Below are 115,343 nucleotides of genomic sequence, written 5' to 3' on the forward strand. Positions count from 1 at the left end.
GACGTCAAAACCCCCAGCGCCCATGATACTGTGTCTCAAGGCACGGAAAAGTAGGTCGCCGCCAGGTCCCCTGATCCACCCTGAAAACCAATGTCGCTTGCTTGCGACCAAAACATCCATTTTTTCAGCTATGATAGACCGTCTGGTCGTTCTTCCGTGAATGCGGAAAAGCTTCTATGTTTCCGTTATTATTTTCACGGGGACTGGACGACGTTCGTGTCAAAAAAAATACTTGAAGCTTCGCCGCTATCGAAAGATTTTGCCGCGCCGCGTGGGCGGGTTTATCGCTCGATTACAGAAACAGTGGGCGGCACTCCACTCGTTGCACTTCCCAGACTGACCCAGCACGACAAACTTGCGGCAACGGTGTTGCTCAAGCTTGAGTTTTTTAATCCGCTTGGGTCCGTCAAGGATCGCATCGGCGTGGCGATGCTGAGTGATGCGGAAGCAAAGGGAGAGATTGCGCCCGGAAAGACGGTTCTCATAGAGCCGACCTCTGGAAACACAGGGATTTCTCTTGCTTTTGCCGCAGCCGCACTGGGATATCGCCTGATCGTTACCATGCCGGAGAGCGCGTCCGTCGAGCGTCGCCGCATGTTGCGCATCATGGACGTTCAGCTTGAGTTGACCCCCGCAAATCTAGGAATGGCCGGGGCTATCCGCCGGGCCGAACAACTTGTTCGCACCATTCCGAATGCCTGGATGCCAAGTCAATTCGAGAACGCCGCGAATCCGGCGGTTCATGCGCTTACGACGGCTGAAGAAATATGGGCGGATACGACTGGAGAGGTCGATGTTGTCGTCGCCGGGGTCGGGACAGGTGGAACAGCGTCGGGTATCGCGCATGCCCTGAAACCGCGCAAAGCCTCGTTGAAAATATTCGGCGTCGAGCCTGCTGAAAGCGCCATTCTGAATGGTGACGAGCCCGGACCACATGGCATTCAGGGCATCGGTCCCGGGTTTTGTCCGTCCACGCTCGACTTGAAAGCATTGGACGGCGTATTGGACGTGTCAGAGCGCGACGCGATCGCCACCGCGCGCCGATGTGCGCGGCTTGACGGCATTCCTGTTGGAATTTCATCGGGTGCAGCCCTTTATGGTGCCCTGGAACTTGCGGGACGTCCGGAATTCGAGGGCAAAACCATTGTGGTCATCGCGCCGTCTTTCGCGGAACGATATCTCTCCACTCCGCTATTTGCGGGACTTTAAGCCTTTCATAAAATTCGGCTCATTGTGCCAAAGTAAGTTTTCCCGAAATCTCCGCCGGAGCGGAGAGGTGATAATCGAGAATGAAAACCTCGTTGCTCTGCTTTTTGAGCCATTCCTGCGGGCAATAAAGTCGCTTCTGAGGACCGGCATCCCAGAAGCGACCTAACAGGTGACCATTGATCCAGACATAGCCCTTTCTCCAGGCGCTCATGTCGAGATACGTACTGGCGGCCGCCGGAAAGTCGAAGCGCGCTTTAAAGAGAAAGCCGCCTGCCGACTCAGGAAGAGCCATCAATTGCGTGACATCACGGAAATCAAGCGGAAGGCCGAATAGGGACCAGTCATCCAGGATGTGTGCACCAAGCGTGGCGATACCTTCCAGTCCCTTCAGATCGCCCAGCGCGGCGCCGTATCCAATATGGCCGAACGTATCCACGAGCACATCCAGGCGACGGGCCTGCGGGGCTGCTGCGATTGTCACTGTCTCGCTCGCAGACATACGCGACAGAGTCCCGATATCCTCGCCGTCCAGAAACAGGCGCGCATAATCGTGAATCGGCGGGAGATTCAACTTTCCTGACGCGCCCGCGGGTACCACCGTCCTGTATAGAGCCATCCCCTGACCTTGCCGGAGGGCTCGCTCGATGCTGACCGGATTGCCAATGAAGAGAGGATTGGTGAAAAAATCCCAAAGAGATCCGGCCTTTTGACACAGGACCGGTGGGAATGTGGCCATCGGAGGGGATGGAGGAACGGCGGGAACAGGCAAGCCGGTCGCTTCGGCGATCATGGTTCGAAATTGACGATAGGTGGATGTCGGAGCGCCGGTTTCATCGATCGGCGCTCCGTAATCATAGCTCGTGATGACAGGTTCGAACTGCAATCCGTCTTTTCGGGCATTGGCACCGGCACCAAAGCCGAAATTGGTGCCGCCATGCACGACATAGAGGCTGAACGACAGCCCAGCCGCCAATATGGCCTGGAGGTCCTTGCCGAAATCAGCGCGCGCGAACGTTTTATCCCGCCAGTGCGTGAGCCAGCCGGGATAGGCCTCGCTGATCCAGATTGGTGCGGAAGACGCCAGTCCTTTGGCGCCTGAAATACTTTTCTCGCCATCCAGTCCGATCGCTACGCCTGGAAGCGTCGTGTGGGTCTCCAGAAGCTGGGAGAGGCCGTCTGCGATCGAGAATGGACCTTCGATCCCGTATCGCTGCCAGGTCTCGTGGACCCATTGCATATAGGCGTCGTCCTTGCCGAACGAAGCATATTCGTTCTCGATCTGGGTCATCAGCACCGATCCGCCTGCTTTCGCCAGAAGGGGGCGGAGGATGGGAGCGATCGTGGCGATATAGCGCTCGGACGCCGCGAGAAAAGCGGGATCGCGTGTCCGAAGCGCAATGGGTCCGCCTTCGAGCAGATAGGATGGCAGTCCGCCCAGATCCCATTCGGCACATACATAGGGGCCGGGGCGAAAATAGACCCACATTCCGCATTCGGCGCAGAGCCGTATGAAAGCGGCGAAATCCCGGCGATCCGTCGTCAGATCGAACACGCCCGGCCTGCTTTCGAGGCTGTTCCACATCACATAGATGGAAATGCAGTTCAGACCCATGGCGCGCGCCATTTCGATACGCTGACGCCACGCACTGCGCGGTATGCGAATCGGGTGCATTTCCCCGGCGCGGATCTGGAACGGCCGTCCGTCCAGTCTGAAGCCTTCCGGATGGAGCGTGAACAAATGGGGAGACCCGTCAGGGACAGGCTCGGAATGGCGATCCGCGGCGTTCGCCCGTGCCAGCCCGCTCGTGGCCAGCCCGCTCATGGCAAGCGTGGAAAGACTGGTCGAGAGCAGGAGGCGTCGCGTCAACAGAAATGTCATCGTCCAAAAACTCCTCGACATCGCGCAGGCTCGCTGCCGGACGCAGGCCATCAAAGCATGGACGTTGCAAAACGAGAATAAATCGGGCGGAATTTCGTTCAAGGTCGATGTGAATTGGACTCCTGCTCGATGGTCCAGTCGAGCAGGATAAGAAGAGCCTTCAGGCGATCAACTGCGTGACGGCCGCATTCACGTCGGCGGATTTCTCCATCTGCGGCATGTGACCCGTCTCAGGCAACAGGGTGATCTTCACCGATGCTGGCAGACCTTTTGCCGATGCGGCGGACAGAACTTCGTCGTTCTCGCCCCAGATCACCTGTTTGGGCCCGGTGAAGTTCTCCAGCGCCCCGTGCAGGTCATCCGCCTGATGACCGTCGGGGAAACAGGCTTTCGCAACGGTCTCCAGCCCGGCAACCGCGCCATCCAGACGTTTGAACCGGATGATGCCTTCGATCATGTTGCGGGTGATCAGAGACTTGTCATGGACAAGATAGTGCAGCACCGGCTCCAGCGTCTTGCGGCGATCCGCCGAGATGAAGCCGTTGATGAAGTCCATGTTGATGTCTTTGCCCAGGCCCGCCGGAGCGACGAGAGAGAGGGACGCGACTTTCTCCGGATGCGACTTCGCCAGTTCGAGGGCGATAGCGCCGCCCAGCGAGTGCGCGACCACATGGGCCTTCGCGATATCGAGTTTGTCCAGCAGCGCGGCCGTCGTGGCCGCGAAGGTCGCGGGTTTGCCGTCACCAACGTTTTTGCTGGAACCGCCATGACCGGGAAGATCGAACGCGACGGTCCGGCGGCTACCGGAGAAGTGGTCCTGATTGAACATCCAGTTGGTCAGATCGCCGCCGAAGCCGTGGATGAAGAGAACGGGTGTGTCGTCGCCATGCCCGCTGTCCTGCACCTTCAGTTTCAGGTCGCCAACCTCGACGACAACCGGTTCGGCGCTTTCGCTGGCGCCGGTCTCCGCCGCCTGAGAGGAAAATTCATTCTGGAATTTCTCGACGAACGCGTCGATATCCGCGTCGCTGACGTCTTTGTCGGCCAGAACGCCGATCAGCGCGCCGACAGCCAGCGTCTCTCCTTCGGAAGCAACCTGCCGGCGCAGAATGCCGGAAGCCGGGCTCTCATAGCCATTGGTGATTTTCGTCGTCTCGATATCGGCGAGTTCTTCACCGACATCGACCGAAGAGCCGGGCTCGACATTCCAACTGGCGATCTTGCCCTCGGTCATGGCGAGACCGAATTTCGGCATGGTGATAGGCGTAATGGTTCCGGCCATTGTCAGGCGTCCTGCTTTGCTTTGTAGCCCATGACGGACCGCACCGCGGCTTCGATGCGCGCGCTGTCGGGCATGTAGAGTTTTTCGAGAACCGTGGCGAATGGCACGGGCGTATGCGGCGGCATCACGCGGCGGATCGGCGCCTTCAGGGCGTCAAACGCCTCTTCGGCCACGAGGGCCGCGACATCACATGCCAGATTGCAGCGCGGGCTGGATTCGTCCACGACCACGAGGCGACCCGTTTCGGCCACGCAGTCGAGGATCGTTCCCGTGTCGAGCGGCGAGGTGGTGCGCGGGTCGATCACCGTGCAGGAAATCCCGTCTTTTTCCAGACGATCGGCTGCCTCGTTGGCGAAATTCACCATCCGGCCGAAAGCGACGATCGTGACGTCATCGCCCTCGCGGGTCAGGTTCGCCTCGCCGAAGGGGATGGTGTAGGCCTCGTCGGGAACCTCGTCCTCATCATCATACATGACCTTGTTTTCAAGGAAGATGACGGGATCGTTGTCACGTATGGCCTCGATCAGGAGACCCTTGGCTTCATACGGATTGGAGGGAATGACGACCTTCAGGCCCGGAATATGCGTGAACAGCGGGTAGAGCGCCTGGCTGTGCTGCGCCGCGGCGTTGAAGCCCGCGCCGTACATCGCCCGGATCACGAGCGGCGTGGTGGCCTTGCCGCCGAACATGTAGCGGAACTTGGCGGCCTGGTTCATGACCTGATCCAGACACGAGCCGATGAAGTCGACGAACATCAGTTCGGCGACGGGACGCAGTCCGGTCGCGGCCGCGCCCGCGGCGGCTCCGATATAGGAAGCCTCGGTGATGGGCGTGTCGAACACGCGATCGGGGCCGAACTCGGTGAACAGGCCCTTGGTGACGCCCAGAACGCCGCCCCAGGCATCCTTGACGCCTGAAGATCCGCCCTGACCGCCCGCGACGTCTTCACCCATGAGGATGACTCGCGGATCGCGCTGCATTTCCTGCCGCAGGGCCTCGTTGATGGCCTGACGGAAACTCTTTTTGGACATGGATTTACTCCGGGGATTTCCGCGTGGAGATCAGTAAGAAACGTAGACGTCGGCCAGCAGGTCTTCCGGTTCCGGAAGGGGAGCGGCCTTGGCGGCGACGACCGCTGCTTCGATTTCGTCGCGTACGCTGGCGTCGATGCCGTCAAGCGAGCTTTCGTCCAGCAGGCTGATTTCCGTCACGCTCTTGCGGAAGTTTTTCAGGCAGTCATGATCGTTGCGCAGTTCCGCCACTTCGCCATTGGCGCGATAGGACATGGCGTCGCCTTCGAAATGACCATACCAGCGCGACAGATGAACGTGCAGCATCGCTGGCCCATTGCCGGCGCGCGCATGCGCGATCGCTTCACCGGCAGCTTCATAAACCGCGAAGAAGTCGTTTCCGTCGCATTCAAAATACGGCATGCCGAAACCGGCGGCGCGCGCCTTCTGAGTGCCGGCCACGGCGTAGGAAGACGCTGTAGCCTCGCCGTAACCGTTATCCTCGCAAACGAAAACCGCCGGAAGCTTCCACACCATGGCGAGATTCAGGCTCTCGAGGGTCGTGCCTTCGTTGGATGCGCCATCGCCATAGAACGCGACAGCGACCCCATTGTCCTTGAGCAGCTTGTGAGACAGCGCCGCACCGCAGATCAGCGGCGGGCCGCCGCCGACGATGCCATTGGCGCCGAGCATGCCGAGCGAGAGGTCGGCGATATGCATCGAACCGCCCTTGCCGCGGCAGACGCCGGTGCGACGACCGTAAATTTCAGCCATCATGCCATCCACCGCCACGCCCTTGGCGATACAGTGTCCATGGCCGCGATGCGTGCTGGCGATGGTGTCGACGTCACTCAGATGGGCGCAGACGCCAACGCCCGAGGCTTCCTCGCCACAATAGAGATGAACGAAGCCGGGAATCTCTCCGGTTGCGAACTCGACGTGAAGACGTTCCTCGAAATCGCGGATGGTGCGCATCGAGCGATAGGAACGCAGGAGAATGTCGCGTGCGATCTGCATGTTTACTTCCCGGGCGATGACGCCCCCTGGGTTGCGAAAAGACAAGGCGGATCAAGGACCGCCTCGGTCACAGCGATGTTGTTTGAGTGGAACCGCTGCGTCCGGTATGCGCGAGTAAGGGGGGCGAAGACGGCAGGGGTAAAGCCAGACGGCGCATTGCGTCACGCGCATGTGAGAGTAAAAGGAAAAAAGTGTCGCACATACGAGACATATGTATCGTATGGGGCTGCTGGTACGAATGAGAGATGGCATGAACCTGATCACCACGTCTCATGGGGCTCTGGCCGCATTACCCTCCGCGCTGCGTCCCTCGTGGCTGCGCTGTGCTGAAACCTACGGTATCGTCGCGGGTGAGCCGATCGCTTCGGACATTCTTTGCTCCGCCGAACTTCGACAGGCTCGGGAGCGCATGGGCGTCACCATGAAGATCTCCGATCCGGAACTGGATCGGCTTCAGGGCATCGTTTCCACGCTCGATTACAATGTTCTGCTCGCGGACCGCTGGGGGGTGGTCGTGGCGCGGCGGGGGGCGCCTCCCTTCGAGAAGGGGTGTCGCCGCTGGCATCTCTGGCCTGGCGCCAACTGGGCGGAAGCCGATGCAGGGACCAACGGGATTGGAACCGCCCTGGTCGAAGGTACGGCGGTGACGGTTCACCGCGATCAGCACTGGCGTACGGGCCTGCGTTACCTCACCTGTTCGGCCGTACCGTTTTATGGCCCTGACGGGCGCATCGCAGGGGCGCTGGACGCCAGTTCCATGCGACCCGACCCGACCGGACGCATCGGTTCGATGATGGAAGCCGTCCTGATCGATGCGGCGCGGCGTCTGGAGCGACGGAGCTTCCTTGAAGCCTATCCCAGCCGTTCCGTTATCCTGCTGGGCGAAGGAAACGGCATTTCGCTGCCGATGGTCGCGCTGGATGAGGCGCGGATCGTGGTTGGGGCCACGTACGCCGCGCGGCAGCTTCTCAAGATCGATGATCCTGAAAAAGCCGGTGTATGTTTCGATCTGGGCGCGCGCGCTGCCGGGGTGCCCGATTTTCAGGAGGCGGAGCGGGCCGTCATCGAAGGGGCTCTGGCGATGTCCCAGGGCAAGATCGCCCCAGCGGCACGTCTTCTCGGCATCAGCCGCTCGACGTTGCACCGCAAGATACGGGCCATGGAACAAAAAGATGTCGCCGGGAACGAGTCCTAGAAAACAGTCCGCCGAGCCCCCCTCAACCGACATACATGCCCTGACGTCATCTGACCTTCAGGCGTTCTCCCCGGCATTCAGCCCGATCCGCGGATCGCTGCGGCTGGGACGCCCGGTTTCCATATGGCCAGCGAGCCGTACGATGACTTCACCGCTCGCTTCGTCCATTATGCTGAGGTCATACCAGTGATCGGCTGACGCAACGGCCACGCTATGCGTCAGCGGGCCTTCCGATTTCGCGAAATGCGTCGACTGGTCGGCATAGTGGTTCCTGACGATGACTTTTGTCGGCGGCTTCATGAGCAAGCCGACGATATCTTTCTCCCGGTGCTCTGTCAGACGGATCGGAATGGCAGCGCTTTCATGGAAGAAACGGTAAAAGCCGTTCGGCGCCGTGATACTGACGGATCCAGCGACGGGGATGAGCAGTTCATGCCCGGCGTCCAGCGTGTAATGACGTGTCCCCCCGTCGTCCCGAAGCCGGAATGTCGCGCCCTGCGGCCCGGATATGGCCAGCCGGACGGCCCGATCCGGTCGCTCCACGAGGTCGGCATGCAGGACATAGGGCAGGGCGCGCGAGAGGCGCTGGCCCGCTTCCTGGATCGGCATCGTCTGCTCGGCCGGGATGACCGGGGGCGGCAGCTTGCAGGAGAGTTCCGTCTGGCTCCGGTAGCGCGCGGTGACCGGCAGGTCCGATGTCCACCGCGCATCCGGATTTTTGAAGTCGAAGGCGGAGGTCAGATCGCCACAGACGGCCTTGCGCCATGGCGTGATATAGGGCGCTTCCACGCCGAAACGCGCTTCGAGGAAACGGAGCACGGAGGTGTGATCGAAAACCTGCGAGTTGACCCAGCCGCCTTTGGACCACGGCGAGATCATGAGTGCTGGCACGCGCGGCCCCAGCCCGACGGGTTCCGCTCCGTAGGCCTCTCCCCGTGTCGAGACGGTGCCGCCACCTGCCGTCGGGTCGAGGGCTGGCACAGGCGGCGGAACATGATCGAAAAAACCGTCATTCTCGTCATAATTCAGGATGAAGACCGTTTTCGACCACACGTCCGGGTGGCGCACGAAAACGTCCATCAGCTGCGAGATCAGATGCTCTCCATAGCCCGGCGGAGCATCGGGATGTTCCGAAAGCGCGGAGGGCGGGACGATCCATGAAACCTGCGGCAAACGACCCGTGGCGACATCGTGTTCGAACGCTTCGACAAGAAAGCGTCCTTCCGATGTCTGCATGTTTTTGGCGTTGGACCCTTCGACGATGTGTCGAGCGTTGCGATACTGCCAGGAATTCTGCGCGACACCCCGGAACGCCGCGAACGAGGCTAGCGGATTGTCGCCGAAATTATCGTATTCCTGATAGACCTTCCACGAGACGCCCGCTTTCTGCAGCCGTTCCGGGTAGGTCGTCCAGTTGAAGGGCGTGAAATCCGGCCGGTCATGGGCGATGTCGGCCGACCAGTTGCCGTCGTCCACATTCTCAATGGCCTGTTTGCCGCTGTTGCCGACAGCCAGGCCGCTCGTGCCGCTGAAAAGGAAGAGCCGGTTGGGGTTGGTCGGGCCGAAGATCGAGGCGTGATAGGCGTCGCAGATCGTGAAAGCGTCGGCCAGGGCGTAGTAATAGGGGATTTCCGCGCGCGTGAAATATCCCATGGTCATGGGTGTCTTGCGGGGAACCCAGATGTTCCAGTCGTCCCACGCTCGCTGGGAGCCTTTCCAGCTATGGTCGAGGCTTTTCAGGCACGCGCTCGACGTGTGAGCGACCTCGAAGCGGAAGGGCAGGATTGCCTTCCCCTGTTCGTTCCGCTGCGCGAAAATCGATGTGCCATCCGGCTGATGTTCGGCGCGCGGGTCATCATAGCCACGGACGCCTCTGAGCGTTCCGAAGTAATGATCGAAGGATCGGTTTTCCTGCATGAGGATGACGACGTGTTCGACATCCTGGATGGTTCCGGTCCGGTTGTGCGCGGGAATGGCGAGAGCCTGACGCAGATTGAGGGGAAGCAGGCCTGCGGCCGTCGCGGACGCTCCGAGTTTGAGGAAATGGCGACGGCTACCGTTCTGACGCATCCTGAAGTCCTTACGCGATCTCGATCATCGAGCATGATTTTACGCCTGCCCGCAACTCATGACGGGCGCACAGGCCGGGAAAGATTTTTTTTCGCTCCTGAAACGACAAGGGACTTGCCCGCTGCCGAAAGGTGTCGGACGGTGATGCCACATCAGACGTATCCAGCAATGTGAAAGGTTCTTTGCAGTCATGCGGCATTCGACTTCCCGGCGGACATATCTGGCCTGTGCGTGCGTGATTGCCACCTTGGCCGTCTTTATGCCGCCTCAGGGCGGGCGTGCCGCCGAAATGCAGGCCGGCGCGTCGCTGCCGATCAGTCCCGCGCGCATGTCGGATACGATGAAGGTGCTTTCCGACGACAGTTTCGAGGGGCGCGCGCCGGGAACGCCGGGGGAGGAGAAGACGGTTGCGTGGCTGATCGCGCAATACAAGGCGCTGGGGCTGGAACCGGGCGGCGAAAAAGGCGGCTGGACGCAGCAGGTTCCCATGATCCGCACCAAGCCTATGCTGAGCGGCACGATCGGCGCGCGCACCGGAAACAGGTCGCAGAGCTTCGTGCAGCTCCGCGATATCTGTCTCATGACCCGCCAGGATACGGACCGCATCCAGATCAAGGACGCCCCCATGGTCTTCGTGGGCTATGGGGTTTCGGCGCCGGAGCGGGGATGGGACGATTTCAAGGGCGTCGATCTCCGTGGCAAGATCGCCGTCATGCTCGTCAACGATCCCGATTTCGAGGCGCAGCCCGGTGAACCGGTCAGCGGACGTTTCGGCGGCAAGGCGATGACATATTACGGGCGCTGGACATATAAATACGAAGAAGCCGCGCGGCGCGGCGCTGTCGGTGCGCTCATCATTCATGACACGCCCGGCGCTTCCTATCCCTGGAGCACGGTCGTCGCGCCGCATGGCGAGATCTATGACAACGTGCAGGACGCCGACGCACCCAAACCCGTTCCCTTGCAGGGATGGCTGGAAGGCGATGCCGCCACTCGGCTCTTTCAGCAGGCTGGCCTGGATCTGGCGAAGCTGCGCGTGGCGGCGCGATCGCCGGACTTCCGGCCGGTTTCTCTGAAAAAAACCCGCTTTTCCGTGGACGTTCCTGTGGAGAGGCAGCACCTCACGAGCCAGAACGTGATCGGCAGGATCACGGGCGCGCGATACCCGGACGAGACGGTCATGTTCGGCGCGCACTGGGATGCGTTCGGCAAGACCGTAAGGCCGGACGGGCAGGTCGAGATCCGACATGGCGCGATCGACGATGGATCTGGCGTCGCCGCGGTCCTTGAAATCGCACGCGCGTTCAAGGCGGAGCCGAAACCCGCACGGACAGTCATGTTCGCGTCCTGGACTGGTGAGGAACGCGGTCTGCTCGGATCGCTGTGGTACACGCAGCATCCTCTGGCCCCGCTGGAGAAGACGGCCGCCAACCTGACCATGGATGTCTTGCAGATGGCCGGACCGGCCAGGAATGCCTTCATCATCGGTCCGGGACAGGATACGTTGCAGGACGATTTCGCAAAGGCCGCTCTGGAGCAGGGGCGTCAGACACAGCCTGAGGCGATGCCCGAGCGCGGCGCGTTCTATCGTGCCGATCACTTGCCGTTTGCGCGCGTCGGCGTTCCCGTTCTGGCGGTCATGGACATGGCGGGTGCATTCGATCTGCTGAATGGCGGTACGCAGGCAGGGGCCAGGTGGCTCAAGGATTACATGGTCTGCTATCATCAGCCCTGCGATGCCTGGAGCGCCAGTTGGGATGTGCGCGGCGCGGCGCAGGATGCCGCAGCTGTCTGGAAAGTGGGACAGATGGTCGCCAATTCCCATGACTGGCCGACGTGGAAACCCGGCTCGGAGTTTGCCGCTATGCGTGCGAAAAGCGCGGCGTCGAGAGGGGCGCCGTAAGGGCGCCCGCCCGGTTCGTCAGAAGCCCGTGGAGACGGATACCACAAGTCCGAAGCCGCCGCCGATCGTGTAGACGGGCGAGCTGCCCTTGACCGTGGAGCCGAAAACACCTCTCGTCGTTTGGGCATTGAGGCCACCGCCTCCGGCAGCAAGATACTTGTTGTCGCTGATATTCTGGGCGTTGACCTGCACCTGCGGGTATTTTGCGATCCAGAGTTTCTTGAAACGATAGCCGAGCGTAACGTTGCCGATCGCGTAGGCGGGCATTTTCTCGTCATTCATGTAGGTCGCATATTGTGAACCGACATAGCTCATATATCCGTTGGCGAAGAAATGTCCGTCATCGTAGGACAGCCCGACATTGACCGTATATTCCGGGCTGTTGATGGCGATCTTGCCTTTCGTCGGCAGGTATTCCAGTCCCTTGGGCAGATTGTTGTCCGTGGTCGCATGGAGGTACTGGAACGATACATAGGGGCTGAAGCCGTGCCAGGGGCGAAGGCCGAGCGCGAACTGCGCGCCGCGCGAGGTCTGTCCGCCCGCGTTCATGTATTGTGAAACAAGCCTGCCGTTGATGTAGCTCGATACGGAACTCTGACGGTTGGTCATGTTGTAGTTGAACAGCGAAGCCGTCACATTGATCAGGCCCGTATGACGATAACCAAGTTCCTCCGAAATTGAATATTCCGCTTTCAGATTGGTGGAATGGGAGAGATCCTGCGTCGGTGACTCCGCGTCCCAGTAATTGCCGTAAACGAGAATGCCCTGCGGCTCCTTGAAGGCCGTCGCCGCGTCGAGATAGATCTGGTCGTTGGGCGTCAACTGATAGCTTGCTGAAACCTGCGGCAGGGGCTGGGCATCGTTTCGGCCGTAATTGTAATCGTCGCCCGGGATCAGGTTCGTCGATTTGTAGGACATCATGACGAATTTCAGGCCCGCATTAAGCGTCAGCCTGTCATGAAACAGCTTGTAAGTGTCGGATACGAACAGAGAGTTCACCTGCTGTATCAGGTGAATATTGAACTGCATGAGCGGTGTGCCGTATTGATCCTTGATCGGATACTTGCCCCACCAGTTCGTCGCCGTGCCGTCCTCGCCGATGGCAGCCATGGGCGATTTCTCTGTCTGATCGTAATAATTGTACCAGTATCCGACCTCGAGTTCGTTGTGCCCGGCTTTCCAGGACAGCGAGTTGTTGAAACCCGCGGTATGCTGGTTCCAGACGTCGATTCCCAGCACCGGCGCCACGCCGTCGACCGCACCTGGAATATTGAGATTTCCGGTGGGTCGCGTGCCGTTATAGCCGTATTCGGTCTGGGTCATGCCATTATTGCCGGCGCCGTGGATGTGCATGTAGTAGGGCGCCGACTTGAACGTCAGCCCATGACCGAGATTGAAGACCAGCGGCGCTCCGATAATGACGGAATGCTGCTGGCTCATGTTCAGCTTCCAGTAGTTGTAGTCGCCCGGCGTATAAGTCGGATCGTAATAGGCGCCCGAGCGCCCCGTCGTTTTCCACTGCGCCATCGTTAGGCTCAGGAAGGATGGCGTGCTCTGCTGCGTGTAGGACATGAAGACGCGTGCGCTGTTGCCGTCGCCCCATTCCTTGACGGCCTTGGCGTCCACATGAGAGCGGCGGTTGCGTCCCGGTCCCATCCACATGGCGTTCGTGCCGTAGGAATAGGACGCGAAGGTCTTGATGCCGCTATGGCCGATTTCACCGGAGTCCAGACGTATGAATTCCCGTGCGAGCTGGTGATTGCCGTAGGACAGATCGATCTTCCCGCCGAAATGTTCGGCGGGATCGGACAGGTATTCTTTGATGGACCCGGCGATGGCATTGTAAAGCGGCAGCGATATGTCGGCCACGCCCTGCTGGACCGTCAGCTTCTGGATGTTTTCCGTGTCCGCCGCCTCGGATGTGAACGGCGTGTAGTGTGACGGATCGGCGACGGGGATATCCTCGAGCGTGAAGCCCACGGATGTCTGGCCAAGGCCGCGCATGGTGAAGCTGCTCTGGTCCGACTGGCCGAAAGCGTCGGCGTTCGAGAGCGTCAGACCCGGCGTATACTGGATCAGGGATAGGGGATTGCTCGTCGGCGCCTGCTTGGCGATGAAATCGCGCGTGACGGATTGCTGGGCTCTGGCCGCGGTTTCAGGGGGAAGAAGACCGCCGCCGGGCGTGGTGTTCGTCACGCCGTTCGAACTTCCGATTCCACCGACGACCCGAATGTTTTCTGTCGTAGGCTTTGCAATTTTGATCGCTTTTGATTGCTTTTGCGATGCCCGATCTGCCTTTTTCGTATCCGTTCCCGTGCGCGGCTTCTCCGCCGCATAGGCGAGACGAACGGGAAGGGTCACGCCCGAAAAAATGGGAAGAAGGCTCGCGCTTATGAGAAAGAAGCATCTTTTCCGCATGGGAGGCCGCGACATTCCAAAGGCAGGCATAGAGGAAGCTCCATGATTTGAGAAGAAAATGTGTCATGGGCAAGCATACGATTGCAATACCAAAACGACCAATCCCGATCATAAAAATGACGCTATAAAATTTCATCATCTATTTTAGGAGCTTAACGTCTTGTCGGATGTGCGCGACTCACTGAATATGGGCCGATATCGTCCTGATGATCGTCATCGGAAGCCTATGACTTTTGTGATCTGATCGAATCAGATCGTTTAGTTCTTGACAGGGCGGAGGCAGATCGGAATGTTCGACCGTTGAGTCAGATTGCGGGCGCGATGAGGAGATCCATGGTTCGACACCCGATCCATTTCAGTGCCGTCGGGCGTCTGGCATGACGGAAGTTCTGGGCCTTGACGGGGGTGGAACCAAGACGATTGCCGTCGTGGCGCGGCAGGACGCTTCGATTGCGCAGGTCGTTCGAGGCGGCGGCATCAATCCGTTCGACGGTGACGCATGGATTGGTCGTTTTTCGGAGTTGCTCGGCCGGATCCGGAAGCCTGTCGCCGCCGCGGCGCTCGGTCTGCCGGGTTATGGCGAAGACGTGCGGCTGACCGCGATGCAGGATGCGCGGGTCATGGATCTCCCGCATGGCCTTGCGACGACGGTGAACGATGTCGAACTCGCCTGTTTCGGCGCGTTCGCTGGCGGGGCCGGGATTCTTCTGCTGGCAGGTACAGGGTCCATGGCCTGGCGTCGTGGTGTGGATGGTCAGTCGGCGCGTGTGGGCGGCTGGGGGTCTCTGTTCGGCGACGAGGGCAGCGCGTACTGGATCGGACGCCAAGCCCTCGCGCTGCTGTCACGGGGGCTCGACCGCCGCGCCAATGTCCCGGCGCGTGATATGATGGCGCTTCTTGGTCTGCTGGGCGGTCGCGCTGGCGACGAGCCGGCGCGCGTGCTTCTGGGCTGGTATGCGTCGCTGACAGCGCCGCGTCAGCAGGTGGCGCGGCTCGCTGAAGGCATTGACGGTCTGGCGAGACAGGGACACATCACGGCGCGGGATTTGATGGATGCGGCCGCAGAGCAACTGGCGACGCATCTCAGGGTTCTGATGGCGGAACAGTCGATGCCCTGGAGTTACGGAGGGAGCGTCTTTCGCAGTATCGGCGTCCGCGACCGTTTGGAAAACGAATTTGGACCCGCGGTTCCTCCGAGACTGCCTCCGGTCGGCGGTGGTGTCCTGAAAGCCGCGCTTTCGGCGGGCTGGGTCGTGGATGATCCGTGGATCGAACGCCTGAGTGGCAATCTTGCCGCCGAGGGCATCATCTAGACTGAACAGGATGAACCGGTCGGCCTCACTGCCGATCGGAATGACGGGGAGTTACAGAAATGAATGCGACAGAGCGTGGAATTCGGGAGCAGTTCGCCCTTTGGAACGCGGCGCCGCAGGAGCGTGTCGCGCCGCTGCCCGAGAAGATGCAGGTCGTCGTCGGATGCGGAACGTCCGTCCATATCGCGGACTCGATCGCGGCCGGGCTGAACGAGCGGGGACGTCTCGCCCGGGCGGTTCCAGGCAATGAATGGACGCGCCGGTCAAGTGATTACGTGCCGTCTGGCCTTCCCGTCGAGGTGGTGGCGCTCTCGCGCAGTGGCGAGTCGACCGAAACCGTGGCCGCGGCCCGCTTCAGCCGCGCTTCGGGCGTGCCTGTGCTTGGCATTACCTGTGCGCCGGGCAGCACGCTTTCGCGGGAATCGGACCGGCTGATCGAGGTTGATACGCACGCCGAAGAAGGCATCGTCATGACGGCGTCCGCCAGTCTGATGCTGCTGATCGGCCTGCGTTACGCGGGCTTCTCGATCGGAACGGATACGACGGCCGCCGCGGAAGCCCTCCTCAAGGCCGCCGATCCCGCCATCAGGGAACTGATCGAGGGGCGTTCGCACTTCGTCTTTCTCGGTGGCGGGAGCTATTATGGCGTAGCCCGTGAGGGCGCGCTGAAAATGCAGGAAATGAGCCTCAGCCAGAGCGAGGCGCACCATCCGCTCGAATATCGCCACGGTCCGATCAGTCTGATCGACGAGCGCTCGCTGGTCGTGTTGATGTATCATCCCGAAACCCGCAAAGAAGAGAGCGTTCTCGCGGAGGAACTGATCTCCAAGGGCGCGCGGGTCCTGGGGCTTGGCGGTCCCGGCACGGTGTCCTTCGATGTCGGCGGCGATGTCGGGGCGGGGCCGCTGGTCTGCCTGCCCGTTCTTCAGCTTCTGGGCGAATATGTCGCGCGCATGAAGGGGCTCGATACCCTGGCGCCCCGGCACCTGACGAAGGTCGTGACCATTGCCTGACGCCGCGTCTTTTCTGCTGGCGCTGGCCCGGCAGATGCACGACCCTGCGATCTCGCATGGTCGTCGTCGCGGCATCGCCTCGGTCTGCTCCGCGCATCCCTTCGTCCTCGAAGCCGCGCTTCGGCGCGCGGCGCGGACCGACACGCCGGTCCTCATCGAGGCGACGTGCAACCAGGTCAATCAGGAGGGTGGCTATACGGGGCTGACGCCTGACGATTTTCGTGAACGCGTCTGGTCGATTGCCGACAGGGTCAGTTGCCCGAGAGAGCGCATCCTTCTCGGCGGCGATCATCTCGGCCCCAATCCCTGGCGGCATCTCGGCGCCAACGAGGCCATGGAGCGCGCGGGCGTCATGGTGGAAGCCTATGCGCGCGCGGGATTCGTCAAGCTTCACCTCGATGCAAGCATGGGCTGCGCCGGGGAAGATCCCGTCCTGCCGGACGACACCGTCGCCGAGCGCGCCGCATGGCTGGCATCGCGGGCCGAGGCCGTCGCACCCGGCCAGTCCGTTTATGTGGTGGGCACGGAAGTGCCCGTGCCGGGCGGTACGCAGGAGGGCATGGACCACCTCGCACCCACGGCGCCGGAGGCCGCGCGCCAGACGGCTTTGGTCACGCATGATCTCTTCACGCGTCTTCTCGCCCCCGATGTCTGGAAGCGGGTCATCGCGCTCGTCGTGCAGCCGGGTGTCGAGTTCGGCGCGGAGGACGTCGAACTGTATGACCGCCCCCGGGCGGGCGGTCTGGTCGAAGCCCTCATGACCTTGCCAGGTCTGGCTTATGAAGCCCATTCGACGGATTATCAGAAACCCGCCGATCTGCGAGCGCTGGTCGAGGATGGTTTCGCCATCCTCAAGGTCGGCCCGCAACTCACCTTCGCCATGCGCGAAGCCCTCTATGCGCTGGACGCCATCGCCAATGTCCTGAAACCGGGCCGCCGGAGTCTGCGCGACGTGATGGAAGCCGAGATGCAGGCCGACCCCTCCAACTGGCGGACGCATTACGATCCCGCGCGTGCGGGATGGCTGCGCCACTACGGCTACAGCGACCGCATCCGTTATTACTGGGCGAAACCGGCCGCGCAGGTTGCCGTGACCGCGCTGGTGACGGAACTGAACGACACCGGCCTGCCCGAACCTCTGGTCAGTCAGTTTCTCCCCGCTCTTTACGAACGCCTCCGCAACGGGCAGATCGCTTCCACACCGGAACAAATCGTCATGACGGCGATCGATGATGTTCTGGATGCTTATGCAGGGGCGTGCGGCCCGGTGGAGGGATGACGATGCGGCAGCAATATGCCAGCGACAACTATGCGGCGATCTGTCCGGAAGCCTGGGAAGCCATGCAGGAGGCCAATGTCGGCTCCGCCGTATCCTATGGCATGGACGACTGGACGACGCGCGCTTCCGATGCGCTGCGTAAGGCTTTCGAATGCGACGCCGACGTTTACTTCGTCTTCAACGGCACGGCGGCGAACTCGCTGGCGCTGGCCAGCCTCTGCCGCTCCTATCAAAGCATTCTCGCAGCCGACATGGCGCATATCGAGACCGATGAATGCGGCGCGCCGGAGTTTTTTTCCAATGGCGCCAAGATCCTTACGATCCCGACGGAAGGCGGCAAGCTGACGGCGGAGGCGATCCGCCGCATGGCGAGGATGCGTACCGACATCCATTTCCCCCGCCCGGCGGTCGTCACCATCACGCAACCGACGGAAACGGGGCTTCTCTACAGTCTCGACGAGATCCGCGGCATCAGCGCGGTCTGCCGCGAACTCGGACTGAAGCTGCATATGGATGGCGCGCGTTTCGTCAATGCGCTGGCGGCGCTGGACTGTTCACCCGCCGACATGACCTGGCGCGCGGGCGTCGATGTCCTGTGCTGCGGTGGCACGAAGGGCGGCATGGCGGTCGGCGAGGCGGTGATTTTCTTCGACCGCACCCTTTCGGATGGCTTCGATTTCCGTTGCAAACAGGCCGGACAGCTCGCTTCGAAAATGCGCTTTCTCGCCGCGCCATGGGTCGGCGTTCTGCGGGACGGGGGCTGGATCGCCCATGCGCGCCATGCGAACGGTGCCGCGCAACGTCTCCATGAAGCGCTGAAGGACGTGCCGCACGTTCGGCCCGTCTTCCCCGTGCAGGCCAATGCGCTGTTCCTCGACATGCCGAGCGAGATGACGGCGGCGCTTCGTGAGCGCGGCTGGGTGTTCTACGAATTCATCGGAGGGGCCGCGCGTTTCATGTTCGCCTGGGACGCGGACTATGCGCAGGTCGACCGACTTGCCCGTGACATCGCTGAATGTGCGCGGGATTATAGACAGGACGCGCGCTGACGTTCAGACGGGCAGGGCCGGATCGGCCTTGACCTCCTCCATGACCGTGTAGGTATGCGTCTGCCGGATGCCCGGCAGACGCGTCAGCGTGCGCCCGAGGAAGCTGCGATATGCGGTCATGTCCCGCACGCGCGCCTTGATGAGATAATCGAAGCCGCCGGTGACCATGTAACATTCGCTGATCTGCGGAATGGTCTGCACGGCGTTGGAAAACTGCTCGAACAGATCCGGACTGGTGCGATCCAGGGTGATCTGCACGAAGACCAGCAATCCGAGCTGCACGGCCTCGGGGTCGAGGCGCGCCGCGTAACCACGGATCGTGCCTCCCTGTTCCAGCCGCCGGACGCGCTCAAGCGTCGCGGCGGGGCTGAGATGGATCGTACGGGCCAGTTCGATATTCGTCATGCGTCCGTCACGCTGCAGAAGGCGCAGAATTCTGCGGTCGATATCATCCACTGCGGCGCAGGGCTCCTGAATAAGGTTCGGCTTAAGAGACATATATGTATTTTATATTCGGCAGTATATCCCGAAAACGATATTTCATTCCTGCGGAAACAGGATAAGTGCCCTTTGTTTCGATTCCATGTGGAGTTCCGTCGTTGAGCGAGTCCTTTGCCTCTCTGCGTGTTGCCGTGCCCGAGCGTTCAGCCCTGCGCCGCGCGATTACGGATCACACGCGCGTGCCTGAAATTCCCCGTGTGGAAGCCTTGGTCCGGGACGCACGGCTGTCTTTCGAGGAAGCGCCGAAAGTGGTCGGCATCGCCCGCGCGCTCGTGACGGCCCTGCGAGCGCAGAAGACGCCGGGCCTCGTTCAGAGCCTCGTGCAGGAATATGACCTTTCCACACGGGAAGGCGTGGCCCTCATGTGCCTCGCCGAAGCGCTGCTGCGCATTCCCGATACGGCGACGCGTGACGCCCTGATCCGTGACAAGCTGGCGGAAGGCGACTGGCAGGAGCATCTCGGCGCGGAGTCCTCGCTCTTCGTCAATGCGGCGACTTGGGGACTGGTCGTCTCCGGAAAGCTTCTGTCTCGCGCCGAAACGAAAGGCCTCGGTGCGAGCCTGAAGAAGCTCGTCAGCCGCGCGGGCGAGCCCGTGATCCGCAGCGGTGTCGATTTCGCCATGCGCATGATGGGCGAGCAGTTCGTGACGGGCGAGACGATCCATCGCGCCTTGAAGAACAGCGAAAAATTCGTCGCGCGCGGCTTTCGCTATTCCTACGACATGCTGGGCGAGGCGGCGACGACGGCGGCCGATGCCGAGCGCTATTATCGCGATTACGAAACCGCCATCCATGCCATCGGTCGGGCGTCGAACGGGGCGGGGATCTATCGCGGCCCCGGAATCTCGGTGAAGCTCTCAGCGCTCCACCCGCGCTACTCCCGGCTTCAGCGCGACCGCGTGCTGGCCGAACTGCTTCCGCGCGTGGCCGAACTGGCCGCGCTGGCGGCACGATACGATATCGGCTTCAACATCGACGCCGAGGAGGTGGACCGCCTCGAACTGTCCCTCGACCTTCTTGAGGCCCTGTGCTTCGACCCGCGCCTCGACGGCTGGGAGGGGCTGGGCTTCGTCGTCCAGGCCTATCAGAAGCGCGCGCCCTTCGTGCTCGATTTCGTGATCGATCTCGCACGGCGTTCAAAGCGCCGCCTGATGGTCCGGCTGGTCAAAGGCGCCTACTGGGATAGCGAGATCAAGCGCGCGCAGGTCGAAGGACTGAGCGATTTTCCGCTTTTCACGACCAAGGCGCATACCGATATTTCCTATATCGCCTGCGCGCGTAAACTTCTGGCCGCGCCGGAGTCCATTTTTCCGCAATTCGCCACGCATAATGCGCAGACGCTGGCGGCGATCTACACGCTGGCCGGGCCGGATTTCAATGATCGCCGCTACGAGTTCCAGTGCCTGCACGGTATGGGCGAGGCTCTCTACGGCAATGTCGTGGGTCCCGATAAGCTGAACCGCCCCGTGCGGGTTTATGCGCCCGTCGGAACGCATGAAACGCTGCTGGCCTATCTGGTGCGTCGTCTGCTGGAAAACGGCGCGAACTCGTCTTTCGTGAACCGCATCCAGGATGAGGCGATCTCGATCGCCGAGCTGATCGCCGAGCCGGCGGCTTCGTTCTCGACCGAGACACGCTCGGCGGCTGTCGTGCAGCCCCGCGACCTGCTCCAGCCGCAGCGCGAGAACTCCCAGGGCATGGATCTGACGGATGAAAACGTCCTGCGCGCCCTGACGGACGTGCTTCCCGCGATGTCGGCGCCGATACACACGGCGCCAGCACCCACGGCACCCGCCGATGGGGCGGCCACCGCAGTCATCAACCCGGCCAACCGCAACGATGTCGTCGGCCATATCGCGTTCCTGTCTCTGGATGACGCTGACGTGGTGGTTGCCCGCGCGACGGAGGCGTTTCCGGCCTGGCGTGACACCACCCCCGCCGATCGTGCGGCGTGCCTGTTCCGTGCGGCGGACGCGCTGGAGCAGGACATGCCGCGCCTGATGGGCGTCATCGTGCGCGAAGCCGGAAAGTCGCTCGGCAATGCGGTCGCGGAGATCCGCGAGGCGGTCGATTTCCTGCGCTATTACGGCGCCCGGGTCCGCGATGGTTTCGACAATGCGCTTCATGTCCCGCTCGGGCCGGTCGTGTGCATCAGCCCGTGGAACTTCCCGCTCGCGATTTTTCTCGGTCAGGTCTCGGCGGCCCTGGCGGCCGGGAATACGGTCCTCGCCAAGCCTGCCGAGGAGACGCCGCTGATCGCGCGCGAAGCCGTGCGGGCTCTGCATGCGGCGGGCGTTCCCGAAGACGTGGTGCAGTTTGTCGTGGGCGCGGGCGATGTCGGCGCGCGCCTCGTCGCGCATGTCGATGTGCGAGGCGTGCTGTTCACGGGCTCGACCGAAGTGGCCCGGCTCATTCAGCGCACGCTTTCGGCGCGTCTCAATCCCGACGGCGCGCCGGTTCCGTTGATTGCGGAGACGGGCGGCCAGAACGCCCTGATCGTGGACAGCTCGGCGCTGGCGGAGCAGGTGGTCGTCGATGTGCTGTCCTCCGCTTTCGACAGCGCGGGCCAGCGATGCAGCGCGTTGCGCCTGCTCTGCGTGCAGGAGGACTGTGCCGATCGCGTCCTGACAATGCTGCGCGGCGCGATGGACGAGCTGGTGACCGGCCGTCCGGACGCCCTGCATACTGATATCGGTCCGGTTATCTCCGAAGACGCGCGGAAAGGCATCGTCGCGCATATCGACGCCATGCGCGAGCAGGGTTTCGCGGTTCATCAGGCGCCCGTGAAGGACGAGTGCGCCGGCGGCACGTTCGTTCCCCCCACCCTGATCGAAATCGACAGCGTGAGTGCTCTGCGGCGCGAGGTTTTCGGTCCGGTGCTGCATGTGCTGCGCTATCCGCGCGCCGAGATGGAGAACGTCATCGACGCTGTCAATGCGACGGGCTACGCGCTGACATTCGGCATTCACACCCGCATCGACGGAACCGTCGATGCCGCTGTCTCGCGCTCCCACGCGGGTAATATCTACGTCAATCGCAACCTCGTGGGCGCGGTCGTTGGCGTGCAGCCTTTTGGCGGTCACGGGCTGTCCGGCACCGGCCCGAAAGCGGGAGGACCGCTCTACCTGCGACGTCTGCTGGCGCGCTCTCCGGCGATCGAGGGGGAACTGGTGCGGCCCGTCCCGCCACTGGCGCGCACGTTCCGGACATGGTGGCATGTGGAAGGCAGGGTCAGCGCCACGCCCGCGATCGAGCGGACACCCCTCGGCACGCATCTGGCGCTGCCGGGGCCGGTCGGCGAGGAGAACGTTTACGATCTCGTGCCGCGTGGAACCGTGCTCTGCGCCGGTCCGGATGTCGCTTCGCTCGGCACGCAGATCGAAGCGGCGCTGGCGACGGGCAATCGCGTCGCCCTGCCGCCTGGGCTGCTGTCCTGTGCCGAGGGCCTGCCGGGCGAACTTCTCGGGCACATCAGCGTGCCACGGGGCGACGACAGTTTCACCGCGGTCCTCTGCGCCAGAGACGGCGAGACATGCCTGGCGCTGGCGCGCGGGCTTGCGGAACGTGACGGACCCGTCGTGAACCTGCTCGTCCCCGATGAAGCGGGGCGCTACCCCCTGGAGTGGCTCGTCCTTGAGCGTGTCGTTAGCACGAACACCACGGCGGCGGGTGGCAACGCCGCGCTCATGGCCTGTAGCTGACGCGTTCAGACGATCCATCCGGGGGTTTGGGAGAAGCGCGACCCGGAGTCTGGCGGATGTTCAAAAACTATTGAGCCGCCGCTCCATGTCTGGCGTCGTTTTTTGCGCTAGTTCCTTATGCACGCGCTCCGCGACCGGTGGCATCCGTCACAGTGTCGCAACGTGCAGCGGAAGGGTGGCAGATGGGTTCGGATACGATGCGTGATGCGGGAGGCGATACAGGCCTGCTCAATCTCTATTGGCTCACGACAGCGCTTTTCCTCTCTTATCTGCTGGTCGCGATGTCGATGCCGACGACGACGCTTTTCGTCGTCACGCGTCTTCATCTGGGCAGCGGGCTCGCCGGGCTGGCGGTCGGAATCGCCTTTGCGTCGACCATCGTCACGCGCGGCTGGGCCGGTCGGATCGCCGACGAACATGGCGGTAAATACTGCGCCTGTCGGGGACTGGTCCTGTATGTCCTGGCCGGTTTCGTCTGCCTGGGAGCCACACTTCCCGCCCTGCCGGTGGCGTTGTCCTACGGCATCCTGATCGCGGGCCGATTGCTGCTAGGCATCGGGGAGAGCCTGACGATCGTGGGTGTGATCCAGTGGGGCCTGGGTCTTCTTGGCCCGGCGCGGTCGGGGCGTGTCATGGCGCTGGTCGGCATGGGGCTTTACGGCTCGTTCGCCGCAGGGAGTCCGCTTGGCCTGACGATCTATGACCGATGGGGATTTGTCGGCCTCCTGGCGGTCGGATTGCTGATGCCAGCCCTTGGTCTCGCCATGGCGCGTGCCGTTCCGCGTGTCGAGCCGCATCGCGGACATCGCAAACCCATTCTTTCCGTCCTGCGCGAGATATGGGCGCAGGGGACCGTCATCTGTTTGCAGGGCGTGGGATTCGCCGTGATCGGGGCGTTCATGCCGCTTCTCTTTCTGCATCACCACTGGCCCCATGCGGGGCTGGGCCTGACGGCATTTGGCGGCGCTTTCGTTCTGGTGCGTGTGTTCTGCGGGAAATTGCCCGACCGGCTGGGCGGGGTTCCGGTGGCTCTTGTCTCGATGAGTGTGGAAGCCTGCGGTCAGTATACGTTATGGGCGGCGACGGACCCGTGGGTCGCTCTGGCAGGGGCATTTCTGAGCGGTCTGGGCTGCTCGATGATGTTTCCCGCGATGGGCGTCGAGGTTGTCAGGCGTGTTGCGCCGCAACTGCGCGGCACCGCCATGGGTGCCTTCGCGGCCTGTCAGGATCTCGCTTACGGGCTGAGTGGGCCGCTTCTGGGGGGCATGGCGGAAAGGGAAGGGTTTTCGTCGGTCTTTCTCGCGGGCGGGATCGCGGCCACGCTCGGATTGGGCCTGGTCGTTGTGATGGCGCGGGTGCCGCACGAAGACCGCGCCTGAACGCGGAGCGCGATATTCACGTGCCCGCTCCAGCGCCGCGACCCGACAGCAGGCGGCGGCGCGCGTCGAACAGCGCTGCTGCCAGATCCGTCTGATACACCCGGATTTCTTGGACAGGCCCCGCGAGCGACAGGCAACCGATGAGACGTTTGTGGCCCGGCGTCTGAATGGCGATGCCAATGGCTCCAATGCCGAATGTCACGTCTTCTTCGGAGAGCGCATAGGCGCGTTCGCGTGTTCGTGCGATATCGGCGCGGATCGCGTCCGGGTCCGTGAGGGTGCGCGCGTTGAAGACCTTGTGCGGAAAGCTGCGTAGATAGGTATTGGCCACAGCGTCTGGCAGTGCCGCGAGAGCCGCCCGACCCGCAGCGCCCGCGTGGAACGGTAAAACCTGGCCAGGCCTGAGCATCAATGCGTCCATGCCGCGCCCCTGTACCCAGTCGATACAGACCGTGTCCGTTTGCCGGGGGACCGTCAGAAAGACAGTCTGTCCGGTGCTTTTGTTAAGATCTTCCAGGATTGCATGGGCGCCTGACCATTCGAACATCCCGCCGCGCGCGGCATCCGCGAGATGCAGCCATTTCAAAGCGAGAGCGGAGCGCCCGTCGGGCATGGGCGCGACCAGACCAATGTCCGTCAGCCCCTCCAGAAGCCGATAGACGGTCGATCGCGGAATGGCCGTGAGGGTCGCCAGTTCGGCGGGGCCCAGTTCGCCATGCCGGGCAAGTTGCTCCACGAGGAGATCGGCCTTGCCGATGACGCCGGCTTTTTCCTGTTCAGGCCGCACGGGGATTGCCTCTCTCGGGCGTAACGGCCGCTTCGTGCGGACCCGTGAGCCGGTGTCCGAGCGCGGCGCTCACCGTTTGCGCGGCGTCCAACAGACGCTCACGCGCCATGGGCGGCAAACTTTCCGCCGGTGAGAATCCGCTGACGCACAAGGCCGCCTCGATTTCCCCGCGATGATTGAAAACGGGTGCCGCCGCCGACAGGACGCCGGGGGACGTCCGGCCGATATCCTCGCCGTATCCCTGCTCTCGGATCATGGTAGCCGGTTCTTCGAGATCCTGGTTTTCGCGTAGAGTGGTGGCGATGGAGTCCCGTTCTGACTGCGGCAGAAAGGCTGTCAGTGTCGCGCCCGCGGCACCACGATCGAGAGGCATCGAATCGCCCACTCGCAGCGGAAAGCGGCGAATGAGGTCGTCTTCCGCGACGTCGATGCAGACGGCCCGCAGTCCGCGACGGACGAAAAGGCTGCATGCCGTACGCAGCTCGGTACTGACGGCGCGCATCGTCGGCCAGGCGATATGCTGGATGCGAAGACGGCTTTCCACCATCCCGCCAACCCGCACAAAATAAATCCCCAGCCGGTAAAGACCACGCTCATGGGCCGGTTCGATCCAGCCGAGAGAACCTAGCGTGCGTAGGAGGCGATAGACCGAACTGACCGGCTCGTTCACATGCGCTGCCAGATCGGTGACGCTCGACGGGCCACGCCGCTGCAGGGCGTCGATGACCGCGCCCACTTTCGTCAGGATTTCGACGCCGTTCGCGCCGCGTTCTTCAGACATCATCGTCCAGCCATTATCGTCCTGTCGGCGGGTTGCGGGAAGTCCGGGCGCGGCGCCGGGAACACGACTGGCACAGATGGCATGATCGTCACGCGACGGCCCTCGGTCAAGCAACGGTCTATTTCAGGAAAACGCCCGTTGCGCGCGCAGCGGGCCACGACCATCGCGTGGATGCCAAAGCCCGGTTTCCACGACGGAGTTTGGTCTTTCGCCGGACACGGACCGTGGTTTCAGGAAAGCTCACCGTGCGGCGGTCTCACCCGGTCCAAGCAGTTCGAATTCCCCGATTTCGGCGGAGTGGCTTTCGCTGACAACCCAGCGGTAATAGCGATGTTTCGTCGCATCCGGGACCAGGAACGGGCGCGTCTGACGCTTCCACGGGAAAACCTCCTGCTGACGACGATCGATGACCTGCCAGCTCCTCGCGTCGTCGGATGCCAGCAATTCCCAGGCTTTCGGGGCCTTGTCCGGGTTGTCCGACGACGTGATCGTGTAGGCCAGCGCCGTCGAGGGCGTCGGCAGGCTGACGGTCAGCCCCGTTTCCGGCACGGAGGCCTTCGTCATGGAGTCATTGTCGAAGGCTTCAGCGGGGCCTTCGCGTCGCGCTTCGGGGCGGTCGGCCAGATCCGTCGCCGGATCGGGCGCGTTCGTGCCCTGCGTCAGAGACGGCAGCGCGGCGTCTGGTCCTGTGCCCCAGCGGGACGGATGAGCGCCCATCGTGAAGGCAAGCTCGCCGCCCGCGGTGATCTCGGCATGGGACAGCCACCAGCGGGTGAGAGGATGCCCGTTGAGCGTGACGGACTGAATATAGCGATTGCGATCGCTGATGCCCGGCGCGCGAATGGTCAGGATGTGACCATGCCCGACTTTCATGCGCATGATTTCAAAGCGCGGCACACCGATCGCGTAGGTTGGCGTTCCCATGCGCAGAGGGTAGAAACCCGCGGCGCTGAACACCCACCAGGCCGACATTTCCCCGTTATCCTCGTCGCCCGGATAGCCCTGTCCGATCGCCGTGCCGCGATAGAGCCGGTTCATGGCGTCGCGGATCCTGTCCTGCGCTTTCCAGGGCTGACCGGCGACGTCATAGGTATAGAGAATATGATGGGACGGCTGATTGCTGTGGCTATACTGTCCCATGCGAATGTCGTGCATTTCGCGCATCTCGTGGATGACGCCGCCATACGCGCCGACATGATAGACGCCCGGTGTCGCGAAATACGTATCCAGCTTGCGGGCCAGTCCGTCGCGGCCGCCGTAGAGATTGGCCAGCCCCTGTCCGTCCTGAACGGGATCGAACGCCATCGTCCAGGCATTGGTTTCGGTGTAATCGCCGCCCCATGCCAGGGGATCGAACGCATCTTTTGCGACGCGCCACGAGCCGTCCGGTTTGCGACCCACGAAAAAGCCGACGTCGGGGTCGAAAAGCTGGACGTAATTCAGCGCGCGGTTGTGCAGATACCACGCTTCCGCTTCCAGATTCGCTTTGTCCCTCGCATTCGAAGACGTCGCTTTCGCCAGATCTGACGCCATTTCACCAATGGCGAAATCGTTGAGGGTTGCGGCGTTCGACCAGGACAGGGCTTCGTCCGTATCCGTGTCGGTAAAGCCTTTGAATGCCGAGCGCGCGAGACCCTTGCGCCCGACGCCCGGGTCGTCCGGAACCACCGTCGCGTCCTTGAGGGCTGCGCGATAGAATGATGGCGCATCGAAGCCGCCGATGCCTTTGCGCCAGGCATCGGCGAATGCGACATCGGCGCTGGTGCCCGTCATGAGATCCGCATAGCCGGGCGAGGACCAGCGCGCGATCCAGCCGCCCTCGCGATATTGCTGCACGAACCCGTCGATCATCTTCCCGGCCTCATCGGGAGCCAGCAGGGCGTAAGCCGGCCATGCCGTACGGTAGGTGTCCCAGAAACCGTTATTGACATAGAGGGCTCCGTCGCGGATCGGCGCTCCGGTGCGCCGATCCGTGCCTGCGTCATCCGCTTTGATGACCGGGCTGGCATGAACGATCCGCGGTTCGTCGGCCGTGCCGATATTTTCATGCGCTTCGTTCGGATAGAGGTGCAGCCGATAGAGATTGCCGTAGAGGATGCGCTGTTCGTCGGCGGGAGCGCCGGGAATGGCTATCACGTCGAGACGTTGATTCCACGCGGCTTTGGCGGCGTCCGCGACGGCTTCCAGGCTCGTGCCGGTCGGAATTTCCAGCGCCAGATTGCGTCTGGCCTGTTTGAGACTGATGAGCGAAGTGGCGATCCGAACCGTCACGATCTTCCCGGCGGATGTATCGAACGCCGCCCAGCCCTGCACGTCATCGCGCTTCTGCCCGGTCATGCGGCCCTGCGCCTTCGCCGGGCGGTCGAATTCCAGATGCACGAACATGCGTGTCGATCCGGTCGAAAGCGAGCTTGCGACGTCGGTATAGCCGTCCGCGCTCAACCCGTCGGAGGCGAGGCGAAGGCTCCCATGGTCGTTGATGTTGTCGAAGGCAATCTGTCCCGTATCGCCGGGATAGGTGAAACGAAAGATCGCCGCGTGGTCGGTTGGCGCCATCTCGGCCACGATCCCGTTGTCGAGCGAAACGGCGTAGCGATAGGGCAGGGCCGTCTCATGCGCGTGATCGAAGGATGCGGACCGGGCCGTACGGTCGGCGGATGGCGGCGCGCCGCCCGGAACCGGCATGAGCTGGAAGGTCTGCCGATCTCCCATCCACGGGCTCGGCTCGTGGCTGAGCGACAGGGCTTCGAGCCTGGGCCGGTTATCCGCGCCATTGCGTTCCTGATACTGATAAAGCCAGTTCGAATCCCCGCGGGTGACCGGCGTCCAGAAATTGAATCCGTGCGGCATCGCGGTGGCGGGAAAATTATTGCCTCTCGAATATCGGCCATTCGCGTTGGTGCCCCGACGGGTGTCCACGAGATCGGCGGGGCTGACACCGTCCACGTTTTCTTCCGTGCCGAGCGTGATGCCGTCGAGATAAAGATGGTAGGGCGTGGTACGGGACGGGGCTGCTGACACGAGCTCCAGCGCGGCGATGCGTTTGCCCTGCGCCACAGCGCCCAACGGTACATCGACGCGATTCCACTGATTGGGGTAGAGCGCGCGTCCCAGACCCTGCCCGCTGGGAGTCAGGGCCGAGCCCGTCCGATCGGTTGCACCTTGCATCGAGGCCCGGGGCATCGAGGCCCGGGAGCCATCGGTAAACACGACGTCGATGGCGCTGAACGTCGCAGGATTGACGAGGGATTGAGGGTCGGCGACCGGGAAAACCATGTAGCTGAGCAGGGTGTCGTGCTGGACGACGGGCCGGGCGTCGGGTGCGGGTCGCATGATGACCGCGCGGGCCTTTCGACCGCTGACGTCCAGGCGAAGGACGTGCAACCTGGTCAGTCCGACGTCCGGACGGGCGGTCAGCACTTCCTCTTTCGTGGGGCCGCCGACGATGGAGAGCGCCCAGCCCGGTCCTTTCTGGGGCGAAACGGTATCAATCATGTCGGGAGCCGAGGCGAAACGCGATGCCGCATCGCCTCGCGCCGGATTCGAGAGACCTGAAGCGCAAAGCGCGAGCATGGCCGCGCTTCCGGCCCAGTGATGTCGTTTCATAAGAAGGGCTTTCTCTCGTGTCGGTCCTGATAAAGAGCGAGCGCCCGGGCCACGGCTCCATGCTCCTGTGCGCGTTCGGAGACCGAGGTCATCATGAAAATCCGCAGGAGGCGCAGCCTGTGCCCTGACACTGTGCTCTGGCACTGTGAACGTGGCGCGGCGGAAGTGCAAACAGGAGAGATATATTCCGTGCCGTTAAGGCCCAGATGCCGGATCAGGGCGCGTCCAGCGCAATGCGGGCGATGACGTAGGGACGCTCCTGCAGATCTTTTCCATCATGGAAAGCCGGCAGGCGTGACCACTGGCCGACCGTCATCAGCAGCGCGCGCGGCCCCGCGGCGCTGGGACCGTCGGATGTAAGGCCGTCCGGTCCGACCAGACGCGGATCATGCGCGACGAGGGAAAGAGACCCATCGGCGGCGCGACGGATCAACCCGTGATGCTCTTCATCCGCCATGTAAATGCTGCCGTCGGGCGCCGTGAACATGCCGTCCACCACGCCCGCTTCGCCCTCGTCATGCACGGCCTGTTTGACATCGGAGGCGGATGCCGACGGGTCCGCGAGGACAGCGGTCGGCGCGCTGTAAAGGCGGCGTGAAGAGAACGGTGCCCAGAAGAGGCGCGAGGAGTCCGCGCTCAGGGCGATACCGTTGACGCCACCCTGCGCCATGGCGGGATGCCTCGCGTCGTAACGGATCAGCTTGCCATCCACCACCATGGCAAATCCCGGATCGGCGCTGACCGATCGGTCGTCGGCGAGAAGACGGCGGGCCTGACCGGTTTTGACATCGATCGCCAGCAACGCCGGATGCTCGGTCAGGGACGTATCGGAGACGAAAGCGGTACCTTCCGCGCCATGCGTGAGATCCACGCGCACATCGTTGATGTGGCTGTCCGGCAGAACGGCTGGCGCGGCAAGCGGATAACGCCGGAGAATGACGTTTTTCGATGGGTCGATCAGAACAAGGGCCGGGGTGGCGGATTTTTTACTCCCCGCGCGCATGCCCTCGTCAATCACCCAGAGGCGTCCCCGACCATCCACGGTCATGCCGAGCGGCGATATGATTTTCTTCTGCGCGGCGGCGGTGGGAAAGGGGATCAGCGTCGTGCCGCCTTCCTGCCATACAGCGAGGATCGGACCGCCATGCGCCTGTGCGCTGGTCGGAAAGGACAGCACCAGACGCCCGTCCGGCAGACGCGCGATGCCCGAGGGCTGGACGTTTTCAAAGCGGCCCACGATCGTGATATTGCCCGATGGAACGGAACCGTGATCCACGCTGTCGGACGCTCTCGCTCTCGGCGTGCCCAGTGCCGCGCCGAGAGCGAGCATGGCGCCCATGGCCGTGATGCTCGGAAATGTTATTCGGTTCCGGGGCCTGAGATGCTTTGTCATTCCATGTTCCTGCTTCGATCCACGCATCTCGTCACGTTAATGGGATCTTGCTTCCTGTTCTTCACAAAGATCTGTGATCGTCTCCTGAAGCCAAGCGGATTTATGTCCGTTATGTTATCCAGGACCCAGAAATCGCGTGTTTCATGCGGCACGGTAACAGAAAAAGTGAGTTCAGGACGGATGTATATTGGCATCGACGCGGGTACATCAGGGATCAAGGCCGTTCTGGTTGATGACGCTCAGCAGATCATCGGAACGGCGCGCGCGTCGCTGACGTCGCAATCGCCGCATGACGGGTGGTCCGAGCAGGATCCCGAAGCGTGGTGGAACGCGCTGCTCGACGTCATGGACCAGCTTCATCGCGCCCATCCGTCTGAAATGGCGTCAGTGCGCGGCATCGGTCTATCGGGCCAGCAACACGGTGCGGTCCTGCTCGATGAGGACAGACAATGTCTGCGACCGTGCATTTTGTGGAACGACGTTCGCTCGGAAGCCGAGTGCCGGATTTTCGAGGAACGCTTCCCGCGTAGTCGGGACGTTACGGGCAATCTGGCGATGCCCGGCTTTACGGCGCCGAAACTCATCTGGGTTCAGAAGCATGAGCCGGATATTTTCGCGCGGACACGTTACGTTCTGCTACCCAAGGCGTGGCTCAGGTTACGTCTTTCGGGCGAAATGATTGAAGATATGTCGGATGCGTCCGGCTCGCTCTGGCTTGATGTCGGCGCGCGCCGCTGGTCCGAAGAAGCCCTGAACGCCTGCGGGCTTTCCATCGATGCCATGCCGCGTCTCTGCGAAGGGACAGAACCGGCCGGGGTACTGAAAGCCGATCTCGCGCGGCGCTGGGGCATGCGGGCCGCGCCGGTGATCGCGGGCAGTGCCGGGGATAATGCCGCATCCGCTGTCGGCCTCGGCGCCGTGAAAACCGGCGATGCGTTTGTATCGCTCGGCACATCCGGCGTCGTATGGTGCACGACCGATCGGTTCCGGCCCAACGCGGACTCGTCCGTGCACGCCTTCTGCCATGCCATTCCCGACAAATGGCATCAGATGGGGGTGACGCTCTCCGCGGCGGCGTCCCTGGCGTGGTGGTCCGATATCGTGGGAAAATCCGAACGTGAATTGCTGGCCGAGTTGCCTGAGAAGATCGAGCGACCATCGCGGGCGATATTTCTTCCCTATCTCGCGGGCGAGCGCACGCCGCATAACGACGCTCACGTGCGCGGCGCTTTTCTCGGTCTCGACAAGAACATGCCACGTTCGGAACTGACGCAGGCGGTGCTTGAAGGTGTCGCGTATTCCTTGCGGGACGCGCAGGATGCCATGACGGCGGCGGGAACCCGGTTCGAGACCGCGGACGTCGTCGGTGGCGGCGCGCAGAGCCGCCAGTGGGTGGAGATCCTGGCATCCGTTCTTGGCGTAAGACTGTCCCGGCTGGCTCAGGGAGAGCAGGGAGGAGCTTATGGAGCCGCCCGGCTGGGTCGCCTGGCTTCGACCGCCGAAGACGTCACGACCATATGCCTGCCGCCTGAACGTCTGGAGACCATCGAACCATCCCCGTCACTTGAGGCGGCTTATGGCGAGCGGCAATCCCGGTACCGTGCGCTCTACGAGGCGGCCAGAGCGCTCAATCGCGTAGGATAGGCGCCCCCCGCAGGGGCGCTATTTTCTGACCCGCGTCAGCGCTTCGATCCGTTGGATCTGTCGGGAGAGTGCGTCGATTTTCTTGCGACGACGCGTGTTGGCATGTTCATGCGCTTCTTCGCGCGTCAGAAAGCAGTCTTTTCCCAGGCGGAAGGACGTTGAGCCGTCATCGGGGGTGAACCAGCCGTCTTCACGGGCGGTACCCCGAATGCGCTGTACTTTCTGGGTCAAGATATGTTTGGCAAGCCATACTTCCTTGATTTCTGCGAGCGCACGCACTGTCAGCTGCCGAATGGCTCCCATACTGGTGCAGTTGGAACGCGGGCCCGGATCGTTTTTCGGTGAGGGCGGCTGTGCAGTATGGTTTAGGAGCATGAGGCTTCGTGAGATCTTTAAAATCTTCTGATCATCCAGGGTTGCGAAGGAGCGCATAAGTTTTCTCCTGATGCCGGGTATATTTTTTGTTCCCCGTTATCATGTCAGAGCGGAAAAATATCTTCAGGCTGCGAGAGAAATTTCGAGGCTTCCATGCAGGGGGCCGTCCAGCAGGGTGGCGAATATTCTCACGATACTATCGAAGTCCTGCTGTGTTCCGGGCAGGAATGTCACAGTACGGCGGATCACGCCGGTCGGATCGACAATATAGGCCATCTCTTCATCCAGGGCGGGTTCGCCCGACGCAAACTCAGTCTCCACGCCCTGCCATCGCGTCAGGATTTCGCCCTCGGGATCGCACACCAGTGGAAAACCATTCAAGATGGCTTGATCCGAGAAAAAGGCACCGGCCCTTTCGATCAACGGATGGCTTACCACCGGCGCAAGCAACCGAAATGGATATTGCCGCGAGGCGCTGACGGCCTGTCGATGCCCGTCAGTGGAAAAACCAAGCGGATTTGTTACGAAAATGCACCATAGACCATCGCGCCATGCGCGAAATGATGTCGGCTTGCCTGAGAGTGTCATTGCGAAATCGGGAGCGTGCCAACCTGGGAACAGAGCCATGGTGTCTCTCCAAAATGAGGAAGACGGATGCGATTTTTCGCAGGACAAAACTGTCAGGATCGCTGCTTGACCAGAACGGACGACGCTTTTGGTTGAGCGTGGCGGAACTGTAGCGCAACCTGCCGCTTGAGCGCGTCCAGACTGGGCAGGGCGCGATTATGCAGAGGCCGAACGCTCTCATGGGCCGCATAAAAGCGACGCGTCGCCCGATCACCCTCAAGGATGGCCGTTCCGACGAAGGTTCCGTCAATTTCGACGATATCTGATTTTAGCATGGACATGAGTCGTGCTCTTTCCTCTTCCTGGTGGAAGGGTGTTCGCCGACCATTTTCCGGTCGGCCTTTACGGTGATCCGGGACGGTGCCTCTGTCGGCGACATCGTCCGGCGCAACACATTCGCGTGCAGATCGCGGCCATCTTGTTTCTCTTCAAACTCGAATTTCCAACGTGCAGCCGAAGATAGCCAAGCAGGAAAGTACGTCAAGGAAAAACTTCATGACAGCGTTATATAAATCATACGGCTCATTATAATAGTGCTTTAAAAATCTGTTGAATATGACCGGAGTGAAATCACAACAAGCTGATAAATATGATAAAAATACGTTGGTCGCTGGCGAGTGATTGATCTCAGAGATCATAATCACAAAAACGATGTATAAGAGTGGAATAAACTCCGCGTTATCATGTTGGTTTGAGGATGACGGTTTGTGTGCATCCCCTGGTTCTGCGTGTGCATACCGGTGCTACGCAGCCGACGGTTTTGTTGGGGTCTACCTTCGGAAAGGCTCGATAAACCGTCATCCATCATCGCGAAATGCGGCTTGCCCGGCGTCTTGGGGGCGCCAGGCAAAGCATCTGCCGATCAAAACCGTGCGTATTTCCTAAAAATGCCCTTTGTCAGGAACCGTCACTGCAAACGCGCTTCCGGTGCTGGTGAACCATGTGTGAATTGGCCACTGCGGAGGCGTTTTTCGATTTCTTCCAGTGTCGTTCCTGCCGTTTCCGGAACGAACGCCCATACAAATCCGAAAGCGGCGACATTCACGAGACCAAAAAGCCAGAAGGTGCCAGTGGGACCGAGTGCGTTGACGAGTGTCAGTGTCACAAGCGAGACGAGTGTGTCGGAAAGCCAGACTGTGGCGCTGGCAAGGCCCATGGCTTTGCTGCGTATGGCGAGTGGAAAGACTTCGGCGGCAATAAGCCAGACTGCGACCGAAAGTGAGCCGAAATTGAAGAAAATATAGCCCAGAAGCGCGGACACCATCAGAACCATGCGCGGTCCGGAAATAGCGGCGGGACTAAGGAAAATCGACCCCAAAACGAAGAGTGACAGGGCGGCCATGGGCAGCATGACCAGCATCATGCGCCGTCGTCCGATCCGGTCGATCAGCGTGATGCCCATGGCGGTCGTGATCGTCGAAGTGACTCCCACGCCAACGGAGGTGAGCAGAGCGGCGGAGTGGCCAAGGCCAGCCTGCGCGAGAATGATCGGCGCGTAATAGACGATCACATTCGGGCCGGAGAGTTGAGACAGGGCCGCGATGCCCAGCGCGGCGATCAGGGCGGGACGAACCCAGCGCTGTCGCAGTGCCGCCCACCCGTGGTCGCCGTTTTCTTCTTCGTTTGCAGCGAGGAGATCTTTCAGTTCCCGATGGACCGGCTCGTGATGCCCGCGCAAACGGTAAAGAATGGAAATTGCCCGCTTTTCGTGCTCGTGATGCAGGAGCCAGCGTGGACTTTCCGGCAGAACCAGCATCCCCATAGCGAGCATCGCAGCCGGGATGACCCCGAGAATGAACATCGTTCGCCAGCAGTCGGGTGGACCGGCAAGTTCGTATCCGATGAAAAAAGCGCAAAGCAGTCCGAGCGAAAACGCCATCTGAAACAGTGAAACGAAGGCGCCTCGCCGCGCGGCCGGTGCAAGCTCGGCGACATAGACGGGCACGATCTGCGTCGTGGCGCCGATCGCGGCTCCGAGAAACAGGCGTGCCACGATTAACGTCGCCTGTCCCGGAGCGAAACCGCATCCCAGGGAGGCGAAGATGAAAATCGCGGCGGCAAAGATGATGGCGGGGCGGCGCCCATACCGGTCCGATACGGGGCCGCTGGCAAGAGCGCCGACGACGGCGCCTAGATTGAGGGCGGCCGCGATCCATTCCTGACCTGCCGTCGAGAGCGAAAAGCTGCGGGTAACGTAGATGAGTGCCGACGCGATGATGCCTGTGTCATAGCCGAAAAGCACGCCGCCCACAGCTGCGATGGCCGCGGCCACCATGACATATCGGCGCGCCTGGGGGCGGCAGTCTTCGTGATGTGAAAATTGAGGCAGAATTTCCAGGACGCGACGTCGCATGCGGTCTCGATGCCCCGGCGCGGATTCCTGGGTCTTCGAGTTGGCTGGCATGGCGGATGACCCTTCAACTTGTCGCAAGTGGCGCTCCCGGTCTGACGATGATCCGGCAAACCGAGCACTTTTCCGATAGGAGGCAGATCAGTCAGAGACGTTGAAAATATCCTGAAGCGTCTGGACCATCACATCCGCGGACGGCTTGCGATCGAGCCATAGTTCGACGCCGATCACGCCCTGATTGACGAGCATGCCGAGGCCGTCGAGCGTCGTGCAGCCACGCGCCTTGGCTTCCCGGAGAAGTTTTGTCATCGGAGGGTTGGGGATGACGTCAGCCACGACGTGGTTTGGCCTGAAACTGTCACGATCGATTTTTGGCATGGCTTGCGCGTCTCCAAGGCCGATCGAAGTCGCATTGATGACCACGTCGATACCATCCGGCACGGCAAGGTCGCCCGCCCACTCGATGGTCGTGGCTTCGCTCTTCGTGTTGTCACGGATCAGGGTCGCGATCGCCTCGGCTTTGTCCCGGTTTCGATTGGCGATGGTGATGTGGGCCGCACCGGCGAGACCCAGTTCGACGGCAATCGCCCGGGCGGCGCCGCCGGCACCGAGGAGAAGCACCTTCTTGCCCTTCGGGTCGGCCGCTTTTTGCAGGGAGGCGAGGAAGCCCTTGCCGTCCGTGTTGTCGCCGATCAATCGTCCATCACGGATGCTGACGCAGTTGACCGCGCCGATGATCCGGGCGGATTCCGCCAATTCGTCGAGATACTCGATGACCGCGACTTTATGCGGCAGCGAGCAGTTGAACCCGACCCATTCCATGGCGCGCGCACCGGCGACCGCGGCTGCCAGATTTTCCGGCTGGACATCACAGTTGATGTAACGGGCGTCGATGCCGTCATGCCGATAGGCGGCTTCGATCATGGCGACCGTGGGATTGTCGGCGCAGGGGGTGGAAAACGAGCCGGTCAGAACGGCGCGGAAGTTCATGTCTGTCATCAGATCGCTCCTGAAAAATGAACCACGGATGATGTTGCATAGCTATGCAAAAACCGGCGGACGTCAAATGGTTGCTTCGTGAGCGCGCATTATCGGACTTGAGGAGGCGCTTTTGCGGTGCTGCGGCGAACCACGAGGGCCGCAGCAACGACGATTTTCCGCGACAGGGCCTTCGCGCCCGGCCGGAAGGCGTCGTTCAAAATATCCATCGCCGCGTCTACGAGTTTCTCGGTTCTCTGATCGAACGTCGTCAAATCATAGGCATGCCACGCGCCCTGTGGAATATTGTCATATCCGATCACGATCACGTCTTTCGGACATGCGAGGCCGCCGTGATCGCGCAGGGCGTCCATGGCGCCGCAGGCCATCAGGTCGTTGCTGCAGAACAGCCCGTCCGGGCGAAAATTCCGATCGAGAAGATCACGCATGGCGTTGAAGCCGCTCTCATAGGTGTCGTTTCCCTGAAGTTCCAGGATCGGGTGTGGCGACGGCGTATCGCTGGTCAGGGCGTGGTCGATCAGGGCGTGGTCAATCAGGGCGTGATCGGTCAGGGCGTCGAAAAAGCCATGCCGCCGTTCCCGCGAGGCGGCGTTGCGCGCGGGTCCGGCCAGCCACACCGGAAATCTCACCCCACATTCCCGCATGATCTTCGCGGCCATCGCGCCGGATTGCCGGTTGTTCGACGTGATCGTGGAAATGTTTCTCCCCACGAACCGGGAATTGAAGCAGATCGCGGGTATGTTCAGCGCTGACAGGGCCTCGGCCGTGTCGCGCGTGCCAATCGCCAGGGCCGTGATGACCGCGTCGACACGATAGCTGGCGAGCTGGTTCAGGGCCGCGTCCAGCGTCAAGGCGTCATCGACATGAACCAGGAGGACCTGAAAGCCGGAGGCCTGGAGGGAAACGGCCACCTGCTCGAGGGCCGACGCATAGAAAGGGTTTGAAAGGCCTCCCACGATCACGCCGATCATGAGCGAACGCCCCGAAAGCATGATGGCCGGAATGCGACTGGGCCGGTAATTCAAAGTGGCGGCGGCTTCGAGGACACGTGCTCTCATGGCCGGGGAAATGCTGGCCTCCGGCGAAAAAGCACGCGACACGGCGGACTGCGAAACACCCGCGAGCCGCGCGACGTCAACGGAGGTGACGGGTCGTCTGGTCATGGCTTGGCGATATCATGGCGCCCGGCGCATGCCTATAAGATGGTTCGTCGCCGGTTGTTCAGTATCGCAGCGATACGGGGCCAGAGCGGGCAGGCGGCATCGAACCGGCTCTCCGTGCGTCCGGCCTGTTTCGGATTCAGCGCGCTTTGGCGGCCTGCCGCGCGGCGAGTTTTTCTTCCTCGGTCCAGATTTTACGTTCGCGGATTTTCTGCGGCTTGATCTGCTTGACCGGACCGCCCCCCAGCACCGGCGCGCGCATCTTCGAGTTTCGTGCGTCTTCCGAGTGCCAGGGGTGATCGTCCTGAACCGTCAGGGTGCGGCCAATTTCGCGCTCCACATCATGCAGCCATGCGCGCTGCTCCGCGTCGCAAAGAGTGACAGCAAAGCCGTTGCGACCGGCGCGGCCCGTGCGACCGATGCGATGCACATAGCTTTCCGGCAGGCTTGGCAGATCGTGATTGAACACATGCGTCACCGTATCGACGTCGATCCCGCGCGCCGCGATATCGGTCGCGACCAGGACCTGCGCCGTTCCGGAACGGAACGCCTCCAGCGCACGCTCGCGCTGGCCCTGGGACTTGTTGCCGTGCAGGGCTTCCGCGGTCATGCCCGCTTCCGTGATGAAGGCACACACATCGTTGGCGATGTTTTTCTGAAGCGTGAAGACCACGGCCTGACCCATGCCCGGTGTCTGTAGCAGGGCCAGAAGAGCAGCCTTCTTGTCAGCCGCGTTCAGGAACATGACCGATTGTTCGATCCGGTCCACCGTGGTCGAGGGCGGCGCAATCTCAACCTTGGCAGGGTCGCGCAGGAGACTCTCGGCCAGCGCCGTGATGGATTTCGGCATGGTGGCGGAGAAAAGCAGGGTATGCCGATCCTTGGGCAAGGTCGCGACGATCCGCTCGATCGGTTTCGCGAAGCCCATGTCGAGCATCTGGTCGGCTTCGTCCAGAACAAGTGCTTCAAGCTGCGACAGATCGCAGAGCCCCTGGTCGATCAGGTCGAGCAACCGTCCGGGTGCGGCGACGATGATATCGACACCGTTCTCGAGCGCCTTGATCTGATGGAACGGACTGACGCCTCCGAAGATCGTTGTGACGGAAGGTTTTGCGTGTCGGCCAAAGCTTTCGAAACCGTCGGCGATCTGTGAAACCAGTTCGCGCGTCGGTGCAAGGACGAGAACGCGCGCGCCGTTTCGGGGTGCGGGACGGGGAGTGGCCGCCAGGCGATGGAGGAGCGGCAGCGCAAACGCGGCGGTTTTGCCCGTGCCCGTCTGCGCCATGCCCAGCAGGTCCCGGCCTTCCAACAGCATCGGGATTGACCGGGCCTGAATGGGGGTCGGGCTGGAATATCCCTCTTCGGCCAGCGCCCGCAGAAGGTGAGGCGCCAGGAAAAGATCGTCGAAAGTCATGGACATGGTCACGCGGCGCCTCCGGCGCTGATGTAAAGCTGCGCCTGGTCGGGCTTCGCGGGGTTGATGGCCCGGAGTTTTAGGGGTGATGGTTCGCATCGTCAACGCGGAGGAACGGACTGGTCGGGTGATCGTCTTCGCCGATGCGCCTCAAGGACGGCTGGCGCTGCCTTCAATCTATTGTCCTCGTGTATCCGCTGGTGCCGGAGTTCGGATCTCGAATAGCGTCGGCCAGTATTTGCCGGTGACGTAAAGATGCTTGCCTGCCCGATCATATGCGATCCCGTTCGGGACGGCGTCCCGGTCCGTCGCATGGACCTGTCTCGCCAGCGGGGTAAGATCAATCCAGCCTTTGACATGACCCGTATGCGGGTCGATGCGTGCGATCTCGTTCGTCATCCAGACATTGGCGAGAATTTCGCCGTTCACATATTCCAGCTCGTTGAGATTGGAGACGGGAACTCCGGCTGCCGTGACCCGCAGGGTGTGAGTGACGCGAAAAGCCGCCGGGTTCAGGAACCTCAGGACCGGCGTGCCGTCGGAGAGCACGATCTCGCTGTCGAGGGTCGTCATGCCCCAGCCTTCACCCGTGTAATGAAGGGTGGCAGCCCGGCGGAATGAGGGCAGGGACCATCGAAATCCCAGACCGTCGCGCCATGTGACGCTCAGCAATTCGTGGTGCCACGCGGCTATCCCTTCGCCGAAAAGATCCGGGGGAAGAGCCGTCTGACGCAGGACAACGCCATTTTCAAGCTTTTCCTCGCGGATAAAGGAGTGTCCTTCGTAACCGGTGCTCTCGAAAAGCACGCCATGGTCGAAAAGAAGTCCTTCGGTGAACGCCGTCGGATCATGGGGGAAAGTCCGGACGATATGGGCCGTCGTCACAGGAAGCGTATCCGGAACGGGCGTCGGCAGGATCGAATCGGTCTGCGCGAGCGCGCTGTCTGTCATCAGGCATAATGAAAGCAGGGGCAGGGCATGGAATGCTTTCATCGCGTGCCTCGATAAGCGGGAAGAGAGATATGGCGGCTGATCGCGACAGCCCGAAGACCAAACCCAAGGACGAACGCCAGAAGCGCCGCTGGCGTTGCGGAAAGCCCCAGAGCGCTGGCGACGACGAACGTCCCGGAAGCCAGAGCCGCCGCTGTGACGTAGAGTTCCGGCCGAATGACGATGGAGGGCACACCTGCGAGAACATCGCGAAAAATGCCCCCCATGCAGCCGGTCGTGACACCCATAAGCACGGCCGGAACGACTGGAATACCCGCGCTCTGTGCTTTGGCGGAGCCGTAAACCGCATAGGCGGCCAATCCTAGACCATCGAACCAGTCGATTGCGCGCGCCGACCACAGCCGTTCCGGGGTCCACCAGACGACCAGCGCCATGCACAGGCAGATCGTGATGGCGGTCGGATCGTGCATCCAGAAAACCGGCGCGCCGATCAGAAGATCACGCAGGGTGCCACCACCCACGCCCGTCGCGGCGGCGAAAAACATGAACGTCACCAGAGTCTGGCGCGCGCGCGCGGCGACCAGCGCGCCTGAGACGGCAAAAACGGCCGTGCCCGCCATGTCGAGGACCGTCAGCGTCACGGGGGGAAGCGGATAAGGGTTCACGCTTTCGCAGGTCCCACCATCCGCCAGATCTCCTCGAGCGCGGCCTGCAGGGTCGGCTGCGGTGTACCCCAGGTGACGCCTTCGTCGGGGTGTTCCAGGCCGATGCTCCAGCCACCGCCGGGAGGGCGCTCGATCTGTATGCCCCATTGATCCGGGATGCGGTCGAGCAGGCGCTGTAATCGCGCATCCGGCGTTGCCGGTTTTGCGTAATTGTGTCCCATCAGGCTGTGCCGCCCACCGTCAGGCCGGAAATTTTGAGCGTCGGCTGCCCGACCCCGACCGGAACGCCTTGACCAGCCTTTCCGCAGGTGCCGATGCCGGGGTCCAGCATCACGTCCCTGCCGATCATCGAAATCTTCTTCATGGCGTCGGCGCCCGCCCCGATGAGGGTCGCGCCCTTGACGGGACGCGTCACCCTGCCGTCCTCGATCAGATAGGCTTCGGACATGGAGAAGACGAATTTTCCCGATGTGATATCGACCTGGCCGCCGCCGAAATCGACGGCGTAGAGGCCGCGTTTGGTCGAACGGATCATGTCTTCCGTCGTGGCGTCGCCCGCCGTCATGAGCGTATTGGTCATGCGTGGCATCGGTGCATGCGCGTAGGACTCACGGCGTCCGTTGCCAGTCGGCGCGACACCCGTCAGGCGGGCATTCAGACGATCCTGAATGAAGCCAAGAAGGACGCCATCCTCGATCATGACGGTGCGGCCGGTCGGCGTGCCTTCGTCGTCGATCGTCAGTGATCCGCGCGCTTCGGGAATCGTGCCATCGTCAACGACCGTGATGCCCGGTGCGGCGACGCGCTTGCCCACCATGTCCGAAAAACATGACGTGCCCTTGCGGTTGAAGTCGCCTTCAAGCCCGTGCCCGACAGCCTCGTGCAGGAGGATGCCCGGCCAACCCGGGCCGAGGACGACTTCCATCTCGCCCGCCGGCGCGGGCTCGGCTTCGAGGTTGACCAGCGCCCGGCGAAACGCTTCGTCAACGGCGCCTTTCCATGTTTCCGCAACCATGAGGCGGCTGATCTCGTAACGCCCGCCCAACCCACGTCCCCCGCTTTCACGGCGTCCGTCCTTTTCGACGACGACGGAGACATTCAGGCGGACCAGCGGGCGCAGATCGGCGACGTCGTTCCCTTGCGCACGCATGATACGGACCGCCTGCCATTCGGAAGAAATGGTGGCGCTCACCTGCACGACTTTCGGGTCCAGCCCGCGCGCATAGGCGTCGATTTCGCTCAGGAGAGCCGCACGCTGGCCGAAATCGCTGCCATCACGAGGATTCGTGTCCATGTACAGGCGGCGATTGGTCGCTGCAGGCGGAGCGGCCATCGTGCCCGATCGTCCCTGTCGTACGGTCGAAACAGCCTCGGCGGCACGTTTCAGGGCGCTGGCACTAATGTCGTCCGCATGGGCAAAACCGGTTTCAGCGCCGAGCACGGCCCGCAGCCCGAAACCTGACGACGTATCGAAATTGGCCGCCCGAATGACGCCATCGTCCAGAACGAGAGATTCGCTTTCACGGAATTCCAGGAAAAGCTCCCCGTCATCGGCGCCCGCCAGGGCTTTGGTGACCAGGCGTTCCGCGTCATCGCGGGTCAGGCCGATCTGATCACGCTCGAAAAAAAGCCGTTCGGTCAGAGCGAGAGGGGAGGCGAATTGCGCCGATAAAGAGGAAGAGATTTCGGTCATGATAGGCTCGATCGGGACGCATGATGGACAGACATGACGTTAACATGGCTGCGTCCGGACGTCATTGCGAGGGAAAAAGCCCCGATGTTTTCCTGGGGTGGCTTATTGCCGATATGACTACCCGGACGATCGAGAGCGAACAATTTAGAGAAATATTTACCTTCGTCTTCTAGCGTGAACGCGAGGAGCGATCATCGTATGACGACTGTAGAACAAATGGAAAATACTCAGGCGTCCGAGACTTTGTCTGTCCAGACGATTCAGGCGATGATTCTGGAGGGCGCTCTCGACGGCGCGCGTCGACATGTGCTGCGTCTGCTTGCGGCAGGCTGTCGGGAGCCTGAAGCCTACGCTCTTCTGGGAGAAATCGCGCTCCGGCAGGGAAATGCCTCGCGTGCCCGATGGTCGCTGCACAGGGCGAATGAGATAAGGCCCCGGTTTGGGTGGCGGCTCATGTACGCGGACAGCCTGCGCGCGAGCGGGCGGCACGAGGAGGCGAAGATCCAGAGAGATCTTGCGGTCGAGGAAGCGCCTTCGACGCCTCTTTCTCTCTATGCCTGTGGCCGGGCGTTTGAACTCGATGGCGAGATCGATCAGGCAAAGCGGTTCTATGGTGAAGCGTTGGCTCTGGATCCGAAATGCGCTTTGGCACTGCACAGTCTGGCGCGTGTCGCTATTGGCGAGGGCTGTCTCGAGGAAGCCTTTGTCCTTCTCGAGACCCTGTTGCACGAAGCGCCGACCCTCGCGGATGCCTATATTGATTACTGTTCCGCCCTGGCCGACCGTGGACGCTACGAAGAGGCCAGGCGTATCGCGGAGAAGGGCATCGCCATTGCGCCCGGTCTGCACGGGCTTTGGCATAATCTTGGACATATCCTGCAAAATCTGGATCGCAGCGCGGAAGCTGTCCGGGTGCTCGATCATGCCCTGACGTTGAAGCCGGATTCCGCCGCAACCCAGTTTTCACGCGCGACCGCTCTTCTGAAAGCCGGGAATTTCGACGAAGGCTGGAAGGCTTATGAATGGCGTTGGCGAAAGACGCAAAAACCCCGGACCGACATCGCGGCGGCGCTGTGGCAGGGCGAGGATCTGGCCGGTCGCCATATTCTTGTTCATCACGAACAGGGATTTGGCGATTCGCTACAATTCGTCCGTTTTGTGCCGCTGCTATGCGCTCGAGGCGCAATCGTTACCCTTCAGGTGCCTCCGACGCTGACGCGGCTGTTTGAATCCATGGAAGGCATCCACAAAGTGGTTGTCGCGCTCGATTCGGCGGATCGTTTCGATTTTCACTGCCCGGTCGCCAGTCTTCCATGGCGATGTGGTGTGACGATGGACACAATTCCGTTGCCTCCTTATCTGTCTGTCGCAGAAGAAGAGATCGATCGGCAGGGCGGGTCCGTGAGGCGGCACATGGCGGGCGGTGCCGAACATCCGGATCTCGTGGTCGGGCTGGTCTGGGCGGGAGATCCGCGCAAGCAGCGTATCGACGCCAATATCGTAGACCGTCGCCGGTCCATGCCGCTCGATGAGATGGCGCCGCTTCTGAGTGTGCGGGGCGTACGCTTTGCCAGTTTTCAGCTTGGGGATGCCAGGGAGCAACTGGAGAATGCGGGACTCCCTATCGTCGACGTCACGGACGGAATTGTTGATTTCGCCGATACGGCGGCAAGGCTTTATGGGATCGATCTGCTCATCGCGGTGGATACCTCCATCGTGCATCTCGCAGGTTCGCTCAATCTGCCGGTCTGGACCCTGTCTCGAGCGGATGGCTGCTGGCGCTGGCTCGAAAATCGCGATGACACGCCCTGGTATCCGAGCATGAGGATCATCAGACAGGCGACGTCCGGAGACTGGGGAAGCGCGGTCGAACAGGCCAGAAAGATGCTTGAACAGGTGTCATGCGCCTATCGTGGAATCCTGAACGGGGCGGCTTTGAAGAGTACAGAATTTTAATCTTCGAGAACATGAAAATCTCTGCGTCGTTGGAGGTTTGTTAACCAGTGGGGAGTCATGAATGGCGGGCGAGAAAAAATCGCAGAACCGGAGAAAAATTCCATGACTCTTTCGATCAACACCAACACCGCCGCCCTTGCTGCTCTCCAGAGCCTCAGCCAGACGTCCGCTGATCTTACTCAGACGGAAAATCGCGTTTCGACGGGCAAGGCTGTGAATTCCGCCTCCGACAATCCGGCCGTCTATGCCATCGCTCAGACGATGAACTCGCAGATCGGCGCGCTGAAGGGCGTTCAGTCCGGTCTGTCCTTCGCGGGGCAGGTCGTGAACACGGCTGCCGGTCAGGCGACCTTGATTTCCAACGTTCTGTCCAGCCTGTCGCAATCCATTACGAGCGCGGAAACGACCGGCTATAACGTCGGCATCATGAATGCGGCGCTGTCTCAGGCGATGTCGCAGATCAATTCGGCTGCCAGCGGTTCGACCTTCCAGGGTGTCAATCTTCTGGGTGGCGCGATCGGCAACGGCGTGCAGTACACGTCCGTCTCCACGGCGATGGACGTGAATGGAACGCTGTTCACGCAGGGTGGATATAACGCCACGGCAACAGGCCTTGGATTGAGCAACCTGAATGTCGCGCAGAGCGGAGCGGAAATTACGTTTGGTGCCACCGACAAGGGGCTCGGTGGTCTCGCCGCAGGTGACTCGCTGGCGATCAACAATATTAAAGCGGGTGCGGATGGCAAGGGCACAGGAACCGCCGCCGATCCTGCCGTGCAGTATCAATTCCTCGCTTCCAGTTATGCTGGCACGGGCACGTTAAGCGTGGCGGACAAAGGTGTTACGGCGGCTCAAACGGCTTTGGCAACGGCTGTGGGTAGTGCTGGGGGTACCACGGCCGTAGTGATTGCCGCTGACGGCTCTCTGACTTTTACGGGCGCGAAAAACGTCACGTCTCAGACTCAATCCGATGGAAGTGTTGTTTATTCTTTCGGCAGCACCTCGGACGAGACCGTTACGCAAGCGCGCGACGCGAGCGGAAATTTCACCTATTCCGTATCGACCGCGTTCGATAAAAACGGCGCGGCAACGGCCTTCACGAATATTTCACTCGCCGATATCGGACCCACCGGCGCTCCCGCGAATAGCATTGCCAGCAGCTTCACTTCCGCTGTCCAGAATGCGGGCTTCGGAGTTTCTCAGGACGCCAATACCGGCGCTGTAATGATTGCCGGTAATAATATCGATGCGGCTGATGCCGGAGCGACCACCTCTTCGGTAACGCTTACGAGCACCGGAGCGGGTACGCCAGCGGTTCAGGAAGTTTCAGGCTCGGCCTCGGCGCTTCTCACGGTCCAGGCCGCAATCTCGAAGATGAACACGATCGCGAGTGGTCTGGGTGCCGCGGCCAATCAGGTGTCGCAGCTCAGCACAACGACGAGCAGCCTTTCCAATGCCCTGACGACCGGCGTTGGCGCTCTGACAGATGCCGATCTGGCCGCCGAAAGCGCGAAGTTGACGTCGCTGCAGACGAAGCAGCAGCTTGCTATCCAGTCACTGTCGATCGCGAACTCGCAGTCGTCGTCGATCCTCAGCCTCTTCCGCGGTTAAGGTTTCGACTGATGGGAGGGCATTTCAGCCTTCCCATCACCTTTGCTTTACGAGAGGAGAGTCTCATTGAACTACGGTGCGTCACGGTATCAGCAGCAATCAGGTGCCGATCTCTCCTCTCGCCAAGTAGAAGCTCTTGCATTTAAGAAAGTTAACGAACTTATGGCCAATCCCAAAAGCGGTGTAGACCGCAGGGAGGCGCTGTCTAAAAATTATCGTCTTTGGTCAATTTTGTTGCTCGGGATCGGGCGAACGGATAACTTGCTTCCGCCTGTTCTGAAAAGCGACCTCACAAAAATCGCAACTTGGATGCTTAGAGAGACCAATGTTGCTTTCAACACTGTTGGATCACTTCAAAAAATCATTGATGTTAATGCTGATATGATTGCTGGTTTAAGTGCCGTTACGGCGGCTGAGATTACAGGTCAGCCAGAGACCACGTCCGCTTTCAACCGTATGAGTATGGTCGGATAAAGGTAATATTATACGTCTTTATTTGAGATATTGTAATAGACTTGCTGAAATATCTTTCTGAATATTAAGGATTTTTTCTTTTGTAAAACGTTGATGCTGCTATTTATTGACAATATATAGTGTTGATTGTCCTCAATTGAATTTGTATTGCCCCGATTTGTGTCCTGTTTGCACTTGAAGTGCTTGCTATATCGTGGGAAATAATGACGGATTCAGAATAATTATTTTCACGGATGATACATTGGAAGTCTGGAAACCTCTGATTGAGGCGATTACGGCCTCGTGGCAAGACATGTAGAATGTTCCGCGCTCCGAGCCAGAAGGCTCGGAGCGTCGCGATCTCACTGCCCGCGACTTAAACGGCTCTGATTTCCATCGACTTTTTGCCCATCCCGATGTCCGGTCGGAAGGTTCTCTCCCCATTGTCGGATCGGGCCAAACTGTCAAAGATTCGCCTGTCTTCAGCGTCGCGTTATAGGGCTGTCAACTCGTCGTTCTGTATCGAGTGAGGAATGATTCGCTTATGTCCATCCGTCATCTGACTGGGCTTGTTCGGTGTGTCCTCCTCGTTTGTGCAACAAATCAGTCATAAATCGAACGCAAGGGCATCGAGCCTTCCGCCTCCGGTCTCTTGGCTCAGCCTCCCATTGCTGGTCGCAGGTTTTTTTTCAGTTCATCGAGAACCTTCATAGTAGGACGGGACTGACTGCGGGATTTGAGCATCAGGATTCCGTAAGAGCTGATTGCGATGTTCACATCGGATGAGATGATCTGGATCTGCTTGTATTTGGCCTGTTGATTGGCCACAGCAGTGGAAAGAACCGTCAACGCTTCGGTTTTTTCCAGATAGGCAAGTGTCATCAGCAGAGAGTCACTTCCGATGATGTCTTTTGGAAGGGGCAGGTTTCTGTCCTGAAATATGCTCTCGAGCCTGCTGCGCGACTTCCCTCCTTTCCGTTGCAGAACCCATGGAAAAGGCGCCATATCCTCAAGCCGAACGGGAGTTGCCTTCATGAAGAGTGGGTGGTTCTGACGCGCTGCGATGACCATAGGTTCTTCGCCGATCGGGATATAGTGACACGACATGCTCCGCGCATCTTCCGGCGCCCGGCCGATCATGATGTCGATTTCGCCATTCATCAGGTCATGAAAAAGACCGACACTCGATCCGGTACGGATTTCGAGAGATATGTTCGGGTTATCACATTGGATGTTGAGGACGGCCGTCGTCAGGAGATCGACCACAGGTCCGTCGATGGCACCGATTGATACTGTGCCCGCCCCACCTGAGAGAAGCTCGTTAAACTCATCGCGCGTGCGATCAAGTTCGTCGAGCAGATTGTTGGCATGCCGGGTCAACACACTCCCATAGGCGTTGATAACGAGACGGCGTCCTTCCCGATGAAAGAGCGGGATACCAATCACATCTTCGAGATCCCCAAGTAGTCGCGACGCGGCAGGCTGCGCCAGACCAAGACTTTCAGCCGCGCTCTGGAGCGTGTTGTGGCGTGAAAGAGCCTGTAATAGCTGGAGATGCCGGAACTTTAGCCGGATATCGACGAACCAGGAGGGAGATAACGGCTGCTTCTCTTGCATGGATTCAACATAACATGAGGAACATGGAATATAACAGTTTGGGAATTAGACCTGTCATCAAACATGTGAATTATTCCCCTTCAATCACTTCTGCTTCGCGCAGTGGTGCGAAAGACACTTGAGCGCTTCAGGAAGGGGACGACGATGCAGGGTAAGGATCGGACAGGTCAGATCGGTGTGATCGGGCTCGGGGCGATGGGTCTTGGTGTTGCGAGATCATTGTTGCGTGCGGGTTTTGAGGTTGGCGTCTACGACGTACGTGCAGAGGCCCTGACAGCGTTCGGAACTGAAGGAGGCAAGGCCTACACGTCGCCTGCCTCCCTTGCGGCGTCCTGTGACGTTCTGATCATTCAGGTCGTAAATGCGGAGCAGACAGAGCAGGCCCTGTTCGGCGAACAGGGAGCAGCGGACATGCTAAAACCTGGTTCTCTGGTCATCTCCTGCGCTACTGTTGCGCCAGCCTTCATCGAGGGGCTGGAGACGTGCCTGAGAAAGCGAGACATCTGGCTGCTCGATGCGCCGATGTCCGGGGGCGCTGCCAAGGCCGCTTCCGGCGAAATGACGCTGATGACGTCCGGCCCCGAAGAAGCCTATGCCCGTGCGGAAGCCGTGCTCTCTTCCATCGCTGGCAAGGTCTATCGGCTCGGTGCCAAGGTGGGGGTCGGTACTCGCGTAAAAATCGTCAACCAGCATCTGGCAGGCATTCATATCGCCGCGGCCGCTGAAGCCATGGCGCTGGGACTGCGGGAGGGCGCCGATCCGGCCACCCTGTTCGAAGTCATCACCAATAGTGCGGGCAACTCCTGGATGTTCGAAAACCGGGTGCCTCATATTCTTGCGGGAGATTATACGCCGCTGTCGGCTGTGGATATTTTCGTCAAGGACCTCGGTCTCGCGCTCGATACGGCCCGTCGGACGAAATTTCCTCTTCCTCTGGCGGCAACCGCGCACCAGATGTTCCTCAACGCGTCCGCCGCGGGGCATGGCCGGGAAGATGACTCGGCTGTCATCAAGATTTTCCCGGGGATCACGCTGCCGTCTTCTCACAAGGGAGAGGGAGTATGAGCCGTCCCGGCGTGCTCATCGGCTGCATTGCCGATGATTTCACGGGCGCGACCGACATTGCCGGCACGCTCGTCCGTGCGGGGATGAAAACGGTGCAGACCATTGGTATTCCTGATGCGCATGATCCGATGATTGCGAATGCCGAAGCCATTGTCGTCGCACTCAAGTCGCGTACCATTGCGGCCAGGGACGCGGTGACGCAGTCACTGGCAGCTCTGGATTTCCTGAGGTCTGTCGGCTGTCGGCAGATTGTTTTCAAATACTGCTCCACCTTCGATTCCACGGAAAAGGGCAATATTGGTCCCGTCACAGAGGCGCTGGCCAAGGCTCTGGGACAGAAGGTGACGATTGCCGCCCCCTCTTTTCCGGCCAATGGACGCACGGTCTATAATGGCCATCTCTTTGTCGGTCATGTGTTGCTTAATGAAAGCGGGATGCAGAACCACCCGCTCACACCGATGAAGGATGCAAATCTCGTACGTGTGCTTCAGGCACAGTCCAAAGGGGCTGTTGGCCTGATTGATCTGTCGACGGTCCTCAAGGGAGCGGAGCATATCAGAGCAGGGATCGAAAAAGCCACAGCCGAGGGGGTCTCCCTTCTTGTTGTCGATGCAATTTCGGAAGCTGATCTGAGGATAATCGGACAGGCCTGCCGCGATCATATCCTGATTACGGGCGGCTCGGGAATCGCGCTGAATTTGCCCGATAATTTCAGGGCGAGCAACGTGCTTTCCGGTGTAGACGCGGCTGTTTTGCCTACCATAGCTGGAAAAGATGTCGTTCTTGCGGGCAGCGGTTCGCTGCGGACGAATCTTCAGGTGGCACGGTGGATGGAGGCGGCGCGGCCAGCTTATCGAATCGATGTCATGAAGCTGGCTGCTGGTGAGCCGGTTGTGGAAGAGGCGGTTGCTTTCTTCGACGCTCACGCGGATCAGACCGTTCTCATCTACGCGACCAGCCCGGCCGATGAACTCAGGCACGTGCAGGCGGCGATCGGCGCCCAGAAGGCGGGGGAAATGGTCGAGCATGCTCTGGGCCGTATCGCGCAGTCCTTGAGAAACCGCGGTGTCAGACGTTTTGTCGTCGCAGGCGGAGAAACGTCAGGGGCAGTTGTTCAGGCGCTGGATGTCAAAGGGCTGCGCATCGGAGCGCCAATTGCGCCGGGCGTTCCTGCAACCGTATCAACGGACGACGCGCCGCTCGCGCTTGCTCTGAAATCAGGTAATTTCGGAGAGGTCGACTTCTTTGAAAAAGCGCTGCTGGCGTTATCGGGAGGTCAGTCATGACGGATGAAGCGGCATGCCGTAAGGAAATCTGCGCGATCGGCCGGGATCTATACGCGCGCGGACATACGAGCGGAAGCGCGGGAAACATCAGCGCACGCGTCTCTGACGGATGGCTGATTACGCCGACGGATGTGTGTCTGGGGCGCCTCATACCCGAGGGGATCGCCAAGGCCGATTTTGAAGGAAACTGGGTTTCCGGTCCGCGCCCCTCCAAAACGGTGACGCTGCATCGTAAAATCTATGAGCAGAGACCGGATTGCAATGGCATCATCCATACCCATTCCTCCCATCTCGTCGCGTTGACGCTGGCGGGTGTACATACCGAGAATGCCATCCTGCCGCCGATCACACCCTATCAGGTCATGAAGATCGGGCGTGTCCCTTTGATTCCCTATGAACGTCCGGGGTCTCCGAAAGCGGCAGCCCGCGTGGCCGAACTGGCCCCATCGGTCAACGGAGTGATGCTGGATCGTCTCGGACCAGTTGTCTGGGGCCGCAGTGTAACGAGTGCAAGTGATGCGCTTGCAGAACTCGAAGAGACGGCGCGCCTATGGTTGATGACTACACCCCGTCCCGCCCCGCTGGATGATGCCGCACTGGCAGATATCGCGACTGTGTTCGGGGTGACGTGGGACTGACTTGGCCTTTTCGAAAGCAGGAGAAGTCCTGATGACTCCAATGGTCCTTCTGGCCAGCGCCATTGCCGGCATTGTGCTGATGCTGGTTCTGATCATCCGTTTCAAGCTTCATCCGATCCTGACGCTCCTTATCGTCAGCATGTTTGTCGCTCTTTTCGCCGGGATGCCCGCGGCCAAGATCGTTCCCGCGATCGAAGCGGGCATGGGCAAGACACTGGGACATATCGCCGTCATTATCGCTCTAGGGGCAATGATCGGAAAGATCGTGGAAATTTCAGGCGGTGCTCACGTTCTCGCCCGCGATCTTATTGCACGTTTCGGAGACCGGCGTGCCCCGCTTGCCCTGACCCTTGCAGGATTTCTGATCGGCATTCCGGTCTTTTTCGAGGTCGGCGTGATCATGGTCATGCCGTTGCTCTATGGCGTGTCGAACGTCAGCAGGCGATCTCTCATGATTTTCGCACTCCCGATGTGTGCGGCTATGTTGACGGTGCATTCGTTCCTTCCGCCTCATCCCGGCCCTGCCGCCGCCGCAGCACAGATCGGCGCAAATATGGGACGTATCGTGGCGTTCGGGGTGCCGATCACCCTTATGGTCTGTGGAGCAGGGGCTCTGATTGCACAGCGGATGACACGCCGCGAGTTCACATATGCTCCCGACATCCGGGCCGCGATCAGCGCGTGTGAGGACGGAACGTTCGACGCCGCACCCGACGTATCCGCCCATGCGCTGCCTTCGGCTGATCCGCCCGGGTTCTGGCTGATTGTCGGGCTGATCCTGCTGCCGATCGCCCTCATCATGCTTGGCACCACGGTGTCGCTCATTCTTTCACCCGGCTCTTCCTATACCGGAACTGCCCATCTTATCGGCTCACCCGTCACCGCCCTGCTGCTCGATACCCTCCTTGCCGGGTATACTCTGGGACTGCGTCGGGGATGGAGCTTCGAACAGGTCTCGACTGTCATCGGCTCCGCTGTGCCCGGTGTCGCTATGGTGATCCTGATCGCAGGCTGTGGCGGGGTATTCGGGAATATTCTGGTGGAAAGCGGCATCGGCCACGTCATCTCTGGCATACTCCGTACGACCGGACTGCCTGCGCTTGTACTGGCTTTTATATTGAGCATGATCCTGCGCGCGGTGCAGGGATCGACAACGGTGGCGCTTGTGACGACCGCAGGCATTCTAGGTCCAATGATCTCGGAGATGCATGCCAATCCCAACCAGCTTGCTCTGCTCGCCCTTGCCATGGGGGGAGGGGGGCTATCGGTTTCCCACGTCAACGATGCAGGGTTCTGGATATTCACGAAACTCTCTGGAATCGACGTAGCCGATGGACTGCGTACCTGGACCGTTTTGACAACGACACTTGGTGTTTTGGGGTTTCTGGCAACCTGCCTTCTGTGGCCTTTCGTCTCGTAATGCATCGCAAAGGAAATCTCTCATCATGCCTGCTTTTGCCGCAAACCTGACAATGAACTACCCGGAGCTAGAATTTCTCGAGCGTTTTGACGCTGCCGCGCGTGATGGCTTCAGAGGAGTGGAATTTCTGTTCCCATACGCATTTGACAGGATGGAAGTGAGTGCGCGCACCCAGGGAAATGATCTGCATGTTGCGTTGTTCAATGCTCCACCCGGCAACTGGGAGCAAGGAGAGCGTGGATTGGCGGCACTCCCCGGACGTGAGGAAGAGTTCCGCCGCGCGATCGGGTCGGCACTGGAGTATTCTCAGGTTCTTGGGAACAGCCGCTTACATGTCATGGCCGGTTTGCGCGACGACGAAATCCCGTATGAACGACAGATGGAAACCTATCTGCGGAATATTGAATACGCGGCCTCACAGGCGAAATCTCTCGGCCTGACCATCGTTCTGGAAGCCATCAATACGCGTAACATGCCCGGCTATTTCCTGAATTATCAGGAAGAAACGAAAGCAGTTTGCGATCTGGTCGGTGCGGATAACGTAAAAATCCAGTTCGATCTGTATCATGCGCAGATCATGCAGGGTGATCTCGCTGTGCGCTTGAAGACCCTGTTTGAATCGATTGGCCACATTCAGGTGGCCAGCGTCCCCGATCGGCATGAGCCGGATGAGGGTGAGATCAACTATCCGTATCTTTTCGCTTTGCTGGACCGCGTTGGTTATCGTGGCTGGATTGGGTGCGAATATAATCCCCGTGCTTCGACATCCGACGGCCTGGGCTGGTTACATCCATGGCGTGGCACCATCGCAAAAACGCTGTAGGTGTTTCGTTCCGGGATTTTATGGGTTGGATTGAAGATGAAGCGCTCTGGATCGAAATATGATTAACCGGATATCGAACCGGTCGAGAGACATCCGAATGGGCAGGGCATTGGCGCTGCGTGAAAATTATGATGCGGCGGATCTGCGTGCGCTTGTGGTCGATTGAGCGTCGGATCAGTTCGGGGAGTTTCGGACGATGCACTATCGTTTTCTGGCGGTCGACAGTCCTGAGCGTTCTAACGATCTCAGCCATACGGCTTGTTTTCGACCCGAAAACTCGTCCGACATGCTCGCGACGCTCACGGGGAATGTGGAAGCGGACACTCCTTATCCGAGCGCCGGGAAACATTGTGCATGTCGGTCATCCACCCAGCTTAGAGGTTTAACGCTGGACAGGTAACGACACTATAGCATGGTCGTAACGTCAAAGAGCGTTAACTCACTGTTTTTACATGGGTGTTTGTATCATGGCGGAGAGGGTGGGATTCGAACCCACGGTGAGCTTGCACCCACAACGGTTTTCGAGACCGTCCCAATCGACCACTCTGGCACCTCTCCGGTCCGGCGAACCGGGGTCGTGCGGGGCTTATAGGTGCGGCTGGAAAGCTCGACAAGGGGATAAAATACGCAGGGTAAAATTTATCATCGAAAAACGTGAGTCGGCGTTCTGTTTGTTGACTTACAGGGTGCAACTCTTGTAGGGAGCGCTCCTTGCCGCGCTATAGGTGCGGCCAAAAACAAAAAGCGACAGGGCGGTGCCGATCGGGGGAAAACTCTGACAGAAGAATCGCCGAGAGTTCGGGTTTAATATTAAGAGAGTTTCAACATGTTCGCAGTTATCCGCACGGGCGGGAAGCAGTATCGCGTGACGCCCCAGGCCACGCTCAAGGTCGAGAAGCTGGAAGTCGAAGCCGGCAATACGGTGACTTTCTCGGATGTTCTCGCGCTTGGTTCTGATGCAGGTGTCACGATCGGAGCGCCGCTTGTGACCGGTGCGACCGTCACGGCGACAGTGATCGCTCAGGATCGTCTGGCCAAGGTTATCATCTTCAAGAAGCGTCGTCGCCAGAATAGCCGTCGCAAGAACGGCCATCGCCAGCAGGTTACAGTGCTGCGCATTGATGCGATCAACGCGGCTTAATCGGCCCGACAGGTAAAGGGGAGAAAGACCTATGGCACAAAAAAAGGCAGGCGGTTCGAGCCGCAACGGACGCGACAGTGCTGGCCGTCGTCTCGGTGTGAAGAAGTTCGGAGGTGAGAGCGTTCTTGCGGGCAACATTCTGGTCCGTCAGCGCGGTACTAAGATGATGGCTGGCTTGAACGTTGGCGTTGGTCGTGACCACACGCTTTTCGCTCTCGTCGATGGCCACGTGAAATTTCAGCGCCGCGCTGAAGGCCGCGTGCATGTTTCCGTAGCACTTCCGGAAGCCGCCGAATAAATCCGGCTCATTTCTGTTTCGCGTCCCTGGGACGCGGGCTTGAGGCCGGGCCGCAAGGACCGGCCTTTTTTCTTTTGAGCTCGCGCATCGATCGTCGGGCCAGCACGGACATAGTGATGAAGTTCCTCGATCAGGCCAAAATTTACGTGCGTTCGGGCGATGGCGGGGACGGCGTTATTGCGTTCCGGCGCGAGAAATACATTGAATTCGGTGGTCCTGACGGTGGGAACGGTGGGCGTGGTGGCGACATCATTTTTCGTGCGGTCCCGAACCTGAACACGCTGATCGATTTTCGCTATACCCAGCACTTTCGCGCGCGGAAAGGCGGTAACGGAGCGGGATCGGACAGGACGGGCGCGGGCGCTGAAAACGTGATCATCAATGTTCCGATCGGAACGCAGATCTTCGACGAAGACCGTGAGACAATGCTCGCCGATCTCGATATTCCGGGCAAAGAGGTGACGCTGTGCAAGGGCGGTGATGGCGGATTCGGCAACGCGACCTACAAAACCAGCACCAATCGTGCGCCGCGTCGCGCGGACAAGGGATGGCCGGGCGAAGAACGATGGGTATGGCTGCGCCTGAAGCTCATCGCCGATGTCGGGCTGGTCGGATTGCCGAATGCCGGGAAGTCCACGCTCCTGTCCGTCTGTTCGCGTGCGCGTCCCAAGATCGCCGATTATCCGTTCACCACGCTTCATCCCCAATTGGGGGTCGTGCGCATTTCCGGAACGGAAGAGTTCGTCATAGCCGATATTCCCGGTCTGATCGAAGGGGCGAGCGAGGGGGCGGGCCTCGGAGACCGTTTTCTCGGACATGTCGAACGATGCGCGATGCTGCTGCATCTCCTCGACGGTACGGAAAGCCAGTTGGTTCGGAATTATCGACTGATCCGTGGCGAGTTGCATGCCTATGCCGAAACGCTCGCGATGAAACCTGAGTTTATCGTCTTGAACAAATGCGATGCCCTGACCGCGACACAGATTACGGCGAAGCGCCGAGCCCTGGAAAAAGCATCGGGGGCACCGGTTTTCCTCCTTTCAGGGGTCACCGGAGCGGGCCTTCCGGAGTTGCTTAGGGCCGTTCAGGACAAAGTGACCGCCGCGCGGCAGGAAGAAAAAGCGGGTATCGTTGGGGCATGACGGACATTGCGGCCGCCGCAAATCCGCTCGCGGGGTCGCGTCGGGTCGTCGTCAAGATCGGTAGTGCGCTGCTGGTCGACGTGAAGAACGCCGTGCTACGCGAAGCTTGGCTGGAAAGCGTCTGTAAGGATATCGTCCGCCTGCGTCGTTCCGGAATGGAGGTTGTCGTCGTTTCGTCCGGCGCGATCGCATTGGCGCGGGCCACGCTCGGTTTAGTCGGACGGCGTCTGCGGCTCGATGAGAAGCAGGCTGCGGCCAGTGTTGGCCAGATTCGCCTGGCTCAAGCCTGGTCCGGCGCGCTGAAGCAACATGATATCGTCGCAGCCCAGCTTTTGCTGACGCCCGACGATACGGAGATACGCGCACGTCATCTTAACGCGCGCGCGACGATCCAGACGTTATTGGCGCTGGGTTGCGTGCCCGTCATCAACGAAAACGATGCTGTCGCGACAACGGAAATGCGTTTCGGCGACAATGATCGCCTCGCAGCGCGCGTTGCGCAGATGATCGACGCGGATGGCGTTGTGCTGTTGTCCGATATCGACGGCTTATATACGGCGGATCCACGTCTGGACCCGCGGGCCGAGCATATCGGGCTGGTGGAGCGCCTTACCGACGATGTCATGAAAATGGGGGGCGCGCCGCCTCCTGGTTACTCTTCAGGCGGAATGCATACCAAGCTTCTGGCCGCTCGGATTGCGACGGCAGCCGGTGCCTGGATGGCCATTGCACAGGGCCAGGGCGACCGTCCACTGGGGCGTCTTCTCGATGGTGAGCGATGCACTTGGTTTCGGCCTGCGGAAGAGAAAAATTCGGCGCGGAAGCGCTGGATTGCCAGTGGCCTGCATTCACGCGGTCGGCTGGTCGTCGATCAGGGCGCCTGCGAGGCTCTGCGACAGGGAGCGTCGCTGCTTCCGGCGGGGCTGAAGAGCGTCGAGGGAGATTTCGTCCGTGGTGACCTCGTTGCGATCGTGAATGAAGAAGGGTACGAATGCGGGCGTGGACTCGTGGAGTACGATGCTCGCGAGATCGCACGGCTTGCAGGTCATCGTAGCGACGAGATGGACGCGATTCTCGGATATCGCGGGCAGGCATGTCTTATCCATCGCGATGATCTGGTCATGAGCTCCGTCCGGGGCTGACAGCCATCATACGGACGGTGGAAACACTCCGGTATATTTAGATCACGGATGTGGAGGCCAGCGGAGGGTTGGCTCCGAGCGAGGACGTCCATCGCGCAGGCTCTCATCGGATCGACGACGGCGATCCTCTTCCGGTAGTGGCCGTGGTGACATTTCCTCACGACGACGCAACAGGTTCGGGTCCGTACTGACATCTGGAAGCGGCGAGAAGCTTGCGGGACGCGGCGGTGTGGGTGCTACAGGCGCATCCCATGTTGTAGCGGGGGGAGGACGAGGAGCTTCTCGCGCCGGTGGCGGCTCGAAATGCGTGGGACGCAGGATCTGGGTGACGTGATCTGGCGCGGGAAGATCTTCATAGGCCGGCATATCTTCGAAAGCGAAGGGTTGAGATGGCGGCTTCGAGGGTGGGGAGGCGCGATTCTGCGACATGTCTGAAGGTGTCGCCGAGCCGGTGGAACCGTGCGGCGATGGCTGCGCTCGCGCCCTCTGGGGTTCGGACGTCGGAACGGGATCTGCCCTATTCGACTCGGAAGCTCGATTCCACGGCATGGGCGCGTCGCGGTGAACAGGTTGAGGCGGCTGCCCAGTCATCGGGGCCGCATGTCTCTCCATTTTCTGTGGAGGATGCTGGACCGGGGCGTCGGCTGGCATTGGTGATACGGGGCGCGCATCGTCATGGCGGGATGCTCGCAGGCTCAGCGTGCGCAGCTCGGCCCGCAACTCACTCAGCTGAAGCTCGATTTCTTCCAGGCGCGGCTTCACGCCGAAGATTGCAAAAGGAAGGAGAAGAAACACCAGTCCAAGCGCCAGCCCCCCCAACATGAGGACGGACTGCGCCCAGAACGGCAACGCGGCGAAAAGTGGGTTCATGCCGCGATCTATGCGAATTTCGTGATGTCAGCCAAGTGTAAAGTGAAGAAAGCCCCGATGGCTCTTTCCAACACAGGACAGCGCGGAAGGAACGTAATGTGTCAGAGGGGCGTCAAGGATCTCGGCTTACATGCCGAGGGCGCGGCGATAGATATCCAGAAGGGTTTCCTGCTCTTCTACTTCGGCGGGCTCCTGCTTGCGCTGCCGGATGATCTGACGGATCACCTTGACGTCGAAACCTGCGGATTTGGCTTCCTGGAAAATGTCTTTGATGTCGCCTGCGAGCGCCTTGCGCTCCTCCTCCAGACGCTCGACGCGTTCGATAATGGAGCGCAGCCGGTCCGCTGCGACGCCGCCGACCGCAGCCTCATCATGGGGCGTTTCATTGTCCATTTGCGTCTCCTGTCCGTTCTTCAGATGAGTTCGAGCGCGGGCTTATCGCGCGGTTGTGTAGGCGGTCAATGGGGAAGGCCTGTGTCGCGATCTTGACACTGTTGCGTTTCAAGCGAAGTAGAAGGGCGCGACCATGACTGGAATATGACGTCAACTTCATAAATGGTCTGGAACTCCCCGGGCGCCCGCATCTTGGGTTGACCTGCATTTCGGGTTGATACGGGAGCGACCGGTTCCCCGACAGGAAAGGTTCTCATCATGAACGCAGCCCCACAGGTTGAGCCGTTCGATTATGTCATTTTCGGAGGGACGGGCGATCTTGCCATGCGCAAGCTCCTGCCTGCGTTCTATCACCGCTTTCTGGACGGCGATGTGCCCGATGGATGCCGCATCGTCGGCACGGCCCGTGCCCAACTCGATCGAGCCGGCTATCAGGCACGTATTCACGACGCGCTGAAGCAGTTCGTCGATCACGCGAGCTATGATGAAAAACGCGTCCGAAAGTTCCTCGAATGCGTGTTTTATCTCAGCCTTGACGGCTCCCGCGCGGACTCGGATTGGGACGGTCTTTCCGGCCTGCTCGAGGGCGGAGAGGACCGGGTCCGCGTTTTCTATTTCGCGACGGCGCCGCGTCTCTATGAACCCGCTTGTGCGAACCTGCATGAAAAGGGGTTCGTGACGGCCGGGAGCCGTGTTGTTCTGGAGAAGCCGATCGGAACCGATCTCGCCTCGGCGGAAGAGATTAATGCGGGCGTCGCGCGCTACTTTGACGAAAAGCATATTTTCCGGATCGATCACTATCTCGGCAAGGAGACGGTCCAGGACGTGCTCGCGCTGAGGTTCGCCAATCCGGTTTTCGAGGCCGTGTGGTCGGGCGAATATATCCAGTCGATCCAGATCACGGCCGCCGAGACGGTCGGAGTCGAGGCGCGTGCGGCCTATTACGATACCTCGGGCGCCACGCGGGATATGGTTCAGAACCACCTGCTGCAGGTGCTGTGTCTCTGCGCCATGGAAGCGCCGAAGTCCCTCGAAGCGGATGACGTCCGCGATGCGAAAGTCGCTGTCCTCAAGGCGCTCCACCCGATGACGGATGAAAGCGTGCGTTCCGATACGGTGCGGGCGCAGTACCAGAAGGGCGAGATAGCCGGGCATGCCGTTCCCGGATATCTTGAGGAACTGGGGCATCCCAGCCACACAGAGACTTATGTCGCTCTGCGGGCGGAAGTGGAGACGCCGCGATGGAAAGACGTGTCCTTCTACATTCGCACGGCGAAGCGGATGAAAGCTAAGACCAGCGAGATCGTTGTGACCTTCCGCGCGTCATCGAGCCAGCTTTTCCCGGGGGCGTCCCGCCCCAATATTCTGGTCATCCGCGTGCAACCCGACGAGGGGCTCTCCTATCGTCTCAGTGTCAAAGATCCTCAGGATGACACGTTCACGCTGCGATCCGCCGAAATGAATGTCGGTTTCCCCCAGCAGTTCGGTGTCCGGTATCCGGACTCCTATGAACGCCTCCTGCTCGATGCGGTGCGTGGCAATCCGATCCTTTTCATTCGGCGTGACGAGGTCGAGGCCGCCTGGCGTTGGATCGGTCCCGTGCTCGATGCATGGGCGCGGGACGTCGCGCCCATGTCGTCCTACGTAGCCGGAAGCTGGGGACCGGATGAAGCCACGAGGATGCTCGACCTTCACGGCGATGTCTGGCACGAAGCCATGGACGATATGTGAAATTGGCGGAGAAGACACAGTTGGCAGATCAGGACACCACAGCGAGACCCGGTCTCGGCGCTGGCCGTAAGGGTATACGTCCGCGCAAGCCGCGCACGCTGAAACAGCATCTGATACGTCGTCTTCTCGTCGTGATTCCAGCGTCCCTGTTGATGATCGTGGTGATGAAGACGGGCTGGCTCGATATGGCTGCCGATCGCCTGACGTTCAACAAACTCGCCTGGTTCGACAATACGAAGCTGGTCGAGCATCTGCGGGTGCTGGTGCGGCATAACGGCATGACGGACGAGCCCGCGCGATGCCTGGTGTTTCTCGTCAATGGCGATGATCCGCCGACCGCGATGCGGGTGGACGTGATGGCAAAGCATACCGAAGGCTGCCCGCATCCCGACAAGAAGCCGCAGCAGCTTTTCACGGTGCGGGTCGACAAGGTCGACCGTATTCTCACGACCGATGCGGGCTCGCCCGGTGTCTTTCACCCGATGGGTTCCTGACCGGGGCCGCGTTTCTGGGAGTCCGTTCCTGTGGTTTCCCTTTGTTCTTGGGAAACCACAGGCGATGAAGATTCTGGATTTTCGTCTTGCTCGGGATTTTTATTCAACCCGATGAGATCATCCGGTCGGAGGATGTTTGGCCCCGGGATCAGGACCGGCTTTTGCGTCCGCGTGAAAGCTCGGTGACCACGCCATGCAGCGTGCGCAGTTCCTGTTCCGTGACGTCTCCACGCTGAAACAGATGCCGCAGGTTGCGAATCATGCCGGGGCGCTTCTGTTCGTTGCGCAGAAAACCACATTCATCCAGATCGCGCGTCAGGTGGCCGAGGAAATTCTCGAGTTCGCCCTTGGTGGCAACATGCGTCTCATTGGTCATGAAATCGCGTGTCGGCGTTTCATCGCATGCCATCCACCACTCGTAAGCCATGATGAGAACGGCCTGTGCGAGGTTGAGGGACATGAAATCCGGGTTGAGCGGATAGCGGATCAGCGTATCGGCGCAGGCCATATCCTCGTTGTCGAGCCCGGCCCGCTCGGGGCCGAATAGCAGGCCGGTGCGCAGCTTCCGGTTGGCGCAGGCTCGAAGTTCGCTGGCGGCGCCGCGCGCGGTCATAACCGTTTTGACGATGTGACGCGGGCGAGGGCAGGTCGCCATCACCCGATGAAGATCGGCCACCGCGTCCGCCACCGTTTCATGTACGGTGGCGGCATCGAGAATGCGGTGAGCCCCTGAGGACGCGAACCAGGCGCGCTCCTGGGGCCAGCCATCGCGTGGCGCCACGAGGCGTAAATGAAACAGACCGCCATTGGCCATGGCGCGCGCCGTCGTGCCGACATTTTCCGCCAGTTGCGGGCGGACGAGAATGACGACCGGACTGTGCTCGCCAATGGGTCCGATATCCGCGCCGCCGTCACGCCCCGTCATGCGCGCCTCCAGGTCGTGCCCTGGGGGCCGTCCTCCAGCAGGATGCCCTGACTTGTCAGTTCGGCACGGATCTCGTCGGCGCGGGCGAAATTTCGCGTCTTACGGGCATCGATGCGCTCCTGGATGAGGCGTTCGATCGCGTCTTCGTCCGCACCGGCGCGAAACCAGTCATGCGGCGACTGACTGAAAAGACCCATCATGGCGCCACCGGCTTTCAAAGCCGATGAAGCTTCGACATCTCCCTGAATGGCGGCGTCAGCGAAAGGGTGGAGCGCCGAGATGGCAAGCGGTGTATTGAGATCGTCGCACAGGGCGGCCATGACGGCTTCGGGCACTGCCGCGCCTTCGAGAGGCGGGCTCCGCTCCAGCGCCCGATAGAAGCGATCCAGCGTTCGTTTGGCTTCGTCGAGTTTTTCCCATGTAAAGTCGAGTACGGAGCGATATTGCGTGCCGAGGTACAACAGGCGCAGTGCTTCCGCGGGCGCGCGGGTGATGGCCTGTCGGATCGTGTAGAAATTGCCCAGAGATTTCGACATTTTCTCACCGCCCGAAAGCAGCATCGCATTGTGCAGCCAGTGACGGGCGAACTGACTGCCGGGAAAGCAGCACAGGGACTGGGCACGTTCGTTTTCATGATGCGGGAAGATCAGATCGTCGCCACCACCGTGAATGTCGAAGGTTTCTCCGAGATAGCGATGGGACATTGCCGAACACTCGATATGCCAGCCCGGCCGGCCGCGGCCGTAAGGACTGTCCCACCCGGGTTGCTCATCCGTGGACGGCTTCCAGAGAACGAAATCTCCCGCATCGCGCTTGTACGGTGCCACCTCCACGCGGGCGCCAGCGAGCAGATCGTCGGGCGTGCGGCCTGAAAGTGCCCCATAGGTGGGGAAATCCCGCACGGAAAACAGAACGTGGCCCTCGGCTTCATAAGCATGGCCATTCGCGATGAGGCGCGCGATCATGTCGAGCATGTCGGCGATGTGATGCGTCGCCCGCGGCTCGATATCCGGCGGAAGGACGTTCAGTTCGGAAAGATCCGCATGGAAATTTTCCGTGGTCCGCGCCGTCAGCACCGAAATGTCTTCGCCGTTTTCTCTCGCCCGTTGGGAAATACGGTCATCGACGTCGGTGATATTGCGCACGAAAGTCACGCGCGGATACAGTTTGCGCAGCAGGCGTACAAGGATGTCCGCGCTCAGCATCGCCCTGAGATTGCCGATATGGGCGGCATCATAGACTGTCGGTCCGCAGTAATAAACGCGGACATGATCAGGGTCGATCGGCGTGAACCGCTCTTTGCGGCGCGCGTGGCTGTCGTGCAGTGTCAGGCTGAGGGCGGGGCTGTCCATGGTCGCGCCTAGATGCGCTACGCCGCCTTTCCGTGCAACAGTCTTTCTCCGTGAATAAGGCTCTGTTTCAGGGTTTTCGGAGACCGACCGGGAGCCTCAGCGGATGCCGATCATGCGTACGGCGTCGATGCGGACCAGAAACGCCCCCGGACTGCGGCGGTTGCGTCTGATTCCGGAGACCAGAGCATCGCCTGTGGCGCGATGCCCCGCGTGCGATCGACCGACGGCGCCAGGGAAGCGGGGCGTCCCACCCAGACCGTCACGGCAACGACAATGACCGCGATGATGATCGCGATCGTGATGATCCGATATCGTGACATGATGACCTCCACTGCCTGACGCCTGTATTGAACGCGCTTGCAACGGGCGGCCTTCGCTGAAAGTTTGGCTGGCATGAAACGAAATACTGCATACGCATGAGGTGCAGGGCAGGCATGCGCCCGTCTCGTCATTACTGGCTAAGGTCGTAGCGATCTGCGAAAACCCCCGTCATGTCCGATATAACTCACGCCGAGCCCATGGCCTCTCGGGTCGCCGCACCGCGAATCAGTCAGGAGTTGAGGCAGATCGTGGGCATCGCGCTCCCGCTCAGCCTGTCTCAGCTCAGCGAAATGGCGATGGGCATTACCGATGCCCTGCTGCTCGGGAGGCTCGGGGCCACCGCTCTGGCTGTCGGTGGTCTCTCGACGTCGCTGTTTTTCGTTGTGCTCGTGACATTCCAGTCCGGACTTAGCGGCGTCAGCGTCCTGATCGCCCGTGCGCGCGGAGAAGCACATCATGCAGCCGGGCAGCAGACCGATGGCGCTGCGGAGGAGCGCGTGCTGTCCGGCGTCGTATGCGCGGGGCTGTTGTTGGCCTGCGTCTTCTGTCTGCCGATGGCGCTGCTCCTCGGCCAGATCAAGCCGATTCTGCATGCTTTCGGCGAACCTCCCGAAGTCATAGCCCTTGTCTCCGACTTCATGCATCGCCTGATGCTGGCGTTACCGCCCTATCTGGCGGTGATCGGGCTTCTGCGCGTGATTCTGCCGGCGTTCGGCTATGCGACGTTGTTGCTCTGGACGATGCCGGTCATGGCGGTGCTCAACGGGCTGACCAATGCGGGCCTGATTTATGGGCTCGTCGGGTTGCCGCGTCTGGGACTGTTCGGCTCCGCGACAGCGACGGCCTTGACCGGATGGGCCGTCGCCCTCGTTCTTCTGGGCGTGGCGATGTCCCGCACGAAACTCAGGCCGCATCTGCGCCTCTCGATCCCGGACTGGGGCGCCTTGAAAGAAATGGTCGCGCTTGGTTTGCCCATGATGTTTGCGACCGGAGCGGAGGTGACTGCGTTTCAGGTAACCGGACTCCGCGCCGGGCATTACGGAACGGCGGCGCTCGCGGCTCACCAGGTCGCGCTGAGCGTTACATCCACGTTGTTCATGGTGAATCTGGCGCTGGCCCAGGCCGCCAATGTGCGCGTCGCTTTCTGGATCGGCGCCCGGCGGGTGGAGCAGGCCCGCAACGCGGCGATCGGCGCGATCGGTTCGGCCATATCATGGAGCATGATCAGCGGGGCGGTCCTGCTGCTGTTTCCTGGGATGATCTGCCGCCTCTATCTACGTCCGGACACGCCAATGGGCGTGGAATCGCTGCACGTTGGAGTCCAGATTCTACGGATCGCCGCGCTTTACCAGATTTTCGACGGCATACAGGTCACATGCGCGGCGGCGCTTCGGGCCTATGACGACACGGTTCTGCCGATGCTCATGATCATAGGCAGTTACGGACTGGTCACATTGCTGGGCGGAGGCTGGCTGGCCGACTCGATGGGGTTGGGCGTGCTCGGCCTGTGGTATGGTCTTGCGGGCGGTCTGACGATGGTGGGTATCGTTCTGCCGATCCGGCTATGGCTTCGTTTCAGGCGCGAGATGCGGCGTCCCAGATTGCCAGCCTGACGTGGTTCGCCGTGACGGCGTTCCTGAACAGTGGAGAGGTAAGAGCAGCCAGTTCTCCACGATGATCGTAATCCGGCATCAGGGACTGGAGTAGCTCGTTCTTCGCCGTGGCCGGATGAAAGTAGATTTCGGACAGGCCCGGCGGAAGATGTGCCGTAAGATCCGCCACCCGGCCCGCGGTCATATGGCCACTCCAGGCGATGCCGAAGCACCAGTCGTTGGTCGTCATGCCCGCGCGGCGGATCTGTCCCCGCAAGACGCCGCACCACCGTCGAAGGGCAGCGGCGCCGAGCGTGTCGAACCGGGTTTCAACGGCGGCGAGCGGGGCGGGCGGCTCGATCGGAAGGCGAACATGGCGCAAACCGAACTCGGCGCCTGTTCGGATGAGATAACGTCCGACGGTCGGATGCAAATGCATGTGCTTGTGTGCGTTCGCATGATCGAGAGTCAGGCCCGAAAAGGCGAAGGCCCGGAATTGCGCTTCGATCTCGCGTCGGAGCGCGTGCCGCGCGACGGGATTGAAAAAGTAATCGACGCCGAGGCCAAGCTGGCTGCGCCCCAGCTCTCCATCCGCATCGGTGATGCTCGGGATCGCGGCGTGCGGAAGCGTGGCCTCGCCCTCGATCGTTACGAGATGAAGGCCGACCCGGAGATCGGGCAGACGCTTCGCCCGTTTGACGGCGTCCACGCTGGCAGGTCCAGCCACCATGAGGCTGGCCGTGGAAAGCAGGCCATCGCGATGGGCGATCTCGATGGCCTCGTTCACCTCTTCGCTAAGCCCGAAATCATCGGCCGAAACGATGAGGCTCCTCGTCGATGATCGTATCGGCGACATATCAGGCGGCGTGACGGTCTTTCAGGAACTGGAAGAATTCGACGCCCTCGCGCAGGCGGCGCTTCATCATCTGCGGACTGCGCACCATCTCACCCACGATGGAGGCGATCTTCGGCGCGCGGAAATAGAACTTCCGGTAGAAATCCTCAACCGAGCTGAAGATCTCTGTGTGCGACAGATGCGGATAGTGCAGCGGCGCGATCTGCACGCCGTGCTCATCGATCAGCTCGGCTTCGCTCTCGTTGAACCAGCCGTTCTCGGTCGCCTGCTTGTGCAGGAATGTGCCGGGATAAGGGGCCGCGAGGGAAACCTGCAGGGTATGCGGGTTGATGTCCTTCGCGAATCGGATGGTTTCCTGGATGGTCTCCTTCGTCTCGCCGGGAAGGCCGACGATGAAGGTGCCATGGATCTTGATGCCGAGCTCGTGGCAGTTCTTCGTGAACTCGCGGGCAACCTCGACGCGCAGACCCTTCTTGATGTTATGCAGGATCTGCTGGTTGCCGCTCTCATAGCCGACGAGCAGAAGACGCAGACCATTGTCCTTCATGATCTTCAGCGTGCTGTAGGGCACGTTGGCCTTGGCGTTGCACGACCAGGTCACGCCGAGCTTGCCCATTTCGCGCGCGATGGCTTCGGCGCGGGGAAGATCGTCCGTGAAGGTGTCGTCGTCGAACATGAACTCTCTGACTTGCGGAAAATACTGTTTCGCAAGGCGGATTTCAGCGGCGACGTGTTCCGGGCTGCGCGTGCGGTAGCGATGGCCACCCACCGTCTGGGGCCACAGGCAGAACGTGCAGCGCGACTTGCATCCGCGACCCGTATAGATCGAGATGTAAGGGTGCATCAGATAGCCGATGAAGTAGTCGTTGATGTTCAGGTCGCGTTTGTAAACCTCGGTGACGAAGGGCAGGCTGTCCATGTCCTCGATCATGGCGCGGTCGCGGTTGGCGGTCACGACGCCCTCCTTGTTGCGCCAGGTGATGCCATCGACGTCCTTGAGATCGCGCCCTTCGGCGATTTCCTTGATCGTGAAGTCGAATTCGTTGCGCGCGACGAAATCGATGGGGCCGCCCTGGGCCATGCTTTCGTCGGGCTGTACCGCGACCTTCGCGCCAACCATGCCGATCGTCAGGTTCGGATTGGCATCCTTGAGCATCTGCGCCACGCGCACGTCGGATGCGAAAGACGGTGTCGAGGTGTGCATGACCACGAGATCGCGATTCATGACGTCCTTGAGAATCGGCTCCATGCCCATCTTGGCGGGAGGGGCATCGATCAGGCGCGAGCCGTCGACCATCGCTGCGGGCTGCGCCAGCCAGGTCGGATACCAGAATGAGCGGATTTCCCGTTTGGCCTGATAACGGGATCCAGCGCCGCCGTCGAAACCATCAAACGAGGGGGGCTGAAGAAAGAGAGTGCGCATCATGAACAGGTATTCCTAACTGGGCGGGCGGAGATGGCGCCCTTGCGAATGGTCTCTGGTCAGTTCCAAAAAGCTTTTTAATCGCCTGGCTCGAGAGGCTGTCTCAAATTCGTGACAGGTACGTGACGCTCGATATGGAGCGTCTGCCCTCTCCACGCAACCTCCTTGCCGCGTGCGCTTCCGACCATGATCGCTGCGGAAATCCATTCCCGGAGAGGAAGCAGCGGCAGCATCGCCCAGGCAGGCACGGCCGTTGCGATATTGACGCCGATCGCCGTCATGGCCCGGATCAGCCAGACCGTCCCGAAAAATACCCAGGCCCAGCGGGCGTCATGACAGCACAGAAGTGTCAGAGTCGCCCAGAACAGGGGAAGCTGGATGGCCGACATGCCATATCCGACGGGCTCCAGGTTTTTGACGGTCCGCCCCCATCGCAACTCGTGCAGAAGGAGTTCGCGCATCGAAGATTCGCCAATGGTCGTCCAGGTGAGGCAAGGGGCAAGTGCAATGTCGAGGTCCAGGGCCCGGACGGCATGTCCGAGCACGGCGTCATCCGCGACGTGGTCCACCAGAGCTTCAAGGCCTCCGATCTGCTCCAGAATCTCGCGGCGTAACGCCATGGTCGCGCCCAGGCAGTCGCGCCGTCCGAGAAGGCGCGACATCATGACACCGGGGAGGAAGTTATGATTGATCTGGATGGCCCCCATCTCGCGCACGAGCGTCTTGCTGGCCGGGAGGCCTGCATAAAGCGTCGTGACGAGGCCAACCTGGGGAGATTCGAGGGTGCGGACGATGTCGCGGAGATAATGGGGGCCGGCATGGATGTCGGAGTCGGATATGACCAGCACGTCGTGCCGTGCGAAGGCATACATATTGATGAGATTGCCGACTTTTCGGTTGATACCATGCTGCTGCGGGTCGATCACAAGTGTGATGTCGCGTGTGGGATACCGTGCCTGCAGGGCGCGGACATGAGAGATCGCGGTGTCCTCGGTGCTTTGCACGCCGAAGACGATCTGGAGATGTGGGTAATCCTGCCGACAGACACTTTCGAGCGCCTCCGAAAGCAGGGGCTCGTCCCCGTGAAGGGGTTTGAGGATCGTGACGGCTGGCAGGTTTGAAGCGTCAGGGCACGGCGGACGTTTTTCCTGCCAGCGGAATCGGGACAGGAGAAACGAACCGATGATCGCCTGACCGCAACCTGCGACCGAGATGAGCGCGGCCGCGCCGCCGAGCCATGTCAGGAAACTGGGCAAGAGAACGTCGCAGTCAGCATGGCCGACCGTTCACTCATGAACGAAAACCGTTTCAGGTTAGGGCGTAGGCGGGCAAGAGGGGACATCCCTCAGTCATTCATCAGCTTGTGGGCTTTGGTGCTCAGTTGGCCAGCCAGCGCGTCGGCACCGCCGGTCGAAAGCGTGTGACTGAATTCGGAACGTTGGGCGGCTACCTGGCTCACGCGCTTGTTATAGAGGACGTCCACGATGCGGTAGCCGCCATCGCCCGGCTTCATGACGTAATTGATGGCGACCGGAGCATCGGTCGCGCTTCCGATCGTTGTCGTCACCACGGTGCCGCCGCCGATCGCAGCCGGAGCCGTCACCGGCGCCACGGTAAACTGGGCGCCCGCGCCGGGCTTGAAGCTCGAGATGTAGCGGGCAATCGTATATTCCCGGAAAGCCGCCAGAAGTTTCTGTTTTTCGGCGTCTGACAGGGACGCGTATCCCATGCCCACTGAACCCTTCAGAATGGAAGGAAGGTCGAAGACCTGGTCGACCACGGGTCCGATGACGCCGGCTCGCGTGGCGACGGCGCCTGCTTTGGGCGCCTCTATGGTCTGGAGCGCGGCGTAGAGGTTTGAAATGGCCGTGACGGCTTCGCTATCGCTGGCCTGAGCGCGGGCGGTGACAGAAGCGCTGCCCAAAACTGCAAGACTCAGGGTGGCAATCGCGAACAGGCGGTATGTGGCGCGCCCGTTGCTCGTCTCAGGGCTGTTTGTCTTCGTCATGCCGAAGTCCCTCGGTTCTTTTGATGGCTCTGGGCACCGGTATGACCGTGCCAGACACTGTTTCCTGATCGGATATACACCGGGAAACGGCTGATGAAACTGCCCCCGGCGGAGCCTCTCTGACCTGTGGCTCATATACCACAGCGAATACTGCCCTTTATGCAGGTCATTGAGAACGGTCGGGGTGTGCGTATATAAGGGCGGAAATATGTAGGGTCCCGTGCATGGGGGTGTCCAATTTGTAATAATGTCATGGACATCTTGCAGCTAAGCCTCGAACGCTCTTTGTTATTGCGTATCGAGGTGATAATGCCCATGCCTCGGGCATAAGTTATGACGAATGGACGCGCGTCGCCGCACTGGGTTCCCCTGTGGTGTCTTTAAAGTCGGCAACACCTGCCGCGTCGGGCGTAGGAGCAAAAAAATACATGGCCGTTCCTTTGATGCAGGCCGTCCGGGTCGGACGTTACGTGGTCAAACAGCACCTGATTGGTCGGAAACGGTATCCGCTGGTGCTGATGCTCGAGCCTCTGTTTCGCTGTAACCTCGCCTGCGCCGGCTGCGGCAAGATCGATTATCCCGCGCAGCTTCTGAACCAGCGCCTGAGCCTTCAGGAATGTCTGGATGCGGATGCTGAATGCGGTGCGCCGGTTATCGCGATTGCCGGCGGTGAGCCTCTTCTGCACAAGGAGATGCCGGAAATCGTCAAGGCGCTGGTCGCGCGTAGAAAATATATCTATCTGTGCACGAACGCCCTCCTTCTGGAAAAGAAGCTCGACGATTACGAGCCGTCGCCCTTCTTTTCATGGGACGTCCATCTCGATGGCGACAAGATGATGCACGATTCGTCGGTGTGTCAGGATGGCGTGTTCGAGCGTGCGACAGCGGCCATCCGAGCCGCCAAAGCGCGCGGTTTCCGCGTTTCGATCAACTGCACGCTTTTCGACGGCGCTGATCCCAAGCGTGTTGCGGCCTTCTTCGATGAGGTCATGGCGATGGGCGTTGATGGCGTGATGACAGCGCCCGGCTATGCTTATGAACGTGCACCGGATCAGGAGCACTTTCTCAACCGCCAGAAGACGAAGCAGCTCTTCAGAGACATCTTCCGTCTCGGCAAGGGCAAGAAGTGGCGCTTTACGCAGTCGCCGCTCTTCCTGAACTTTCTTGCGGGCAACGAGAACTACCATTGCACCCCCTGGGGCAAACCGCTGCGGACGGTCTTCGGCTGGCAGCGCCCCTGCTATCTGTTGGGTGAAGGCTACGCCAAGAGCTTTCGTGAGCTGATGGATGACACGGCGTGGGATCAGTATGGCACTGGCGCCTACGAAAAATGCGCCGACTGCATGGTTCACTCCGGTTATGAGTCAACCGCCGTCATGGATGCGGTGCGCCGTCCGTGGCACATCGCGAAGGTCGCGCTCTTCGGTCCCGAAACCGAGAAGCCGATGGTGCCGGAAATTTCGCTCGCCAACCAGCGGCCTGCCGAATATCGTTATGAGCAGCAGGTTGAAAGCCAGATGAGTGAACTGGCTTCCCGCAAGCCGGCGCGTGGTCCGCGTGTGCGTGTGCACAAGGCCGCCGAAGCGGACGAGGTGATCGCGGATGCTGCGGATTGATCCTCTCTTTGTAACCGAATGAGATTAAAGAAGCCCGGCATGACTTTCATGCCGGGTTTTTTTCTGGGTTTTTCCAGCTTCTGTCATACGTTCGAATGCCTGACGGTATCCCCGCGATGGCTCCTCGACTAGGTAAGGACAGACCCGTTTAAAGCGTATGGACCGATGCTCACACCTATCCTGATTATTTGCCTGCTGATCGCCCTCAATGCCGTATTCGCCATGGGCGAAATGGCGCTGATTTCGGCCAAGCGGCCACGGCTCGAAGCACTCGTAAAAAGGAATGTGCGAGGGGCGGATCGCGCTCTGCGTCTGTCAGATGACCCCCACGCCTTTCTGCCGACCGTACAGATCGGCATGACGCTTGTTTCCATTCTTGAAGGTGCGTTCGGCGGCAGTCAGATCGAGGAGGATCTGGCGCGTTTTATCGCCCGCATACCCGTCTTCCGACCGTTCGCGAGTGACCTGGCTATCGTGATCGTGGTTGTGATCATCACTTTCGCCATGCTCGTCTTCGGCGAACTCGTTCCCAAGCAGATCGCCCTCCAACAACCCGAGCGTATCGCGTCACGACTGTCTTTCCTGCTCGTGGGGCTGTCGCAGGCGGCCCGACCCATTGTGCAACTTCTCAGCGGAACGTCGTCGCTCGTCCTTAGACTGATCGGTGTCGGCCCGTTACAGCGTTCTGCGGTGACCGAGGAAGAACTTCGAGCTGTGCTGATCGAAGGTGCCCAGGCTGGCGTGCTGGAGGCCGAGGAGCGTGTCATGATCGAACGTCTCCTGCGGATGGCGGATCGTCCGGTGCGAGCCATCATGACTCCGCGCAACGAACTGTTCTGGGTGGATCGCAATGCCACGTCGGATGAACTGATTGCCAAACTCCGTCAGTCAACCTTTACGCGGATCGTCGTCTGCGACGGCGATGTCGACCACCCGGTTGGTGTCCTGCTCGTGCGCGAAATCCTGCATCGTCTGCTTCAGAACCTGCCGGTTCTGATTGGAGCCTCCCTGCGCGCGCCGATGACGGTTCCCGACAGTCTGCGAGCGCAGGACATGATCGAACGCATGCGGGGTTCCGACCTTGGGATCGCCTTCGTACTTGATGAATATGGTTCGTTCGAGGGGATCGTGACTCCGTCCGACCTGTTCGAAGCCATTGTCGGTGATGAGCGCCGCGAACACCAGACGCCTGAACAGGAAGTTTCCGAACCAAAGGACGAGTACATCCTGGACGGTTTCATGCCGGCGGACGAGCTGAAGGATGTGCTCGGTCTCACCGATCTGCCCGCCGCGGGCAGCTATCATACGCTGGGCGGCTTCATGCTGGCCCTGCTCAGGCGTGTTCCGGCTGTCGGAGACAAGATTGTTTTCGGTGGTTGGCTTTTTGAGGTGCTCACAATGGAGCAGAGACGGGTCATCCGGGTGCGGGCAAGCCGACAGCCATTGGCGGCAAACTGATTTTGAGCAGGGCGCGGCGTGGAAGCCGCCGTCGTGTCTAATGAAGCGTCACACCCGCTCGTGCCGAAGTTCGTTCTTCCGCGAATTGCGGCCATTCCGCGTGGGCCAGCCTATGCAGCGATGGTGTGGGCAGACTCAGCTTCGCTGCATAGATCCATGTATACATCAGGGCGCGCCGGACATAATCGCGGGTTTCCACGATGGGAAGCGTTTCCAGGAACATGAGCGGGTCGGTGAGGCCGCCGTCATGCGAGAGCTGCTCCCAATGTCCCAGGGCATTGGGACCTGCGTTGTAGGCCGCGAGAACGTGGATGAGGTCGCCGAAACGCGCCGGATCGTGAGATGGCTCCGTAAGCGTCGCCAAGTATAGCACGTAGAGCTGTCCGATCTCGAGATTGAGAGACGGATTGTGAAGGCGGCTGATGATGTCCGCGGGAACGTTCACGATCGTATTGCCGTGAGAGTCGTAGGTCTGTTTTGGAGAGGTTACAAAACTCGCGGTCAGCGGACGAATCTGCATGAGGCCGTGAGCGCCCGCGCTGGACGCGGCACCAGCGTCGAAATTCGATTCCAGCCGGGTGAGGGCGTAAATCAGTGCCGGATCGACGCGGAAGCCATGTCGCGGGTGCAGAGGCGGCAGAGGAAAGTCGGACCGATTGGGCGGCGTGCCGGACCGTGCCGCCAGAATGGCATCGACCTGTTGTGCGAAACTGTCCATGCCTGCTGCTGCGGCGACAAGCTGAACCGACCGGCACAAGGCATTGTCGCGAGAGATGTGAGGCCACATGTTGCGCAACGCAGATTCCGCCCGCGCGGTTTCACCAACCTGCAGAAGAGCGAAAACTCGACGCCCCTGCGGCGTGGCGGCCACGGCCTCCACGTCAATTTCAGCGAGTACGGGGGCCGGGCTGTCGGAAACGGCAGCTCCGCTGCTGGCGGAAAGAGAGCGTGCTTTCGGACGCTGTCCGAGCGCCTCGTGAGCCAGCATACCGTAGAACGTATCCGGCACTGAGGCGGCGTGGTGAAGCCAGAGAGACGCCAGCTTCGGGGCTTCAAGCTTGCGCTCGCTGCGTGCCGCCCAGTAGGCCGCACCAGCGCGGACCGCGTCACTGCTCAGAGCGGCGTGCGCCGCATTGGTGAACATTTCAAGGGCGTTGCGGGTATCGCCCTTTCGCCAGGCGGCGAGGCCAGCCACATAGGCGGCCTGACCCAGACGCCTGTCCGTGCCCTCATAAGCCGTGCGGGCCGTCTCGTAAGCAAAGTCGCTTTCCCCGATCCCAAGCATTGCCAAGGCGATTTCGCTTCGCAGGGTGGCACCGTAGAGGGGAGTCATGCCCGGGGTCGTCTCGACCAGATGAAGAGCGCTGTTAGCGCCTTTCAGCCCCCAGGCGAGACGTTCCGTGACTGTGCGATCGAGCAGAGGGTTGCGCGTAAAAAGGTGAGCCGCCGGGTCGGTGTCGCCGTCCATTGGCGCCACCGTGACCGCCGGCGAGAGCGGGGTCACGAAATGGCGCGGCGGCACGCTGCCCTTGGGGGCAACCTGGAGGAGGCGCTCCTGTATGGCGGCCGCGTCCGCCAGATCCGGGTAGGCGCTCAGCCAGCCACGCAGTTCCGACGCTTCAGGGTGATAGGCGGGGCTCAGGTAGCGTTCCGCGAGAATATCGCCCAGGAGGGTCGGATCTTTGAGATTACGCGCTTTGATGCGCGCGAAATCAAACTGTCCTTCCCGCTGGATGCGCAGAATGTCCCGAACGGCCGCGGCATCGCCGGCGGAGAGCGGATGGGGAAGGCTTGCGCCCTCGCCATGGTCCGGCAGGCGTGGCACCGCGAACGCACTCTCTTCACTCTGCGCGCTATCGCGATCTGTCGGCGATTTGCTGTTTTTCAGGCTCTGTGCGCCAACCGGCGCCAGCGTCGTGCCCAAGATCATCACGCTTAACAGCATCGCACGGGCGCTATTGCCAAGAGTGAGTGATGAATAATTCCCTCGCATGGTGGGCGGGGAAATAGCCGGTTAAGAATTTTTTGGCAAGTCTTCTGCGTTTTGGCAGGGCAGCGCTCTCAGTCATTCTAGGCATAATGTTGCCATCTTACTAGAGGTGCGGCCGAAAAAAACGGCAGTTTTCGCAGGTTTTTTGCATGATTCGTCGGAGATGGTCCCGGCCAATGCCGTTCATGCCCCGAAGACCGGTAAATCGAGTGTTTCGGCAAGCAAAAGGAGGTCTTTCCACATGTCCCGGCGAGCGGCTGCACTGGTCCGAATCTGAAGCGGATGGCGCAGTCCAAGCGTGGGCACTGTGCCTAGCGAATCGATTCGCACGTCTGTCCACTTTCCCCGAACTCGCGCGGGAGAGGCCGTCTCACCCAGCAACATGCGTATCGCGGTTCCTCCGAGCACCACGAGCCGCCGGGGGCGAATCAGGGCAATCGCGCGTTCGAGCGCCGGACGGCCGTAACGCATTTCCAGGGGTGAAGCGTCCCGGCCGCCGGGAGGACGCCAGGGCAGGGCCGCCATGCGTGACTGCGCGGCGATGTTCAGCCCGATGGTTCCCAGAAGCTGGCCCAGAAGCTCCGATGTCTCTCCTGCCAGCGGAATGCCGCTACGATCCTCATCGGCATTCGGCGTCTCGCCGATGATCATGAGGTTCGAGCCGGGCACATGGATCGGAAGGACGGGATGCGTCGCCGTCCGTGCCAGCGGGAAATCGCTGACCGCCCGTATGATCGCCGCCAACTCCTCCAATGAGGATGCGCGTGCAAATCTCCGATCGTCATCGGCGTCCTGCTGAGGCACGCGAGACGCCGACGATACCACCGACGCGGTGGGGGGAGGCGCGGGGATGACGCGACGAAGGGAGACTTCGCCGAACCGGGAGATTCCCTCCTCGTCGAGCGCGCAGTCTACGCCCCAGTCGAGATACTGGCGCAGCAAGGTCAGAGCCTCGCTGTCATGCAGGCCGGAATCTGGAAGGGAGATCATTGCATGCAAACCTGGATTGCGCGGAAATCTTGTCGCGCCATTGGAACGCGTCGAGCCGAAAGCCGGTATGTTTGGCCTCAGGCACGGAACAGTTTAGGTTGAGGCATGATGCAAACCAAGTCTTCGTGTCGACAGCTGATATCGCTTGGCGCGGCTTTTGCTCTGTGCTGGGCGATTCCGGTGCAGGCTGGAGCGCTGCCAGGGGGCAAGCCGGTCCAGTCGAGCAGGATCGCGGACGAAGCGCCCCTCTCGTCGTCTCTGACAGGCAATGTGCTCGCCGCCGTCGTCTTTATGGAACGGCGGGATGTTTCCAATGCCGATATCGCGCTTTATCAGGCCGTAAAAGCGGGCATGACCGATCCGCCATTCATTTTCATGGCGATGCGGACGGCGGCGATCGATGCCGGACCGGAAGCGGCGCAACGGGCGGTCGAACTGGCGGCCATGTTGCCGGATGGTAACATGGTCCAGATCCTGCGGGGCAATGGCGCCGTCTATGCCGGACGTTGGGCGGAAGCTGAGCGGCTCTTCATGGCGCCCAGCGTCAATCCGGGTCTCATGGAACTTGCCAGTCCGGTGTTGCGGGCATGGAGTCGCTTCGGAGCTGGCAACCCGGCGGCTGCGATCGCGCTGCTTGAGCAGACGCATCAGATCGGCATCGTGGGTGCGATCAATGTCTTGCAGGCTGCGCGGATCGCGGCGTCTGCCAACGATCCGAGGACCGAAGCGCTTTTCAGACGCCTTCATGGCGCCGGATCAGGTTTGCCGCCGATGTTGGGGTACATTCTCGCGGTGCAGGAAGCCGACTGGCTTGCCGCGAAACATGACCCGGCCGGGGCGGAGCGCGTTCTGAAAAGCGCAGCCACGGACATACCGCCGCTGGCGCTGGTTCTCGAACATGTTCGCCCGAACGCGCAAAGGGTTCATGGGCTCACTGCGCGGCAGGGACTGGCGTCATATTATTTCGAATTGGCTTCGATGCTGGCCGACCCCGCTGATGCCCGATCGCCAGAGCATCGGCGGCCAGAGGACAGTGAGAAGAATGAATTCCGGCAAATGCTTTTGCGCCAGGCGATCTGGTTCATGCCGGATCTTGCCATCGCACGGATTTCTCTCGCCGAAGAGCTGCATCGTGAAAAACGTCTCGCGGAGGCGGAACCGTTGCTGGAGGGCGTCGCCGCCGATGATCCGCTATCACCGGTTGCTGATCAGGCGCTCGCATCCATCGCGCAGGAGCTTCGTGATCTCCCCGCTGCTCTGGCGGCCCTTCAGAGGCTATGCCGTTTCCAGCCGAAGGATGTGACCATACTGGCCGAGATTGGTGACATTCAACAGCAGCTCGGTCACTCCAGGGAGGCCATTGACGCTTTTACGGCCGCGCTTTCGGGCGTGTCGGGGATGAGAGCCGGAGTTTGGCCGCTCTATTTCGGGCGAGCACTGGCCTATGACGCTCTTGGAGAGCGGAGCAAGGCGCAGGCCGATCTGGCCCATGCGCTCGCCCTGGCGCCCAACGAACCCGAACTGCTCAATTATGCAGGCTATTCCGACGTTCTGCGTGGACGAAATGCCGAACAGGCCCTCGCACTGTTGAAGCATGCGACGGCTCTGGCGCCGGACAACGCGGAAATTCGTGACAGCTACGCCTGGGCCCTTCTCAAGCAAGCCGGGGATGTCGCCGCCGCCATGCCACTCTTCGTGAGTGCGGCGGACGCGCTGCCGACGGATCCCGAGATCGCTTACCATCTGGGTGTTGCCTATTGGTATCGGGGCAGACATCTGGAAGCCCGCGATCAGTGGAATCAGGCGCTCGGCTTTCATCCTGAGAAGTCGACGCAGGCGCTCATCGAAGCCGCTCTGGAAAAGGGACCGGGTCTGGATATTTTCGAAAAGAAGGCAGCTGTAAAAAAACAATGAAATCCATGAGTCTTCAAAGCCTCGCTCACGCGAAAATCAATCTCTACCTCCATATTACTGGACGCCGGTCTGACGGTTATCATGAACTCGATAGTCTGGCTGTTTTTGCACCAGCCGCAGACCGGCTCGTTCTCGAAGAGAGAGACGATTCAGACGGGGCAGCGTTTCTAACGATTGAAGGTCCCTTCGGGGCCGGCCTCGCAGCGGATGACTCCAACCTCGTTCTGCGCGCCGCGTCGGCTTTGCGCGAATGCTCGGCTTCGCCCGATCATCTGCCCGCCATCACGATGACGCTGGATAAACATCTGCCTGTGGCCTCCGGAATCGGTGGGGGTTCGGCGGACGCGGCAGCGGCACTGCGGCTGGTCGCGCGCGCCTGGGGACTGGAAAAGGTGGATCTCCAGACACTGGCCGCGAAGCTTGGCGCGGATGTGCCGGTATGTCTGGATCAGGTCCCACGCCGCATGAAGGGTGTCGGGGACATGCTTTCAGACGCACCGGCCATTCCCGACTGCGCGATACTCCTCGTCAATCCCGGTATCGCCGTGCCGACTCCATCGATTTTCAAACACTGGAAGGAGGCCTGCCATCGGTTCAGCCTAGCCCCGGAGCTGCCCGTGTCCTGGTCTGACTTCCCGGACATGCTCAGGACGTTGAAGCAGACCGAAAACGATTTGCAAGCCTCGGCCATTGCTCTTTATCCTGTGATTGGAAACGTGATCGACGCCATAGCGGTGCAACCGGGATGTGGCCTTGCTCGTATGAGCGGTTCGGGTGCCACATGTTTCGGCCTGTTTGGTAATGACGTCGATGCTCAGGCGGCGGCAAAGGTTCTGTCGAAGCGGGGCTGGTGGTGCGACGCTGGCATGCTTCACGGTGCATCTGTCGGATATTGAACGATTTTTCTTTCAGAATACGGTAATGGGGAGCGCGTCATGACCGCACGCATGATGGTCGAACTGAATGATGACGGCAAAAGCGCAAAATTGAATTTCCTCGAAGGGAGTGGCGTTTCGGGGACGATCAATCTTGATCCGCATCAGTTGACCCAACTCATCGCCAGCCTGGGAACCGTGCGTGAGGCGATCGCGGAAAAAGCGCCCCCTACGCCGATAGAAGGCGCGAAATTCAAGCCTGTTTATCGCACGAACTGGGCGCTTCAGATCGATGCTCTGACCGAGGGGTCCGTTTTCGCGTTTCAGCATCCGGCCTATGGACCTATCGGCGTCGTGTTCACGCCGCAGGACGCCCAGAAGCTGCTTTCGGGACTTCAGCGCCATCGCGCCATCGTGCACTCGACGCCCGACGCCGCGCGCCGACCAAGCTAAAGGCCAGCCAGGCTGCGGACCGAAACCTTCGGCGTCAGGCCGGGTTTTCGGCCCTCAGCTTCTGACGCGCCCCCGGACCAGCAGCGCGACGAGGGCCATGGCTGCGGTGATCAGGCCGAGACGAAGCGGAGCCGTCATCATGAGGGGCGGCGGCCCTTTGTCCTGATGGGGAATCCCTTCAAAAGCGCCATGAGCCGCAAAGGCGCCATCCAGACTGCCGTGAAAGTTGTCCGGCTGCTTCTCGTAGGGTTCGGAGGAATACTGGGCCTTGATGCCACGACGCCCGAGGAATCGGTCGCGAAGGGCTGGCGCAAGAGACTGAACGATCCCCGGCACGACGTGTCCGATACCGACCCAGACATCGCGGTGATGGCCGAATATGGCTTTCATGATCGCCTGAGCCGCCACCTCCGGCTCATAGACCCGTCCGACCGGAAGCAGAGCATGACCCGTGACGTTGCGCTGCCAGCCGAAACGCGGCGTATTGATGGACGGCAGGTGTACGACCGTAATGTCGATGCGGTCGTTGAGATGATGGATTTCGGGCCGCAGGCTGTCGCAGAACGCGGCAATCGCCGCATGCGCTCCCGCCACGATGGAATGGAAGGGCTGTCCGCGCAGCGCGTGGGACAGGCCGAGATTGACGATCGTTCCCGTACCGCGTGCGCGCATGCATTCGAGAGCCGCCTGCGTTCCGTAAACGCTGCCCAGATACGTGACTTCGGTGACGCGACGGATCGTGTCGTCGTCCAGCGAGAGAATGGGACCGACCGCCGAGAGACCGGCGGCATTCACCCAGACAGTGATCGGACCAAGCTCATCCTCGACATGTCGCGCCGCCGACCTGACCGCCGCAGCATCCGCGACATCCACCTGCAGCGTCGCCACACGGACGTTTTTGCCCGTGAGTTCGGCTGCGGCGTCTTGCAGGCGGGCCTCGTTGCGCCCGAGGAGCGCAATATCGAAACCGAGCGCGGCAAGAGCGCGAACCGTCGCCCGCCCGATGCCGGCTCCGGCGCCGGTAATGACCGCGATCTGTTTGGGCATGAGAGAGCTCCTCGGGCAGTCAGAAATATTTGAGTGCCAGGATACCGGCAATCACCAGGAAAAGGACCCCCAGAAGCACAAGTGTCAAGCGTCGTTCGATAAAGTCCTGGATGGGGGCACCAAACATCCTGAGCAGGCCCGCCACTAGGAAAAAGCGCGCGCCGCGCGTGACCACGCAGGCGGCGAGGAAGGGCAGCAGGGCGAAATGGGCGGCCCCTGCCGCGATCGTGACAATCTTGAAGGGAATGGGGGTGAGCCCCTTCACCAGAACGATGAGTACGCCGTAATGCACAAATCGAGCCTGAAGCGCCGCCAGTGTCGTTTCCGCGTGATACAGATGCACGATGGGCATGGCCACGACTTCAAGCAGAAAAGCCCCGATGCCCCATCCGGCGACCGCGCCCAGAACGCTTCCAGCCGTGCAGATCGCTGCGAGCGGCCACGCACGATCCCGCCGCGCCAACACCATGGGAATCAACATCAGATCGACGGGAACCGGGAAAATGCAGGCTTCCGCCGCAGCAATTATGAAAAGCCAGAGCGTCGCGTAGGGGGATGCCGAAAGGGCGAGCATCCGGTGATAAAGTCTATGAAACAAGATAGGCCGGTTCCGAGTGCGGCGACGGCGGCGTCCGACGTCCCGGGATATGGAGGGGCCACTGATCGCAGAAGTGGTGGATGTCTTCAAGGCGCGCCATTCGCGGTCATTATGCCAGAAGTTTGACGACGGCCCGCAATCCCAGCTTTGGACGGTTTTCCAGTCTCACGTCGCCGCCCTGTTCGCGAATGATACCTCGCGCAATGGCAAGGCCAAGGCCGCTGCCGCCTGTCTCGCGGTTACGACTTTCCTCCGCGCGAACGAAGGGTTCAAACATCCGTTCCAGTTCGTCTTCGGGCAGCCCCGGCCCGTGATCCTCAACCGTGACCACAGCGAAGCGTTCGCGCTGGCCCCGATGCGCGGCAGGGGGCGTCAGGACGATCTGCGCGCTGTCTCCATATTTCACGGCGTTGACGACCAGATTGGTTATGGCGCGCTTGAGGCCAAGGGGGCGCGCGCGAATTTTGACGGCCGCGGGCGCAGGCTCGAAAACGATGCTGTCGGCGAATTGAGGAAAGCTTTCCGCCACTTCGTCCGCGAGCGTCTGGATCAGGGCGTTGAGTTCGACATTGACCATCGGCTCCTGACGTGAAGTGTCGCGACCAAAGGCAAGCGTCGCCGCGACCATGCTTTCCATTTCGTCGAGATCGGCGAGAAACTTGTCGCGGAGATCGTCATCCTCGATGAATTCAGCGCGGAGCTTCAGGCGCGTGATCGGCGTGCGCAGATCATGGCCGATGGCCGTGAGCATGAGGGTGCGGTCCGAAACGAAACGCCGGATACGCGCCGCCATGTCGTTGAAAGCGATGGCGGCACGGCGGATTTCCGTGGGGCCACGCTCTGGAAGGGCCGGTGCATTGACATCGCGTCCCAGAGCCTCCGCCGCATGGGCTAAAGTGCCGACCGGCGCGATCAGTCTCTGAGTGCCCCACAGGATCATGGTGCCGCCGCAGATCGTCATGAGAGCGAACGCGATGAGAAATGTCGGTGAATCGAACGGGGTCGGTCTGTTGACCTTGAACTGTATGACCAGCCAGCCGCTTTTGTCCGGAAACTGGAGAGAGTAAATGTAGCGCCAGCTTCCTGCCTGATGACCCACGAGAATTTTTTGCGGCATCAGTCGCCGCGGAACCATCGGCGCATGCATCATGGGCGGCATGCCGTCCCCGAACGGAGCGCTCCGCTCATGGCTGTTGCCGAAAAATCCGAACGACAGGGGAGCGCGCGTATAGGCGTATGGTTTGGAAGTCGGTTCCATCGCGCCGATTGGATGACTCTGACCGAAAGTCGGGGCGTTATCCTCCGGTGGCCGACCGCTCTGGATCTGGGGGGGCGGACCGTGATGATCGAAGCCCGCGTCGCTCTGTCCTGGCGGGCCGGAAGGCCCCATGAAGGGAAAGCCTCCCATGTTTTGAGGCATCAGGGGAAGTTCGCGCCGGGGTTCGAGTGGATCGGGATTTTCGGAGAGGGTAACTTTGAAATTCGAGGGGAAGCCGAAAGCTTTCAATGCGGCTTCACGTGCGCCGGGTTCCAGTTCGACGACCGATCGATAGGCCACGAAGACCTGATGTTGTGACTCGCGAAGCTCGTTGCGACGCCCGAAATCCACGTGATCGAGGGCATGAATGGTCAGTCCGGCGGCCTGCGTGACGCACAGGCCGACGATCAAGAGAACGCTTGTGCGTGCCCGCAGGGATTGCGGGATAAAATGAGGCATCGCCAGGCGCGTCAGATCCGCTCTACGTCCGCGGCCAGAACATAACCGCCGCCCCGGACGGTTTTGATCAACTGGGCGTTGCGGCCATCATCTTCAAGCTTGCGCCGTAACCGGCTGACCGCGACGTCTATGGCTCTGTCGAATGGGCCTGCCTGACGCCCGCGAAGCAATTCCAGCAGCATGTCGCGCGTCAGGACGCGATTGGCACGCTCCAGCAGCGCGACGAGCAGATCGTATTCCCCTCCCGTGAGGGGGACTTCGGTGCCTTCCGGATTGACCAGCCGACGTCGGCTGGGTTCGAGGATCCATCCACCGAACTTCATGAAGCGCGTATCGGAGGCGGCACGTTTTTCCTGTGCCTCTCCGGTGCGGCGCAGTACGGCGCGAATCCGGGCGAGCAGTTCACGGGGATTGAAAGGTTTGGCGACGTAATCGTCAGCGCCGAACTCCAGGCCGATGATACGATCGGTCTCGTCGCCCATGGCCGTGAGCATGATGATCGGGACATCATCCTGGGTCCGCAGCCAACGCGCGACATCCAGGCCGCTTTCACCGGGCAGCATCAGGTCGAGGACGACGAGCTGATAATGTCCGGCCGTCCATGCCCGCCGGGCCTCACGCCCGTCGCGCGCGGCCGTGACCCGATAATGATTGCGTTCGAGAAATCGCGTCAGCAGCTCGCGGATCTCACGGTCGTCATCAACAATCAGAAGATGGGGAGGCGTTTCCATGATTGTAACAATGATCCGGATTTTCCGAGTTGAACAGCCGGTGTTGCAATTGGTTTCAACTCGTCAGATTTCGCGAGAAAATTCCATTCTCAATCCAGCCAGGCGGGCGTGGGCAGCCCTCGTTCGCGCAGGAAGGCCGTATTGAACAGTTTGGACTGATAGCGCGCGCCGCCATCGCAGAGGATCGTGACGATCGTATGCCCCGGACCCAGCTTGCGGGCCGTGCGGATGGCGGCCGCCACGTTGATGCCGGCGGAGCCGCCGACGGAGAGACCTTCCTCCGCGAGCATCGAGAATATCTGTTCGAGGGCTTCGGCATCCGGAATGCGTTCCGCATCGTCGAAAACCACGCCTTCGAGATTGGCCGTGACACGGGACTGCCCGATTCCCTCGGTAATCGAACCACCGGAAATGCTGAGATCGCCGTTCTTGACCCAGCCATATAATCCGGATCCTTCCGGGTCGGCCAATACGATTCGAGGGCGGGCGACGCCATGTTTCTTCGCGGCGTCCGCCAGACCGAGCGCGACTCCGGCCAATGTGCCCCCCGTGCCGCACGCACAGGTAAAGGCGTCGATCCTACCGCCCGTCTGGGCCCATATTTCGGCCGCGGTCGTGCGCCGATGGCCCTCGCGGTTGGCGGTGTTGTCAAACTGGTTGGCCCAGACGCCACCGCTCTCCTCGGCGAGCCGCCGCGAAACATGAACGTAGTTCCCCGGGTCGCGGAACGGCTTTGCGGGCACGAGACGAAGATCGGCACCGATCATGCGGAGAAAGTCGATCTTCTCGCGGCTCTGTGTTTCCGGCATCACAATCACCGAGCGATACCCGCGCGCGTTCCCGACGAGCGTGAGACCGATGCCGGTATTCCCCGCCGTGCCTTCGACGATCGTGCCGCCGGGCTTGAGGACTCCCCGGGTTTCGGCATCCTCGATGATCGCCAGAGCCGCGCGATCCTTGACCGAGCCGCCGGGATTCATGAATTCGGCTTTTCCGTAAATCTCGCAGCCGGTCGCTTTCGAAGCGCCCTTGAGGCGGATGAGAGGCGTGCCTCCGATGGCCGCGGTCATGCCTGCGGATGTCGTGGTCCATCCGGTATGGGTTTGAACTGTCTCATCGAAGTGGGTCATCGCCAATCCGTCCTTTCCGTCTGCGCTTTCTGCAATTAACATTTTACTATGAAATCTGGATGGAGAAAAACAGCATGACAGAGCGGGTTTTATCGCAGGAAGCATGGATCAGATTGGGCAATGAGTCCCGTTCAGTCCTGATTGATGTCAGGACACCCCAGGAATGGACCGAAATCGGTGTTCCGGCACTTGAGGCGATCGGTAAATCGCTGTTGCGGATCGCCTGGGATCCCTCTGACGCGCAAGGTTTCCTGAGGAAGCTCAATGTGGGGGTGCCGGATCGGACGACGCCGCTCTACTTCATCTGCCGGTCGGGGGCGCGTTCCCAGATGACGGCGGAACTCGCGGCGTGGTACGGCTATACGACGACGATCAACGTGGCGGACGGATTCGAAGGGCCGCCGGACGCCACCGGCCTGCGGGGGCGCATCAGCGGCTGGCAGGCGGCGGGGCTGCCGATCGAGAGTGTGTCGCGGGAGACGTGATGAGCGTTACTGTCCGCTGTCGGGCTCGCGGTCGGCGTCGTACTGCACCTCCAGCACGGTGAGCCACGGGTAGCGCGAGTCGTAAATGTGGCCGTCGGCGTCACTGAGTGCGCCCCGCGCATCGGTCGGGACGTGGGTCAGCGAAACGGCATCGTCGACATTGCCGCCGATGATGCTCAACTGATGTCCAAACGGGGCGCCGACCTGTCCGGCGGCGACAACGATGCCGCAGTGGGACGGAAAACCGTATGAGGTCGGGAGCATGCTGAACGTGATGCTCTTGCTTCGGCCCCGGCCCACGCAGAGCAGGTCGCCGAGCTTCGGGATATAGCTTTTGGGGTCCTGCGCCTTGAGGCCCGTGCTTTGCCCCGTCGCGGCGGCGTTGATATAGGTCGAGTGATTCGGGGAGTAGGGGAAACGCTCATTGGCCCCGGCGACGCGCATCACGTAGGAAATGAACGCGGCGGACCAGGCATAGTGTCCGTCGTGTTCGGGAGCGAAAATGCGGCCGTCACCGTCCTGTTTGCCCGTCCAGCTGACCTCGGTTTCACCCGGGTCCTGGCCGATCCACCAGTATTCGCCGATACGTTGCCACAGTCCCGGAATACGCTCGGGTTTCAGGGCCGGGAAGGCGGCTTCGGGGCGTTCTTCGGGATCGTCGTCGCTGACCGGATTTCCGAACATCCGCCATTCACGCAGGGCGATCGCCACGACGTCCTGGCGGTTGAACGGCTCGAAATTACGCGTCGCGAAATCCGGGACGTGGCTGTCATAGCCGAGCGGCCCGGTCGTGCCATTAGCGTATTGCGCGACCGGCGTCCGATTGGGCGTGGACTGCGGGACACGACTATCCGCGCATCCCGAGAGGATGGTGGCGATGGTCAGGCAGAGAGAAATATGAAGCGGTCTTGCCGGATTTCTTGTTCTTTCCGCGTTCATACGCTCGTTCCTGAGAGTTGTTTCGCATGGCGACCATCATGATCGGCCCGTCCTGTCAGAGACAGACAGGACAAGCTTAGGCGCTCTGGACCAGATCTGGAAAGAGCCGCGCCAGGCCGCTCATGCTGGCCTCGCAGGCGCCGCGCTCCGTCAGCAGACCGGAAACCAGGCGCGCCGGGGTGACGTCAAAGGCGGGGTTGGCCGCGAATGTTCCCTGAGGCGTTACCCGCACACGGGCCGGATGGCCGCGTTCATCCAGACCGCCGACATGCGTCACTTCATCCGGAGAACGCTCCTCGATCGGAATTTCCCGGACGCCGTCCGTGACGCGCCAGTCGATGGTGGAGGACGGGAGCGCGACCCAGAACGGCACATTGTTGTCATGCGCCGCCAGAGCCTTGAGATAGGTGCCGATCTTGTTGGCCACGTCGCCCTGGCGCGTGACGCGATCGGTGCCCACGATCACGAGATCGACCTGACCGTGCTGCATGAGGTGACCGCCCGCATTGTCGGCGACCAGCGTGTGAGGGACGCCATGCGCGCCGAGTTCCCAGGCGGTCAGGAGCCCGCCCTGATTGCGCGGACGTGTTTCATCGACCCAGACATGGACGGGCAGCCCCTTGTCATGAGCCATGTAGATCGGAGCGAGCGCCGTCCCCCAGTCCACGGTCGCGATCCATCCCGCATTGCAATGGGTGAGGATGTTCAGCCGTTCCTGTCCCGGACGTCGCCGCGCCCACAGGTCTTCGAAAAGCGCCAGCCCGTGGCGCCCGATGGATTCATTGACCGCGACGTCTTCGTCGCAGAGGGCGTCGGCTTCGTCATAAGCGGCCTGTGCGCGTGAGGCTGCGGGCAGGGCGGACAGGGCCGCGACCATACGCTCAATCGCCCAGCGCAGGTTGATGGCCGTGGGCCGCGTTTCCACCAGTTCCTCAGCGGCCTTTCGCAGACCTGAATCACTCGGGTCCTTGTTCATGGCAAACGCCAGCCCGTAAGCCGCGACAGCACCGATAAGGGGCGCGCCGCGCACCTGCATGGAGCGGATTGCGTGAGCGACAGCGTCCTGCGTTCGCAGATCGAGAATGTCGATGGTCCAGGGCAGGCGCGTCTGATCGAAAATATGGACGCAGCGTGGGTCCGTCGCATCGCGCCAGACACTTCGGTAGGGAATGCCATCGATCTTCATGTGATGCCCTTATCAGCTCGCGTGAAACATTTTGCAGCCATGTGCGTCAAATAGATACGGGACTCAAGCTTCAACATGTGATGGATGAAGCCATGTCGCCAGCGCCGCGGGGCCGATATGTTCCCCGCGGCAGACGGAGAGGTGAGGATGACGGAACCGGATTGGCTACGGTTCGCCCGTGAGATGCAGGCCATTGCCCAGTCGGGTCTGGCGTTCTCGCGCGATGTCTATGATCGGGAGCGCTATGTCCAGTTGCGGGACCTCGCAAGCCATATGATGAGCGCCCATGTCGATGCCGCGCCCGAGCGCATTACGCGCTTTTTCACTGCGGAAACAGGCTACGCGACCCCGAAAGTCGACGTGCGCGTCGCGTTGTTCAATCCCCAGGGCCAGGTTCTTATGGTTCGGGAAAAAATCGACGAAGGTCGATGGACGTTTCCGGGCGGATGGGCGGACGTCAACCTGACGCCTGCGCAGAACGCGCTGAAGGAATTGCGGGAGGAGAGCGGTTTTGAAGGCAGGATTCTCAAGCTCGCGGCTGTATGGGACCGTAACTCGCAGGGACATGATCCTGACGTGTTTTCGATCGTGAAGCTGTTTTTTGTCGGTGTGCTGACGGGCGGGGAAGCCAGGGAAAGCGCGGAGACATCCGGCGTTGGCTGGTTTCATAAAGTTAAAATTCCGTTGAATATTTCGACTGCCCGCATTCTGCCTCATCAGGTCGTCAGAATGTTCGAACATTGGGAAAATCCTGGATTGCCGACTGATTTCGAATAGATGACCGTTCTTACAATTCTGCCGCCACGTGAGAGTTATTCTTCCAACAGCGCTGGCGCGATCTCGCTTCTCGTGTCCCGTCTGGCGTTCCCTGGCGATGTCGTCCTTGGAGGTCCTGTTGATGGAGCGCCATTGAGCGGCGGTCGTTTCCGACCGATCCATGATCTGGGTCGAGCCTGGCACTGGCTCTCTCACAGCGCGCGTTACCAGCTTTCCTGCCAATGCGTCGCGCGACGCCTTCGTCCGAACCTGATCGAAGTGCACAACAAACCGCAACTTGCACTCGCGATGAGCCGCTTCGCGCCGGTACAGCTTATTCTCCATAATGATCCCCAGGAGATGCGGGGCGCGCGTTCGCCACGGGAGCGCGAGAAACTGCTGTCGAAACTTCACGTCATCACGGTCTCGGACTGGCTGCGTCGCCGCTTTCTCGAGGATATCGATGCCGCCCCCGTGACGGTCATGCCCAATTGCATCGATCTTGCGGGGCTGCCGCCGCGCGCGGAGCCGCGCGCGCGAGAAATCCTGTTCGTGGGTCGTATCGTGGCGGATAAAGGCGTGGATGCTTTCGTCAGAGCCTGGGGGAATGTGGGCCGTCGCCTGCCTGGCTGGTCCGCGAGCATGATCGGGGCGGACCGTTTTCAGAAGAACGCACCGCGCACCGCTTTCGTCAGCGCGGTGGAACGCGAGGCGGATGTCGCGGGGGTCGCGCATTGGGGGTACCAACCCTACGAAGTCGTTCTGCAAGCGATGGCGCGGGCCTCGATCGTCGTGGTGCCAAGCCGATGGCTGGAGCCTTTCGGACTGACCGCACTCGAAGCCATGGCCAGCGGGGCGGCCGTAATCGCTTCACGCAACGGCGGTCTGCCGGAAGTCGTCGGAGATGCCGCGCTTCATGCGAACCCGGACGTCCCAGATCAACTCGAAAACGCAATATTGCATCTTGCAAGTAATGATTCGGAAAGAAAAGCGCTGAGTGAACGCGGTCTGGTTCGCGCCCGGCAATTCGACGTCATAATGGCACGCCAGAGACTGAAATTTATCCGCACGCAGACCATGGAACTATCGGGCCGGTCACATCGATGACTTATTTCATGCTTAGAAGGGCGGCGGTTTCGAGTTTTTAAAAGGTATGATTTCTATGAAACACCTTTCCGCGGTTGCAGCCGCTTTCAGTGTGATTTTTGTCTCGGGAATAGCCACGACCGCGCATGCACAGTCATCCGCCGCCACCACGGGCTGTCAGTCGAGCACAAGCGGCATGAGTGCGCTGGGACGGATTGCCAACAGGGAAAACTGTCTGAACGAGCAGGCGCAGAAATATCGATCGGGTACTGCGGCTGAACGTGAAGCGCAGGAGAAGAAACTCGCGAGCCTGAAGGAAAAATATACCAATGCTTCGGCCTCGGATAAGGCGCGTTTGCAGCGGAAAATCGACAAGGCTCAAGGCAGGCTCACCAATCTCGAGCAGACACCGTCCAATACGGTGAGCAAGTTTCGTGATTCAGCCACAGGTCAGCGTGACCAGATGAACGGGATCGTGAACAAATCGCGCTCGGACCTCGGTAATTTCCTGAAGGGCGGCTGACGGTCAAGGTCATACCCAAGCGGCATTCAGAGAGGGCGTCCCCGCGAAGGACGCCTTTTTCGTGTCCGGGGCGGAGGTTCAGGCATCTTATCGTCGGCTGATGCTATCGAATATCGGTATCGTCGCCGCCACGTTCGAGATGGACGCGGCATTGACCTCGTCCATCCACGGAATTTCCGCGAGAATGCGCACATTGCTTCTTTGCGCGATGGCTGCGCGATTTCCTTCATTGATCGGACCGACGAGAAGGACCCCGGCAACCTCGATGCCCCGATTTTTCAGGGCTTCCAGGCTCAGAAGTGTATGGTTGATCGTGCCGAGCCCGCTGCGCGCGACGAGCACCACGGGCATGCCGTAAAGCGCGATGAGATCGATCATCATAAGGTGCTCGCTGGCGGGAACCAGCAGACCCCCGGCCCCCTCGATCACGAGCGGCGGCCGGACGCGGTCCGGGAGGGCGAGCCGTGCGGGATCGATCACCATGCCTTCGGCGCGCGCGGCATCCAGGGGTGAGAGCGACGCCTGGAGCGCATAGGCGGGAGGTATCATGCGCGATGGCGGCACGCCCGCGAGGTTCATGACCGTATCGGTGTCTCCGGGCTCGTCCGCAAGTCCGCTCTGAAGCGGCTTCCAGTACGTCGCATTCCAGGCCTGTGTCAGACAGGCGCTCGCGAGTGTTTTCCCGACTCCCGTATCCGTGCCGGTCACGAACACCCCGGGAAGCGGACAGGAACGCCGAAAGCAGCCGATTGCGACCTGATAGGTGACCGTCCCGGTCGCTCTCGCATCGAAATTGTGGATGGCCGCCCGCAACCGTGCGCCCGTCGGAACGGCGGCAGGATGCGGGGTCGCAGCCCCTATGCGTTTCAGATCGCGCAGAAAAGCGAGCCCACTTCCAACACGGTCGTAGACGGGAATTACGTCCCAGGCGCCGCTGCCGCAGAACGGCCATTCCTTCTGAAGCTGCCGGGCGGAAGGATAGACGGGGAAGCCGCACGGCACGTCGCTGAGCGCGCAGGCGCGTCGCCACTCGGCAAAACTGCCTTCCGCAAGCGTGGTGACCATCAGGCGACCGCCGGGGGTGAGAAGGGCGGCGAGTTTCGCAAGGGCGGTGGCTCGGTCGGAAAGCCACTGCATCGCGAAGTTCGAGCAGATCAGATCATAGCGGTTCGCGCCATGAGCGTCGTTCGCATCCATCAGGGCGTAATGTGTCGCATGGTGGCCGACGCGTGAGGCCGTCTGCTCGAGCATAAGCGGTGCGATGTCCGTCACGGTCAGTTCCGCATCGGGAAACATCGCCCGGATTTTTGACGTCAGCAGTCCCGTTCCGCACCCGAACTCGAGGATGCGACGTGGAGCCTTGTCCGCGAACGCGGCGCGGATGCGCGTCGCTAGCAACGTTGCGCTTTCGGCCTGGACTCGCGCGGCCCCTTCATACGCCGCTGCCGCCGCATTGAAGCGTCCTGCGATCGTCGAGCCGTCAGACACATTCATAAAGCCATATCCCTTATCCAGGTCGCCAGCCTGTTCGGCTCCTCGAGAGGCAGGAGGTGGCCGCCCTCATAAATCAGGCCGGAGGAAACGGGCGAGAAGCTCTCATGGGTCATGTAGCTCGAAATGAGCGGGTCCCGCGCGCCCGCGATCCAGGCAATGCGTTCCGCGTTTTCGCGGGCGGGCTGGCGCGCATCAACCTCGCATAGACGCTGCAATCCCGCTTCCAGGCGAGCGATGTCCGGCGCTCCTTCCCAGCTTTCCCGACAGCCGACGCGAGCGCGAAAATCGCCTAGAGTCGTCTCGGGTTCGTTTCCGAGTCTCTGGCGCATGCGGGTCAGGATGCGGAGCGGGATTCCGGACCTGAAGTCATCGGCACAGGAAAAGCGCGCAAAACCGTTGATCACCAGGAGTTTCCGGCACCACGGCGGCATGCGCTCAAGGAACCACGGTGTTCCGGCAGAATGCGTGATCGCGACGAACGGTTCTTCCGGGAGCGCCAGATGGGGCGGCGCTCCGAAATAACCGGCTTCGAAGACCGTTGCCCGGCTGTCGTCGAGATCCGGCATGGAGAGCAGAGGCTTCCAGAATGACGCATCGAACCCCCATCCATGGACGAAAAGAAATCTCATGGCGCCGTCTCGTGCATGGCTTGAATGACGGCATTGGCGATCGTTGTAATGTCCTTCTCATCCTGCATGGCATTGAGAGTCAGGCGTAGTCGCGCGGTCCCGGCCGGGACCGTGGGAGGGCGGATGGCGACGGCGAGAATGCCATCGCTGGCCAGACGGTGCGCGACATCCATCGCGCGCGCGGCGTCGCCAATCCGTACCGGCACGATCTGCGTCGTCGAGCCGCAGCTATCCAGTCCTGCCGCGGCCAGCGCCTTGCGAAGCGTCTGTCCGCTGGCTTCGAGGCGCGCACGTTCGGCGGTGAGACCCGGCACGACTTCCAGCGCCGCGTCGATCGCGCCCAGCATCGGCGGTGATGGCGCCGTGCTGTAGATGAACCCGGAGCACGCGCTGACGAGATAGTCGCAAACGGCGCGAGATCCGGCGACATAGGCTCCCATGGCGCCGAGAGCTTTGCTGAATGTCCCCATGACGAGGTCCACGCCATGGTCTGTTGCCAGTCCCTGTCCGTGGCTTCCAAGCACGCCCGTGGCATGGGCCTCGTCGATATAAAGGAACGCTTCATGACGATCGGCGAGCAGGCGCAGCGCCGCGACATCCGCGCGGTCTCCGTCCATCGAGAACACGCTTTCGGTGACGATGAAGCGGAGTCCTTTCTCATGGGCATGTTTCGCGAGCAGGCTTTCCAGATGCGCCATATCGTTGTGCCGGAAACGGTGCTGTCGAACGCCTGAGGCCACACATCCGTGATGCATGCTCGCGTGATTCAGGCGATCGGTGAAAACGAGCGCGTCATGGCCGGTCTGCTTCCCCGACAGGGCGAAGAGGGCGGGCAGCACGGAGGCGTTGGCCTGCCATCCTGATGCAAAAATCAGCGCGCTTTCCACCTTCTTGAAGCGGGCGAGGCGATTTTCCACGGATGCGTGAAGGTCAAGCGTTCCGGTCACGAGTCGTGAAGCCCGTCCGCCGGTTCCGTAAAGCTCCGCCCATTGCGCCGCGCGCTCCGCCAGGGCGGGATGCGAAGCGAGCCCCAGATAGTCATTGGACGCACAGTCGATCAGCCGCGCGCCATCGCGCCGCACGACTTTCGGATCCATCCGGCGATGCCCGACCGGGCGCAGGGTGCGCCTCAGGCCCTTGGCATTGAGCGCGTCGAGCGCGCGCTGGAAATATGGGTCGAAGCGCGTCATGAGAGACCGTCCGTGCCGGATGTGGCGTTCCGGGTCAATTGGCATGGACAGAGTATTGGCGCACGAGCGGGATGACGACATATGACCAGAAACCGGGTTGAGCGTGGCCTGTCCCACATTTGGCTGCCCTACACGCAGATGCACACCATGCGCGCACCCGTCGTCGCGGAGTCGACGGATGGCTGCGTCATCAGGACGGCGGATGGACGGTCGCTGATTGACGGCATCGCGTCATGGTGGACGGCCTGCCACGGCTACAATCATCCCCATATCCGCCAGGCGGTCGAAGAGCAGCTCCACCGCATGCCGCATGTCATGTTCGGAGGGCTCGTCCACCGGCCCGCGCTTGAACTCGCCACCCGACTCAGCGCTTTGCTGCCCGGCGATCTCGAACGCGTCTTTTTTACGGATTCCGGTTCTGTCGCGGTGGAGGTCGCCCTCAAGATGGCGATCCAATACTGGCTCAATCGCGGTGTGAAGGGGCGAACCCGGCTTCTGTCGTTTCGTGGCGGCTATCACGGGGACACCATCGCGACGATGGCCATCTGCGATCCGGAAGAGGGCATGCACGCCATGTTCGCGGGCGCGCTTCCCGACCAGATCATCGCGGATCTGCCGACCACGCCCGGGAAACGCGCGGCTCTGGACGATCTTCTCGCAAGGCAGGGGCATGAAATCGCGGCGATCGTCGTCGAGCCGCTCGTACAGGGCGCGGGCGGTATGGTGTTCCATGCGCCCGAAGTTCTTAGGGCCTTGCGCGACGTCGCGGACAGGAGCGGCAGCTTGTTGATTCTGGATGAAATATTTACGGGATTTGGACGGACGGGAACAATGTTCGCGTGTGAACAGGCCGGAATCGTACCTGACATCGTCACGCTCTCGAAGGCTCTGACCGGCGGCACGATGGCGCTTGCGGCGACCGTCGCGCGCCGTCACGTGTTCGAGGCATTTCTGTCGGACGATCCGTTACACGCGTTGATGCACGGCCCGACATTCATGGCCAATCCGCTCGCCTGTGCCGCGGCCAATGCATCGCTTGATCTTTTCGAATGCGAGCCGCGGCTGGAGCAGGTCGAGGCGATCCGGCAGCAACTGGAGACGGAGCTCGCGCCATGTCTAGACCTTGAAGGCGTGAAAGACGTCCGTGTGCTCGGAGCGATTGGCGTGGTGCAGCTTGAGCGCATCGACGACCTGAATGCTCTCAAGGACGCCTTTCTTTCGGAAGGGGTCTGGGTGAGGCCGTTTCGCGATATCGTCTATCTGACCCCGGCGTTCACGATACGCCCCGATCAGCTTTCACGGCTGACCGGGGCGATCTGCAAGGTGCTTGCACGCAAAACGGTTTAGGCCCGTCAGGGCACCCAAAGATGCGTTTTACTTCTCGAGGGTAAAGGTCAGCCCTTGGGCGCCGGCGGCGAGGCGGGCGCCACGGGTAACGCTGTCGAGCTTGAGCTTGACCCCGTTCGAGTTGCTCAGCAGTGCGCCCCCAAGACCGCGATCCAGCGTCGCTTCGCCATTCAGCGCGCCATAGGTGCCGTCGAAATCGTGCAGATTTTTGAGATTATAGACGGTCGCATGGGCGCTGATCTTCGAGTAACCCACGGCTGCGATGTCGGCGCCGCTGACCTTGAAACGATATTTGTGGTGGCCGTATGTCAGCGTGCCTTCACCCCAGCTGAATCCGACCCCGACATCGGCGGATTGCGCGGATAGGGTCAGGTGGCCGACCGGCGTGCCCAGAGCATCTTCGGCTTTGGCGCTCTGTGAAGGAAGAGCGAAAGCCAGACCGGCGCCCAATGTCACAGCGGCGAGACGATTGATGGTGATCGACATCGGTTGATCCTTCTTGTTTGGTTTTTCCCGTGGAAGTCGTGTCAACCAACGGCGATGAACGGCGTTCGTTTCATTAATTTCCCTTACAAATACGCCATGCGATTCTCTACGGCTTTCGGAAACGATCCGTTGCTTGCCTTCGCGTCGCTTGTGCCTCATGTCGTTAACCCATGGTTTGCAAAGCAAGAATTTCCAGGTTCATGGATGGCGTTGGGCGCATGGCGACACTCGCCCTGCCGCTGTTTCTGACGCATGGACGCGGGCCCGCGGAAGTGACGATCGACATACTGGCAGTACTGCTCCTGGCACGCAGCTTCGTTGAGAAGGACTGGTACTGGACGCGGCCCATCTGGGTACGCATCGCGCTTGCCTGGTGGGGATGGCAACTGTTCTGCTCGATCCCGGTCGCGTTCCTGGGATCGGGCGGGGCAGGCGCTCTTGGTGAGGCGGTCCTGTCCATTCGTTTCATGCTCATGGCCGCGGCGCTTCAAAGCTGGACCTTGAAAGACGAGCGTTCCCGCAGGATCATGTGTGCACTCGTCTGCTTATGCGGCGGCTATATCGCGCTGCAGATGCTGATTCAGGCGGCGTTCGGTTATAACCTGTTCGGAATGCCGCGATTTGTCGACGGAACCCTGACGGGCCCGTATGCGCAGCCCCGTGCGGCAGCCCCGCTTTCGCGCCTGCTTCTGCCGATGCTCATGCTTGGCTGTGCATGGATTTTCGCGAAAGCAGGGCCTGATCATCGCCTGCGCGGCGCTATGGGCGCTGGCGTCATGACGATCGCAGCCGTGGGTGTCATGGTGCTGGGCGGCCAGCGTATGCCATTCGTTCTGCTGCTGTTCGGGCTACTCGTATGCGCGGCGCTGTATCGCCCTGTGCGTCCCGTAGCGGTCATGGCGGCTCTTTCGGTGCCGCTGCTTGTCCTGATGGCGCGCGTCGCGTCTCCCGGCAGCTTTCGGCATCTCGTTCTGCTGGCGCGCGAGCAGCTCTCCCATTTCGGACATTCGCCTTATGGAGCCATCTATACGCGCGCCCTGGTGATGGCGAAAGCCAATCCGTGGACGGGGCTGGGCTATGACGCCTTTCGCCACCAATGCGCCAATACCGCCTATCTGCATGGTCTTTCGTGGTTCGATGACGTTCCCGACGGCGGGGGCGTCAACATATGTGCCCAGCACACCCATAATCATTACCTGCAAGCCCTGACGAATGCCGGGTTGCCCGGTCTTTTGTTGTTTTCGGCTCTGGTCGTGGCGTGGCTGTGCGCGCTCTGGCCGCGCGTGCGCTCGCAGGACACGCCGACAGGATTTGCGTGGCGTACCGGATTGTTCGTCGCCGTGCTCGTTCAGGAATGGCCGATCGCCTCGACGAGCGATCTCATGAATCTGCCTCTCGGGGGGTGGGCGTTCATGCTGCTGGGTGTCGGCCTGGCGGAGGCTTCGCCGCCTCTCACCCGGTCTGGCACATCATCGGGGCCAACGTGACACTGGCCCCTGTCACGCCGGGCCGGGCGACACTATATGGATCGGCGACAAGACCATCGGGACGATAAGGAACATCATGTCCGAGACAGAGACGAAGACCCCGGTTACGGTCCTTACGGGATTCCTCGGGGCAGGCAAGACGACGCTCCTCAACCATATTCTTTCCGCCGAGCACGGTCGGAAATACGCGGTTCTCGTCAATGAATTCGGTGAACTCGGTGTCGATGGCGATCTGGTGATCGATGCCGACGAGGAAGTGTTCGAAACCAATAACGGCTGTATCTGCTGCACGGTGCGCGGCGATCTGATCCGCATTCTTGGCAGCCTGCTGCGGCGTCGGAACAGGTTCGACGGCATTATCGTCGAGACGACCGGCCTCGCCGATCCGGCGCCGGTCGCCCAGACGTTCTTCGTTGACGAGAATCTGCGCGCAAAATCCCGCCTCGATGCGGTGGTGACCGTAGTGGATGCGTGCAACGTCATGCAGACTCTCGAAGAGAGCCATGAAGCCGTCAACCAGATCGCATTCGCTGACGTAATCGTGCTCAACAAGGTCGATCTCGTCGACGAACAGACCCTCGACGCCATTGAAGCGCGTTTGCGTCAGATCAATGCCAGCGTCCAGATCCACCGGACGACGCGCAGCAATGTCTCCATGAGCGATATTCTCGATCGGGGCGGATTTGACCTGAAGCGGGCTCTCGAAACCATGCCGGATTTCCTCGAAAATACCGCGCATAGTCACGAGGAAGGCGTCACCAGCATGTCCTTCTCCGTCGATCGGCCGCTCGACGAGGCTCGTTTCCAGGCCTGGATCGGGGCGATCCTTCAGGAGCAGGGACCGGATATTCTGCGTTCGAAGGGTATTCTCGATTTCGCGGGACAGCAGGAGCGCTTTGCGTTCCAGGCGGTCCACATGATGGCGGATGGCGATTACATCGGCCCGTGGAAAGAGAATGAAGCCCGTGTTTCGCGCATCGTGTTCATCGGCCGCAATCTCAATCGTCCCCAGCTACGGCGCGGCTTCGAAAGCTGTCTGGCGGCATGAGCGGCATGACGGAACTGCTTTCGACGCGTGGCGCGGAGCGCAATGTCGGATCTCCCATATGCGCGACGGCTGCGTCGCGGGACGGCAGGCATTTCGCCATCGGGACCGTTGACGGTGAAATATGGATCGTCGCGGTTGAGACGCTCCTTGAAGCGGCGACATGGACATGTGTCGAAGCGCATCAGGGCGCGGTGCTGTCGCTTTGTGCTGATGCCGGTCCTTCCGGCTTCCTGAGCGGTGGCGAAGACAACCGGCTGGTGCGTATCAGTGCCGTAGGGGACATCACGGAACTGCACAAGGGGCGACGCTGGATCGACCATGTGGCGGCAACGGCGTCCCACATCGCGTTTTCGAGCGGCAAGCGGCTGGAACTGCGTGACGCGAAAGGGGTCGAGACGCTGAAGGCCCTGGAGCATCCCTCGACGGTCACCGGCATCGTCTTCGATGCGAAGGGCAAGCGTATCGCGGCTTCGCATTATAACGGCGTCTCGATGTGGTTCGTCCAGGCCAAAGTCGATACGGTGCGTCCGCTGGAATGGAAAGGTAGCCATATCGGGCTGGCCATTCATCCGGGCGGCGAAGCGCTGGTGACATCCATGCAGGAGAACGATCTGCACGGATGGCGTCTGTCGGACGGACATAACATGCGCATGAGCGGCTATCCGAAGCCGGTCAGGTCGCTGGATTTCACGCGGAACGGGCGCTGGCTGGTCACTTCGGGCGCTGACGCGATCGTCATGTGGCCATTCTTCGGAGGCGGCCCGATGGGCAAGCCTCCGGCGGAGATCGCAAGGCTGCCGGGCGTGTTCTGTTCCGCCGTCCGCGCGCATCCGAAGCACGATATGGTGGCTGGTGGCTATGAAGACGGCACGGTGCTTCTCGCCGATACCGGATCTGAACGCGTCCTGCCGGTATGCCTCTCCGGTCGAGGTGCGGTCACGACGCTGGCTTTCACGCCGGGCGGCGGCGCGCTCATCTTCGGCACGGAAGATGGCGTCATCTGCGGCGTGGATCTCGCCTCCCGTGAGCCTGCCTGAAACACGAAAAGGGACGCCGCAACGTCCCTTTTTTCATGGAAAATCCGATTGCTTCTTCCAGGAGGGCGCGCCTCCCGGAAGATAACGGGTCAGTTACGGCGTGGTGACGTGGCCGTTCTGCGTCGCGAGCCAGTCATGCAACTGGGTCTGCATGACCGTCTTCGTCTCGATCCGCGAATTGGCACGATCAAGGGCACGCGCGGTCTCGACCTTGGCGCCGGTCGTCCTGTCGGCGGAGGGGTCGGACTTCAGCGCCTCGATCGTCGCGGGATTGCTGGACTGACCCGCGATGGAGGGTAGCAGACCGTCCTGCGACCACGGAGCGAGATGGCTGCGGATGTCCTTCTCGTGCTCCTTGACGATCTGCCAGACGAGATCTGGCTGTTCGCTCTCGGCCGCGATGCTGCTCAGCGCCATCTCGATGCGACCGTTGGGAATGGCGCCGCTATAGGCGAAAGCGACGTTCCGGCGGATCAGATCGGGATTTCTGACAGAGGCGAGGGCGCCGAACAGACGAAGCTTGACCTCCGTACTTTGGGCGTCACGCACCTTTTTAGCCATCCACTGCCAGGTTTTCAGATCCGCGTCGCGCATCGCAATCGATGCCACCACGCCGACCAGGTCCGGGCGGACAGAAGCGGGGTTCGACTTCCATGCCTGAAAGCGGGTGTGGGCTTCGGCGAGGACCGCCTGATCGCCGAAATCGCCCAGGGCTCCGATCACGCTGGGGCGCAATATGGTGTCGAGCACGCTCTCGCCCGGTTTCGGGTCCCAGCCGAGACGCGCGAACACCGGCGCCAATACGCTGCGCGCATAAGCGTGGAACGCCTCGCGGTCCGGGCTTCCGATTTCGTACGTATCCGTTGCGTCCAGCCCGGAGATGATTTCGCTCAGAACCGCGATGTCGCTTTCATGTGCGGCCGTCAGTACGTTCACGAGATCGAAATAGGTCGAGATCGGCGCCTTGCCCGCGCGGAACAGCGCGAACTGGTCGCCGAGCAGGTTGGCGCGATCCACGGCGGCGAAGGAGGGCGCGGCCTTGAGCAGGGCGGCAAAAGCTGCATCATCATAATGCACCCGATAATAGCCGCTCTCGCCGAGGTCGAGCTTCAGCGGCGCGCCGCAGGGCTTGACCTTGATCTTGACCGGCTTGTCGCCGAGCACGAGCTTCTGCGTTTTCAGGCCCGGTCCACCGGCCACGACCGGGATGTTCCATGTCTGCGCGGTCGGATGGGGATCATGGATCGTGAAGCGGCTCTGCGTCAGCGTGTAGACGGTCTTGCCGCCATGGCAGGCGCTGGCGACGTCGACTTCCGGAATGCCGGGCTGGGTCGTGAAGGTCTGGGCCACGCTTGCGACATCCAGCTTCGAGGCTTCCGAAAGCGCGTTCCAGAGATCCTGGCTGGTGGTGTTGCTGTAGGCGTGCGCCTTCATGTAGAGACGCATGCCGTCGCGGAAGGCATCCTCGCCGAGCCAGCCTTCGATCATGCGGATGACGAGCGAACCCTTGCCGTAGCTGATACCGTCGAACGCCGTGTCGGCCTCGCTGACATTATGGATGACCTGCTGGATCGGGTGGGTCGAAGGCAGGGCGTCCGACGACATGGTCGCCTCGCGCGTATGGTGCTCACGCGGCCAGATGTCCCATTCCGGGTTCATCTTGTCCGTGACCTTCGTCTGCATCCAGGTGGCGAAACCCTCGTTCAGCCAGATATTGTCCCACCAGGCCATGGTGACGAGATCGCCAGACCACTGATGCGCCATTTCATGCGCGACGACTGAATAAATCGTTTCGCGCGTACGTGGCGTGCTGTTGGCCGGGTCGAAGAGCAGGGCGTTGTCGATATAGGTCAGGGCCCCCCAGTTTTCCATGGCGCCCGCCTGATAGTTGCCGGGAATGGCCAGCATGTCGAGCTTCGGCAACGGATATTTCACGCCGAAATATTCGTTATAATAGGGCAGGATCTGTGAAGCCGCCTGCACGGCGTACTGGCCCTGGTCCTGCTTGCCGGTCGGTGCCCATGTCGCAATCGGCGTGCCGTCGGCTTCGCCCTGAACCGAGCTCATGTCGCCGGCGACGAGCGCAAGCAGATAGCTCGACATACGAGGCGTTGCGCCAAACGACACGCGTTTGGTTTTCGCGTCCGACTGTGTCGTGCCGATGATGGGCATGTTGCTGATGGCGGCGTAGTCGAATGGCAGCGACACGTTCAGTTGGAAGGTCGCCTTGAAGGCGGGCTCGTCCCAGCCCGGAAACATCCGGCGCGCATCTGCGACTTCGAACTGTGTCACGATCATGCGCCTGGCTTTGCCGTCTGCGCCTTTGTAATCGTCGATATAGATGCCATTCGGCGTTTTGAGGATAGGGCCGGAATAGCTGATCGCGAGCGTGTGCTTGCCGGTGCTCACCGCGCCAGGGAAATGCAGGGTGGCCGTCTGGGCGCTTTCGTCCTGACTGATCGTTGCGGTCTGATCGCCGTCAAGAACGGCCTTGTGGAGTTTCAGACCGGCCTGATTGATTACGACATCGGAAGTCGGCGCCGTGACGTCGATTGTGACAGTTTCGTCGCCGGTCAATGTCAGTTTCGCCACGTCCGTACGCAGATTGATGACATAGGACGAAGGCACCACGTTCTTCGGAAGTTGTCCCGGAGCTGTCGCAAAGGAAAAGGGCGCCTCGGCATGGGCGGCCCCAATCACGGGCATCCCTCCGAGCAACGTGGTGAGGGCGAGAAGACGACGCATCAGGCCGGGATCCTTGTTCAGTTTTCATGGCGCCACGCCGGACGGCGTGAGTGATCCGCACGATGACACAGCGATACGAAACCGCAAAGATGTGACAGGAACACGATAAGGCGGGATAAACTATATTTTATAGATGAAGCAGGTTTGTTAAAATATTTTTTATGAACACATTATTTGCATAATGCATAAATGATCAAGAAATAATTCATTAATGATTTGCACTAATAATTATTTATTTTGATTAAAATTCTCTTTTATATAAAAAATTTAAGCTCTGCCTCTACGTTGATCAGTTCCGTGACACCGAAACAGAGTTTCCTAACCCGGGATCATATCGTGTTCATCATGAGCGGGCTGGAGCAGCGTCGCAATGCGGCCGCCGAGTTGTGCACGCGTAAAGGGCTTGGCGATCAACTCGATCCCTTCGTCGAATTTGCCCTGATGAATAAAGGCGTTCTCCGTATACCCCGACATGAACAGCACGGGCACGTCAGCGCGGTATTTTTTCAGGAATGCGGCGATATCATGCCCACGTACGGTTCCCGGAAGCATCACGTCCGTCAGTAACAGGTCGATGTCCGCATGGTGGCGTTCGATCTGCCGATAACCATCTTCCCCGCTCGAAGCTTCGATGGTCGTATAACCGAGACCACGCAGGATCGCCGTCGTGACTTCGCGTACCTCGTCGTCGTCATCGACGACGAAAACCGTGGAGGATTGCCGGGCCAGGATGGCGGGGGATGGAGGAGCGGGCTGTGTCGTCTGAGCACCCTCGTTATCCGCGGCGCGGGGAAGGTAGATACGAACCACTGTACCATTGTTGACTTCTGAATAGATCTGGATATGTCCGCCGGATTGCTTGACGAAGCCGAAGACCATGGCAAGGCCCAGCCCCGTGCCGCGTCCCTCGCTCTTGGTCGTAAAGAACGGCTCGAAAACGCGTGTAAGGACGTCGCGTGGAATGCCATGGCCCGTGTCGGTCACGGCGATCATCGTATAGTCGCCGGGGGTCACGTCCGATTGCAGGCTCGTATAGTTTTCGTCGAGGACGGCGTTCGCGACCTCGATCGTCAGAGCGCCGCCATCCGGCATGGCATCCCGTGCATTGAGCACCAGATTAAGAACCGCGTTTTCCAGTTGCGCGGCATCCGCCATCGTCGGCCATAGATGGGGCTGGGCGACATAACTCACATCAATATGGGCGCCTAGAGTGCGCTGAAACATTGGAACGAGTTCCGGCAGCGACTGGTTAAGGTCGATGGCGGTTGGGGAGAGGGGCTGACGACGCGCGAAGGCCAGAAGCTGACTGGTCAGCGTGGCGCCCCGGCGGGCTGCCCAACTCGCGCGTTCGATTTTCTTCAGCAGGTCCGGTCTGTCGGAGAGCTTCGCCTGACAGAGTTCCAGATTGCCCAGTACGACGGTCAGAAGGTTATTGAAATCATGCGCCACCCCGCCGGTCAGCTGTCCGATCGCCTGCATTTTCTGCGACTCGCGCAGGATGGTGTCCGCCTGGACGCGCTTGGTCGCATCCGTGACCGTGACGACAAATCCGCCATCCGGAAGGCGGGAACGCCGAATTTCCAGATAACGGCCGCTGTTCAGGACGATGATGTCATCCGCGATTTCCTCACGATTGCGCGAAAGATTTTCGTCCCGTGGCGCGGGTTGGCGTGGGGCGCTCTCCCGCGCGTTGACGTCGTCGCAAATATCCGCATAGGCGGCGCCGACATGCAGCGTGTTCGGCGAGAATTCGAGGAGGTCAATGAAGCACCCATTCCAGTTGACCAGAACGTTGTCGGACGAAAAAACACCCACACCCTGGGTCAGGCTGTCGAGACTCGTGCGCAGATGCTGGGCTGCCATTCGCTCGCGGGTTTCACTGAGATACGTGCTGGCCCAAAGCCGATGCATGGTGCGAGCCGTCCAGATGAGACTCATGACGCCGAGGATGGTCACGCTGGCGACAAGCCAGTTCATAATGGAGACGCGCCGCTCAAGCGCTTCCTGATGCGCCTCCAGTGCGGCGCGTTCCACACGCGTCATCGCGTCAAGGAGTGAAACAATTTCGACGGTATAATTGCGCCCGACATCGGTAAGAATGACCTGCATGGCGACGTGGAGGCCACCTGCCCGACGCAACGCAATGGTGCGTGCCAGTTCATCCAGTTTGGCGTCCAGCACGGCGTTCAGGATTTTAACGCGCTGTTGCTGCTCCGGCTGACCGACCACGAGTTCATCGAGATGGCGGGTCAGGGACGAAATATGGTCGGTCGCCTCCAGATAGGGGCGCAGATAGTCTTCGCGTCCGGTCAGAAGAAAACCGCGCTGTCCGCTTTCAGCCTGCCGAAAGGTCGCGTTGAGATCCTGAATGGTGAGAAGCGTGTCTTCCCCCCGTTGTGTCCATGTCCGGGCGGCATGAATTGCACGCACTTCGAACCACGCGATCCCTCCGACGAGGACCACGATCACGAGGGCGATCGTTACAACCATCAGGTTGGTTCTGGCGGCTTTCTTTTTTGTCATTCTTGTCCGCGTCTGTGGTCCGTCAGCATGATCCGAAATGACGGTTTTTCGCCTCGGGACGCCTGTTCATTGCTCTATCACAGCTTTTCCGGTCTGTACGATCTTTCGCTGTCGTTACAGGACTGACGCAGGATCGCTTCGAAATTGGCCACGGGACCGTCGCGATGGGGCATGCGGGTGGCGATCGCGATCGTGGCTCGCGGGCTTGGCCCCAGAATGGGATGAAAGGTCGCACCTTCCGCATGGATCTGATCGAGATAGGCCGGAACGACGCTTACGCCCATGCCCGCCGCGACCATCGGGATTGTTGCGGCGACCTGTGGCGCGGATTGGCCCAGTCGCGGCGTGAACCCGGCCTGTAAACAGGCTGAAATGATCGTGTCGTAGAAGCCCGGACCGAGATGACGCTCGAAGATGATGAAAGGTTCGTCCTGGATGTCGGCCAGATGCAGCCCGCGCTGTTGGCATTTCGCATGGCCACGGGGCAGCGCGATCATCGTCGGCTCGTCCATGAGGGCGCGCACGACGATATCGGGATCATGGACCGGCGGCCGCACGATGGCGATGTCAACGCGACCTTCGCGCAGCGCTTCGCACAGGGCAGGGGTATTGCTCTCTTCCAACGTCACGACGACGTCGGGCCAGCGGTCGCGGAAAGCCCGGATGGCCATCGGAATGAGCGGCAGAAGCGTCACGCCGCCAGCCATGCCGACGCGCACACGCCCCTGTTCGCCACTTGCGAGACCGCGCGCCAGCGAACGGAACTCCTGCTCCAGGGCCAGGAGACTGCGGGCTTTCTCGATGAGCAGTCTACCCGCGTCTGTCGGCGTGGCGCCGCGTCGCGAGCGTTCAAACAGCTTGAGGCCAAGCTCCTGTTCCAACTGCTTGATCTGCTGGCTGAGCGGAGGTTGCTCGATATGCAGGTGTTCGGCGGCGCGGGTGAACGTCCCACATTCCGCGACAGCGACCACATATCGAAGATGTCTCAGATCCATTCCATACGTCTATCATATGGAATAGAGATGATCCATATATTGGACGCAGGGTTCAGTTAGGCGCATGCTGCGATCAAATCACTGAACAGGCAGAATCCGATGACCTACACCGTTGGCATGTATCTCGCCGAGCGTCTTGCCCAGATCGGCCTCAAGCATCATTTCGCCGTGGCTGGCGACTATAATCTCGTGCTTCTCGACCAGCTCCTGCTCAACAAGGAAATGGAGCAGATCTATTGCTGCAACGAGCTGAACTGTGGCTTCAGCGCGGAGGGCTACGCCCGTGCGCATGGGGCTGCCGCGGCAGTCGTGACGTTCAGCGTGGGAGCGATTTCCGCGATGAATGCGATTGGTGGCGCTTATGCTGAGAACCTGCCTGTCATTCTGGTCTCCGGTTCGCCGAATTCGAACGATTACGGCACGGGCCACATTCTGCATCACACGATCGGCACGAACGATTACGGCTACCAGCTTGAAATGGTGCGCCATCTGACCTGTGCGGCCGAGAGTATCACGGACGCGGCTTCGGCGCCGGCCAAGATCGATCACGTGATCCGGACGGCGTTGCGTGAACGCAAGCCCGCTTATCTCGAGATCGCCTGCAACGTCGCAGGGGCGGTCTGCGTGCGGCCGGGGCCGGTCTCCTCCTTGCTGGGCGAGATGCGCGCGGACGAGACAAGCCTCAGGGCCGCGGTCACCGCCTCGCTGGAATGGCTGAAGGGGCGTGAAAAAGTCGTTCTGCTCGTCGGCAGCAAGCTCCGCGCGGCGGACGCTCAGGCGCAGACGGTGGAACTGGCCGATCATATGGGCTGCGCGGTCACGATCATGGCGGCTGCCAAAGGTTTTTTCCCGGAAACGCATGCGGGCTTCCGGGGGGTGTATTGGGGCGAGGTGAGCGATGAGGGCGCGCAGGAACTTGTCGAGACCGCCGATGCGGTGATCTGTCTCGCGCCGGTGTTTAACGACTATTCCACAGTGGGCTGGAATGCGTGGCCCAAAGGCGACAACGTGCTTCTCGCCGAACCCGATCGCGTGACCGTCGACGGCCAGTCTTTCGAGGGCTTCACGCTCCGTCATTTTCTGCGCGAACTCACCGCGAGCGCTCCGAAGAAAGCCGCGACCACGCAGGGCAGCACCGCGCCGAAGCTCGAAATCGCCCCTGCAAACCTCGATGCGCCTCTGACGAATGACGAAATGACCCGCCAGATCCAGGCGATCCTGACGCCGGATACGACACTGGTAGCAGAGACGGGAGACTCGTGGTTCAACGCGGTGCGCATGAACCTTCCGAAGGGCGCGCGGGTCGAACTCGAGATGCAATGGGGCCATATCGGCTGGTCGGTCCCCTCGGCCTTCGGTAACGCTATGGGATCGCAGGATCGCCGCCACGTTCTCATGGTGGGCGATGGCTCGTTTCAGTTGACGGCGCAGGAAGTTGCGCAAATGGTGCGTTACGAGCTGCCGGTGCTCATCTTCCTCGTGAATAACAGAGGTTACGTGATCGAGATCGCCATTCACGATGGCCCGTACAACTACATAAAGAACTGGGATTATGCAGGTCTTATGGAGGTGTTCAACGCGGTCGAGGGTCACGGGCTGGGCCTCAAGGCCGCGACCGGCGCGGAACTTCAGGACGCCATCAAAAAGGGACTGGCCAACAGAAAGGGGCCGACGCTGATCGAGTGCAGTATCGATCGATCGGATTGCACCAAACAGCTGGTCGAATGGGGAAAGCGCGTGGCCGCCACCAATGCCCGCAAGCCGCAGATCGTCTGATCGCGACAGGGACTGCTACGCTTGTTTCGCGTCGCTTTCCCTGGTCTTGGTGGCCCCGTGGCGGGGTCTGGACGTGCTGGGCTCTGGTCCGGGAGAATAGCTGTAATCGGGGCGTTGCACGATACGATGCTCTGTCCATTCGGCGACGCGCCGCGGATCAGCGCGTCGTCGTTCTTATGGCCTTCGGGATGCTGAACAGGTCAGAGGATATTATTCCGGGTAGGCGTCGTAAATTCTTACGAACGCTTCTTCGCGTGATGGGCCGCAATAGCGACGTGCTTGCCAACTTTTCGGCGAGACGCATGATGTGAAGATTTGCCGGGGTCCGCCGCCGCGATCGCCGCCTCGCTGGTGGCCTGAGGATCTGCCTCGGCAACTTCCATCGGCTCCGGCTCCGTCCCGCCCTCGGGCAGGGGCGCGATCTTCACATGGGCCGTTCCGGCGCTGAGCATGCCGAGGCTTGCGGCAGCGCGCGGAGATAGATCGATAATGCGACTGTTGAACGGACCACGGTCATTGATCTTCACGATGACCGAGCGGCCCGTGTCTTCGGACGTTACCAAAACCCGCGAACCCATCGGCAGGGAAGGGTGCGCCGCAGTGAGGCCGGTCGCCTCCATGGCTTCACCGCTGCTGGTGCGATGGTGATTGAGATGGCGGCCGTACCAGCTCGCGACGCCATGCTGGGTCCACGCCACGACATGATGGGCTTTGGTCATGGCTTCATGGGCTCGTTCGGCCAGCGCGGTGCGAACGGAATTCGTCCAGGGCGTATGAACGGGCTCATTACTGGCCGCGATCGTCGCAGCCGGACCGGGCTCCGCATGAGCCTCGCAGATCAAGCTTGACGCCACAACCAGAAAGCCTCCGGCGACACCTGCCAGATTCGGCCACCCAGCCAACGCTTTCCGTGTGTTCGAAGGGTTTGAATCCCGGTTTCCGTTGCGTGTCACGCCATCATCCGTTGCAGTTGCGGCCTGCCAGAAGGGGAAAGCGACGGTTCCTGTCGTCTCCCCCAAAGGCGGCCTTGTTGGCATCCCTAGCACAATCGGACGGAAAGCGCGAACACAGGCTTTCCGCCGCACGGCAAGGGGTGCCAGCCGAGTGTGGGGAGATTAGGGCGGCTCGGAAAGCATCGTCCAAAGATCCGCCACACTTGCCGCGACCAGACGTTCATCTGTTAGTCCATCATCCGTCAATCTGCCCGAAATCCGCGATCTCGGACAGCGTAGCTTCGATGCGCGCGAGAAGTTTAAGCCGGTTGCGGCGCAGCGCCGAATCAGCATCATTGACCGTCACCCCCTCGAAAAAGCGGTCCAGAGCCGGTCGCAGCCCCGCCGCGTTCCGCATGGCGTCCGTAAAATGCTCATCGTCAAGCGCGGCATGAATTTCGTCGCTCGCGGTCTTGAGGGCTTCCGCGAGGGTCTGCTCTTCCGCCTGCCGGTAAAGAGCCGGATCGGGCAGGCCGACATGCGGCCCGTCCTTGCGGTTCTCGATCCGCAGGATGTTGGCGGCGCGCTTGCTGGCCGCGAGAAGATTGCGGCCGTCGTCGGTGCTGAGCATCCGGGCGAGCGCTTCGGTGCGCGCCAGCAGACGCACGAGATCCCCGTCGAGGCCCCTGGCGAGAACGGCGGAAAGCACGTCATGGCGCTCGCCTTCGTTGCGGAGCTGAACGCGCAGACGTTCCGCCATGAAGTGCATGAGCGCGTCACGGCAGGACACCGGGTCTTCCACCGTCGTCGCGTGTTTCGCGATCTGCGTCAGGGCCAGATCGAACAGCGCGCCCAGATCGAAACGCAGCCCGTTGTCGCGAACGATGCGAATGACTCCCAGAGCCGCGCGCCGCAGCCCATAGGGGTCTCCCGATCCCGTCGGTGTCTCGTCGATGGCGAAGAAACCCGCCAGAGTGTCGAGCCTGTCCGCGAGGGCGACCGCGATCGAAACGGGATTGCGCGGTATGTCGTCATTCAGGCCGCGCGGCATGTAGTGCTCCGCGACCGCATCGGCGACCGCATTGGTCTCCTTGTCATGGCGCGCATAATAACCGCCCATGACACCTTGAAGTTCCGGAAATTCGCCGACCATGCCCGTCGTCAGATCCGCTTTCGCCAGATAGGCGGCACGGGCGGCATCGCGTTGCTGCGTGGCATCCAGCGCCATCGCACGCGCGATCTCGCGGGCCAGGAACTCGATGCGACCAACGCGGGCGGCCTGCGTACCCAACCTCGCGTGAAACGTGACGGTCTTGAGGGTGTCGACACGCTCCGCAAGCGGCGTCCTGCGGTCAAGATCCCAGAAATGCCGGGCGTCGGAGAAGCGGGCGCGCAGTACGCGTTCGTTTCCGGCGATCGTCAGCGCGCCCTGATCGGCGAACTCCATGTTCGCGACAAACGCAAACCACGGCGCGGCCTTCCCGGCGTGATCGCGCAACGCGAAGTAACGCTGGTTCAGCTTCATCGAGACCTGCATCACTTCGGGCGGCAGGTCCATGAATGCGTCATCGATGCGGCCGAGCAGGGCATTGGGCCATTCCGTCAGGCCGGCCACCTCATCCACAAGACCTGCATCCGGAACCACGCTCAGCGCTTTCGTCTCGGCGGCGTCGGAAATGCCCGAGAGAATACGCTCGGCACGTGCGGCGGCGTCCGCGATGACCTTGCGCTGGAGAAGCGACGTCTCCCACTGGGCGGCGGAGGTCACTTCGAACAGGCCCGGCGCCATGAAGCGATGGCCTTCCGTCTGCGTGCCGGAACGCAGGCCATGGGCATAGTCGTCCTCGCGGCCAAGCGAAAACGGCACGCATGTTCCGTCGAGCAGGCAGACGATATGCCGCAGCGGCCGGACCCAGGTGAAATGGCTGCCGGAGCCCCAGCGCATGGATTTCGGCCAGGGGAAACGCCATAGAAGCTCAGGCGCCGCTTCGGCGATCACATCGGTCGCCGAGATGGCCGGAACGCTCGAATTGAGAACCCAGAAACCGTTTTCCAGCGTCAGACTCTCGCGTGTTGCGCCATGTTTGCGCAGGAAGCCATCGAGAGCCTGTTCAGGCGCATTCTCGCGGGGGCCACGTTCGGATTTTGTCGATGCGGCGACGCCCGGTTCGACCGTCATGCTGACGGCGATGTGGCGCGGTCCCCAGAACGTCTTCTGCTCACGGGGTCTGAGACTGTCGAGGGCGGCGGAGAGAAGGCGGTTCAGGTCTTTTGCGCCATTCTCCTGCATGCGGGCAGGAATTTCCTCACAATTGAGGACGAGCAGGAGTTCAGCCATGGGATGTCTCCTCCGCGCCGGTCAGCCAAGTTTCGCAGCAGATTTTTGCCAGGTCGCGGACCCGGCCGATATAGGATGCGCGTTCCGATACGGAGATGACGCCTCGCGCATCCAGCAGGTTGAACAGGTGACTGGCCTTGAGGCACTGGTCATAGGCAGGCTGCGCGACGCCTGCCTGCGCCAGTCGACGCGATTCCTGCTCGGCGTCGGCAAAATGACGCATCAGCATATTCGTGTCCGCCAGTTCGAAATTGTGTCGTGAATAGTCCCGTTCGGCGCGCAGGAAGACGTCGCCATACGTCATGCCCTGGCCGTTGAAGTCCAGATCGTAGACGTTCTCCACGCCCTGCACATACATCGCGAGGCGTTCGAGGCCGTATGTCAGTTCCGTGGAAGGAAGGGCCACCGGTATGCCGCCGACCTGCTGGAAGTAGGTGAACTGGGTGACTTCCATACCGTCGCACCACACTTCCCAGCCAAGGCCCCAGGCGCCGATCGTCGGATTTTCCCAGTCATCTTCCACAAAACGGATGTCATGCCTCGTCAGATCGATTCCGATGGCGCGGTAGCTGTCGAGAAGAAGCTGCTGGCTGTCTTCCGGCGTTGGCTTCAGCAGAACCTGATACTGATAGTAATGCTGCAGCCGGTTGGGATTTTCGCCATAGCGCCCGTCGGAAGGGCGGCGGCACGGCTGCACATAAGCGGCTTTCCATGGCTTGTCGCCGAGCGCGCGCAACGCCGTGTGCGGCGACAACGTACCGGCGCCCAGCTCCGTATCGTAAGGCTGGAGAATGACGCATCCGCGGTCGGACCAGAAGCGGTGCAGACGCAGGATGAGTTCCTGAAAGGAAGGCGGGCGGTCGTCGTGTCCGGACTCAGGGCGCAAGGTAACGTGGCTCCGAAAAAGGCGATATATCGCGCTTCCCTTACTACTACTTGTCCTGTCCTGCCAGTTCCGCGCCGCGACCGCTCTGATGTCCGCCCCTTGCGACGCGTCGAAGGGCAGGCCACATAGAAAGGGAACTGCTCTCCGGTTGAGGGGTTGGAGAAACATGACGAACGAAGAACGCGATCTTATCGCCCGTTTCCTTGCAAGGGTTGGCGGTGCGGCCAGCCCCGGCGCCTTTGGCGGCCCTGCTCAGGCGCCCGCCAGTCTTCCGCCGATTGACCCGGAAGCCGACCGGTTCATCGCCGAGAACTTCCAGAAATTTCCGGAAGCGCGCTATCGCGTCACGCAAATGGCGGTCGTTCAGGAAGTGGCGCTGGCGGAGGCGCAGAACCGCATCCGTCAACTGCAATTCGAGCTTCAGCAGACCCAGGCGCAACTGGCCCAGACGCAGCAGCAGCGCCCGGCTTCCGGCGGCATTTTCGGCGGTCTGTTTGGCGGCGGCGCGCCGCGTCAGCAGGCCGCTCTCCCGCCGGGTTGGGGACAACAGCCAGGCTATGCTGCCGGGCCGCCGCCCGCATACGCGCCTGGCGTCAATCCCGGGATGTTCCAGCGCGGGGGCACCGGCTTCCTGGGATCGGCCCTGACCACGGCGACTGGCGTCGCTGGCGGCATGCTGGCGGCTAACGCGCTTGAGAGTTTGTTCAGCGGTGGTCATGGCCAGAACGCCGCCGGGGGTTTTGGCGGTGGTGAGACCATCGTCAACAACAATTATGGCGACGCCGCGGGTAGCGATCCTTTCGCGGGCGACGGCACGGATGCCGGGTCGAGCTTCGATGCGGGCAGCTTCGGTGACGATGGCGGCGGCGGATGGGACGACAACTCGTTCTGAGCGCGTGGGACCGAAAAGATCATCATGAAGGGAACCCGGCTCGACAGCCGGGTTTTCTTTTGCGCTCGTGCCGTGGGTTGCCTGGACGGTTGAAGCGCGCTTGAGTGTCAAAAGATGTCGGGCTGTCGCGAGATGTCGCGAACCCCGAAACGAGGCCGTCGAACTGGCCTGAAACCTGTCGGAAGGGAACGCCTATCATGAACGCGAGCGAAACGGTCTGGATCGATGCAGGTGCGGTCAGCGATCTGGCGGAGGACAGGCCGACCGCGGTTACGATCGGCGAAACGCCTGTGGTGCTGATCCGCGACGAGGAGGCGGTGTATGCGCTCGGCGGGAAATGTCCTCACCGCGGCGCGCCGATGGAGCAGGGCACACTCTGCCGCGACGCCGAGGGTGTCCAGGTTCTCGTCTGCCCCTGGCACAAGGCGGTTTTTGACGCCGAGGGCGGTCATCTCATCGATCCGCCGGCACAGGACTGTCTGCCTCGTTATCCGGTCGAGCTTCGTGATGGGCGTGTCTTTGTCCGGGAGGCGCAGATCGTCCCCGAGGCCCGTGAGCCGATGCGCGGGAACGAGATCGTGGCCATTCTGGGTGTTGGTGCGGCCGGTGTCACGGCGGCCGCGACCCTGCGACACCTTGGCTTCGCGGGCAAGATCGTCATGGTCGGCCCCGAGAAGGGGAACCCCTATGAGCGCACGGCCCTTAGCAAGGCCTATCTTGCAGAGCCAAAAGAAGAAGCCAGCCTGCCCGACATTCTTCCCGAGGCGTTTTATACCCGGCATGATATCGAGCGTGTTCTCGACAGTGTCGAGAAAGTCGATCACGAAACGCGCACAGTGCGGTTGCGCAGTGGAGATTCTTTTCAGGCTGACCATATTCTCTGCGCCACGGGTTCACGGGCCGTTCGACCCGAGCTGCCGGGGGTTGACCTGCCGAACGTCTTTACCCTTCGCAGCGCCGCTGACGCGGAAGCCCTTTCGGACGCTATCGGGCCGGACACGTCGATCGCGATCGTGGGCGGCGGTCTGATTGCTCTCGAAGCCGCGGCGTCGCTGCGTAAACGCGGCGCGGGTGTTACGGTCATCTCACGGGAAGATGTTCCGCTGATCGGGCAGTTCGGACGGGAAGTGGGCTGTCGCTTGCGGGAACTGCATGAAGGCAACGGTGTCGCATTCGTGCCCTGCACCGAGGTGAAGGCCATTTCGCAACAGGGCAATGCCCTCAAGCTCGCCCTCGACGACGAGACTGAACTCAAAACGGATATCGTCCTTCTGGGCGTGGGCGCCGAACCTGTCGTTCATTATGCCGATGTCGGCGTGCGCGCCGACGATGGCGGTATCGAGGTTGACGACCATATGCGTGTGGCCGGGCGGGTTTACGCCGCCGGTGACATCGCGAGTTTTGTTCATGAGGGACGACGTATGCGCGTCGAGCACTGGCGCACGGCGGAGTGTCAGGCACGGATCGCGGTGCATGCCATGCTCGGCTTCCCCATCTCGTCTCTGCCGGTTCCCTGGTTCTGGACCCAGCAATACGATCAGAAGCTTGAATATGCAGGGTGGTCGCCGTCTTTCGACGAGGTGGCGATCGACGGCGATCTCAGCGCTTTCGACTTTCTCGCGCGCCTGCGCAAGGATGGGAAGACCGTGGGCTTCATCGGCTCCAAGCACGCGCGCGAAATGGGTCGGATCGCTGTCGATTTCCCGGCGGCGTGCGAAGGGGCAGCTTGACAGGAAAGGGCTTGCCCGGCTTCCTGCGCGCAAATCCCCGCCCCTGACCGGGCGGCTGTCGTTATCCACCGTTGCCGAGCAGGATCTTTGCCCATGCACCCCTATCGTACCCATAGCTGCAGCGCCCTGCGCGCTGGCGACGCGGGACAGACCGTCCGCCTGTCAGGATGGGTGCATAGCAAGCGCGATCACGGCGGCCTGCTGTTCATCGATCTGCGCGACCAGACGGGCATCACCCAGGTTGTCGTTCCCGCGGGGACGGCTCTTCTGGAGACGGCCGAAAAGCTGCGTGTCGAGAGCGTCATCACTGTCACCGGCGAGGTCGTCATTCGCGAGGACGGGCAGCGCAACCCCCATCTTCCCACGGGTGAAATCGAACTGCGCGCGCAGGAGATCGATGTCCGCTCGGCGGCTCATGTGCTGCCGTTCCAGGTTGCCGGGCAGGAAAACTACCCGGAGGAGCTACGCCTCAAATATCGCTATATCGACCTGCGGCGCGACAAGATGCACGCCAATATCCTCCTGCGCTCGCAGATCATCGCGAGCCTGCGTCGCCGCATGCAGGCCCATGATTTCACCGAGTTGCAGACGCCGATCCTGACGGCGTCCTCGCCGGAAGGCGCACGCGACTTCCTCGTGCCGTCCCGTGTTCACGCCGGGAAGTTCTATGCCCTGCCGCAGGCGCCGCAGCAGTTCAAGCAACTGGCGATGGTCGCGGGTTTCGATCGCTACTTCCAGATCGCGCCCTGCTTTCGCGACGAGGCGTCGCGCGCGGATCGAAGCCCGGGCGAATTCTATCAGCTCGATTTCGAAATGGCGTTCGCAACCCAGGACGATGTGTTCGCCGTCATGGAAGATGTTTTGAGCGGCGTGTTCGCCGAATTCGGCAAAGGTCGCACGGTCACGGCCGCGCCGTTCCCGCGCATTCCCTACGAGGAAGCGATGCGCGTATACGGCTCCGACAAGCCGGACCTGCGCAATCCGCTGCGCATCAGCAATGTGACGGATGCATTTGCCGACTCCGGCTTCGGGCTTTTTGCGAAAATCGCGGCGGCGGGCGGAGAAGTGCGCGCTATCCCCGCGCCCGGAGCGGGTGATCGCCCGCGCGGGTTCTTCGACAAGCTGAACACATGGGCTCGCGAGAGCGGAGCCGGTGGTCTGGGCTATATCATTTTCGAGGATGAGGGCGGCAAGGGTCCGATCGCGAAGAACCTCGACCCGTCCCGTGTGGAGGCCATACGCGAACGCTGCGGCCTCAAGGCCGGAGACGCTGTCTTCTTCGCGGCGGGCAAGGGGGACGAGGTCGCCAAGTTCTCGGGGCAGGTGCGGACCCGAATCGCTCAGGAGATCGACCTGATCGAGAAAGACGCTTTCCGCTTCTGCTGGATCGTCGACTTCCCGATGTACGAGATCAACGAGGAAACGGGCCGGATCGATTTCTCGCATAATCCGTTTTCCATGCCCCAGGGTGGCCTGGACGCTCTCAACAATCAGGACCCGCTGACGATCAACGCTTACCAGTACGATATCGTCTGCAATGGTATCGAACTGTCTTCGGGGGCGATCCGTAACCATCTGCCGGAGGTCATGATCCGGGCTTTCGAAATCGCGGGCTATGGCGAGGAAGAAGTCGAAGCCCGTTTCGGAGGCATGCTCAATGCGTTCCGCTATGGCGCGCCCCCGCATGGTGGCTCGGCACCCGGCGTCGATCGGATGGTCATGCTGCTTGCCGATGAGCCCAATATCCGCGAGATCATTCTCTTCCCGCTGAACCAGCAGGGGGAAGACCTCATGATGAACGCTCCGGCGCCGGTCGAGGCAGCGCGTTTGCGTGAACTTTCGCTGGCGATCCTGCCGCCGAAGCCGAAGGCAACCACCGCCAAGGACTGATCGACAATGCCGAGAGCGGGTTTTCGCTGGTGCGCCGTGCTGGTTTTGGGGGTTGGCTGCGCTGGCGAACCGCGCGCGGCCTCGGCGGCGATACCGGCTCCGGCGACGATCGTGCCGCATGCGGCAAGCTATGAACTTTCGCTGGCTTCGATCCGCCCTGGCGACACGATCGACGCTGCGGGCGAAATGGCGTTCAGCATCGCGGATGAATGCGACGCATGGAGTACGAGCCAGCACCTCCATATGAGGACCGTTTCGCGCGAGGGCGATGCGCTCGATACCGTCTCGGATTATGCGACTCTGGAAAGCAAGGACGGACGGCATCTGACCTTCGTCGACGTGCAGCACGCCGCCGGTGGTGATCAGAGCCGGGTGGCGGGGACTGCCGACCGCATGAAGGACGGGCGTGTCGTGGTGCGTTTTACCGCGCCATCGGTCAAACAGATGACTTTGCCCAAGGGCACGCTGTTTCCGCTCGCGCATACCCTGGCCATTGTCACGGCCGCGCGCGCGGGCGCGAAGGCGCTGTCACCCTTCCTGTTCGACGGGACATCGGCCGACGGCGCTTTCTATACCTATGTCACGATTCAGGGCTGGGTACCGGGCGTCACAGACCGGCTGGACAAACGAAGCGCCACTCATGGTGCGGCTTTGGCCCATATTGCTTTTTATGCGCGTGACGACCGCGTCGGAATGCTACCGGATTTCGAACTGGCTTCCCGCTTTTTCGATGATGGTGTCACCGACCACCTGAAAATGGATTTCGGCGACTTCGTGCTGGATGGCAGGATGACGAAGCTGATACCCAGACGCCGCTGCCACTCAGGTTCTGCGACGCCTTAGAGGGGACGGTCGGCGCGAAGGGTGACGACAAGCGGGACGTGATCCGAAGGTTGCGGGCGCGCGCGCTCGTCGCGGTCGATATGCACAGCCTCCAGACGGTCGGCCAGTCGTGGTGAAAGCAGGGCGTGGTCGATCCGCAACCCCATATTCCTGTCCCATGCTCCGGCCTGATAATCCCAGAACGTGTAGAGGCACTCTCGCGGATAAAGCGCGCGGACGGCGTCGGTCAGGCCGAGCCAGCACAGGCTTCGCCATGCCGCACGGGTTTCCGGACGCAGAAGAGCGTCATGCGCGCCGAGAGCGCCGGGAGCCAGATCCTCTGGCGCGGGACAGACGTTGAAATCGCCAATCAGGGCGAAGT

Annotated in this window: 95 protein-coding genes and 1 tRNA gene (1 of these 96 running past the window's edge); 43 read left to right on the forward strand and 53 right to left on the reverse strand. The window is 61.1% G+C overall.

Annotated features, from left to right (window positions below; all coding sequences use genetic code 11):
* The first annotated feature begins 216 nt into the window (after window positions 1-216).
* Window positions 217-1,209 (forward strand): cysteine synthase A, encoded by a 993-nt coding sequence (gene cysK, locus PWM43_RS10510; RefSeq protein WP_289842467.1) that lies wholly within the window; start codon window positions 217-219, stop codon window positions 1,207-1,209.
* A gap of 19 nt (window positions 1,210-1,228) precedes the next feature.
* Here the strand turns inward: cysK and PWM43_RS10515 are convergent, their stop codons facing one another.
* From PWM43_RS10515 to PWM43_RS10530, 4 genes are all read right to left on the reverse strand, one after another.
* On the reverse strand, window positions 1,229-3,088 hold the full coding sequence (locus PWM43_RS10515) for a beta-galactosidase (protein ID WP_289842468.1): 1,860 nt from the start codon (window positions 3,086-3,088) through the stop codon (window positions 1,229-1,231).
* Between the two features lie 160 nt (window positions 3,089-3,248).
* Window positions 3,249-4,370, reverse strand: a complete 1,122-nt coding sequence (locus PWM43_RS10520) for an acetoin dehydrogenase dihydrolipoyllysine-residue acetyltransferase subunit (protein ID WP_289842469.1) — start codon at window positions 4,368-4,370, stop codon at window positions 3,249-3,251.
* Window positions 4,371-4,372: 2 nt separating this feature from the next.
* Complete coding sequence (locus PWM43_RS10525; protein ID WP_289842470.1) at window positions 4,373-5,401, reverse strand: alpha-ketoacid dehydrogenase subunit beta; 1,029 nt, start codon at window positions 5,399-5,401, stop codon at window positions 4,373-4,375.
* Between the two features lie 30 nt (window positions 5,402-5,431).
* Entirely contained in the window at window positions 5,432-6,397 is a 966-nt protein-coding gene (locus PWM43_RS10530; RefSeq protein WP_289842471.1) for a thiamine pyrophosphate-dependent dehydrogenase E1 component subunit alpha, read from the reverse strand.
* A 250-nt stretch (window positions 6,398-6,647) separates the two neighbouring features.
* On the opposite strand from PWM43_RS10530, the gene PWM43_RS10535 reads away from it, so the two are divergent.
* The gene (locus PWM43_RS10535; RefSeq protein ID WP_289842472.1) at window positions 6,648-7,592 is read left to right on the forward strand and encodes a helix-turn-helix domain-containing protein; all 945 of its coding nucleotides are present in this window, start codon (window positions 6,648-6,650) and stop codon (window positions 7,590-7,592) included.
* A 57-nt stretch (window positions 7,593-7,649) separates the two neighbouring features.
* On the opposite strand, the gene PWM43_RS10540 is transcribed toward PWM43_RS10535, so the two are convergent.
* Window positions 7,650-9,662 (reverse strand): phosphocholine-specific phospholipase C, encoded by a 2,013-nt coding sequence (locus PWM43_RS10540; RefSeq protein ID WP_289842473.1) that lies wholly within the window; start codon window positions 9,660-9,662, stop codon window positions 7,650-7,652.
* Between the two features lie 190 nt (window positions 9,663-9,852).
* Here PWM43_RS10540 and PWM43_RS10545 point away from each other — a divergent pair, with 190 nt between their 5' ends.
* Window positions 9,853-11,565 carry a M28 family metallopeptidase gene (locus PWM43_RS10545; RefSeq protein ID WP_394356066.1) on the forward strand — a complete coding sequence of 571 codons (1,713 nt, stop codon included), beginning with the start codon at window positions 9,853-9,855 and terminating at the stop codon, window positions 11,563-11,565.
* Between the two features lie 18 nt (window positions 11,566-11,583).
* On the opposite strand, the gene PWM43_RS10550 is transcribed toward PWM43_RS10545, so the two are convergent.
* Entirely contained in the window at window positions 11,584-13,761 is a 2,178-nt protein-coding gene (locus tag PWM43_RS10550) for a TonB-dependent receptor (RefSeq protein ID WP_289842474.1), read from the reverse strand.
* A gap of 599 nt (window positions 13,762-14,360) precedes the next feature.
* Between PWM43_RS10550 and PWM43_RS10555 the strand changes: the two genes are divergently transcribed.
* The 4 genes from PWM43_RS10555 to PWM43_RS10570 are packed head-to-tail and all read left to right on the forward strand — an operon-like array spanning window position 14,361 to window position 18,637.
* Window positions 14,361-15,296 carry an N-acetylglucosamine kinase gene (locus tag PWM43_RS10555; RefSeq protein WP_289842475.1) on the forward strand — a complete coding sequence of 312 codons (936 nt, stop codon included), beginning with the start codon at window positions 14,361-14,363 and terminating at the stop codon, window positions 15,294-15,296.
* A gap of 59 nt (window positions 15,297-15,355) precedes the next feature.
* On the forward strand, window positions 15,356-16,309 hold the full coding sequence (locus tag PWM43_RS10560) for an SIS domain-containing protein (protein WP_289842476.1): 954 nt from the start codon (window positions 15,356-15,358) through the stop codon (window positions 16,307-16,309).
* A complete protein-coding gene (locus PWM43_RS10565) occupies window positions 16,302-17,588 on the forward strand; it encodes a class II D-tagatose-bisphosphate aldolase, non-catalytic subunit (RefSeq protein WP_289842477.1) in 1,287 nt (428 codons plus the stop codon). The genes PWM43_RS10560 and PWM43_RS10565 overlap by 8 nt, the downstream gene beginning before the upstream one ends.
* Window positions 17,585-18,637, forward strand: a complete 1,053-nt coding sequence (locus tag PWM43_RS10570) for a threonine aldolase family protein (RefSeq protein WP_289842478.1) — start codon at window positions 17,585-17,587, stop codon at window positions 18,635-18,637. Before PWM43_RS10565 ends, PWM43_RS10570 begins: the two co-directional genes overlap by 4 nt.
* A 3-nt stretch (window positions 18,638-18,640) precedes the next feature.
* Here PWM43_RS10570 and PWM43_RS10575 read toward each other — a convergent pair whose 3' ends face one another.
* Window positions 18,641-19,093 (reverse strand): Lrp/AsnC ligand binding domain-containing protein, encoded by a 453-nt coding sequence (locus tag PWM43_RS10575; RefSeq protein WP_289842479.1) that lies wholly within the window; start codon window positions 19,091-19,093, stop codon window positions 18,641-18,643.
* Window positions 19,094-19,236: 143 nt separating this feature from the next.
* On the opposite strand from PWM43_RS10575, the gene putA reads away from it, so the two are divergent.
* Together putA and PWM43_RS10585 are read left to right on the forward strand one after the other, a co-directional pair.
* Window positions 19,237-22,839 carry a bifunctional proline dehydrogenase/L-glutamate gamma-semialdehyde dehydrogenase PutA gene (putA, locus tag PWM43_RS10580; protein WP_289842480.1) on the forward strand — a complete coding sequence of 1,201 codons (3,603 nt, stop codon included), beginning with the start codon at window positions 19,237-19,239 and terminating at the stop codon, window positions 22,837-22,839.
* Between the two features lie 182 nt (window positions 22,840-23,021).
* Window positions 23,022-24,218: an arabinose transporter gene (locus PWM43_RS10585; protein WP_289842481.1), complete on the forward strand. Its 1,197-nt coding sequence runs from the start codon at window positions 23,022-23,024 to the stop codon at window positions 24,216-24,218.
* 16 nt (window positions 24,219-24,234) lie between these two features.
* Here the strand turns inward: PWM43_RS10585 and PWM43_RS10590 are convergent, their stop codons facing one another.
* The 4 genes from PWM43_RS10590 to PWM43_RS10605 form a co-directional block, all read right to left on the reverse strand.
* Window positions 24,235-25,005 carry an IclR family transcriptional regulator gene (locus PWM43_RS10590; RefSeq protein ID WP_289842482.1) on the reverse strand — a complete coding sequence of 257 codons (771 nt, stop codon included), beginning with the start codon at window positions 25,003-25,005 and terminating at the stop codon, window positions 24,235-24,237.
* Entirely contained in the window at window positions 24,995-25,900 is a 906-nt protein-coding gene (locus PWM43_RS10595; RefSeq protein WP_289842483.1) for an IclR family transcriptional regulator, read from the reverse strand. The genes PWM43_RS10590 and PWM43_RS10595 overlap by 11 nt, the downstream gene beginning before the upstream one ends.
* Window positions 25,901-26,026: 126 nt before the next feature.
* Entirely contained in the window at window positions 26,027-29,392 is a 3,366-nt protein-coding gene (locus PWM43_RS10600; RefSeq protein ID WP_289842484.1) for a GH92 family glycosyl hydrolase, read from the reverse strand.
* A 214-nt stretch (window positions 29,393-29,606) separates the two neighbouring features.
* The gene (locus PWM43_RS10605; RefSeq protein ID WP_394356072.1) at window positions 29,607-30,731 is read right to left on the reverse strand and encodes an SMP-30/gluconolactonase/LRE family protein; all 1,125 of its coding nucleotides are present in this window, start codon (window positions 30,729-30,731) and stop codon (window positions 29,607-29,609) included.
* A gap of 234 nt (window positions 30,732-30,965) precedes the next feature.
* On the opposite strand from PWM43_RS10605, the gene xylB reads away from it, so the two are divergent.
* A complete protein-coding gene (gene xylB / locus PWM43_RS10610) occupies window positions 30,966-32,429 on the forward strand; it encodes a xylulokinase (protein WP_289842486.1) in 1,464 nt (487 codons plus the stop codon).
* A gap of 18 nt (window positions 32,430-32,447) precedes the next feature.
* Here the strand turns inward: xylB and PWM43_RS10615 are convergent, their stop codons facing one another.
* The 11 genes from PWM43_RS10615 to tldD all read right to left on the reverse strand — a co-directional run bounded on the left by PWM43_RS10615 (window position 32,448) and on the right by tldD (window position 42,663).
* A complete protein-coding gene (locus PWM43_RS10615) occupies window positions 32,448-32,861 on the reverse strand; it encodes a hypothetical protein (protein WP_289842487.1) in 414 nt (137 codons plus the stop codon).
* 66 nt (window positions 32,862-32,927) lie between these two features.
* Window positions 32,928-33,431, reverse strand: coding sequence for a hypothetical protein (locus PWM43_RS10620; protein WP_289842488.1), 504 nt, complete (start codon window positions 33,429-33,431; stop codon window positions 32,928-32,930).
* A 53-nt stretch (window positions 33,432-33,484) separates the two neighbouring features.
* Window positions 33,485-33,712 carry a hypothetical protein gene (locus tag PWM43_RS10625; protein WP_394356067.1) on the reverse strand — a complete coding sequence of 76 codons (228 nt, stop codon included), beginning with the start codon at window positions 33,710-33,712 and terminating at the stop codon, window positions 33,485-33,487.
* 626 nt (window positions 33,713-34,338) lie between these two features.
* Complete coding sequence (locus tag PWM43_RS10630) at window positions 34,339-35,784, reverse strand: sugar porter family MFS transporter (protein WP_394356068.1); 1,446 nt, start codon at window positions 35,782-35,784, stop codon at window positions 34,339-34,341.
* A gap of 138 nt (window positions 35,785-35,922) precedes the next feature.
* Window positions 35,923-36,780, reverse strand: a complete 858-nt coding sequence (aroE, locus tag PWM43_RS10635; RefSeq protein WP_289842489.1) for a shikimate dehydrogenase — start codon at window positions 36,778-36,780, stop codon at window positions 35,923-35,925.
* An 89-nt stretch (window positions 36,781-36,869) separates the two neighbouring features.
* Window positions 36,870-37,943, reverse strand: coding sequence for a LacI family DNA-binding transcriptional regulator (locus tag PWM43_RS10640; RefSeq protein ID WP_289842490.1), 1,074 nt, complete (start codon window positions 37,941-37,943; stop codon window positions 36,870-36,872).
* Between the two features lie 136 nt (window positions 37,944-38,079).
* The gene (locus tag PWM43_RS10645) at window positions 38,080-39,360 is read right to left on the reverse strand and encodes a DEAD/DEAH box helicase (protein ID WP_289842631.1); all 1,281 of its coding nucleotides are present in this window, start codon (window positions 39,358-39,360) and stop codon (window positions 38,080-38,082) included.
* 171 nt (window positions 39,361-39,531) lie between these two features.
* Window positions 39,532-40,347 (reverse strand): glutaminyl-peptide cyclotransferase, encoded by an 816-nt coding sequence (locus PWM43_RS10650; protein WP_289842491.1) that lies wholly within the window; start codon window positions 40,345-40,347, stop codon window positions 39,532-39,534.
* Window positions 40,344-40,970 carry a trimeric intracellular cation channel family protein gene (locus tag PWM43_RS10655; RefSeq protein WP_289842492.1) on the reverse strand — a complete coding sequence of 209 codons (627 nt, stop codon included), beginning with the start codon at window positions 40,968-40,970 and terminating at the stop codon, window positions 40,344-40,346. Before PWM43_RS10655 ends, PWM43_RS10650 begins: the two co-directional genes overlap by 4 nt.
* A complete protein-coding gene (locus PWM43_RS10660; protein WP_289842493.1) occupies window positions 40,967-41,191 on the reverse strand; it encodes a hypothetical protein in 225 nt (74 codons plus the stop codon). Before PWM43_RS10660 ends, PWM43_RS10655 begins: the two co-directional genes overlap by 4 nt.
* A complete protein-coding gene (tldD, locus tag PWM43_RS10665) occupies window positions 41,191-42,663 on the reverse strand; it encodes a metalloprotease TldD (protein ID WP_289842494.1) in 1,473 nt (490 codons plus the stop codon). Before tldD ends, PWM43_RS10660 begins: the two co-directional genes overlap by 1 nt.
* Window positions 42,664-42,861: 198 nt before the next feature.
* On the opposite strand from tldD, the gene PWM43_RS10670 reads away from it, so the two are divergent.
* The 3 genes from PWM43_RS10670 (at window position 42,862) to PWM43_RS10680 (ending at window position 46,704) form a co-directional block, all read left to right on the forward strand.
* The gene (locus PWM43_RS10670; protein WP_289842495.1) at window positions 42,862-44,619 is read left to right on the forward strand and encodes a tetratricopeptide repeat protein; all 1,758 of its coding nucleotides are present in this window, start codon (window positions 42,862-42,864) and stop codon (window positions 44,617-44,619) included.
* Between the two features lie 102 nt (window positions 44,620-44,721).
* A complete protein-coding gene (locus tag PWM43_RS10675) occupies window positions 44,722-46,230 on the forward strand; it encodes a flagellin (protein ID WP_289842496.1) in 1,509 nt (502 codons plus the stop codon).
* Window positions 46,231-46,296: 66 nt separating this feature from the next.
* Entirely contained in the window at window positions 46,297-46,704 is a 408-nt protein-coding gene (locus PWM43_RS10680) for a flagellar biosynthesis regulator FlaF (protein ID WP_289842497.1), read from the forward strand.
* A 636-nt stretch (window positions 46,705-47,340) separates the two neighbouring features.
* Here PWM43_RS10680 and PWM43_RS10685 read toward each other — a convergent pair.
* Complete coding sequence (locus PWM43_RS10685; RefSeq protein WP_289842498.1) at window positions 47,341-48,300, reverse strand: LysR family transcriptional regulator; 960 nt, start codon at window positions 48,298-48,300, stop codon at window positions 47,341-47,343.
* Between the two features lie 144 nt (window positions 48,301-48,444).
* Between PWM43_RS10685 and ltnD the strand changes: the two genes are divergently transcribed.
* The 5 genes from ltnD to otnI are packed head-to-tail and all read left to right on the forward strand — an operon-like array spanning window position 48,445 to window position 53,532.
* A complete protein-coding gene (gene ltnD / locus PWM43_RS10690) occupies window positions 48,445-49,365 on the forward strand; it encodes an L-threonate dehydrogenase (RefSeq protein WP_289842499.1) in 921 nt (306 codons plus the stop codon).
* Complete coding sequence (gene otnK / locus PWM43_RS10695; protein WP_289842500.1) at window positions 49,362-50,651, forward strand: 3-oxo-tetronate kinase; 1,290 nt, start codon at window positions 49,362-49,364, stop codon at window positions 50,649-50,651. The genes ltnD and otnK overlap by 4 nt, the downstream gene beginning before the upstream one ends.
* A complete protein-coding gene (gene otnC / locus PWM43_RS10700) occupies window positions 50,648-51,289 on the forward strand; it encodes a 3-oxo-tetronate 4-phosphate decarboxylase (RefSeq protein WP_289842501.1) in 642 nt (213 codons plus the stop codon). Before otnK ends, otnC begins: the two co-directional genes overlap by 4 nt.
* 31 nt (window positions 51,290-51,320) lie before the next feature.
* The gene (locus PWM43_RS10705) at window positions 51,321-52,709 is read left to right on the forward strand and encodes a GntT/GntP/DsdX family permease (RefSeq protein ID WP_289842502.1); all 1,389 of its coding nucleotides are present in this window, start codon (window positions 51,321-51,323) and stop codon (window positions 52,707-52,709) included.
* A 25-nt stretch (window positions 52,710-52,734) separates the two neighbouring features.
* Window positions 52,735-53,532 (forward strand): 2-oxo-tetronate isomerase, encoded by a 798-nt coding sequence (otnI, locus tag PWM43_RS10710; protein ID WP_289842503.1) that lies wholly within the window; start codon window positions 52,735-52,737, stop codon window positions 53,530-53,532.
* Window positions 53,533-54,000: 468 nt separating this feature from the next.
* Here otnI and PWM43_RS10715 read toward each other — a convergent pair.
* Window positions 54,001-54,090: transfer RNA gene (locus PWM43_RS10715), tRNA-Ser, on the reverse strand.
* 268 nt (window positions 54,091-54,358) lie between these two features.
* Between PWM43_RS10715 and rplU the strand changes: the two genes are divergently transcribed.
* From rplU to proB, 4 genes are all read left to right on the forward strand, one after another.
* Window positions 54,359-54,673, forward strand: a complete 315-nt coding sequence (gene rplU / locus PWM43_RS10720; RefSeq protein WP_289842504.1) for a 50S ribosomal protein L21 — start codon at window positions 54,359-54,361, stop codon at window positions 54,671-54,673.
* 31 nt (window positions 54,674-54,704) lie between these two features.
* Complete coding sequence (rpmA, locus tag PWM43_RS10725) at window positions 54,705-54,971, forward strand: 50S ribosomal protein L27 (protein ID WP_289842505.1); 267 nt, start codon at window positions 54,705-54,707, stop codon at window positions 54,969-54,971.
* A 116-nt stretch (window positions 54,972-55,087) separates the two neighbouring features.
* Window positions 55,088-56,113 (forward strand): GTPase ObgE, encoded by a 1,026-nt coding sequence (gene obgE / locus PWM43_RS10730; protein ID WP_289842506.1) that lies wholly within the window; start codon window positions 55,088-55,090, stop codon window positions 56,111-56,113.
* Window positions 56,110-57,255: a glutamate 5-kinase gene (proB, locus tag PWM43_RS10735; protein ID WP_289842507.1), complete on the forward strand. Its 1,146-nt coding sequence runs from the start codon at window positions 56,110-56,112 to the stop codon at window positions 57,253-57,255. The genes obgE and proB overlap by 4 nt, the downstream gene beginning before the upstream one ends.
* 42 nt (window positions 57,256-57,297) lie before the next feature.
* Here the strand turns inward: proB and PWM43_RS10740 are convergent, their stop codons facing one another.
* Together PWM43_RS10740 and PWM43_RS10745 are read right to left on the reverse strand one after the other, a co-directional pair.
* Window positions 57,298-58,125 (reverse strand): hypothetical protein, encoded by an 828-nt coding sequence (locus PWM43_RS10740; RefSeq protein WP_289842508.1) that lies wholly within the window; start codon window positions 58,123-58,125, stop codon window positions 57,298-57,300.
* A gap of 126 nt (window positions 58,126-58,251) precedes the next feature.
* Window positions 58,252-58,518: a DUF2312 domain-containing protein gene (locus tag PWM43_RS10745; RefSeq protein ID WP_289842509.1), complete on the reverse strand. Its 267-nt coding sequence runs from the start codon at window positions 58,516-58,518 to the stop codon at window positions 58,252-58,254.
* 258 nt (window positions 58,519-58,776) lie between these two features.
* Here PWM43_RS10745 and zwf point away from each other — a divergent pair, with 258 nt between their 5' ends.
* Together zwf and PWM43_RS10755 are read left to right on the forward strand one after the other, a co-directional pair.
* Entirely contained in the window at window positions 58,777-60,249 is a 1,473-nt protein-coding gene (gene zwf / locus PWM43_RS10750; protein WP_289842510.1) for a glucose-6-phosphate dehydrogenase, read from the forward strand.
* Window positions 60,250-60,269: 20 nt separating this feature from the next.
* Window positions 60,270-60,743, forward strand: a complete 474-nt coding sequence (locus tag PWM43_RS10755) for a hypothetical protein (RefSeq protein WP_394356069.1) — start codon at window positions 60,270-60,272, stop codon at window positions 60,741-60,743.
* A 148-nt stretch (window positions 60,744-60,891) separates the two neighbouring features.
* On the opposite strand, the gene PWM43_RS10760 is transcribed toward PWM43_RS10755, so the two are convergent.
* The 3 genes from PWM43_RS10760 to PWM43_RS10770 all read right to left on the reverse strand — a co-directional run bounded on the left by PWM43_RS10760 (window position 60,892) and on the right by PWM43_RS10770 (window position 63,340).
* Complete coding sequence (locus tag PWM43_RS10760; RefSeq protein ID WP_289842511.1) at window positions 60,892-61,668, reverse strand: RNA methyltransferase; 777 nt, start codon at window positions 61,666-61,668, stop codon at window positions 60,892-60,894.
* Entirely contained in the window at window positions 61,665-63,020 is a 1,356-nt protein-coding gene (gene cysS, locus PWM43_RS10765) for a cysteine--tRNA ligase (RefSeq protein ID WP_289842512.1), read from the reverse strand. The genes PWM43_RS10760 and cysS overlap by 4 nt, the downstream gene beginning before the upstream one ends.
* A gap of 110 nt (window positions 63,021-63,130) precedes the next feature.
* Window positions 63,131-63,340, reverse strand: a complete 210-nt coding sequence (locus PWM43_RS10770; protein ID WP_289842513.1) for a hypothetical protein — start codon at window positions 63,338-63,340, stop codon at window positions 63,131-63,133.
* A 171-nt stretch (window positions 63,341-63,511) separates the two neighbouring features.
* On the opposite strand from PWM43_RS10770, the gene PWM43_RS10775 reads away from it, so the two are divergent.
* Complete coding sequence (locus PWM43_RS10775; protein WP_289842514.1) at window positions 63,512-64,954, forward strand: MATE family efflux transporter; 1,443 nt, start codon at window positions 63,512-63,514, stop codon at window positions 64,952-64,954.
* Here PWM43_RS10775 and hpnK read toward each other — a convergent pair.
* The 4 genes from hpnK to PWM43_RS10795 all read right to left on the reverse strand — a co-directional run bounded on the left by hpnK (window position 64,917) and on the right by PWM43_RS10795 (window position 69,220).
* Window positions 64,917-65,789: a hopanoid biosynthesis-associated protein HpnK gene (hpnK, locus tag PWM43_RS10780; RefSeq protein WP_289842515.1), complete on the reverse strand. Its 873-nt coding sequence runs from the start codon at window positions 65,787-65,789 to the stop codon at window positions 64,917-64,919. The genes PWM43_RS10775 and hpnK overlap by 38 nt on opposite strands.
* 1 nt (window position 65,790) lies before the next feature.
* Window positions 65,791-67,215, reverse strand: a complete 1,425-nt coding sequence (gene hpnJ, locus PWM43_RS10785) for a hopanoid biosynthesis associated radical SAM protein HpnJ (RefSeq protein WP_289842516.1) — start codon at window positions 67,213-67,215, stop codon at window positions 65,791-65,793.
* A gap of 74 nt (window positions 67,216-67,289) precedes the next feature.
* Entirely contained in the window at window positions 67,290-68,468 is a 1,179-nt protein-coding gene (gene hpnI, locus PWM43_RS10790) for a bacteriohopanetetrol glucosamine biosynthesis glycosyltransferase HpnI (RefSeq protein ID WP_289842517.1), read from the reverse strand.
* Window positions 68,469-68,557: 89 nt separating this feature from the next.
* On the reverse strand, window positions 68,558-69,220 hold the full coding sequence (locus PWM43_RS10795) for an ABC transporter substrate-binding protein (protein ID WP_289842518.1): 663 nt from the start codon (window positions 69,218-69,220) through the stop codon (window positions 68,558-68,560).
* A 428-nt stretch (window positions 69,221-69,648) separates the two neighbouring features.
* Here PWM43_RS10795 and hpnH point away from each other — a divergent pair, with 428 nt between their 5' ends.
* Window positions 69,649-70,836: an adenosyl-hopene transferase HpnH gene (gene hpnH / locus PWM43_RS10800; protein ID WP_289842519.1), complete on the forward strand. Its 1,188-nt coding sequence runs from the start codon at window positions 69,649-69,651 to the stop codon at window positions 70,834-70,836.
* A 165-nt stretch (window positions 70,837-71,001) separates the two neighbouring features.
* The gene (locus tag PWM43_RS10805; protein WP_289842520.1) at window positions 71,002-72,294 is read left to right on the forward strand and encodes a hemolysin family protein; all 1,293 of its coding nucleotides are present in this window, start codon (window positions 71,002-71,004) and stop codon (window positions 72,292-72,294) included.
* A gap of 37 nt (window positions 72,295-72,331) precedes the next feature.
* Here the strand turns inward: PWM43_RS10805 and PWM43_RS10810 are convergent, their stop codons facing one another.
* Both PWM43_RS10810 and PWM43_RS10815 read right to left on the reverse strand, forming a co-directional pair.
* Window positions 72,332-74,224 carry a transglycosylase SLT domain-containing protein gene (locus PWM43_RS10810; protein WP_289842633.1) on the reverse strand — a complete coding sequence of 631 codons (1,893 nt, stop codon included), beginning with the start codon at window positions 74,222-74,224 and terminating at the stop codon, window positions 72,332-72,334.
* A gap of 243 nt (window positions 74,225-74,467) precedes the next feature.
* Window positions 74,468-75,274: a uracil-DNA glycosylase gene (locus PWM43_RS10815; protein WP_289842521.1), complete on the reverse strand. Its 807-nt coding sequence runs from the start codon at window positions 75,272-75,274 to the stop codon at window positions 74,468-74,470.
* 105 nt (window positions 75,275-75,379) lie between these two features.
* On the opposite strand from PWM43_RS10815, the gene PWM43_RS10820 reads away from it, so the two are divergent.
* From PWM43_RS10820 to PWM43_RS10830, 3 genes are read left to right on the forward strand one after another with little or no spacing between them, the layout of a single operon-like run.
* Window positions 75,380-77,188, forward strand: coding sequence for a tetratricopeptide repeat protein (locus tag PWM43_RS10820; protein ID WP_289842522.1), 1,809 nt, complete (start codon window positions 75,380-75,382; stop codon window positions 77,186-77,188).
* A 5-nt stretch (window positions 77,189-77,193) separates the two neighbouring features.
* Window positions 77,194-78,084 carry a 4-(cytidine 5'-diphospho)-2-C-methyl-D-erythritol kinase gene (locus PWM43_RS10825; protein WP_289842523.1) on the forward strand — a complete coding sequence of 297 codons (891 nt, stop codon included), beginning with the start codon at window positions 77,194-77,196 and terminating at the stop codon, window positions 78,082-78,084.
* A 39-nt stretch (window positions 78,085-78,123) separates the two neighbouring features.
* Entirely contained in the window at window positions 78,124-78,516 is a 393-nt protein-coding gene (locus PWM43_RS10830) for a hypothetical protein (RefSeq protein ID WP_289842524.1), read from the forward strand.
* 54 nt (window positions 78,517-78,570) lie between these two features.
* Here the strand turns inward: PWM43_RS10830 and PWM43_RS10835 are convergent, their stop codons facing one another.
* The 5 genes from PWM43_RS10835 to PWM43_RS10855 all read right to left on the reverse strand — a co-directional run bounded on the left by PWM43_RS10835 (window position 78,571) and on the right by PWM43_RS10855 (window position 83,739).
* On the reverse strand, window positions 78,571-79,563 hold the full coding sequence (locus PWM43_RS10835) for an SDR family oxidoreductase (RefSeq protein WP_289842525.1): 993 nt from the start codon (window positions 79,561-79,563) through the stop codon (window positions 78,571-78,573).
* A gap of 19 nt (window positions 79,564-79,582) precedes the next feature.
* Window positions 79,583-80,161, reverse strand: coding sequence for a YqaA family protein (locus PWM43_RS10840; RefSeq protein ID WP_289842526.1), 579 nt, complete (start codon window positions 80,159-80,161; stop codon window positions 79,583-79,585).
* A 109-nt stretch (window positions 80,162-80,270) separates the two neighbouring features.
* A complete protein-coding gene (locus PWM43_RS10845) occupies window positions 80,271-81,878 on the reverse strand; it encodes an ATP-binding protein (protein ID WP_289842527.1) in 1,608 nt (535 codons plus the stop codon).
* 11 nt (window positions 81,879-81,889) lie between these two features.
* Entirely contained in the window at window positions 81,890-82,609 is a 720-nt protein-coding gene (locus PWM43_RS10850) for a response regulator (protein WP_289842528.1), read from the reverse strand.
* An 89-nt stretch (window positions 82,610-82,698) separates the two neighbouring features.
* Complete coding sequence (locus PWM43_RS10855; RefSeq protein WP_394356070.1) at window positions 82,699-83,739, reverse strand: cysteine synthase A; 1,041 nt, start codon at window positions 83,737-83,739, stop codon at window positions 82,699-82,701.
* Window positions 83,740-83,813: 74 nt separating this feature from the next.
* Between PWM43_RS10855 and PWM43_RS10860 the strand changes: the two genes are divergently transcribed.
* Window positions 83,814-84,224 carry a rhodanese-like domain-containing protein gene (locus PWM43_RS10860; RefSeq protein ID WP_289842529.1) on the forward strand — a complete coding sequence of 137 codons (411 nt, stop codon included), beginning with the start codon at window positions 83,814-83,816 and terminating at the stop codon, window positions 84,222-84,224.
* A 6-nt stretch (window positions 84,225-84,230) separates the two neighbouring features.
* On the opposite strand, the gene PWM43_RS10865 is transcribed toward PWM43_RS10860, so the two are convergent.
* Together PWM43_RS10865 and mtnA are read right to left on the reverse strand one after the other, a co-directional pair.
* Window positions 84,231-85,163 (reverse strand): DUF2272 domain-containing protein, encoded by a 933-nt coding sequence (locus PWM43_RS10865; protein WP_289842530.1) that lies wholly within the window; start codon window positions 85,161-85,163, stop codon window positions 84,231-84,233.
* Window positions 85,164-85,239: 76 nt separating this feature from the next.
* Window positions 85,240-86,349 (reverse strand): S-methyl-5-thioribose-1-phosphate isomerase, encoded by a 1,110-nt coding sequence (mtnA, locus tag PWM43_RS10870; RefSeq protein WP_289842531.1) that lies wholly within the window; start codon window positions 86,347-86,349, stop codon window positions 85,240-85,242.
* A 147-nt stretch (window positions 86,350-86,496) separates the two neighbouring features.
* Here mtnA and PWM43_RS10875 point away from each other — a divergent pair, with 147 nt between their 5' ends.
* The 3 genes from PWM43_RS10875 (at window position 86,497) to PWM43_RS10885 (ending at window position 88,714) form a co-directional block, all read left to right on the forward strand.
* A complete protein-coding gene (locus tag PWM43_RS10875) occupies window positions 86,497-87,126 on the forward strand; it encodes an NUDIX hydrolase (protein ID WP_289842532.1) in 630 nt (209 codons plus the stop codon).
* A complete protein-coding gene (locus tag PWM43_RS10880) occupies window positions 87,127-88,212 on the forward strand; it encodes a glycosyltransferase family 4 protein (protein ID WP_289842533.1) in 1,086 nt (361 codons plus the stop codon).
* A gap of 175 nt (window positions 88,213-88,387) precedes the next feature.
* Complete coding sequence (locus tag PWM43_RS10885) at window positions 88,388-88,714, forward strand: guided entry of tail-anchored proteins factor 1 (protein WP_289842534.1); 327 nt, start codon at window positions 88,388-88,390, stop codon at window positions 88,712-88,714.
* 87 nt (window positions 88,715-88,801) lie between these two features.
* Here the strand turns inward: PWM43_RS10885 and bioD are convergent, their stop codons facing one another.
* The 3 genes from bioD to PWM43_RS10900 are packed head-to-tail and all read right to left on the reverse strand — an operon-like array spanning window position 88,802 to window position 92,027.
* Complete coding sequence (gene bioD / locus PWM43_RS10890) at window positions 88,802-90,208, reverse strand: dethiobiotin synthase (RefSeq protein ID WP_289842535.1); 1,407 nt, start codon at window positions 90,206-90,208, stop codon at window positions 88,802-88,804.
* Entirely contained in the window at window positions 90,205-90,837 is a 633-nt protein-coding gene (locus PWM43_RS10895) for an alpha/beta fold hydrolase (protein WP_289842536.1), read from the reverse strand. The genes bioD and PWM43_RS10895 overlap by 4 nt, the downstream gene beginning before the upstream one ends.
* On the reverse strand, window positions 90,834-92,027 hold the full coding sequence (locus tag PWM43_RS10900; RefSeq protein WP_289842537.1) for an aminotransferase class I/II-fold pyridoxal phosphate-dependent enzyme: 1,194 nt from the start codon (window positions 92,025-92,027) through the stop codon (window positions 90,834-90,836). Before PWM43_RS10900 ends, PWM43_RS10895 begins: the two co-directional genes overlap by 4 nt.
* An 81-nt stretch (window positions 92,028-92,108) precedes the next feature.
* Here PWM43_RS10900 and PWM43_RS10905 point away from each other — a divergent pair, with 81 nt between their 5' ends.
* Window positions 92,109-93,374 (forward strand): adenosylmethionine--8-amino-7-oxononanoate transaminase, encoded by a 1,266-nt coding sequence (locus PWM43_RS10905; RefSeq protein ID WP_289842538.1) that lies wholly within the window; start codon window positions 92,109-92,111, stop codon window positions 93,372-93,374.
* A 27-nt stretch (window positions 93,375-93,401) separates the two neighbouring features.
* On the opposite strand, the gene PWM43_RS10910 is transcribed toward PWM43_RS10905, so the two are convergent.
* Window positions 93,402-93,860, reverse strand: a complete 459-nt coding sequence (locus tag PWM43_RS10910) for a hypothetical protein (protein ID WP_289842539.1) — start codon at window positions 93,858-93,860, stop codon at window positions 93,402-93,404.
* A 218-nt stretch (window positions 93,861-94,078) separates the two neighbouring features.
* Here PWM43_RS10910 and PWM43_RS10915 point away from each other — a divergent pair, with 218 nt between their 5' ends.
* From PWM43_RS10915 to PWM43_RS10925, 3 genes are all read left to right on the forward strand, one after another.
* Entirely contained in the window at window positions 94,079-95,347 is a 1,269-nt protein-coding gene (locus tag PWM43_RS10915; protein ID WP_289842540.1) for an O-antigen ligase family protein, read from the forward strand.
* A gap of 76 nt (window positions 95,348-95,423) precedes the next feature.
* A complete protein-coding gene (locus PWM43_RS10920) occupies window positions 95,424-96,395 on the forward strand; it encodes a CobW family GTP-binding protein (RefSeq protein WP_289842541.1) in 972 nt (323 codons plus the stop codon).
* A gap of 5 nt (window positions 96,396-96,400) precedes the next feature.
* Entirely contained in the window at window positions 96,401-97,432 is a 1,032-nt protein-coding gene (locus tag PWM43_RS10925) for a WD40 repeat domain-containing protein (RefSeq protein ID WP_289842635.1), read from the forward strand.
* Between the two features lie 93 nt (window positions 97,433-97,525).
* Here PWM43_RS10925 and PWM43_RS10930 read toward each other — a convergent pair whose 3' ends face one another.
* From PWM43_RS10930 to PWM43_RS10940, 3 genes are all read right to left on the reverse strand, one after another.
* Window positions 97,526-100,177, reverse strand: a complete 2,652-nt coding sequence (locus tag PWM43_RS10930) for a M1 family metallopeptidase (protein WP_289842542.1) — start codon at window positions 100,175-100,177, stop codon at window positions 97,526-97,528.
* Window positions 100,178-100,495: 318 nt separating this feature from the next.
* Window positions 100,496-102,700 (reverse strand): CHASE3 domain-containing protein, encoded by a 2,205-nt coding sequence (locus PWM43_RS10935; RefSeq protein ID WP_289842543.1) that lies wholly within the window; start codon window positions 102,698-102,700, stop codon window positions 100,496-100,498.
* A 77-nt stretch (window positions 102,701-102,777) separates the two neighbouring features.
* Window positions 102,778-103,695 carry a LysR substrate-binding domain-containing protein gene (locus PWM43_RS10940; protein WP_289842544.1) on the reverse strand — a complete coding sequence of 306 codons (918 nt, stop codon included), beginning with the start codon at window positions 103,693-103,695 and terminating at the stop codon, window positions 102,778-102,780.
* Between the two features lie 99 nt (window positions 103,696-103,794).
* On the opposite strand from PWM43_RS10940, the gene PWM43_RS10945 reads away from it, so the two are divergent.
* Complete coding sequence (locus tag PWM43_RS10945; RefSeq protein WP_289842545.1) at window positions 103,795-105,471, forward strand: alpha-keto acid decarboxylase family protein; 1,677 nt, start codon at window positions 103,795-103,797, stop codon at window positions 105,469-105,471.
* A gap of 236 nt (window positions 105,472-105,707) precedes the next feature.
* Here the strand turns inward: PWM43_RS10945 and PWM43_RS10950 are convergent, their stop codons facing one another.
* The 3 genes from PWM43_RS10950 to PWM43_RS10960 all read right to left on the reverse strand — a co-directional run bounded on the left by PWM43_RS10950 (window position 105,708) and on the right by PWM43_RS10960 (window position 109,627).
* The gene (locus PWM43_RS10950; RefSeq protein WP_289842546.1) at window positions 105,708-106,325 is read right to left on the reverse strand and encodes a septal ring lytic transglycosylase RlpA family protein; all 618 of its coding nucleotides are present in this window, start codon (window positions 106,323-106,325) and stop codon (window positions 105,708-105,710) included.
* Between the two features lie 334 nt (window positions 106,326-106,659).
* Window positions 106,660-108,741: a glycine--tRNA ligase subunit beta gene (gene glyS / locus PWM43_RS10955; protein WP_289842547.1), complete on the reverse strand. Its 2,082-nt coding sequence runs from the start codon at window positions 108,739-108,741 to the stop codon at window positions 106,660-106,662.
* Complete coding sequence (locus tag PWM43_RS10960) at window positions 108,734-109,627, reverse strand: glycine--tRNA ligase subunit alpha (protein ID WP_289842548.1); 894 nt, start codon at window positions 109,625-109,627, stop codon at window positions 108,734-108,736. Before PWM43_RS10960 ends, glyS begins: the two co-directional genes overlap by 8 nt.
* Window positions 109,628-109,793: 166 nt before the next feature.
* Between PWM43_RS10960 and PWM43_RS10965 the strand changes: the two genes are divergently transcribed.
* The 4 genes from PWM43_RS10965 (at window position 109,794) to PWM43_RS10980 (ending at window position 114,982) form a co-directional block, all read left to right on the forward strand.
* Window positions 109,794-110,519 (forward strand): DUF2076 domain-containing protein, encoded by a 726-nt coding sequence (locus tag PWM43_RS10965; protein WP_289842549.1) that lies wholly within the window; start codon window positions 109,794-109,796, stop codon window positions 110,517-110,519.
* A gap of 197 nt (window positions 110,520-110,716) precedes the next feature.
* Window positions 110,717-112,249 (forward strand): FAD-dependent oxidoreductase, encoded by a 1,533-nt coding sequence (locus PWM43_RS10970; RefSeq protein WP_289842550.1) that lies wholly within the window; start codon window positions 110,717-110,719, stop codon window positions 112,247-112,249.
* Between the two features lie 93 nt (window positions 112,250-112,342).
* The gene (aspS, locus tag PWM43_RS10975) at window positions 112,343-114,139 is read left to right on the forward strand and encodes an aspartate--tRNA ligase (protein ID WP_289842551.1); all 1,797 of its coding nucleotides are present in this window, start codon (window positions 112,343-112,345) and stop codon (window positions 114,137-114,139) included.
* Between the two features lie 6 nt (window positions 114,140-114,145).
* Window positions 114,146-114,982, forward strand: a complete 837-nt coding sequence (locus PWM43_RS10980; RefSeq protein WP_289842552.1) for an EipB family protein — start codon at window positions 114,146-114,148, stop codon at window positions 114,980-114,982.
* Here the strand turns inward: PWM43_RS10980 and xth are convergent.
* Window positions 114,979-115,343 carry the 3' end of an exodeoxyribonuclease III gene (xth, locus tag PWM43_RS10985; RefSeq protein ID WP_289842553.1) on the reverse strand. 418 nt of this gene lie beyond the right edge of the window, so only the last 365 of its 783 coding nucleotides appear in the window; the start codon falls outside the window, past its right edge — the gene reads right to left on this strand; the stop codon is at window positions 114,979-114,981. The genes PWM43_RS10980 and xth overlap by 4 nt on opposite strands.

The organism is Brytella acorum, from assembly GCF_029309905.1.
Taxonomy (GTDB): domain Bacteria; phylum Pseudomonadota; class Alphaproteobacteria; order Acetobacterales; family Acetobacteraceae; genus Brytella; species Brytella acorum.

Excerpts from the sequence above, each read along its gene's own strand:
- PWM43_RS10515 (WP_289842468.1), bottom strand. The coding sequence starts at position 3,088 with ATGACATTTCTGTTGACGCGACGCCTCCTGCTCTCGACCAGTCTTTCC.
- PWM43_RS10520 (WP_289842469.1), bottom strand. The coding sequence starts at position 4,370 with ATGGCCGGAACCATTACGCCTATCACCATGCCGAAATTCGGTCTCGCC.
- PWM43_RS10525 (WP_289842470.1), bottom strand. The coding sequence starts at position 5,401 with ATGTCCAAAAAGAGTTTCCGTCAGGCCATCAACGAGGCCCTGCGGCAG.
- PWM43_RS10530 (WP_289842471.1), bottom strand. The coding sequence starts at position 6,397 with ATGCAGATCGCACGCGACATTCTCCTGCGTTCCTATCGCTCGATGCGC.
- PWM43_RS10535 (WP_289842472.1), top strand. The coding sequence starts at position 6,648 with ATGAACCTGATCACCACGTCTCATGGGGCTCTGGCCGCATTACCCTCC.
- PWM43_RS10540 (WP_289842473.1), bottom strand. The coding sequence starts at position 9,662 with ATGCGTCAGAACGGTAGCCGTCGCCATTTCCTCAAACTCGGAGCGTCC.
- PWM43_RS10545 (WP_394356066.1), top strand. The coding sequence starts at position 9,853 with ATGCGGCATTCGACTTCCCGGCGGACATATCTGGCCTGTGCGTGCGTG.
- PWM43_RS10555 (WP_289842475.1), top strand. The coding sequence starts at position 14,361 with ATGACGGAAGTTCTGGGCCTTGACGGGGGTGGAACCAAGACGATTGCC.
- PWM43_RS10560 (WP_289842476.1), top strand. The coding sequence starts at position 15,356 with ATGAATGCGACAGAGCGTGGAATTCGGGAGCAGTTCGCCCTTTGGAAC.
- PWM43_RS10570 (WP_289842478.1), top strand. The coding sequence starts at position 17,585 with ATGACGATGCGGCAGCAATATGCCAGCGACAACTATGCGGCGATCTGT.
- PWM43_RS10585 (WP_289842481.1), top strand. The coding sequence starts at position 23,022 with ATGGGTTCGGATACGATGCGTGATGCGGGAGGCGATACAGGCCTGCTC.
- PWM43_RS10600 (WP_289842484.1), bottom strand. The coding sequence starts at position 29,392 with ATGAAACGACATCACTGGGCCGGAAGCGCGGCCATGCTCGCGCTTTGC.
- PWM43_RS10605 (WP_394356072.1), bottom strand. The coding sequence starts at position 30,731 with ATGGGCGCCATGCTCGCTCTCGGCGCGGCACTGGGCACGCCGAGAGCG.
- xylB (WP_289842486.1), top strand. The coding sequence starts at position 30,966 with ATGTATATTGGCATCGACGCGGGTACATCAGGGATCAAGGCCGTTCTG.
- PWM43_RS10615 (WP_289842487.1), bottom strand. The coding sequence starts at position 32,861 with ATGCGCTCCTTCGCAACCCTGGATGATCAGAAGATTTTAAAGATCTCA.
- PWM43_RS10620 (WP_289842488.1), bottom strand. The coding sequence starts at position 33,431 with ATGGCTCTGTTCCCAGGTTGGCACGCTCCCGATTTCGCAATGACACTC.
- PWM43_RS10625 (WP_394356067.1), bottom strand. The coding sequence starts at position 33,712 with ATGTCCATGCTAAAATCAGATATCGTCGAAATTGACGGAACCTTCGTC.
- PWM43_RS10630 (WP_394356068.1), bottom strand. The coding sequence starts at position 35,784 with ATGCGACGTCGCGTCCTGGAAATTCTGCCTCAATTTTCACATCACGAA.
- aroE (WP_289842489.1), bottom strand. The coding sequence starts at position 36,780 with ATGACAGACATGAACTTCCGCGCCGTTCTGACCGGCTCGTTTTCCACC.
- PWM43_RS10640 (WP_289842490.1), bottom strand. The coding sequence starts at position 37,943 with ATGACCAGACGACCCGTCACCTCCGTTGACGTCGCGCGGCTCGCGGGT.
- PWM43_RS10645 (WP_289842631.1), bottom strand. The coding sequence starts at position 39,360 with ATGTCCATGACTTTCGACGATCTTTTCCTGGCGCCTCACCTTCTGCGG.
- PWM43_RS10650 (WP_289842491.1), bottom strand. The coding sequence starts at position 40,347 with ATGAAAGCATTCCATGCCCTGCCCCTGCTTTCATTATGCCTGATGACA.
- PWM43_RS10660 (WP_289842493.1), bottom strand. The coding sequence starts at position 41,191 with ATGGGACACAATTACGCAAAACCGGCAACGCCGGATGCGCGATTACAG.
- tldD (WP_289842494.1), bottom strand. The coding sequence starts at position 42,663 with ATGACCGAAATCTCTTCCTCTTTATCGGCGCAATTCGCCTCCCCTCTC.
- PWM43_RS10670 (WP_289842495.1), top strand. The coding sequence starts at position 42,862 with ATGACGACTGTAGAACAAATGGAAAATACTCAGGCGTCCGAGACTTTG.
- PWM43_RS10675 (WP_289842496.1), top strand. The coding sequence starts at position 44,722 with ATGACTCTTTCGATCAACACCAACACCGCCGCCCTTGCTGCTCTCCAG.
- PWM43_RS10685 (WP_289842498.1), bottom strand. The coding sequence starts at position 48,300 with ATGCAAGAGAAGCAGCCGTTATCTCCCTCCTGGTTCGTCGATATCCGG.
- ltnD (WP_289842499.1), top strand. The coding sequence starts at position 48,445 with ATGCAGGGTAAGGATCGGACAGGTCAGATCGGTGTGATCGGGCTCGGG.
- otnK (WP_289842500.1), top strand. The coding sequence starts at position 49,362 with ATGAGCCGTCCCGGCGTGCTCATCGGCTGCATTGCCGATGATTTCACG.
- otnC (WP_289842501.1), top strand. The coding sequence starts at position 50,648 with ATGACGGATGAAGCGGCATGCCGTAAGGAAATCTGCGCGATCGGCCGG.
- PWM43_RS10705 (WP_289842502.1), top strand. The coding sequence starts at position 51,321 with ATGACTCCAATGGTCCTTCTGGCCAGCGCCATTGCCGGCATTGTGCTG.
- otnI (WP_289842503.1), top strand. The coding sequence starts at position 52,735 with ATGCCTGCTTTTGCCGCAAACCTGACAATGAACTACCCGGAGCTAGAA.
- rplU (WP_289842504.1), top strand. The coding sequence starts at position 54,359 with ATGTTCGCAGTTATCCGCACGGGCGGGAAGCAGTATCGCGTGACGCCC.
- rpmA (WP_289842505.1), top strand. The coding sequence starts at position 54,705 with ATGGCACAAAAAAAGGCAGGCGGTTCGAGCCGCAACGGACGCGACAGT.
- obgE (WP_289842506.1), top strand. The coding sequence starts at position 55,088 with ATGAAGTTCCTCGATCAGGCCAAAATTTACGTGCGTTCGGGCGATGGC.
- proB (WP_289842507.1), top strand. The coding sequence starts at position 56,110 with ATGACGGACATTGCGGCCGCCGCAAATCCGCTCGCGGGGTCGCGTCGG.
- PWM43_RS10740 (WP_289842508.1), bottom strand. The coding sequence starts at position 58,125 with ATGAACCCACTTTTCGCCGCGTTGCCGTTCTGGGCGCAGTCCGTCCTC.
- PWM43_RS10745 (WP_289842509.1), bottom strand. The coding sequence starts at position 58,518 with ATGGACAATGAAACGCCCCATGATGAGGCTGCGGTCGGCGGCGTCGCA.
- zwf (WP_289842510.1), top strand. The coding sequence starts at position 58,777 with ATGAACGCAGCCCCACAGGTTGAGCCGTTCGATTATGTCATTTTCGGA.
- PWM43_RS10760 (WP_289842511.1), bottom strand. The coding sequence starts at position 61,668 with ATGACGGGGCGTGACGGCGGCGCGGATATCGGACCCATTGGCGAGCAC.
- cysS (WP_289842512.1), bottom strand. The coding sequence starts at position 63,020 with ATGGACAGCCCCGCCCTCAGCCTGACACTGCACGACAGCCACGCGCGC.
- PWM43_RS10770 (WP_289842513.1), bottom strand. The coding sequence starts at position 63,340 with ATGTCACGATATCGGATCATCACGATCGCGATCATCATCGCGGTCATT.
- PWM43_RS10775 (WP_289842514.1), top strand. The coding sequence starts at position 63,512 with ATGTCCGATATAACTCACGCCGAGCCCATGGCCTCTCGGGTCGCCGCA.
- hpnK (WP_289842515.1), bottom strand. The coding sequence starts at position 65,789 with ATGTCGCCGATACGATCATCGACGAGGAGCCTCATCGTTTCGGCCGAT.
- hpnJ (WP_289842516.1), bottom strand. The coding sequence starts at position 67,215 with ATGATGCGCACTCTCTTTCTTCAGCCCCCCTCGTTTGATGGTTTCGAC.
- PWM43_RS10795 (WP_289842518.1), bottom strand. The coding sequence starts at position 69,220 with ATGACGAAGACAAACAGCCCTGAGACGAGCAACGGGCGCGCCACATAC.
- hpnH (WP_289842519.1), top strand. The coding sequence starts at position 69,649 with ATGGCCGTTCCTTTGATGCAGGCCGTCCGGGTCGGACGTTACGTGGTC.
- PWM43_RS10805 (WP_289842520.1), top strand. The coding sequence starts at position 71,002 with ATGCTCACACCTATCCTGATTATTTGCCTGCTGATCGCCCTCAATGCC.
- PWM43_RS10810 (WP_289842633.1), bottom strand. The coding sequence starts at position 74,224 with ATGATCTTGGGCACGACGCTGGCGCCGGTTGGCGCACAGAGCCTGAAA.
- PWM43_RS10815 (WP_289842521.1), bottom strand. The coding sequence starts at position 75,274 with ATGATCTCCCTTCCAGATTCCGGCCTGCATGACAGCGAGGCTCTGACC.
- PWM43_RS10820 (WP_289842522.1), top strand. The coding sequence starts at position 75,380 with ATGATGCAAACCAAGTCTTCGTGTCGACAGCTGATATCGCTTGGCGCG.
- PWM43_RS10825 (WP_289842523.1), top strand. The coding sequence starts at position 77,194 with ATGAGTCTTCAAAGCCTCGCTCACGCGAAAATCAATCTCTACCTCCAT.
- PWM43_RS10830 (WP_289842524.1), top strand. The coding sequence starts at position 78,124 with ATGACCGCACGCATGATGGTCGAACTGAATGATGACGGCAAAAGCGCA.
- PWM43_RS10835 (WP_289842525.1), bottom strand. The coding sequence starts at position 79,563 with ATGCCCAAACAGATCGCGGTCATTACCGGCGCCGGAGCCGGCATCGGG.
- PWM43_RS10845 (WP_289842527.1), bottom strand. The coding sequence starts at position 81,878 with ATGCCTCATTTTATCCCGCAATCCCTGCGGGCACGCACAAGCGTTCTC.
- PWM43_RS10850 (WP_289842528.1), bottom strand. The coding sequence starts at position 82,609 with ATGGAAACGCCTCCCCATCTTCTGATTGTTGATGACGACCGTGAGATC.
- PWM43_RS10855 (WP_394356070.1), bottom strand. The coding sequence starts at position 83,739 with ATGACCCACTTCGATGAGACAGTTCAAACCCATACCGGATGGACCACG.
- PWM43_RS10860 (WP_289842529.1), top strand. The coding sequence starts at position 83,814 with ATGACAGAGCGGGTTTTATCGCAGGAAGCATGGATCAGATTGGGCAAT.
- PWM43_RS10865 (WP_289842530.1), bottom strand. The coding sequence starts at position 85,163 with ATGAACGCGGAAAGAACAAGAAATCCGGCAAGACCGCTTCATATTTCT.
- mtnA (WP_289842531.1), bottom strand. The coding sequence starts at position 86,349 with ATGAAGATCGATGGCATTCCCTACCGAAGTGTCTGGCGCGATGCGACG.
- PWM43_RS10875 (WP_289842532.1), top strand. The coding sequence starts at position 86,497 with ATGACGGAACCGGATTGGCTACGGTTCGCCCGTGAGATGCAGGCCATT.
- PWM43_RS10880 (WP_289842533.1), top strand. The coding sequence starts at position 87,127 with ATGACCGTTCTTACAATTCTGCCGCCACGTGAGAGTTATTCTTCCAAC.
- PWM43_RS10885 (WP_289842534.1), top strand. The coding sequence starts at position 88,388 with ATGAGTGCGCTGGGACGGATTGCCAACAGGGAAAACTGTCTGAACGAG.
- bioD (WP_289842535.1), bottom strand. The coding sequence starts at position 90,208 with ATGAATGTGTCTGACGGCTCGACGATCGCAGGACGCTTCAATGCGGCG.
- PWM43_RS10895 (WP_289842536.1), bottom strand. The coding sequence starts at position 90,837 with ATGAGATTTCTTTTCGTCCATGGATGGGGGTTCGATGCGTCATTCTGG.
- PWM43_RS10900 (WP_289842537.1), bottom strand. The coding sequence starts at position 92,027 with ATGACGCGCTTCGACCCATATTTCCAGCGCGCGCTCGACGCGCTCAAT.
- PWM43_RS10905 (WP_289842538.1), top strand. The coding sequence starts at position 92,109 with ATGACCAGAAACCGGGTTGAGCGTGGCCTGTCCCACATTTGGCTGCCC.
- PWM43_RS10910 (WP_289842539.1), bottom strand. The coding sequence starts at position 93,860 with ATGTCGATCACCATCAATCGTCTCGCCGCTGTGACATTGGGCGCCGGT.
- PWM43_RS10915 (WP_289842540.1), top strand. The coding sequence starts at position 94,079 with ATGGCGACACTCGCCCTGCCGCTGTTTCTGACGCATGGACGCGGGCCC.
- PWM43_RS10920 (WP_289842541.1), top strand. The coding sequence starts at position 95,424 with ATGTCCGAGACAGAGACGAAGACCCCGGTTACGGTCCTTACGGGATTC.
- PWM43_RS10925 (WP_289842635.1), top strand. The coding sequence starts at position 96,401 with ATGACGGAACTGCTTTCGACGCGTGGCGCGGAGCGCAATGTCGGATCT.
- PWM43_RS10930 (WP_289842542.1), bottom strand. The coding sequence starts at position 100,177 with ATGCGTCGTCTTCTCGCCCTCACCACGTTGCTCGGAGGGATGCCCGTG.
- PWM43_RS10935 (WP_289842543.1), bottom strand. The coding sequence starts at position 102,700 with ATGACAAAAAAGAAAGCCGCCAGAACCAACCTGATGGTTGTAACGATC.
- PWM43_RS10940 (WP_289842544.1), bottom strand. The coding sequence starts at position 103,695 with ATGGATCTGAGACATCTTCGATATGTGGTCGCTGTCGCGGAATGTGGG.
- PWM43_RS10945 (WP_289842545.1), top strand. The coding sequence starts at position 103,795 with ATGACCTACACCGTTGGCATGTATCTCGCCGAGCGTCTTGCCCAGATC.
- glyS (WP_289842547.1), bottom strand. The coding sequence starts at position 108,741 with ATGGCTGAACTCCTGCTCGTCCTCAATTGTGAGGAAATTCCTGCCCGC.
- PWM43_RS10965 (WP_289842549.1), top strand. The coding sequence starts at position 109,794 with ATGACGAACGAAGAACGCGATCTTATCGCCCGTTTCCTTGCAAGGGTT.
- PWM43_RS10970 (WP_289842550.1), top strand. The coding sequence starts at position 110,717 with ATGAACGCGAGCGAAACGGTCTGGATCGATGCAGGTGCGGTCAGCGAT.
- aspS (WP_289842551.1), top strand. The coding sequence starts at position 112,343 with ATGCACCCCTATCGTACCCATAGCTGCAGCGCCCTGCGCGCTGGCGAC.
- PWM43_RS10980 (WP_289842552.1), top strand. The coding sequence starts at position 114,146 with ATGCCGAGAGCGGGTTTTCGCTGGTGCGCCGTGCTGGTTTTGGGGGTT.